Source organism: Pelagicoccus sp. SDUM812005, from assembly GCF_031127875.1.
Taxonomy (GTDB): Bacteria; Verrucomicrobiota; Verrucomicrobiia; order Opitutales; family Opitutaceae; genus Pelagicoccus.
Window position 1 is genome coordinate 57,672 of sequence record NZ_JARXIA010000021.1, and the last position, 85,589, is coordinate 143,260.

Below are 85,589 nucleotides of genomic sequence, written 5' to 3' on the forward strand. Positions count from 1 at the left end.
GAACTAGTTCCCGCCCCCTGCCACGCCATCACAGCGACGCAGCCTAAACGCCCAAAAATTAGTCCATGCATTCCCAATCGTTCCACCTATTCATCCGCTGCTTCCTTGCCATCGGCCTAGCCGTCTTCGCTAACTACATGGCGAAGGCAAGCGATACCCTCGACCTGTCGGGCACCTGGGAGGTGCGTCTCGACACCGAGGAGCCGTTCGCCCCGAACCGCTGGCCCAAGGACATCGAAGCGAAGCCAATCCAGCTTCCCGGCACCATCGGCGAAGCCGGCCTCGGCACCCCGCTTGCCCTCGAGCCCGCCCTCACCAAGGAAGTCTTCGAATACCTCCACCAGCGCAATCGCTACATCGGGGCCGCCTGGTACTCGCGCGATTTCGAAGTGGACGCCTCCTGGGCCAAGGCGCCCGTCGAGCTCCTGCTGGAACGCGTCCTCTGGCGCAGCGACGTTTGGCTCAACGGCGAGAAGATCGATACCCATGACTCGCTCATCGCACCGCACCGCTTCGACCTTAGCGGCAAGATCCGCTCTGGAAAGAACACGCTGATGGTGCGCATCGACAATCGAATGCACGTAGACATCGGCACCCTCGGCCACGCCTACACCGAGCAAACCCAAAGCATCTGGAACGGCATCCTCGGCCGCATGGAGCTCCGTAAGCTTGAGCCGCTCTCCCTCGCATGGCTATCGGTCGAACCGCAGCCGATCGACGGGAACGTCCAAGTCACCTTCGAAGTATCCAACGCCACCGGAGAAAGCCAAAAGGCTACCGTTCAGCTCACCGCCACAGCCAAGGGCGACAGAAAAGCGGCAGCCTCCAGCGAGCTTTCCCTCATCGCTCCTAGCGGCACCTCCCGTCACACCCTTACGCTACCTGCCGATAAACTCAGTTTCTGGTCCGAGTTCGCTCCCCAGCTCTACACGTTCGAAGCCCAACTCTCCGCCGGAAAAATCTCTGACAGCGAACAGCTCGTTTCCGGTATCCGCGAGATCCATACAGACGACCGCCACATTACGATCAACGGCAAGGTCTCCTTCATGCGTGGAACCCTCGACTGCGCGATCTTTCCCAAAACTGGCTACCCGCCGACAGACGTCGCCAGCTGGGACAAGATTTTCAAGACGGTCCGCGAATACGGACTCAACCATGTCCGCTTCCACTCCTGGTGCCCACCCAAAGCCGCCTTCGAGTCCGCCGACAAGTTAGGCGTCTACCTGCAGCCGGAACTCCCCAACTGGACCTTCAAGAACGGTCAGGATCCCGTGGTGGACGCTTGGCTCGAAGAGGAAGGCTACCGCATCCTGCGCGAATACAGCCACCACCCATCCTTTGTCTTCTTCAGCATGGGCAACGAACTCATCGGCGACTACCACTACCTCGACGGCCTCATTCGTCGCCTTCGCGAAAAGGCTCCCCACCTGCTTTACACCAGCACCACCTACTCCTTCTCCGAGCGAGGCGCCAAGGAAGGACCCGAAGACGACATCTTCATCACCCAGCGCACCAACACTGGCTGGGTTCGCGGCCAAGGGTTCATCAATACCACCTGGCCCACCACCGACAGCGACTACGCGGAAGGCATGTCCAGCATCGACGTCCCGCTTATCACCCACGAAGTCGGCCAGTACAACGTGTATCCAAATCTCGCCGAGCTTCCTAAATACGACGGAAACCTCCGCGCCCTCAACTTCGAGGCGATCAAGCAGGACCTCGAAGCCAAAGGTCGTCTCCACAAGGCCGACGACTACACGTTCAACTCCGGCAAACTCGCCGTTATCCTCTACAAGGAAGACATCGAACGCGCCCTCCGTACCGAAGACCTATCCGGTATCCAACTTCTGAATCTCAACGACTTCCCCGGCCAAAGCACCGCTACGGTGGGAATCCTCGACGCGTTCTGGGAATCCAAGGGATTGGTTACTCCTGAAGAGTTCCGCCAATTCACTTCGCCCGTGGTGCCCCTGATCAAGATGCCGAAGATGGCCTGGAGCAACGACGAGACTTTCGCCGCCGACATTGAAATTGCCAACTTCTCCGACGCCGCCCTCAAGAACGCTAGGATCGCCTGGAGCATAAAGACCGAAGACGGCAAGACGATCGCCAAGGCAAACTTGCCCGTCCGCGAGGTCCCGCTCGGAAACGGTCACGACCTAGGGGCCATCCGAGCGCCCCTCCACTCCATCAAAATGGCCAGCAAGCTCACGGTCGAGGTCGCTGTCAAAGGCACCGACTACCGCAACGCGTGGAATATCTGGGTCTACCCCCAGGAGCCCGCAAACGATCCAGCAGACGTCACCGTCATCCGCCGCTACGGCAAGCCGCTCTTCGACGCCCTCGCAGCGGGAGAAAACGTGCTCTTCCTGCCCGCCGTAGAGGAACTGACCAATCCATTGGCCGGCCGCTTCATTCCTGTATTCTGGAGTCCACTACACTTCCCGAACCAAGCAGGTTCGCTGGGAACGCTCATCGATAGCGACCACCCCGCCTTCGGATCCTTCCCGACCGATACCCACACCGACTGGCAATGGTGGGAACTGCTGGCTGAATCTACTTCCATCGCCGCCGACTCCCTCGGACCCGACTTCGAGCCGGTCATGCAATTTATCGACAAGTACAATCGCAACAGCCTCCCGGCGATCATGTGGGAAGCCAAGGTCGGTCCCGGCAAGCTCTTCGTCTGCACCCTCGACCTCGAGTCCGATCCGGAACGCCGCATCGTGGCCCGCCAACTGAAGGCCTCGCTGCTCGAATACCTTTCCAGCGATTCCTTCGCTCCGGACTTCCAGATCGATGCCAAGACTCTGGCCAGCTTCTTCCAGGTCAAGCCTTACAGCTTCGAACTGACTCGTGGCACGAGCCATCCCAACCACGACTTCAACAAGCTCTTCGACGGCAAGGCCGACACCTTTTGGCACAGCGACTGGAACGATAAGGACACCGACCATCCTTACGCCATCACCATTGCGATGAAAGAGGAGCTGAAGGTCGCAGGACTTAAGTACCTCCCCCGTCAGAACAGCGCCAAAGCCCGCGTAGCCCACTACCGAATCGAAAGCAGCCTTGACGGCAAAAACTGGAAAACGGTCGCAAGCGGCACCCTGCCCAACAGCAAGCAGGTGCAAGAGATCAAGTTCAAGGAATCAGTATCCAGCCTTTACCTACGACTAACGATCCTCTCCGACGCCACCGATACCCAGCATGCGGCGATCGCCGAGCTCTCTCCTATCTTCGACGACGGAAACGCCGCCGTGGACGATCTCGGTCTCATCGACGGATTCAACAACTGACTCCCTCCATCGTGAAACTCAGAAAGACGATAAACCTCCTGCTCCTCGCCGCCTGTAACGCCGGACAGGGGAATGCGCAAGCGGCCTCAGCGGAATACCAGCAGGCTCCCTTCGAAGGTCTCGACACCTTCGCGGTCAACGACTGGTGGAACCGCAAGGAATGTTGGATCACTCCCATGAAGGTCGAGCGCGACGAGGTGCTGGCCTTCGGCCTCTACACCGTTGCCCGCCAGACCCTCAAGCTCACCGCCCAGCTCTACCCGCTCTATCCCGACGAATCACGCGACGTCTACCTGGACATCAAGGAAAACGGACGCTGGAAACAAATAGCCAAGGCGCCCGTCTACGACCTCGGCTGGTCGGCCCATTTTCATATCGCCGACTGGGACGACACAAAAGACACGCCCTATCGCCTCCGCCATGGGGATGCGGCCAGCTTCGAGGGACTGATTCGAGCCAACCCCATCCACAAAGACGAAATCGTGCTCGCTTCGTTGTCCTGCAACTCCAACCAGGATCTCGGTCCACGCGACAACTATGTCCGCAACCTTCGTATTCAAGATCCGGATATCCTCTTCTTCGCCGGCGACCAGTCCTACTTCCACAAGCAGCATACCGCCGGCTGGCTGCTCTGGGGCAAGCAGTTCAAGGAGTTGATCCGCGACCGGCCAACGATCACCATCCCCGACGACCACGATATCGGACAGGGCAACCTCTGGGGAGAAGGAGGCAAAAAAGCCTCCACTTACCACGGGGACGACGGCGGCTACTTCTACAGTCCCGATTACGTGCGCATGGTGGAGCGCTGCCAGACCTGGCACCTGCCTGACCCATACGATTCCACTCCCGTCGAGCAAGGTATCGGCGTTTACTATTCCGCTTACCCGATCGGCGGAATCGAACTTGCCATCGTCGAAGACCGCAAGTTCAAGTCCGGCCCCACCGGACGCGTTCCCCTGATGGGCGAACGGATCGACCTCGTATTGAAAAAGGACTACAATCCGGAAGACCTGGACCCCGCCGGACTCACGCTGCTCGGCGAGCGACAACTGGCATTCCTCGAAAACTGGGCCCAAGACAGCGCCGCTAAACCGCTTCGAGCCGTGCTTTCCCAAACCGGTTTCGCAGGAGCGGCCCACTTTAGCGGCAACCTTGACAACCGCGTCTATGCAGACCTGGACAGCAACGGCTGGCCCCGCTCCGGACGTAACGAGGCGCTCGAAATCATCCGCAAAGCCGGAGCCGTGCATATCGCCGGCGACCAGCACCTGGCAACCGTGCTGCGACATGGCATCGACGAACACGACGACGGCCCCTGGTCCTTCGTCTCTCCTGCCATCGTGAACAATTACTGGAGCCGTTGGTGGAAGCCGAGCGAAGGAGAACTCGCGTCTACTTCACCCATTCCCGCCTCCGGCCTGCCTTGGACTGGCCGCTACAAGGACGGATTCGGCAATCCCATCACGCTGCACGCCTACGCCAACCCGGAAAATGCCGACCACGGGGCGGGCTACGGCCTCATTCGTTTTCGCAAAAGCGAGCGACAGGTCGTATTCGAATGCTGGGCACGTAGCGCCGACGTTTCCGACCCCAAAGCTTCCCAATTTCCCGGCTGGCCCGTCACCATCGATCTGACCACACAAGAGAGAGTCAAGTAGTCGGGCTTTCCAACCGTCGCACCCCCCCTTAGGAAAGTGCTCAAGCCTCACCCATAAAACATCAGTGTAAATCTGTGATATCTGCGGTTAAGAAAAAACACATCTCCCTGCTCAAAATAGCCATCGCACTCGTCCCGTTCGCGTTCTCCGCCTGCCTCATCGCGAGTGAAATAGATACAGGACTCAACCTGCCCGCGACCAAGGGCACCTCCAATGCAGGCAATTTCGAGCCCGGCGTCTTCCCCTTCGACTACGCGCCAAAAATCCGACAAGGCATAGTCGATTCGCATTTCACGCACCTGCGTCTCTCTCTCAACGTGGAAACCGCCCATGACGCCAGGGCCCTTGAGCAACTAGAATCCCTCGCCGCGCTCACCGGTTTCCACGGGATCCTCTGCATGTGGGACACCAACCAGGGCGACGAAACCGGGCACGGCAACGGTCTCCCCAACGATCTCGACGCCCTCGCCGCCGCCTGGAAAAGCGTCCACGCAAAGTTCTCCCCGTATCCGCATTTACGCTACGAGATCTTCAACGAACCCTTTGGCTATCCTCGCAACGCTCAGGCCGCCAGACGCTACCTCGCGGACATGCGCCGCATCATTGAAAAAGCGGGCTTGCCCAAAGAACGGTGCATCCTCGACGGGCTGGGTTACGCCGACAACGTTCGCCTCGTCGCCGAAGCGGGCTGGACCGGCACCCTCGCTTACCACATCTACCCAAACTGGCTGCCGGGACGAAACAACAGCGCAAGCGACTACGCCGCGCTTATGGAGTCCGAATTGGCCAATCTTTCCAACGAGATTCTCATCACCGAATTCGGAACCAACCTCAAACTGCAGGGGTATTCAGATTCCAGTACCAAAGGATCAGCCAGCCTTTTTCTCGGCATGCGCCAGGCCATCTCCACTCTTAACCAAAAGGGAGCGAGGATCACTGGAACCTACCATTGGCACGGCTGGGACAATGGCGACTCCTACAGCTACTGGCACCCCGACAACACCGCTGGCTCCACCTTCGTTCAAGAACTGCAACAGGACCTGAAATCCATTTCCGAATAAAAGATACCCATCGAAACATTCTCCATGAAATCACTCCGTCACCTCACTCTCGCGCTCGCTTGCATTATTTCACTAGCCGCCACGGCATCCGCCAAAGACACGCGTCCCAATATAATCTGGGTCATGGGCGAAGACATGGGACCGGAATTGTCCTGCTACGGACACCCTGCCATCCACACCCCGCATTTCGACGCCCTCGCGGAACAAGGCACTCGCTTCACCCAAGCCTTCGGCACCGCCTCGAGCTGCACTCCGAACCGAAACGCGATGATGACCGGGCTCTACCAAACGCGGGTCGATCTCCAAGATCAGCGACGACGCGGCATCAAGCTGCCGCACCCCGTGCGCCCCATCACCCACATCCTGCAAGAAGCCGGCTACTACACCGCCATCGGCTGTGGCTACAGCCAGAAGACCGACCTTAATTTCGAAGTCGACAATCTCTTCGACGGACGCGACTGGTCCGGCCGGGCCGAGGGCCAGCCCTTCTTCGCCCAGATCACCCTCTACGAATCGCACCGCCTCGTTGACGGTTGGAAAAAGATCACCGAAACGGCCGAACGTCCCGTCGATCGCGACGCCGTCGAATTCCCTCCCTACTTCCCCGACCATCCCGTCGTGCGCGAAGACTGGGCACGCTACCTGGAATCGATTCAGTACATCGACAACAGCTTCGGTGAAATAATGAAGCGCCTCCACCAAGAAGGAATCGCCGACAAAACCATCGTCATCTTCATCGGCGACAACGGCCAATGCCACCTGCGCGGCAAGTGCTGGCTCTACGATGCGGGCATCCACGTTCCCTTCATCGTACGCGATCCCACTGGAAAATTCGGCGTCGGCGAAGTGAACCACGATCTCGTCAGCACCATCGACATTTCCGCCACCATCCTCGATTGGGCCGGCATCGAGGTTCCCGACTATTTCGATGGACGCTCGCTCATCGCCGAGGACTACACGCCTCGAGAATACGTCTTCTCCGCTACCGACCTCCTCGACTCCGTCATGGATCGTATCCGCTCCGTGAGGACAGATCGCTACAAGTACATCCGCAACTACACGCCTGAAAACGGCTACCTGGATTCCATCTACGTGCAAGAGAACCGTCCTATGTATCCGGTTATTCAAGACCTGTATCAACAAGGGAAGCTGAACGCCGCCCAGAGCGCATTCCTCGCCGAGACCAAACCCTTGGAAGAACTCTACGACCTGCAAAACGATCCTTACGAACTCAACAACCTCGCCGACTCCACAGCCCACGCCTCCCTTAAAAAGTCGCTCAGCAAGCAACTCGACGCCTGGCTCGAGGATACCGCCGACAAGGGCCTCGCCGAGCAACGCCGCATCGAGAAGCTAGCCACCGGAACCACTGCAGATCCAGCCACCTACCTCGCGGAGTTCCAAGACGAATTCGAAAAACGCTGGCCCAAGAACCGCCGCATCACCATCGCCGCCCACGGACACAGCGTTCCCACTGGATACACCACGCGCGGCGTGGTAAAGCCCTACGACGCCTACCCGCATCTCCTCGAGCAAGCTCTCAAGGAACGTTACCCGCACGCAGTGATCAACGTCATCCCAACCGGAATCGGCGGCGAAAATTCCATCCTAGGCGGCCGACGTTTCGAAAGCGATGTCCTCGCTCTCAAACCCGATATCATCACCATCGACTACTCGCTCAACGACCGACACCTCGGGCTTCGCAACGCCCGCGAAGCCTGGGAGCGCATGATCGAGAAAGCGCTGCTCGCCGACGTAAAGGTCCTGCTCCTCACTCCCACCGGCGACTGGAAAGCCGACATGCAGTCCCCCGACGACCCACTCACCCAGCACGCCGCCCAAGTCCGCGAACTGGCCGAGGAATACGGCGTCGGCCTCGTCGACAGCTACCAGAGCTTCCTCGACCACCTCGAAGAGCACGGCACCATCAAGCCCATCATGGCCCAATCCAACCACCCCAATCGGCTCGGCCACCAACTGGTGCTGAAGGAACTCGCCAAATGGTTTCCCGGAATTGCCCCGGCCCCTTAGCTCGACCGTTCACGCAGCATCCCAGGCTTTCGCCAGGATCGCAAAGCTCGGGCGCCAAAGGAATCCAATGGGCAAGATACAAACTGCTTTCAACTACCCTCCAAACGGAGACCTCAATGGCTATGCTTACTGCTACGACGCCCAACAAGGAAAGAGGGCATTTGATCCGGGGCCTTCATCCCATCCCTTGCCGTCTCGCTTTCCCAGGCCACGAGTCTACGCTTCGCACGGGCGTCGGCTCGCCCATGAAATTATTCCGACTTCCGGAGCGGTTCGACCGCTAAGCGGCCTCGCGAGTCGAGCTGTTTGGACAGGTTTTCGACCAAGTCCGAATACTCTTCGCGTCCCGCCAAGTTTTCCACCGACAGCTGCGTTTCACTGTGATCGTAAAGTTCGGTGGCAACGATCTCCTTGCTTTCGACGTTGATCCACTCAGTAAAACGCCACCTCGCATCGCGCAGGGTGTAACCAACCACTTTTCCGCGTCTGTATTCGCTGACCGCATACGGACGAAAATCCAAACTGGGATCAGCCAATACCGGTTCCAAACTCTTTCCGTCCAAAACCTCGGGAACCTGCCCACCCGTCAACTTCACCAAGGTCGGAAAAAGGTCGATGATCTCGACTAGGGCTTCCGTTCGTTTTCCCTTTTCCAATCCGGGAGCGGAAACGATAAGCGGGACTCGGGTATCCAATTCGAAGTTCGTGTGCTTGCACCACTGACCATGTTCGCCCAGCTTGTATCCGTGGTCTCCCCACATGACCACGATCGTATTCTCCCGCAGGCCTAAGCGTTCCAATTCCGCCATTACCTTACCAAGCTGGGCGTCCGCGTAGCTAACGCTTGCCGCGTAACCGTGACGCAATTCCCGGGTCAGCTCGTCGCTTAGAAAACCGTCCTTAGGCATGCCTTGATAAGCCCTCAACTCCCCCCAGTTCGTAAAGGCGATCGGGGGAGCTCCTTCCGGCAAGCGACGATCAGGCACTTCGAATTGCTCGCGCTCGTACAAGTCCCAGTACTGCGTCGGAGCGGCGAAGGGCAGGTGGGGTTTTGAGAAACCTACGCACATGAAGAAGGGCTTGTCCTGATGGCGGCGCAGCGAATCGATGGCTTGCTCCGCGACGGCTCCATCCTGATAAACCGTATCCTCGACATCCGCCGCTTCCGTAGCAGGTCCGGCCGTGAATTCGAACTTCTCCCGAACTGACAGGCCTAGGCGTTCGGCCTCTGCCGTACGCAGGCGGATCGACTCCAGCACCTCCGGATCGGCATACTTCTGGCCCGGCTTGTTGGGAAGCTCGCACCAGTTTTCCTGATCGTCGTTGTGATGGTGATACACTTTACCGTACGAAAGGGTCCGGTACCCGGCCTCCTTGAAATAGCGTGGCAGGCTCATGGCATCGGGGATGCTCTTTCGGAGCTGCGTCCATAGATCTTGGATACCGAGCCGATCTGGATACTTGCCGGATAGCATGCTGATGCGAGAAGGGCCGCAGATCGCCTGCTGGCAGTAGGCACGCTCGAACAGGACGCCCTCCTCCGCCAGCCGATCGATATTGGGAGTCTGAATATAGGTCTCTCCATAACACCCCAACTCCGGCCGCAAATCATCCATGAAGAAGATCAACACGTTCTTCTTCTGGTTCCCGGCATGCGACGCGAGAACGTTGGCGAAACAAAACAAAATAGCGAAAGACAATCGATACATGAGCATGAGGCGATAAGGGTTCCGATCGCGCCTAGGGTAAAAGAACAGGCTAGGGAAAGCGCTCAGACGACCTAAACTGTAGAAATGGGTTATCCCATGTCTGAATGACTCACGGCCACTCTCTCTCCTTGAACCAAAGCCACGAAACGTTGGAATGCAACCATGTCCCCTATCCGCGTTTCTCTTTTCTTGGCACGCTGTCTCCTTGCTCCCGCTTTGGCTAGCGCAGAGGTCTCCCTGCATAGCGACTTTACCGTTCCGGAGAACGAAAGCGGCATCATCTACGATTTCTGGAACACCCACAATCGCCTCCCTCCCTACGAAAACATCAACGAACCTGCCTTCGGTATGGAGGTTTCCTCGGTCAACTGCGTTCGCATGCTCGGTGGCTGGATGAAAAAGGGCGAGCGCATGCTCGACTACGATTGCTACAAGTGGGATGGTGAAAAGTACGTCTACGATTGGGAACCACTTCTGCGACGCATCGACGTCGTATTGAATTCCGGGATACGCCTGAAGCAAATCGTCCTCGACAATCCGCCCTGGGCATTCCAGCGAGGCATCACCTTCGTGGAGGAGCCGGACGGTATCCACTATCTGGAGGCCGACAAAAACTCGACTTACGGCAACGCCGTGCCACCCAACGATCCCACCGCATGGCCCGCCTTCATCAAGGCCGCCATCGCTAAGCTCGTCGAAACCTACGGCGAGGAACAGGTTGCCGGCTGGCGCTTTCGCGTCGGTTCCGAAATCGACACCCGCCCCGGCCACTGGATCGGCACCCGCCAGCAGTTCTTCGACCACTACCGAAACACCGTAGACGCCGTACGCTCAGTCCTGCCCCGAGCAAAGGTCGGCACCCAATTCCGCGAGGCCAGCTTCACCGGCGAAAAGTACACCGACTACACCGGCCAGGTCGAAGGCTCCTACGCTCGGGCCTTCATCGAATGGGCCAAGGAAAACGACGTTCCCTACGACTTCATCGGCACCTCCTACTATCCCTTCTACGACAAGGAAGACAGCGTCGACATGGACATCGTCTATCGCGAGCAAATCGAGCCCATCCAGCGCCATCCGGATTGGCGGCCCGGGGCCCTCTTCGAGATTCACGAATTCTCTGGACTCTCCCAATTCAGAAACGGCGAATTCGTCTGGCTCAGCAACTCCTACAACGCCGCCCTCTTCGCCAATATATCCAGGATGGTCCTGGAGAACGACATCCGCCAAGTGCACCTTTGGGGAAACAAATGGGACGGGCTCGTAGAGCCGAACGTACTCACGCAAAAAGCCCTCATCTCCATGCAGGAAAAGGCCCGCTACGGCAATACGGGCTCCGGCGAGCCAAGGGTCGAAGGCAACATGATCAACGGCATCTTTGCCGCCGACCTCGACGAACACGCCTACGACGCCTTGATTTTCAACTACAACAAACTCTCCATGGACTACCGGGAGGACGAGTCCGTGGAAGCTGTATTCACCGTATCGCTACCTCCAAACTCCAAATATAAATACCGCATCGCTACCTACGGCAAAGAGCAATGCGCCTTCCAGCGCTTCGCCGCCGACTTCCCCCAGGCCACCAAGCACCAAGCCGACGGCGGCTGGATCAAGGACAGCTACGACACCAACGGCTCGCCCTATATCATGTTCGTCAAGGAGGGCGTCGACACCTTCAAAGCGAACGCGCATCGCTACACCGAATACAACGAACTCCAATGGTCCGACTGGCAAATGGCCGCGACACAGGAGCTCGCCCCGGCAACGCAGCAGAAGTCCCGAGTCCGCATCCGAACCCAGCTCCCGTCCTTCTCCTTCCAAAAGATCGAGGTCCGGCCAATCCGTACGCCCTAGGAGTCCGTGATCGTCTTGCCGGGGTTCCCAAACGTGCCGCATTTTTAAATGCCGCCGTTTTGCGATCGATTACCCATTCCCTCAGCCATCATCAAAATTGCCCACGTATCTATGAAAGCCATACACCTCGCCGCCGCAGTCGTTTCCTTCGCGCTTTCCAGCAGCGGTCTGCCCGCAGTCCATGCCGCCCAAGCTGCCAAGCCGAAAAACATCGTCTTCATCCTCGCCGACGACTTGAGCTGGATCGACGTAAGCACCGGAAACTCGAACCAGGGCCGCGGCTCCCAATACTTCGAAACGCCAAACATCGACCGCCTCGCCTCGCAAAGTCGCTCCTTCACCCACGCCTATACCCAGCAAAACTGCGCTCCCACGCGAGCCGCCCTCATCTCAGGCCAATACGCCACCGGCCCCAACAACGGAGTCTACAACGTCGGCTCCCTCGCGCGTCAGAACAAGCAAACCGAAGGCTACCCCAAGCTCCCCATCAAAGCGGCAGAGCAGCGAAAGAACATTCCCGACAAGGGAGTATCGATCTTCAACATGGCTCAGAGCGCCGGCTTGCATACCTGCCTTATCGGCAAGAGCCACGGCACCCCGAACCCTCTCGAAGGCGGATACGGGCTCGATCTGCCCGCCTACGTCCACCACATCCTGCACGGCACCGTCGACGGGAAGAAAGTCACCAACCAACATTACATGGCCCTGAAGGACGACGAGCGAGGCTGGACATTCCTCTCCAACTACGTCGACCGCTACGCGGCTCCCTACGATCGCGGCTATATCGAATCCAAGCTGGCCCCCTTCCAGAACCAGAACGACCTCTCCCTCCTCCTCGGAACGCCCAAGCATCTCACCGACGCCATCGGCGACTTTTCCACCGACTACATAAAAGAAAGAGCCGCCGAGGAGACGCCGTTCTTCCTCTACGTTCCCTTCCACGCCATCCATACCGACATCGTCGGGCGCAAGGACTACGTCGCCAAATACGCAGCCCGAGGGTTCGACGCCCAACAAGCAGAATACGCCGCCCTCGTCGAACTTCTCGACCAAAACGTCGGCCGCATCCTCCAGTCCCTCAAAGACCCCAATGGCGACGGCAACTTCGACGACGACCTTTCGGCGGATACTCTTGTCATCTTCACTTCCGACAACGGCGGCCTGCGCAGCAACACGCCCCTAACCGGCCGCAAAGGGCACTTGTACGAAGGCGGCATTCGCGTCCCCCTCATGATCCGCTGGCCCGCAGTCATCGAGCCAAACAGCGTCAGCAACCAAGCTGTCCACAGTATCGACTTTTACCCTACGTTCGCCGAACTGCTCGGCGTCGACGTAAGCGATCGCCAACTCGACGGCGTATCCATCGCGAGCATACTGAAGGGAGAAGCGACCCGACTCGAACGCGAAAACCTCTTTTGGCACTTCCCTGGCTACATGGATTTCCGCACTCGCCCCAGCACCGTCGTCCAGCGACGCGTCGGCGACCAATACTATAAACTCTTTTACTACTACGAAACCGGAAAGTGGGAGCTCTTCCACCTCAACGAAGACATCTCCGAACAAAACGACCTGCTAGCCCACCGCCTGCCGGAGCAGTTGACCGGACTGCTCAAAAGCATGAAACGAGACATGCGGGACTGGCTCGTCGCCACCCAAGCTCCGACCGGGACCTGGATCGAGAGCGGCAAACCAGTCGACTATCCGCGAGCCGACCAATGAAATCAGGATAAGGCCAAGGAAATACCGATTTGCACCAGGATTCGAAATAGCCTCCTGAAGCTATTCGCTGCTGTATAATTGAAGCCCCATTTCCCCATGCTTATATTCGCTCGACTCGTTTTCCTTCTCCTTGGCATCGCCTTCTCCGTTCTCGTCGCCATCGGCCAGCAAGACGACGACGACGACCTGCTCCTCATCGAGATCGAGGGCTTCGAGGTCTTCTCCAACAGCATGAAGATCATCGATGGGATGACCGGCAGGGAATACACAGGCGAGCATCCCGTCATCCTAGGATTCCGAAGGGAGTTCGACACCATCCTCACCAAGTACCACAACAAGCTCCTGCTGGACGAAGCGAAGCGCCTCAAGGAACGCGCGGAAATAATCAAGCCCTTCACCGAAGAACTCGCAGCCTTAGCCAGCCGCTTCGGCATCGACGGCTTCGCGGTCACCGGCCCCCACCTGACGCGCGAGCTTTCCATCTTCAAACGCATGGCGAAGGATCCTTTCTTCAATATCGAAGAACTGGTCGTTTGGGATCTCCATCACCTCGGAAAAGACCCAAGCAAGCTCCCGGACAACAAGTACGCGAAAAACATTCGATTCAACGCGGAGACTGGAGAATGGGAGCGACGCGTCACCACCAAGTGGGAAGTTTCATGGATCACTCCCGACCGCTACCGTCGGCAAGTCTACAAGTTCAAGGAGCAAGGCCTCAACCTCGAAACGCAAAAGGGCTACCACTTCAGCGCCGGACTGCGACCCGACGTTCCCTCGAACGCGTTCCAGGACGTAAAGCTCCAGTATCCAATTTTCTACAACACCGGCGAAACCGTGGAAACCCAGGTCAAGCAGCTAACCCATAACTTCCTGCTCAACTTGATCTACATCTACGACCCATACAGCTGGGTCCTGCGCGGCAACACCCGCTTTCGCGGCGGCTTCCAACGTCAACTGCACGAGCACATCAAAAAGCGCCCGCTCCCCATCAGCGATCGCGAATGGTTCGATCGCGTGCTCTCTCACTTCCTAAACGATATCGTCACCCTTCGCTACTGGGGGCCGGACGAAATCTACGACCTCCAGATGCTTTCCGCGGATCCAAGGAATAGCCACCAGCTGGGAGTCGGCCTAGACTTGCTCAATTGGCAAAAGGGCGAAAACCGCCAAGTCGACTTCGACCCCGACGCCCCTGTCGAAATTCCGGACATCAGCTTCCACAATCCCCATCGTGCCCGCTACGTTCTGCTCGACGCGTACCGACGCTATGGCGACACCTTCCTCGACGCCCTGGTCGATCGCTTTCTAGCCCTCGAAAAGCGCGGCAGCGGAAAAGAGCTAGTCAAGGAGGCCATCGCCGCAGTTTCCGGCGTATCCGCCGACAAGTACATACCTGCCGCGATTCAGGTGCAAAAGGCCGAGCTCAAACGCTTCGCGAGAGAATAGCCATCGGCTCTAGCCACAGCACGGGAGGCCCTTGAGGCTCCGGTTCAACACCGGTTTCTGAACGGGGATCTATTTGTATCGAATACAAGCAAATGGCTCCTCGGGGCCCGCCCTGCTCTTATACACGGAAATCCTAAGCCCCGTACCTTGCCTGCTGCGTGTATCTCTCACGGAATCAAGAGATTACCTCCCAATGCCCGTATCCCAGGCAAGGCTGAGCTCCAGGGCAGCAACATCCCCTTTTCCGAAACATGAGACTCACAGTCCTGAAGACCTTCACTCTGGCTGCGCTTCTAAGCGCTTGCCTTGCCGCATTTTCGAGTGAAATCAAACTCGTCGAACTCAAGTGCGACTACCGCAGCGCCCCCCTCGCAGTGGACAGGCCGGATCCAGTTTTGTCCTGGCGACTCGAGGGAGAACGCCAAGGACTTAGCCAAAGCGCCTTCCAAATCCGAGCCGCCTCGACGCTTGAGCAGCTCGCCGCGGCCGAACTCTGGGATAGCGGATGGACGCGTAGTTCCTCGTCTACAGGAATTGAATACGCAGGCAAGCCCTTCGCATCGAAGCAACGGATCTATTGGCAGGTCCGCATTCAGGACGAAAAGGGCGTCACCTCGCCTTGGAGCGAACCCTCTTGGTTCGAAGGCGGACTCCATCAAGACAGCGACTGGCAAGGGGCTCGCTGGATCTCCTGCTCCCGCGAACAACAAAACGAATACGCCCCCTTCGACGTAATGGGCGACTGGATCGCCGCTTCCGCAGCACCGCAAACGGCCGACTCCATCACCTACTCCTACCACTTCGAACTGCCTGACAAACACGTCGTCTACGCCGGAGCCTGGTGGAACTACCCAAGCAGCGGAACCTCCGAGCTGAACCTCAACGGACAAAGGGGAGCCAGCTTTACGGAAGGCCCGCCTAGCGTCTACTACGAGGATTTCGGCTTTTTCATGCGCGAGCAAAACACCGTTTCCATCACCCTGAAGGGCGCGGATACCGCAACCCCAGTTTCCTTCGGCATGCAGGTCGTTTTCGCCGACGGCAGCGAACAGCTCATCCAAAGCAGCAAGGACTGGTCAAGCAAGGTCGGCGACAAGGAAAAACCGGTCGAAGCTCTCGCCGTGTATGGAGAATCCCCCTACGGAGAAGCGAAGATCTCCCCTCGCGCCCCACTCGAGGCTGCGTGGTACAAGAAGGACTTCGAACTGAAAAAGGAAGTCGCGGCGGCTCGCCTGTACCTCTGCGGCTTAGGCTACAGCGAACCTTACCTCAACGGCAAAAAGGTAGGCGACCACGTCCTCGATCCCGGCCAGACCGACTACCCAAATATCGCCCACTACCAGGCCTGGGACGTTGCCGAGCACCTCCAGGCAGGAACCAACGCCCTCTCCGTCCTCTTGGGCGACGGTTGGTTCAACAACGACCGCATGTTCTCCAAGGATCGCCACGTCTACGGCAAGCCAGGCCTTAGGGCGTATCTGGATATCCGATACGCCGATGGAACCAGCGAAACCGTAGTCTCCGACCAAAGCTGGCGATGGAAGCCTTCCGGGCTCACTCTCTCCAACCTCTTTCTTGGCGACCACATCGATTACCGCAAGTGGCACGCGGAATGGGAAAAGCCGGGGTACCCTGCAGGCTGGCAAGCAACCCAGGAAGTCGCGCCGCTATCGCCCAAACTCGTCGCCCAAGACTTTCCGCCCATCCGCATCGTACGCGAAATCGAACCGATCGACACCTGGCAAATCGGCGAAAAGACCTGGATCGTCGACCTGGGTCAAAACATCAGCGGCTGGATCGGCATGAAGATCGACGAAGCTGCCGACACCATAATTCGGATACGCTGCTCCGAAATACTCACCGAGGACGGAAAACACCTCGATAACGCCCCCGGATCCTTCCAAAGCTGTCACGCCGCCCCGCAGCACCACCAGATCATCGCAGACGGAAAACCGCACAGCTGGCGTCCGTTCTTCAGCTACCACGGTTTCCGCTACGCCGAAGTTCACGGCCTGAGCTCCGCTCCTAAACCGGGACAAATAAAAGGTCTCGTCGTCAACACCGACGCTCCTGTAACCGCAAGCTTCCGCTCCTCCGATCCTTTGCTCGACCGCATCTTCCAGATGGGCATTCAAACCCATCACAACAACATGCACTCCATCCTGGAGGACTGCCCGCACCGCGAGAAATGCCTCTGGGGCGGAGACCTGCACTCCTCTTGGGCGACCGGTTTCTACACCCTGGATTCCGCATCCTTCTATCGCCAACAGGTAAACCTCTTCTATACCCCTCCTTTCGACAAGCGCGGCATCCCAGGCCGCATCGGCGTAGGCAGCCGCCACACCGACCTCACCCTCGACTTTACCTGGTCGGTCTCCCCTCTCTTCCTTGCCTGGAGAAACTACCAGATCAACGGAGATATCCAAACGGTGGAGACGCACTACGACGTCATGCTCACCTTCCTCCGCTTCACGGAAGGCGACTCCACCAAGCTCATGCCCAACATCCACCGCTACGGCGACCACGCGGCACCGATCGGCATCGACCGCGTTCCCGCCGACAGCCAATTGATCGCCGGGCTCAACTTTTTCGCCGCCGCCAAACGCTTCGCCGTTTTCGCTGAGGTCCTTGGCAAGACGGAAGACGCCGCATGGAGCCGCGATCTCGCGGAGCGTATCCGGAAATCAATTATCGAAAACTACTACGACCCGGAAACCCGCACCTTCGGCAACGGCACCCACGACAGCCTAGCCCTCGCTTTCGACGTTTTTCCAGAGGACGAGCAATCTGCCCTCGCCGCCACCCTTGCCCAAACCTATCAGGACAACGGCAAGAAGTTCGACGGCGGTTTCATGTCCTACTTCATTTATCCTGAGCTTACCGAGCACGGACACGTCGACCTCGCCCTCGAAATGCTGCGCAATCCCGACTATCCCGGCATTGCCCAGAGCATCCGCGACTACGATGCCACCACCATCTTCGAGCGCTACCGCAGCGACAATCGGAAGCGCCAGCTCAACCACTCGCTCGACCACCACGCCATGAACCATCCGACCGCGTGGATGCTCAACTACCTCGCAGGCATTCGTATCCATCCCGAAGTACCGGGCTCCCGCAAGCTACTCCTGCAGCCTTACTTCCCAGAGACGCTCGACTGGGTGGATGCCGAAAAAGAGACGCCCTACGGAACCGTTAAAAGCGCGTGGAAGAAGCAGGGCTCCCAAGTTGCCTGGAAGATCGCCATCCCCGCAAACTCGGTCGCCGCGGTCAAACTCCCGCCATTAAGCGAGGGCGTTACCATCCAAGGCCAAACCACCCACGAGGCCTCCTTCGAACTTTCCTCAGGCCACTACACGATCCAATTCACGATTCCTGACTAAGGCGGAAGCGAAGCTTTACTCCTGCAATTGCTGGGCTTCGCTCTTCAAACGAGACACAGGGCCTTCGTCGCCCAGCAAGTAGACGCGGTGCCAATCGGATCCGGGCTGCTTCTCGGCCACGAGGGCGCGGGCTTCCGGGATCGAATTTCGGATGATTGAGGTGATCGCCCAGCCGGCCTTCTCGCGACGCAATACCTCGGCGCCCTTGCCAAAGGATTTGCCACCGTCCTCGCTGTTCCACCAAGCCACCACTCCGACGCCCTCTTCCCTGTAGGCCAGCAAGTAGCGAACCTCCTGAGGCGATTCGACCAGGAAGTCGCCTCGCGAGTCTACGCTGGGAGCGATGTCTGCCACCGGCTCGCCGCCTAGCCACTGTTCGCCCGTCCAGCGATAGTGGCTGGTGCGCTTGGGGCCACCAGTCTTCAGGCCTAAGTCCTCGCCGATGTTCATGCCGATGTGCGGATAGCCCTTCGAATCGAGATGCACCGTTCCGTTAAACGTCCAGCGCTCGCCCGTGCGGGCCGCCAAAGTCTTCTCGTCCGCGTACTCGCGAGTGATCGGCATCTCCAACTCCTCGCCCTCCACATTGGTCCAAACGCCCGTCTTCGTATTGAAAACCATGTAATAGACGTCGTGGCGTTCCGTGGTGTGGCCGCGGCCGTTCACTCCAGCTCCACCATCCCAGCAAAGATGGTAGTCGTAGCTGACAATGATATCGTCGCCCTCGCCTCGCCCCACCCAGGCGTACCAGCTGTCGACTGCCTTCAGGTCGTCGCGGCGCTTGTGCTTGAGAAAGGATACCGCCGGGCCAAAGCTGCGCCCATTGTCGGTGGATTTATGATACACCCAATCGCTGCGGTGAGCTCCGTGCCGGTAGAAGAGGTAAATGTCGCCATTGTCCATCTTAACCGCTTGGTTGTAGGTGCCGAACGGTGGGATCGTATCCAAATCTTCCCACTCCGTTATATCGTAAGGCCGTTTGGATACGGCATGCTTGTTCTCGCCATAATGATGGTTGCCCAGCGGGTTGTCGCCATGCGCTTCGGGAGTACCGCCATGGCCTCCGTAGAAGACGTGGATATAACCCTCGTCATCGACGATGAGCGTCGGCTTGCCGTGGTTGTCGATCTTCTTCGTTCGATTCGGGTCCTTCCCCATGGCGCTCACGCCTGCCTTGAAGGGACCCGTCCAGCGATCGGACTTGTGGTCGTAGGCCGCCACGTACGGATCCTCCAAGGGGCCTTGGTAGGAAACGTAGGTTACCCCATTCACATGCTCGCCGGCCGGATGCTGCACCACAGCCAGCGGATTGCCCCATGCGTTGTCAGCGAAGTGGTCGACCCGCTCTCCCTCCTGGGCCACTGGGGGCGACGCCTTCTCCGAGCAGGCAGCCAAAGCGAGGCAGCTAGCGACACCGAGCAAAGCGACTCCTTTGCAGGTTCGCTTGGATTCGGTTTTGTTAGACAAGGAATTTCGATCCATAGAATACGTAAACATAGGGCAATGGGTTAAGTCGGCTGCCGAACGCGTCCAGCTCTGCGGGACGCCCCAATTCGAAGCGCTCTGGAAGAATCCTAGCTCCCGGCCCGCATGTCCACGCCAGTCTTACGAAAGCGCCCCCGAAATCGCTCAATACATATGGCGCCGCAACTCGGTAGGCGCCTCAGGCAGACCAATGTATCCAAATCTTAGCGACTCGATCCCTAAACTTATACAGCCCTATCGCTCGAAAGCGATAGGGCTGTTTGAATGTAAGGCTGAAGGACTGGAAAAACGCAGCCCTTCAGCGAATTGGGTTCTAGACTAGAACTTGAAGGTGTTCGTCCACTGGACGAAGCTTTCGCGGCCCGCGCGGTAAGCGGCCGGGGTACCGTCGGGATTGATGGCGCTCAGCTCGATATCGTCGTCGCCAACCAAATTGTTGACCTGCAAGCGCGAGATCCAAGTGACGCTGTCGTCCAGGATCTTCTTGCGGAAGGTCGCATTGACGCCGACGTTCAGCGTAGAATCGCCGATGAAGGGATTCTCCAGGTCGGAGGCCGGTCCGTTTTCCGTCTGGATGATCGGATAGCCGAGAGCGTTGCCTTCACGCCAACGAGCGTTGGCGCCGATCGAAAGTCCCTTGAATCGACCATCGGTGAAGCTGTAGTTCGTTACGAGGTTCGCAGCGTATTCAGATTGTCCTACATTGATGCGGCCTTCGCCCGCGGCTGCCGTGTTCTGAGCGGCTACGATACGGTTGGTGAACTCATCGATCATGTAGTTTCGGATGGAGCGATCCTGAAAGCGGATACCTGGTTCCTCGCGGATAACCGAGCCGTCTGCATTATGCAGGCTCCATGGGATCCACGTTTTATTCCAGATGGGAATACGAGCCTCGACGTACTCGTTGAAGCCTGGGCCAATGTTGTCCTGGATGGTTTGCACCTTGGTCCCGTTGAAGGCGATGCGCCAGTTCTTGGTGGGATTGTAGGTAAGCTCCAGCTCGTAGCCTGTGGCGTCCACGTCGACCGTATCATCGGAGTTCACCGGAGCGAAGTAGCGGGCTTCCGTGTTGGGACCGATCTTGTCCGGAGCATCCGGATCGTACCATGCGTAGCGGAAGAAGTCTTCCATTTCCTGCTGGCTGAGGCGTACGCCATCGAGCTCCATGTAGCGACCGTTGCCGTAGTCGCGAACGCGGTTGTTACGGAAGTTACGAATGGTCGCCCAAGCGAAGCGCTCGTAGGTGTTGACGCCGAAACGTGCCGTATTGGCGAGGGTACCGCGGCCGGATACGTTCTTCTGGGAGGACTCGAAGCGGTTGAGCTTAACTTCAAGCTTGTTCTCCATAAGGCGCATCACGATGCCGACGTCCTCGCCCACTCCGGAAGGATTCGGGATCGGATCGAGCGTTGGATAAACGCGCAGGGCGCCGACCTCGAAGTTGTTGGACTCGTTATAATGGAAGGAGAGCCAATCGAAGGCGTGGAATACGATCCCCTTCGAACTGGTCGAACCGGTAATCGACGCGTTGGGATCGAGGTCGCGAGCGAGCGCTTCGCGTTCGTGGATCGCAGGCCCCCAAACCTCGGAGTTGCTGGGGTCGACCAAGCTGGTGAACTCGTCTCGGTCCTGGTTCGCTGCACGCGAGCTCACGGTATCTTCGCGGAAGCCGAGCGTCGTCACGATCTTGTTGTTCCACAAGTAACCTTGCCAAGTGATCCCCTTGCCCTCGGTGTCGAGGTCGCTCCAAGAAGCGCGGCTGTAGGTCGTCTCGGTCGGAGTAGGAGGCGAAAAGCCCCAGATCAAGGGATCGTTAATCGTGGCGCCGTTTTCTGGGCGGTAGACGCGAATCGGAGTGCTCGGGTCGATGTCTTGCGTAGTGTAAGTGGTGTAGTTCGGGTACTCTTGGTCCGGCGTGAAGGGGTCGCCCAGGTACCAGTTCTGGAATACCCAACTGCCGTAGATGGAACGGTTGAGGCCGAAGGACAAAACGTCATCGGAATTGAAGGAGCTAGGGCTGGCGCCGAAGCTTGTATTCGTCGTTCTGCTATCGAAAAGCGAGCCGGAGAAGACGTGGCGGCCGAGGAAACCTAGCTTGTCGCCAATCTCCGTGAAATCGAGATCGTAGGCGGTGGAGAAACGGTAGGCTTCGCGATCGTCTTCGCTTTCGTTCTTGCCGCCGCGACCCGAGATGTAAGGACGAAGGTAACCGGGGTTCTCCGTAACTCCGTCAAGCAGGACCGGATTAAGATCGATCGATACCGCGCGGTCCGCTCCGTTGAAGCGAGAAACGTTAACGTTCTCCGTGTTGTCCTTGAACGCGGACAGCTCGAAGTGGAAGTTTTCCGTTACTTTCTGAGTCCAGGTCACGTGATGGGTTTCGCTCTCGCGCTTCTGGCTGTTACCTGGCAAGGCCGCGAGGTTGATGTCGTAGATCGGAAAGATCCGCGGGTCCGTGACGCTGGTGTTGATGAAGTTGTCGACTTGGTCGAAGGCGCTGCGGCTGCGAGCCAATACGCGACGCGACTCGTCCGCCACGAGGTTGATGTTCTTGTAGTTCCCGTTTTCATCGAGGTCGCGGAAACCGACCGCTCCCTTGGTCGTGATGAAAGGAACCGTAGGATCATCGCTACCCGGCAGGAAGAACTGGATGTTGGTGAAGGGGAACGGGCTGTTGATTTCCTCAACGCCGCCGTTCAAAGTCGCCGGTGACGCCGGATTGGTGCTGCCCGATGGGCCTCCCGGGAAATTCGTTGCCGGGAATACGCCTTGGTTTTCGGGTTCGCGGATATCCCATGTGGGCCTTCCTTCGGCAATCCAGTGCGAGATGTTGTCGATCGGCAACGAGTAGTTCGGACGGCGAGCGTCATTGTCCGTCATCTCGAAATTGTAGCGAAGGCTGGTGCCCTTAAACGGCTTGGCTAGCAAGGATACCGTCAAACGATCGTCCCGGTCAAAGGAGGTATCGTACTGGCTCTTCGTATTCTCGTCCAACTTCATCAAGCGGATCGCGAACTTCTCGCCAATCGCTCGGTTAAAGTCGAAGCTGGCTCGGCGCGTGCCGAAACTGTCCACCATCAAAGAAATTTCGTTGATGTCCTTTCCGACAGTAGCCTTCTTCGTAGTGTAATTGATGATACCTGCAGGACTGCCGAGACCGAACAGAATGGAGTTCGGCCCGCGCACCAAAGCGATGCGGTCGACGTTGTAGCGATCCAGGTTTCCGTTGCCCGTTTCGAAGAAGTCCCGCGTCAAGCTGGCCCGAGCTAGACCACGAACGCGATTGTTGCCGGGCTGGGTATTGACGCTGCTGTCCTCCAGCTCGCCGGACGGTCCTCTCTCGGAGGTGTCCGTATTCAGGGCCGTCTCTACGCCCGCAACGTAGGAAAACGCAGTCTCGATATCCGTGGCTCCCACATCGTCGAGAAACTCGGAGGTCAGCACGGATACGGAGGCTGCGACGTCCTTAAGCTGGGTATTCAGACGGGAACCGGCCAAGGTCGAATTGGCGCGGTAACCAACGTCATCCGACGATGAAACCTCAAAAGGAGAAAGCTCAAATATTTCCTCCTCGGAATCGCTCTCTTGGGCATAGGCGTATCCACCTGCCAAAGTTGCGGCTAAAACAAGCGACGAGCCTCGCCTGATTCGTGTAGGTATGTTCATAGATTTTGGGTTTGGTTTGATCGGGGCGTCCGAGCCTGAGAGCAGGTCAGGGTCTCGTACGAAAACTTGATGCGCGAAAGGCCGCATCGACTTAAAACGCTGTCGCTAGAACTCCTCCGTCCCAGACAAAGAGCCACCATGACAACACGTCGACGCATGCTGTAACCATTGCGAGTTCGCTACGGAACCCGGGAAGATTTTGAAGGGGTAGTGGGGGAAATCTAACTTCTCCACTATACCTCAATCCCCCCACCTCAAACAATGGACGCTGTCCTTAATCTTTGTACTTTTGCATCCAAGGAAGACACCTGCAACCGCGCTTCCACCAAAAAGCGGTTAAGAATAGCCTCAGCTGTGTGAAGTTTGGCCAAGCGAGTCCGTCCAGCAAGCTGACCTGATACATACTCCCCGGACGACACCGATACCGTGATGCGCTTTTGCATATAACATCTCCCCTAAAGCAGCTCTCATCTAGCCCTCCACCTCCGCTAACAAGAAAGCTGCGCCTGCATCGGCTCCAACAGCCTTCCATACGTATCAATAAAATCGATCTTCTTACCAAGACGAGAACCCCCTATCCCAAACCTTACCGCATACCTCCCGCACCGCTTTTCGAAAACGGATTTCGCGTTCCCCTAATACATTCCGCACGCCCACACACCCTAACACATGACCCTTGCCCTCTACGATCTTCGCTGCGAATTCCTCAGCCAACCCATCGGCATCCAAAGCTCTTCGCCACGCCTGAGTTGGAAACTCGAGTCCGACCAACGCGAGACCCAGCAAACCGCCTATCGAATCGAAGTGGCCCGCTCGGCAGCTCATCTAGCCGCAAAGGAAGCCGACCTTTGGGACAGCGGAAAAGTCTCTAGCGATACCTCCCACCTCGTTCCCTACGACGGCGCATCTTTAACATCTCGGCACATCGCGTACTGGCGAGTCACCGTCTGGGACAACCATGGACAGCATGCCACCTCCGAAATATCGTCTTGGGAGATGGGGCTTCTGGACGCCTCCGACTGGAGCGCCTCTTGGATCAACGCCGCAAAACTCCCCCCTAGCCAGGATCCGATCGTTCTCGATTGGTGCGAAAAGGTGGTATACCGGCCGACTACCGACGGCGGCTACGAGCGGGAACGCAAGCTCGATGAAATTGCGATCGAGAAAAGGGTCGAGCGTATCCAAACCGTGGAGTCAGCGCAGCCCGCCGCCTGGCTACGTCGCCGCTTCAGCATAAGCAAGCCCGTACACAAAGCCCGACTCTATGCTGCAAACCTCGGATACGCGGAGCTACACCTGAATGGATACAAACTCAACGACCGCGTGCTCGACCCCGCCCAGACCGACTACGAACTTCGAGCTCTCTATACCATAGACATCCTCGACGACCGCCTCCACGAGGGCGAACACGAGCTGCGCATCCACCTTGCCGAAGGATGGTACGGACAAAGCCACGGTTTCTTCGATACACATTTCCGCTACGGCAAACCACTCGCCCTCGCCCAGTTGGAAATCGAATACTGCGACGGAACGCGCGAAACCATCGTCACCGACTCCCACTGGCAAGCAGCCTCCAGCCAAGTCCTCAAGGCCAATCTCTACACCGGCGAAGTCTACGACGCCCGAATCACCGAGAGCGACTTGCAGTGGGGTCCCGTCGCGGGCCCGGACTCGGAGCAACCTCTCCCCCAACGCCTAGAGGCGCAGCTCCTACCGCCCACTCGAAAAGTCGACCGACTCGCGCCTAAATCCATTATTGAAACCACCCCCGGCACCTACGTCGTTGACATGGGGATCAATTTTGCCGGTTGGGTTTCCCTCGCCCTAGAAGCCCCGCGAGGCGCCGTTGTCGACCTCACCTATTCAGAGATTCTCACTCCCGAAAACAAGCTAGACTGGGACACCATGGGACGCCGCGCCGTCGGAGCCTACCAGTGGGATCGCTACATCACCAACGGCCAAGGCCGCGAAACCTACGAGCCTCGCTTCACGTATCACGGCTTTCAATACATCGAGATCGTAGGCCTTCCCCAAAAGCCTGAACTCGATGACATCGTCGGCTACCAGGTCCGCACCGACTTTAAGCGAACCGGCTCCTTCGAATGCTCGGACTCCTTCCTCAACAAACTCCACGAGACCATCCTCTGGACCTACGAGGCGAATTTCGTCGGACTGCCCGCCGATTGCCCGCACCGCGAAAAATGCGGTTGGCTCGATGCCTACAACACCGCCGAAATGGTCTACCACAACTGGGACATCGGCCCCAGCATCGGCAAGTACATCGAAGACATCCGCAGTTCCTCCGAGCTTCTGGGCGGCTTGCCGGGCAACATCGCGCCCGGCCGCCGCAACGGCATGTTCGAAGCCTTCGACTGGGGCATCTGCACCATACTCCTACCGTGGTGGAAATACCACTACACCGGCGATCTCCGCATCGTGGAAGAGCATTGGGACCACATGCTGCGCTACCTGGACTTCGCTCACGAAAAATACCCAAGCGGCATCCCCACCGGATCCCTCGGCGACTGGTGCGACCAACCAGCCACCCTCGAGCTCTCCTTCACCCGCGTCGACGGCAGTCCCTTCAACTCCCACCCAGCGACTACCGCCGCCATGCACTACTACTTCGCAGTCAAGTCCATGGCCATGCTCGCGCGGAAACTGGACAAATCCCCTCGCCTCGTCGACACCTTCGAAAAGCGAGCCGAACGTATTCGCCAAACGATCAACGCCACCTACTTCCACGCCCGGGCCATGACCTTCGGCAGCCAGGCAGAAAACGCCCTCGCCCTCATCTATGGCGTTGTCGATCCAGAGAATCGCCAGGCTGTGGCGGACCGCCTCGCCGAAGAAATCGTGCACGGCAACGACGGACACTTCAACGTCGGCGCCCATGGAGCCGGATTCCTCTACCACGCCCTCAGCAACTACGGGCACGCCGACGTCGCTTGGAGAATGTTCGAAAAGGAAACGTACCCAAGCTACCGATACATGTTCTCCCAGGGAGCAACCACCATCTGGGAAAACATGAGCCGCTGGGATCCCATCAAAATAACGACATCAAAGTCCCTCAGCCACCCCTTCCAGTCCAGCTTCCACCATTGGTTCTACAACGCGATCGGCGGCGTACAGACCGATCCTAGCGAAGTGGGCTTCAAAAAGCTCATCTTCATGCCGCAGGCTGTCGGCCTGCTCGACTCTGCCTCGGCCAGTATCGAAACGCCCTACGGCAAGGCTCGGAGTTCGTGGCGAATCGCGGAACAAGCCTTCAGTTGGAAAATCGAAGTCCCAGCCAATACGAGCGCTACCCTTGTCATTCCCAATGCGATCGTAGAAGTCACACTTGATCAGCAACCGATTGAGCGAGCGGAAAGAAAAGTCCTAGGTACCCACTACCCTCAGACGCTGGAATTGGGATCCGGCAACTACCAAATCGAAGGTCGTATCCATGCAGCGCCGACAGTTCAAAGCGTCACGCATCGATTGAATCTAAGCTAAAACGTTATCTTCCCAGACAAACGAAGTTACTCTTAATCTCCCCTCATCCCCAAAGCCCCCAATAAAAATAGATGTTCATCACCAAAAGCGGCGGGATTGCCGTTTACCTGTAAGGCCGTCACCGTGGGAGACGAAGCTCAAAGAGCAAAGGCTGCTTCCGACCTGCCGCAGATCCCAGCTCTAATATCCTGCATAGCGGCGTGGAGCGAGCGCCAGCCCTACACTCGAGAGCGTCTCCCCGCAAAGTGGTGGCTCCCCCCAAAAAAGGTTCATCACCAAAAGAAGTGGAAACTGCTGCTCGGGAAAAACATCAAGCTCACTAGTAGGGCTGCCGCTTGCGGCATGCCGCAAGTCCCTTCTGCCTGGCGGCGTGGCGACAAATAGTCTTCGTACGAGGATACGACCGTCATGCCATCAGCCCTACGCCTCGACAGCCTCGCACCCGCTGAGAGCTTTTCCCGCATAGGCTGATGAACCAAAAAAAAAAGGCGGCGAACTCGAAAGTCCGCCGCCTCGACAATATTTTTCAGCCGCCTTTAGGGATTAGTAAAGTCGCCTTCTAGCAGGAGCATGATTATCTCCGAATCGGATCCACGTCCGTCGGTGCCTGGATTGATGCGAACGCGCGCTTGCTTGAGCCCGTTTGTCCTTTCGACCAGACTCACTTCACCAGTGATGTCTTTGATGGAGGCCACCCCCTTGGAGTTGGCAACGTCGCGATACATCAATTGGGCCATCTTGACGTTCGTCGCGTTGAATCCAGCAGTGTTTATGCGCACGTCCTGATCTCCGGCTCCCACTCCCAGCAGGAAGACTACGAGCTCGTTGCCATTGCGAGAGGCTGCGGCGAGGACGCGCTGTTCGGTGACTTGCACCGCATCACCCACCAGGAAGGTGGACATCCAGTTGAAGGCAGTCCCGCTTGGGAAGATGTCGCCGAAACCGGTATTCGCGTTGTTGCTCGAGTCCACGAAATCCTCCACGAGGCCTAGGCCGGTGATCGCCGTCTGGTGGACAGGCCAGATGGCGCCGATCTCGATCCCCGCCCGCTGCATCAGCCAGGTGTGCTTGATCTGCAAGTTGGCCCCTTGCATGTAGATCTTGCCGCTTGTGTAGGCCTTGGAGGAATTCCACTCGGAAACGTAGAGCTTGTCCTTCCCGGAGTCCGTTTTCAGCTGCTCCATGCGCTGGAGGATCGTGTCGAAGCCATGCTTCTCATCTTCGTCGCCCGCATAGATGTGGACGTTGAGCCCGTCGACGTACTGCCAGTTGTCATCCGCTTCGAACTGCTGGCGGAGGCTAGCCATTCGCTGCGGCTCTTCCCACTCGGCTACGATGTAGGTCTGGGCCGTCGGATCGACAGTCTTGACCGCCCGTGCGATCGCTCCCGCAATGGTGGCGTAGCTGGCCTGGTTCTGGGCGTCGTCGCCAAAGAAGTTGTACCACTCATTGCCAATTTCCCAGATCTTCACGTCGTCCTTGTAGGTCTCCACGACTTTCGTAGCCACGTCGATCAATAGAAGGTAGGCTTGCTGGGCGGTGACCGTCATGGTGTCGTTGACGCGCGATGTGCCGCTTCTCACCGCTTCAATATACTCGCGAGTACGGAGGACGAAGGTGGGCTCGACGCCGCGGGCCTTGGAAGTCGCAAGGACCTGCTCCGGCGTAGCTCCCGGTACCGCGGGCTTGTTGCTCCATCGCGGCGTGCGGTTGGCCGGAGTCTCGCCCGCGGCTTCCCACAGGTAATACTCTGACTCGAAGCCGCCCGGATAGCGGATGAGGTTATAGCCGACATCGTCGAGCTTCTCCTCGAAGATCGTATGGTTTTCCCCGGTCGTGCGGCGCCAGTCGTTGTTGACTCCGTAGATGAGCGGATTGATCGGTACGCGATTGTTGGCGAAGACGGTCACGACCGACACCAGCGAAGAACGCCCCTCCAGGGCCTGGAAGGTGTAGTCGCGTTCGGTCCACTCTCCAGTCGGGCGGTTGAGCGTACGCAAGCGAACATAGATGGTGCTGCCATCGAGCGGAATTTCGTCCACCAGCGCCGTGTTCAAGGTGCGGTAGATCGACTGACGGTCGATGTTGTCCGAGCCGACGCCATCCGTGCCCACCCAGAGCTGGTAGCCGTTCTGTACATCCGGACTCAAGGCCTCCCATTCGAAACGCTGCGTCGTGCCGCTCAAGGTAGCGCCTTCCGTGGGGCTGATCAGATTCGCCCGAGGCTTGCCCGAAGTGAACGTGTAGGATGGCACTGGGGTGACGAACGATTGCGTATCGTCGTCGTAGCTGTTCAACGTCACCGTGATCGGCTCGCCCGTCGCGGGAATGCCTCCTTCGTAAGTGTAGGAGTTTTGCTCCAGACGGGGGCTGCGATGGATATCCTGCGAACGGAACCCACCGGTACCAATTTGCAGGATGTAAGCCTCAACCCCGACTGGCTGATCCCAGGTGAAAGTGACAGGACCAGGCCCGAGCTCCGATCCCTCTTCGGGACTGAGCAAAACCGCCGGGACGGGTTGGGTCGATTCCGAGGCCGGCGCGATGAAATCGTACTGGCGGGCAGGAAGGACAAACATCTGCGTCTCGTCGTCATAGCTGTTCAGCGTCACCGTTATCGGCTCGCCGTTCGCCGGAATCACTCCTTCGGCGAGCGTATAGGTCGTTTGCTCGAGACGCTCGCTGCGATGGATGTCTTGCCGAGCGGCTCCGATCGCCGCGGTTCCGACCTGCAAGACGAAGGCATCGACGCCTGCCGGCTGATTCCAGGTGAAGGTAATCGGACCGGCGGGGAGCTGCGATCCTTCCTCTGGGCTGAGAAGCGACGCGGAGGTCAAAGCGATGGGTGGAACGGGTGGCTCGGGCGCCGTGAAGTCGTACGAGCGAACAGGTTCGACCAGAGAAATCGTTTCATCGTCGTAGCTCTCTAAGGTCACGTTGATCGGCTCGCCAGTGGGCAAGAGACCGGGCTCGTAGGTGTAGCTGGTCTCCTGCAATCTCGGACTGGTGTGGATATCCGCCGAACCGGGACCGTTGCGGCCGATTTTCAGCACGAAACCATCGACCCCGGCAGGCCCGTTCCAAGTGAACGTGATCGGTCCTTCATCGAACTGCGAACCCGGCGTCGGGCTGAGCAGCTCCGCGGAAGTCAGCACGGCCGCTTGATATTCGTAAACCTGAATCGGTTCGATGAACTCGCCAAGCCCGTCGCTGTAGCTCATCAGCGTGGCCGTGACCATTTGGCCATTCGGCGGAACGCCTTCCTCGAAGGTATAAGTCGTTCCAGAGAGCGGTCCGCTGTTCAGGATATCATCGGATTCGGCTCCAGCGGTACCGATGAGCAAAACGAACGCATCGTTCGCAGGCGGTTGATTCCATTCGAAAGTCACTGGCCCAATCGGCAAGGTCGAGCCATCCGATGGGCTGATCATCTGGGCGGGCACCACTTCGAAATCGACGCCGGATCGGTTGAAGACTTGGATTTCAGAAAGTCCGACGTTCGCTCCTTCGCCGCTGTTCACCTGGATACGCGCCCATCTGACAGAGCGCCGCTCAATCGACACCGGATACGCGGAACCGTCGGCCGGCAAAGGGCCAAGTTCGATGCTACTGCCATCGCTAAACGACAGAGTGGCAGATAGGATATTTTCATTCACGTTAGCCCGATCGAAGAGCACCAAGTCATCGATGAAGACCGTTTCTTCCCAATCGAGCTGTATCCAAGGCGTTTCCTCGCCGGCGCTCGCCCATTCGCCCTGGTTGATTTCGCCCAGGACGCTATCGGCCACATTCTCCATGGCGAAACGCTTGGAACGCTCGGAGGAAGCGGTAACCACAGCCCGCGGCGCCCGATTCCCGATCCCATCGCCATCCGCTGCAGTAAACGAATAGAGATTCGTATGCCACCCTCCGTTGACCACCGTCGAGAGGCGAACGTAAACAGTCGAGCTATCGGTGGGCAGATCGGTAAAGGTGTAACTCGTGCTGCGGACCACTCCACTACTATGGATGTCGGAACGATCCGGAGCCGTCCCGATCTCGATGCAATATACGCTAGCCGAATCCGTCCAGGAAAAGGTTTCTATCATGCCGGCCAGCCTGCATCCGGGCGTAGGGCTAAGCAGCTCAGCAGGGCTTCTCGCGTTTGCTGTTTCAGCCGCGAGATTCTCGTCGACTGGGGGTGGCGAGTCGGACTCCGCGAAGCTCGCAGGGTGAATTCCAAACACCATCGAAAGCATTAGCCAGGCCGTAAGGAGACCCGATCTGGTAGATTTTTTTCTTCGTGTCATTGGTTTGTTTTTAGGGGGGGGTTAGCGTGTTGAATTCACCGTCCACTATAGAACCATGCCCGATTCCCTCTCGCTTCAGGAACTAGCAGCGCCCGCAAAAGAGGCCTACGGAATCCCTACAGGACCGATAAAGCTATCCCTGCAGAAATCCGATATTCCTACGCTCTCGATACTGAATAAAACCTAGGGACACAGTGTTCCCAGCGGCGCTCCTGGAATCGCAAAGCTGATAGTCATGGGGTGTTAAACGAGGGGTTATTTTCTTGGGGGGAGGTTCTATCGATTAGGCGATAAACAATAGAATATTCGGTAGATACCGAATGCAGCCGATGGTACGATTCTCATAAGATCGGCGAACACCCCCAATCTACCAGCAATCCACTCCAATATGAATAGACCTTCCAAATAAAAAAGATGGACTATCCTGACCTCTTCGTTGCCCAGAAAAAAGTACCTGCTTCGCTCGCAGACCCGAGTTGTGAACTAATCCTAATAATCATTATAATAACCTAACCAACCAGCCGCAGTAGTTCAGCGTCCGTATTCACAACGACAGGACAATTTGAAAACTTAAGCTACCCCAGTCAGCCCGAGCTGCTAGCCGATTGCTAATCTCCCCTGAAAGTCTTGCCTTCCCACATTTCGCCAACCACCAAGCTTACGCAACGACTCTCCGGGATCCCCTTTTCATTCCGAAAGAGCTGTGCCGCCACCGCATCTATGGCTAGCCTCCCGAGAGTCGTGAGGGGAAGGTGGATCCCGGAATACTCAAGAGTATCCGCCATAACCGCAGGCGTGACAAGACCCACATCCCTCGGAACTTGAACCCCGATGGACCCCAGCCATCGCCTCACGTCGTCGTAAACCGTAACGATCACCTCTGGCTTGTATTCGCTGTACCACTTCAAAAAAACATCGCGTTCCCAGCGGTCCGCAACCAAAACGGGGATCCGAGTCGCGGACTCGAGTTCGTCCCGAAAGAACTCAAAGGCCGAACGAAACTGGTAACGCACGCGATTATCAATAAATCCCGATATCGCCAATCCGATCCTAGTTACCTTGCTTCCACGCAAACGGGAAAAGATCAGTTCCATGTTACCAAGATGGTCGAACCCGACGTTGTGATAATTTGGATACGCGATCGAATCGCCGATCAAAACGGTCGAAAAGCATTCCCATTCCATACCAAGCCTCACCTTCGAGTCCCGGTGTGGACCGATCACGACCCCGTGTATGCCCCGGCTTTGCAATATCCCCTTCAATCGATCCCAAGACAGGTTGGCTTCTTCGTAGCAAAAAGGCTCCAACTTATAACCCAGTTCGTTCGCCCTCTCTCGCGCTCCTTCGTAGGCGCCCTTGTGCGTGAAGTCCTTCGCTAACATCTGTTTCAGCGGGCGATCTGACAAATAGGCCAAGGTCGCAACGTAGCCCGACTTGGACTCCGAACGGCGAACGTTCGATAAATGAACCGCTACCAAGGGATTCGCGACGTACCCCATCTCAGTAGCGATCCTCTGAATACGTTTCCGCGTCTCCTCAGCGCATTGAGAACTGCTCTTCAACGCATAGGCGACCGTCGACTTCGAAACGCCCGCCCGCTCCGCTATATCCCGAATCGTTACCCGCTTCCCCTGCATCGAAGGGCAGACTCTGCGGTATTTTTGGACGTGTCCAGAACAGAATTCCTATAAGCCACCGAGCCGCTCGGCTAATCTTTCGCTTCGAACTTCCCCAATTATCGTTAACGCATCAAATGAAACTACCGACCCCGCTCCTTCCCTTCTTCCTAATTGCAGTCACGCTGCCAGCCGCCTTTGCGACGGAATGGAGCGCCAAATGGATCTGGGGGGCAGATGTCGAAACTGAAAACAGCTGGGTCGCCTTTCGTAAAACATTCGACCTCGAAACGATACCTTCGAAAGCGAATGCCTCCATCGCCGTCGATACCAAGTTCTGGCTCTGGGTCAACGGCCAGCTTGTACGCTTCGAGGGAGGGCGCCCCGGAGCCCCTTCCATGGCTCGAGAATGGCAACGCGTTAAGCCTGTCGAGGAAATGCCCGCCTCTGAAAAACCACGCAACACCTGGTACCAAGAGGTCGACCTTGCCCCTTACCTTGTAGAGGGCGAAAACCTAGTCGCCATCCTCGTCTGGCATTGGGGACGAGAAACTCACAAAGGCTACCACATCGATTCCGGCAAAGGCGGACTGTTCTTTCAGCTCGACCTCGCCGGCCAAACCGTAATCTCCGACCGCTCTTGGAAAGCGCTTCAACACCCGGCATACGACCCTCAGGCCGGCGAACGCGACCGCAACGTAATCGGATTCGACATCGGTTTCGATGCAAACAAGAGCCTCGGAGACTGGACCGAAAACGCATGGTACAATAACAAATACAACGCCGAGCAATGGCCGGTCGCAGCAGAAAAAGGAACCGCCCCAGGCGCCCCTTGGCACGAGCTGGTTCGCGACGACATTCCTCCGCTCCAAGACCACGGCCTGATGCGATACGTCAACCATGGCGATCTCCAGCTCCCCCTCGTCAGCGACGGTTTAGACATCCGCGTCAAACTTCCCTTCAATAAACAGGTAACTCCTTACTTCGAAATAGAGTCCGACCGCGCGGATGAAACAATTACGATCACCACCGACAACCGACTCAATCGTATCGATGCGTTCTATACAACCCGTCCTGGAAAACAGTCTTTCGAAAGCTATTCTTGGATGAGCGGGCATGACGTGATTTATAGAATCCCTGCTGGCATTACCGTTCACGACCTCAAGTACCGCTGGCTCAGCGTCGGCGAAATCGAAGGCTCGCTCAGCACTTCCGACTCCGATCTGCAACGGCTCTGGGACATGGGTGCCAACACCCTCATGGTCTGCGCCCGCGACAACTTTATGGACTGCCCCGACCGAGAGCGGGCTCTGTGGATCGGCGATGTCGCCGACCAAACCAGCTACCTCTTCTATGTCATGGGCCACGACGGCCGCGCCCTTCTCCGGCGGGCTATCCGCTCCACCTTCCTCTTCAGTGAGGACGGCACTTTCGGCGCTCTTGGACCGCTCCGCCTTCGCGAGCTACCCGGCCAAAGCATGCAGTTCGTCTTCCAATGCGTGTGGGAATACTATCTGAATACCGGTGACCGCGAAACTCTTGAATTTTCGCTGCCCTATATCCACGCCTATCTAGAAAAATGGGAGATGGGCGACAACGGCCTCCCCAAATACCTACCAGGAACCAGCCCCGACCGCTGGGACTGGATCGACTGGGGAGAAAAGGATACCTGGGACAAGCCAGTCATTCAAGTTGCCCTCTACTTCGCCGCCCTTCAAGCCACCCAGAGGATGGCCGAAGAGCTGGGCGACACCGAAATCGCCGATTGGTGCGCCACCCGCGGCCTAAGCATCAAGGCTGCCTTCGACCAGACGTATTGGACAGGCAACTACTACAGCAGCGACCCTGAAACCCTACAGGACGACCGGGCCAACGCGCTCGCCATCCTTACTGGACTCGCGGAACCGGAACGATTCGAGCCCGTCGTCAAGAACGTCCTCATTCCAAATCACTACTGCAGTCCCCACTACGAATGGATGGTCAACCTCGCTATGTTCGACGCCGGATATCCCGAAGCCGCAGTCGAACGCATGGCCACCCGCTACCGCGGCCAAATCGACCGCAAGTGGCTCACTACACTCTACGAGAAGTTCCCCAACGGCGGCAGCTACAATCACGCCTGGAACGCCCCCAACGCTATCATCGCCCGCCGCATCGCCGGCATCGAACCCACCGTCCCCGGATGGAAGGAATTCTCCATCACCCCCACGCTCCTCGACATCAGGCAACTCCACCAAAAAGTTCCCAGCGTCGCCGGCAACATCGAATTCGGTTGGGAGAGAGTCGATAGGAAAACCGTATTCACAATAACGATACCTGAAGGAACCCAAGCCCACTTCAAGCTCCCCAAGTCGGCTGCACCCCACAACTCCATCACCGTCAATGGCACCCAAGTCCAACAAAACGCAGAACTCCCCGGCCTAAAATTCATCAACGAAACCCAGGACCGCATCACCTACACTTTACAGCCAGGCAACTGGATTTTCTCAACGCAATAATCACCCTGTGTGAATTGCCCACAAAGAGCACGAATCAACACGAAGAAAGATAGTAGGCCTCCCAGCTTTCTTAATAATACTTGGTGCTGCTTCGTGTCCTTCGTGGGCAAAAAAACAAAAGCATGAAAACCTTCACGCTACTACTCTTAGCTTTAAACCTAACGCTCTTCAGCTTCGCCCAAGAAGCCCAATGGATCTGGGGCGACGAAGACGGCCCCGACAACACCTGGCGCTGCTTCCGCAAGGAATTCGATCTCGCCTCCATCCCCACTTCCGCCGTCGCCAAAGTCGCCGCCGACTCTAAGTTCTGGCTCTGGATCAACGGCGAACAAGTCATCTTCGAAGGTAGCGCTAAACGCGGCCCCCATCCCAACGGAACGTACTACGACGAAGTCGACATCCGCCCCTTCCTCGTCGAAGGACAAAACTCCATTGCCGCCCTCGTCTGGTATTGGGGACGCTCCGGATTCTCCCATGTAGACAGCGGCAAAGGCGGATTTTTCTTCTCTGCCCAGCTCGACGATAACTCTCTCGCAAGCGACACCTCCTGGCGCACCCTCGTCCACCCAGCGTATTCGCGCGAAAAGACAGCGGACCCGCAGCCAAACTACCGCCTCTCCGAGCACAACATAAACTATTTCGCCGCCGATAACCTAATCGAAGGCTGGAACGAAAAAAACTACCCGCGCTCCAACGCTTGGAAACCCGCCGTCGCAAAAGGCCCAGCCGGGGCTCAACCATGGGGCGAACTGCGCAAGAACCCCCTCCCGCTCTGGATGCTCACGGACCTGCGCCCCTACGAGAACGATTCCGAACTTCCCCAAACCGGAAACCGCGAAACCATTGTCGCCAAACTCCCCTACAACGCCCAAATCATCCCCTACCTCAAAGTCAAAGCCGCCGCCGGCAAGACCATCGACATTCGTACCGACGCCTACCAAGACGGCGGGATTCAAGAGAAGCGCCCCCAATGGGCCACACGCAGCGTCTATACCACTACCGATGGTATCCAAGAGTTCGAAGCCATCGCCTGGCTTAGCGGCCACGAGGTTCACTACAACATCCCCGAAGGCGTCGAAATCCTCGAACTCAAGTACCGGGAAACCGGATACGCCACCGAGTTCACCGGCAGCTTCCACTCCGACGACCCCTTCTACAACAAGCTCTGGACCATGGCTCGTCGCACCCTCTACATCAACATGCGCGACACCTTCTTCGACTGCCCGACCCGCGAGCGGGCGCAGTGGTGGGGCGATGTCGTCAATCAGCTCGGCGAAGTATTCTACACCTTCGACCTCCAGTCTCACCGCCTCGTCAAAAAAGCGATCTACAACCTAGCCGAATTCCAAAAGCCAAATGGCCAGCTCTACTCTCCAGTCCCCGGGAAAAATCGATCAGAGCTACCCCTCCAGATGCTCAACAGCGTCGGCTGGTATGGCTTCTGGACTTACTATCTAAATACCGGCGACGTCCAAACTATCCGCGACGCCTATCCCTCCGTCAAAAGATACTTGAGCCTCTGGGAGCTCGGCGAAGACGGTCTCGTTGTCCAACGCTCCGAAGGCATGTGGTTCTGGGTAGACTGGGGCGAAAACTCCGACTTCGGGGTCCTGCAGAACTGCTGGTACTATCTCGCCCAAAAAGCAGCCGTAGAAATGGCGAAGCTCTCCGGTAACGAAACCGACGTCGCCGGCTACCGCCGCAACATGCAAAGCATCGAGGACAACTTCGATGCTCTTTGGAACGGCACCGCCTACAACAGCGGTAACTTCAAGAAGCCGCAAGACGCCCCCGACGACCGAGCCAACGCCATGGCAGTGCTCTCCGGTCTCGCCTCGCCGGACAAATATCCCGCCATCAAAAAAGTGCTCGAGGAACAAGAATTCGCCAGTCCCTACATGGAAAAATACGTGCTCGAAGCCCTCTGCGTAATGGGCGAAGAAGAAGCCTCCCTCCAGCGTATGAGGAAACGCTATACAGTCATGGTCGACGCCCCCTACACCACCCTGTGGGAATTCTGGAAAACCGGAGGCATGGGCACCTACAACCACGGCTGGAACGCCCCCAATACAATCCTCTCCCAATACATCGCCGGCGTCGCCGTCGTGGATCCCGCCTGGGAAACCTACCACGTCAAACCCCAGCTCGGACCGCTAAACTCCCTACAAGTGCGCGTCCCCTCCGTCAAAGGCGACATCGACGTCGACATCAACAAGTCGGACAAGACCTTCAGTATCCACCTCCTCTCTCCTGAAGGAACCACCGCCATCGTCGGCATCCCAAAGAAGCACTTCGAGATCAAAGAAATCCACGCCAACAACAAGCGAGTCTGGAAGGACAAACCTGTCGGCAAACTCAAAGGACTTACACCCATTGGCGAAGACGAAAACTACATTCTCTTCGAAGCCGCCTTCGGCGAGTGGACCTTACGAGCAACCGCCAAGTGACATAAAACTAACGAACAACCACCAAAACCACCTTCGTGCCCCTTAGTGTCCTTCGTGGGCAAATCAAGATCATGCATCACCTAACCAAAAAAGTCCTAGCAGCCTTCACCCTCACTGCCCTCGCCACCGTCTCGGCCGCTAACGACCGACCGAACATCGTCATGATCCTCTCGGACGACCAGGCTTGGACCGACTACGGCTTCATGGGCCACGAGCACATTCGCACCCCTAACCTAGACAAGCTCGCGGAAAGCGGCGTCCTCTATCCACGGGCCTACGTCCCCACCCCTCTCTGCCGTCCCTCTTTGATGACCCTCGCCACGGGCCACTACGCTCGCGACCACAAGATCACCGGCAACGACCCCTCACCCAGACTCGCGCCCAAACAAGATCCCAAGCACGTCGAGCTCTCCATCGAGCTCTTCGATAATATCGACCGATTGGATACGCTGCCCAAACTCCTGGGCGAAGCCGGATACCTCAGCCACCAAAGTGGCAAATGGTGGGAAGGCCACTACAGCCGCGGCGGATTCACCCACGGCATGACTCAAGGCAGCCCCGGTCGAGGAGCGCGCCACGGCGACGCCGGCCTTAAAATCGGACGCCAAGGCATGGACCCCATCTTCGACTTCATCGCCCACGCCCAAGAAGAAGAAAAACCATTCTACATTTGGTACGCTCCCTTCCTGCCGCATACGCCGCACACTCCTCCCGAGCGGATCCTCGCGCGCTATAGCGCTCTCGACCTCGACCCTGACCTCGCTAAGTACTACGCCATGTGCGAGTGGTTCGACGAAACCTGCGGACAACTCATCGACCACCTCGAAGAAAAAGGTCTCCGCGAAAGCACGCTTATCTATTACGTTTGCGACAACGGCTGGGTTCAGACTCCCTCCACCGTCAAAGGCAAAGACGGCTGGCGACATGGTTTCCTCCCCAAATCCAAACAAAGCGTCAACGAAGGCGGAGCCCGTTCCCCCATCATCCTCTCCTGGCCAGGCGTCATCGAGCCCGACATAAAAGGCGACCTCGTCAGCAGTATTGACCTTTTCCCTACAGTCCTCAGCGCCGCCGACGTCGAAATCCCCGACGGACTGCCCGGCATAGACCTCATGCCCAACGCCCGCGATGGCGATCGTATAGACCGTGACACAATCTTCGGTGACTCCTACGCCCACGACATCGCCGACCTCGACAACCCTGAAGCCTCGCTCATGTACCTCTGGTGCATCCGCGACCATTGGAAGCTCATCCTCAGCTACGACGGCGAAGTCAACCGCTACCGCGACGTCCATCCTCGAGAGTTCCCCATCCAGCTTTACGACATCGTCGCCGACCCTCACGAAGAAAACAACCTAGCGGAAAAGTATCCCAACATCGTTGCCGATCTCAAAGACGCCATCGAAAACTGGTACCCCCTCACTGAACGCAAACTCGTATCCAAAAACTAAAGATTTTTTCCAAACCACCCGCTACCTTGGAGAACAGGGAGCAACGGAGTAATTAACAATACTCCCCTCGTCGTCGCCAGCCTCCTCGGCCCCGCCCGCCTCGTGAAAAAATAGAAGTAAAAAGCCAAAACCTAGCATGTCCAAAAGATTTGAGCCCGTTTCCCAGCTCGATATAGCTAAAGCATTGGGCATAAGCCAATCCACGGTTTCTCTCGCCTTGCGAGGTAACGATGAGGTTTCAGAAAAGACGCGTCGACAGGTTGCTTTAAAAGCAAAGGAATTGGGCTACGTGCATAACCCAAAAATGGGAGCCCTTACCAGCTACCGCCAAACGAGCTCAATAAAGCGAGTCGTACCAAGGCTCGCTTGGGTCACCAATTTCCCGACAGAGAAAGGCTGGAGAAAATCACACAACCTCAAGTACTACAATGGGGCAAGGCGAAGGGCAGCAGAGCTGGGGTTTGAGTTGGTCGAATATTGGTTAAGCGATGTACGAGTATCTAAAGAAAAACTACAAAAAGAACTGACCAATCTAGAAATAAGCGGGCTACTATTCGCGCCTCAGGCAACACTCGAAGCCAAAATCGACTTGGATCTTACCGCCTTCTCATCCGTTTCTATCGGGGGCTCGCTGAAGTCTCCGATTCTGCATTCCGTTGATAGCCATGCTGTAGGCAACGTTCAGCAAGCCGTCCTAAATTTACGCCTTCGTGGTTACAAAAGAGTTGGGCTAGCGGCATGCGATAGCATAGATACGAGAGTGGATGGCGCCTACTCTGGGGGATTCTTGAGTGTCGACGATGGCGGAGCCATTCCCCCATTCATGATCGAACCCTTTGATCATAACTCATTCGGGCATTGGTTCAGACGTTGGCAACCCGATGCGATTGTCGCCTGGGGCGACTACTTAACCAGGATTGAGAGTTGGCTGGTGGGACATGGCATCGAGGTGGGAAGAGAGATCGCCTTAGCGGGACTGGACCTGGAGGACGAAAAGGGTAAGTACGCTGGAATTTACCAGCAATCCGAACTGATCGGAGAAGTCGCGGTCGAGACCCTTGTCACCTATTTCAACCAATTTGCCTACGGGGTTCCCGAATATGCTTACCAGACTTTGATAGATGGACGCTGGGTTGATGGGCGGAGCGCTCCAGGAAAGTGAATCACACACGCAGACCGGCTCATCAGGTTCCTCCACAAGAATGATGGAGCACGCTTTAATCACTTTTTTTTAATCACCCCTATCCAGCAATTTCCACTGCGTTTTCGGATGAACCAAAAAAGTCCCCATCTCACTAGGAGACGGGGACTAGGTCATTTGGAGGTAACGAAGATTCTAGATTAGAAGCTGAAGCTATTGCTCAGGCGGAATGTAGTCGGGCGGTTGAGACCGAAGACTGGGCTGCCGTCCGCGTTGACGCGGATGATGCGCAGGTCGTCACCTTGCTTGAAAACATTGTCCACATTCAACTGGACGCGCCAGTCGATCTTGTCGCCGCTGAGCTTGCTCTTGTAGTTGAGCATCAGTCCACCCGTTACGTGCGAGTCGCCTTCATACGGGTTGTTCACGTCGCGACGGACTGGCTGGAACTCTGCACCATCGATCTGTCCGTCCCCATTCGTGTCTGGATTCGGGAAGTTGAATGGCAGTTCGTCCAGTCCAACGGGAATCGAGGTGTAGCCCAAGGCCTTGCCGCTTTCCCAACGGAGATTGGTGCCAAAGGAGAAGCCCTTCATGAAACCGTCGCGGAAACTGTAGTTCGCCGTGATACGAGCGTTGTACTCGGAGATACCGTGGCTGGCTACACCTTGCACAGCGATCGCCTCGAGGATGTCGTCACCTACGGTGTTATAGAATCGAGCGGCGAGTAGGCTGTCGTCCGAAGCCCGGCCTCCAAGGTTGTCGACCAGGAAGCTGTTGGCAGGCAACGGGCCATCCGCATCCGGTGCGGTATCCCAAACAGGCAGGTCACCGTTATCGGCAGCGATCGACCCTGGTCGAGCGAAGTACTGAGTCGCATCGTTGTGGCCATTGGTGTGGTAGCCTGCCTCGATGAACTGATTCCAGTACTCGCCGCGCAGCGCCACGTACTCGAGGGTTTGGGAGTGCACGTTCGAGATCGCATTCTCGAGGCGTGAAACGCTTCCTCGGAGTCGCAGGTTCTTCGTTGGGTTCCAAGTGCCGCTTAACTCCCATCCTTTGGATACAGAATCGAAGGTGGTGTTCGAATCCTCGGGTCGCTGCCACCTTTGAGCTTCGTCGTCGTAGGTCCACTGAGGAACCCCGGCGCCATTGACGATCTGCTCGCCGGTCTCCTCGTCGATATCTGGAATGCGAGTGAAACCGCGCTCAACAATGAGATTGCCGCTTGCGTCGATGCCGGCCACACGCTCCCAGTCCTCGATGGTGTACGGAGTGTCTTCGCCGTTTTCGATGAAGCGCTGGTCGAGAGCCTTAAGGGCGGAGTGCACAGCCGATTCGAAGCTGACCATGCGCGACCAGACGAGGCCGTTGCCTTGTCGAGCGTTGACCTGCGCCGACTCGAATACGTTGAACTTCAGGTCGAGCTTGTTCTCAAACAGGCTCATACCGAAACCATACTCGGTCGTTTCACCCCCTTGGGAAGGAATGCGTCGACCGAAGCCGTCGAAGTTAACGGTAGACAGGTCGAAGTTCTCCGACTCGTTATAAAAGAAGCGCAACCAAGGCGTAGCGTGGAAAACGATACTACCGGTCATGAGTTCCTCTTTTTGGACGTCTTCGGTCGAAACGTTTACAGACGTATCCCAGTCGGAGCGCTCGTCCCCATCGCTGACGCGGTCCCAGGCGGGCGTAGGGTCAGGGTACCGATCGTAAATCACAGTTTCGACTTCGTCGGAGCGCCAGCCCAGCGTCGTTACGATTCGATTGTTCCAAAGGTAACTCTGCAAGGAAGTGCCATATCCTTTCTGGTCCAGACCGTTAAAGGCAAGCGTGCCGCCAATGATACCGGGACCAATCTCAAGCCCCTCTTCGCTTACCGCCCATCGACCTCGGTCGTCATTGCCGGTCGTGTCGTAGTAGTAGTGACCAATGCGATTGTTAAGGTGCGGACGGGTGCTGTCTGGAGCTCCCGTGAAGTTTAACGTCGTATCACCGACCTGTACTGGATCGCCTACATAGAAGATCGGCCAGAACCACCGGTTCGCTGAATGCTGGTCGTTCGGACCGGTTCTCGCAAGGTCCTCGTTGTAGGTGGCTACATCACTCGCACGGTATTTCAGCGCGTCATCCCTTGAAACGGAACCAAACACGGTCATGCGGTGCAAGCCGAGGAAGCCAAGCCTATCAGAGCGGTCCCTAAAATCTAGGTCGTAGTTCGCTTGGAATAGCGCTGCTTCCGACTGGAAGTCCTCGTAGCCACTGATGTGACGTCCATGGAAGAACGGGCGAAGGAAGTTCGGGTTCTGCTCGCGATTGGCAACCTGCTCAAGGAAAAGCGCGTTGTTGGCAGCGATCTCTTCAAGCTCACCCTCCCCTGGGAGACGTGTCTTGTTGCCTACTCTACGAATCGTTAGCGAACCACCATTGTTGATGTGATCAATAATCGCCTGCGCTTGTGCAACGGCTTCATCAAGCGTCGGATCGATGCTGGCGCCTCCTGGGAATGCAATCACGTCACCTTCTGGACTGAGAAGGTTAGCTACCTGAGGAGCTCCGAAGAAGAGGCCAGGGTCCTGAATCGCGCCTGGGAGGTAACGGTTAACGTCGATCGAGATCGCTTGCGATTGGGCGAGCGGACCGAAGTTTTGGTTACGTTCGTAGTCCTCTTTCAGATACGAAAACGAAAGGTACAGATCCTCGTTTACTTTTTGTTCCCAATTGAAGCCGAACTTCTGACTCTTAACTTCCTGGAAGTTTCCGGGCAAGGTGCTAAGCTCTTGATCGTAAATCGGGAAGATGCTCTCGTCGAGTACCTGCGGGTCAGCGAAAGCGTTACCGTCGCGGTTGTCGAATGGATGGGAACTGCGGGCGAAACGAAGACGAGCACGTGGGTACGCGTTACGTCCGTTTCCGTTTTGCGGCTGTCCTCCGTTGGTCCGAATAGTACCGTAGATGGATGTCAGGCCTTCGCCACCAGGGCTGTAGGGGATCGACCAGTCTCCACCGGAGTAAGTTGCATCCCCAGAGTAGTAGCCGGTGAATGCGCGGTCGCGACCATCCATGTGACGAACATATCGACCTTCGAATTGCAGAGGGTTGCCGTCGGCGTCCGTTCTGATACGCTCATCGAAGACGTAGTCTCCCGTCGCTGTTGGTTGACCGTTTGAAGTTCCGGGCCAGGAAGCGTCCCAGATGAAATTGCGCTCGCGGAACTCCTCGAGGCTCATGTCACCATAACGATCCGGATCTTCCGCCTGTAGCTCAGCGAGGCGGGTACCTGCGTTGTTCCAAGCGTTGAGCCAATCGCTGACATTGTCCTGTGGCAAACGGTAGTTAGGACGGCGACCGAAGGCGGAACTGCGCTCGACGTATGCGTCGAACGTTGTTTTCTCGAAAGGCTTGTATCTAAATGTCAGATACGCCTTGCGATCAAGATTCTCTGCAGTTTTCGCCATGTAGCGTGTGTCTGAAACGACACCCGCGAAACGGACCGCCAGCTTATCCTCTATCAAAACACGGCTGAAGTCGACCTGCACACGGCGAGAACCGAAATTGTCGAGACGGAAGTTGATATTATTGATATCGCGACGGAGCTGAGCCTTTTTGGTCGTATAGTTCACCACGCCAGCGGGGCGGCCGAGTCCGAAGAGAAGCGAATTCGGACCTCTCAGAAACTCCGTACGCTGCATATTGTAGCGGTCAAGCGGACCGCGAACCTTCAGGTAGTTGGCCGACTGAGTCGCACGCCCTAGACCACGGATTCGAACTGAACTCTCTCTGGAATTAGGGTCAGAGAAGTCACCTCCGATGTATCCGCCGCCACCAGGGTTAGCGATGCTCTGCGTATCGTTTGTTAAGTCGGTATCGACACCGGCCAACATCGAAAGAGCTCCGTCGAGATCGGTGGCTCCCAAGTCGTCTAGGAAGGCGTCGGTCAAAACTTCGACCGATGCGGCCACGTCCTTTAGCTGCGTATTGAGACGGCTTCCAGCTGTGGTAGACTGCGCGCGATAACCATCATCGCCTTCGTTCGTCACCGTAAACGGAGACAGCTCGAAGATATCCTCTTCATCGCTGTCTTCGGTTTGGGCAACAATGTGCGCCCAAGGGGTCGCGGCTGCTAACGAAAGCGCTAGCCAACCACTTTTAGGGATCTGTTTCATATTATATAGTTATATAGTTTGCGTTTCTTTTGTATTCACACTCTTCAGCGCACGCTCAAATACCTTGAAACCAGTGAACGTGTATACGTAGTTCAACTACAGAAACATACGACCATTCGGGGCATGGGGTCTTAAGGGCGGGGAGAGCTTACGAAGTTAATAAGGTTTTTGACATCCTCATACGCAATTTATTTTGGGTCATTTAAATTCGATGCGTATTAGTTTTAATAATCGATACGTATTATATTAATTCACAATTTGACTCTAAATCCCTACCTTCGCTTTGAATAAGTTATTCCCATTTTAAAAATAACGGCTCTGCCAACGCGGCTTTAGACGCTCATATTCACAGAATTACATCCTACTCTCACAATGCCCGGTAGCGTAAAACCAGTTCGTCAAATCGATATCGCGATGGCCTTGGGCATTAGCCAGACCACGGTGTCACTCGTCATGAGGGGGGACGCGCGCATACCGAAGAAAACTCGTGAAAAGGTCCTTTCTAAGGCTCGGCAACTAAGCCTCCAAAGCTCATCCTCTCCTCCATGCGGAAGTCCTTCAAACAAACCACGCCAAAACTTCGCCTCAACCAGCAAGCCAAGTCGTATAGGACAAGCTCAGATAGCCCGAGAACTCGGACTTAGCCAGTCGACCGTTTCGGAAGCTCTGAGGGGCAGGAAAAACGTTTCCGTTCACACTCGGGCAGCGGTACTCGCCAAAGCTGAAGAACTTGGCTACGTTCCGGACCCCAACTTAGTTGCCCTGTCAAACCGAAGATCAAGCAAACGTAAAAAGAAGTTCCTAGGAACGCTGGCATGGGTAACCAACCACGACTCATCCGACGAATGGAGGAAAGGTGAGACGACTCGCAGACAATACAACGGCGTAGCAGCACGATCAGCGAAATACGGATACAAGTTGGAAGAATTCTGGTTAGCTGACCCTAATTTGACGAACCAAGAAGCCCGCGAGATACTGCTAGCCCGAGGAATACGCGGCTTGATTCTCGCACCTCAGCCAACTTACGGGGCACGACTTGATTTCGATTTTTCCGATTTCTCTGCCGTCACCTTTGGTACTACCTTGGAACACCCTCTCCTTCACCGGGTAGGTAACCACCTGCAATCGTCAACCCGTATGGCATACCAAAAGCTCAAGGAGCTTGGATACAAAACGGTTAGTCTTTGTGTCAGTGAGGACGTCGATAGACGTACCAATAATTGCGTGAGCGCTGGATACCTAAGTATGAAAAAGCAGGTTAGTGAATCTGAATTCATACCGCAATTTATATACCGAGACCTCGACAAGCGAAGCTTTCTTCGATGGTTCGAGATGCATCGCCCAGATGGCATTCTCACCATGAGCTGGGCGGCTGCAACCATAAGACAATGGCTCGAGTCTGAAGGTCTAAAGATCGGCGAAGATTTTGGAATAGCTGTTCTAAATTGGCATGACTCTAGAAGATTCATGGCAGGCATCGATCAAATGCCTACGCAATTGGGAGAGGCAGCAGTAGATGTCATACACAGATTGCTGAGAAATTCCGAGTACGGCATCCCCCCTTACCACAGTCGTACCCTCTTATCGGGAGTCTGGAGAGATGGCGACAGCGCCGCTCCAAGGATCACTTTTGAACCGTAAAAAACGTGCCACCTCTCGTGCCTAGAGCCTCGTAGAACGCATCCCGAGGCTCTAGCCTTGGGCCCAGGTCCCTTTCCCTTTTCGGCAGAGACTCCCGCCACGTCAAAGACGGAACCATAGCTTCTAAGGTCGTCCCAAACTAAGCTGCCGAAGAACGATTTGTTTTCACCAGAAGCTCCTCTGGACGTGTCCAAATCATAATGCCTTTGAGAGCTCTCTTCGCTCCCTAGACTCCTCTCGTTTGAACTATCCCGGGAAATATGTCCCTGTCCGTCCCGCAACGGGTTCAAGCTAGACCGCCCCCCTTTCAATGAAACCACTGATTCCATTTTTGACCCTAGCATTCACGTGCATTGCGCGCCTCGCCGCGACTCCGCAATCCCCCGTAGAGCTGAAACTTTCCGAGGGGTTTAAGAACCCTTTCGGCTTTTACGACGCCGCACCCAGCTTCTCTTGGCAACTCCCCGCTGACCCCCAAAGTACATCACAGACCGCCTTCGAAATCGTTGTCGCTAGCGACCTGAACCTTCTCTTTGCAAACGCGGATCGTTGGAACTCCGGAAAAGTAGCGAGCGATCAATCCCTCTACATCCCTTACCACGGTGCCAAACTTTCCTCTCGAGAGCGAGTGTATTGGTCCGTCCGATACTGGAACCAACACGACGAAGTCTCTCCCTGGGCGGAACCCGCAAGCTTCGAGCTCGGCCTTCTCACCAACGACGACTGGCAAGCCAAATGGATCGGCTTCCCAGGTCACGGCAAAAATGAGCGGACCCAATACGACACGCCCCTCTACCGTCCCGTCTATTTCCGCAAAGACTTCTCCGCCAAGGCCGACGTCGTCAACGCTCGTCTTTACATCACCGCCAAAGGCCTCTTCGAGGCCCACATCAACGGCCAACAAATCGGTCAAGACCGCATGGCTCCGGGCTGGACTCCCTACCACACCCGCGTCGAAACCCTCACCTACGACGTCACCAAAAATCTGGCGCAAGGCGAAAACGCCATCGGCCTCATCCTCGCCGAAGGCTGGTACGCCGGTCGATTCGGCCCTAAGCGCACCTGGGGCAACGAACCGCCTCCTGAAATCATCTGCCAACTGGAAATCGAGTACGCCGACGGCTCACAGCAAAAAGTCCTCACCGACAGCTCCTGGCTCGCCACCACCGACGGCCCGATCCGCACCTCCGGCATCTACGACGGCGAAACCTACGATGCAAATTACGAGATGCCGGGCTGGAACCGGCCTGGCTTCGCTGCCACCGATTGGATTCAATCCGTCGAATTTCCCATCGACTCCAAAATCCAACTACGCCCCAAGCGCCACTTCACCACCCGCGACAAGCTCGAACTCACTCCGATCTCCATCTCCCAACCCGCGCCCGACACTATCGTATTCGACATGGGACAAAACATCGTCGGTGTGCCCCGGATCTCGTTGCCCATGAAGAAGGGCCAAACCCTTCGTACTCGAGTCGGCGAAGCCCTCAACCGCGACGGCACCCTCTTCACCGGAAACCTCGGCACCGCCAAGTCGATAAATAACTACACCGCCGCCGAAAACGGCATCGCCGAATGGCAACCCCAGTTTACCTTCCACGGCTTCCGCTACATCGAGGTAACGGGTCACGACAGCTCGCAACCGCCAGAATTCAGTTGGGTCAAAGGCGTAGTGCAATACACCGACTTCGAGGACACCGGCCACTTCGAAACCTCCGACGTCAACATCAACCAACTGCAAAGCAACATCCTCTGGGGCCTTCGTGGCAACTTCCTCGATATCCCTACCGACTGCCCGCAGCGCGCCGAACGCCTCGGCTGGACCGGTGACGCTCAGGTCTTTGCCCCTACCGCCCTCTTCAATTCCGACCTGCACGCCTTCTGGAGCGCTTGGCTGCAAAGCATGCGAGAGGAGCAGTACGACGACGGCCAAATCCCCGTCGTCATCCCAAACGCCACCGGGAAGTTTACCGAAACAGGATGGTCTGATGCTTGTACTATCATACCTTGGGAAACGTATTGGAGAACCGGAGACAAAAAGGTTCTCGAAGAAAACTACGACATGATGCTGCGCTGGCTCGACTACAGCGCCACCCACGTCACCGACGGCATCAGCACCCAACGCACCGTGGGCGACTGGCTTCAGCCGTATTCTCAGCAAAAAGACGAGCGACGCGGCGACACCGACAACTCCCTCATCTCCACCGCCTACTACGCTCGCTCCATCGAACTCACCCAACGCACCGCCGAAGTCCTCGGAGACACGGGAAAAAGCAAGGAACTCAAAACCCTGCACACTTACGTCAAACAGGCGTTCCAAAAGCGATTCTTCGACTCCGACGGCCGCCACACCGGAGCTTTCGAGACCCAAACCAGCTACTTGCTCGCTCTCGGCTTCAATCTGCTCTCGCCCGATATCGCTAAAAAAGCCGCCAACCACCTCGTCCGCTCCTTAGAAAACGCCGACGGACACCTCCGTACCGGATTTTTGGGCACGCCGCTCCTCGCTCCGACCCTCGACAAAATCGGACGCCAGGACCTCGCATTCGATCTGCTCTTCAAGGAAACCTATCCCTCTTGGCTCTTTTCCGTAAGCCAAGGCGCCACTACTATCTGGGAGCGTTGGGACGGCTACACCCACTTGCACGGCGTCAATAAAAGCCAAGGCTCGCTCAACCACTACGCCTACGGCGCCATCGGCGAATGGATGTACGAACGCGTCGCCGGTATCTATCCCCTGGAGGCCGGATACAAAAAAATCCGCATCGCTCCCCTCGTCGACAGTCATCTCACGTATTCAAAAGGTGCATACCAATCTCCCTACGGCCTCATCGAATCCGAATGGAAACTCAAAGACAACACTCTCCAGCTCTGGCTCACCATCCCACCCAACACCACCGCAATCGTCACTCTGCCAGAGCCCTACACTCAAAATGTCCAAGTAAGCGGCAAACCGTATCAGCTGGAGGCAAATTCAAGCCTACAGCTCGAACCGGGGACGTATCACCTAACAGCCTCTGGACCAGCCAGTCCGTAGCGAATCCCGAGCGCTTCCCGCAGGCCAAACTCCCCCGCATCCAGAACGACGTCACCACCCAGACAGGCTCTGTACAGACAGCATCTGGAAACACAGTGGAAAACGGCAGCGCGAAGCTGGCTCAGCCTCGGCCCTGGGACGAAATCGCCTCTTAGATCACTGTCAAGCGATCGGGCCCGATGCGATCTGCCTTGATGCTCGAATGCGAACTGCAAGGAAGCGCGATTTTCTTTTGGTGAGTTGCCGCGCTTTCGAAGTCGTAGCGAGTAAGACCTTTCCCGAACAGGTCTAGATCCAACACGACCGCCACCGGACCAACGCGACTCAACCACCTATCCAGCAATCCCATTTATCAATCGTTATGGCACTTCCGGACAAAAACGAGTGGTTCGAGGAGGAAATAGAACCTCACGAATCCTCACTGAAGGCGTGGCTTCGCAACCAATTCGGGATCGAACATATCATCGACGATATCGTTCAAATCGCCTACATGCGCGTCCTGAGAGCCCAGGACAAGGGAACAATCTCCTCACCCAAAGCCTACCTCTTCAAGACCGCCCGCAATGTCGCCATTGACCAACTCAAGGACCTGAAGAAACGCCAAGCCGAACCGTTGGAAAACCATACCAATATCGTCTATTTGGAAAATTGGGACAACGCGAAGGACATACTCGAACACCGAAACGAGGTCGAACTACTCAAAGCTTCCATAGCGGCCCTCCCCCAGCGCTGCAGAGAAATATTTGTGATGCGAAGGTTGCACGGCCTAACAAGCGCTGAAATATCGCGTAAATTAGGAATCTCTACGCACACGGTTTCCTCTCAATTGACCATTGGTCTAAAAAAGTGCACTGAATTCATAGAGCGGGCAACAAACCGGCCTAAGCGGCTGCAGTGAAATGAGCAAAAAAGGTTATACTAAAATAGAAGACCAAGCAGCAGAATGGGCTTTAAAGATCGAAGACGGCTTAACCGTCTCGCAGGAAACCGAACTCGAAGCCTGGCTAAGGAAACATCCAGACGCTGAAAGCCAATTGGCAAGATTCCAGAAGTCATGGGAACGATTCGAAATCCTAGACCCTCAGCACTTCCCAATGGAAAGCTTGCATCCGGACGAAGCGCAAAGCGCTCCAAGCATCGGATTCTTCGCTAAGAAGTGGCGTTGGGCAATCGGAGCCGCAGCTGCTATCGCCATTTTTGGAATCGGTCTTTCGCTCCACGAAAGGAGCCACCAGGAAACAGCCTATTCCATGCATACCTACCGCTATACGGAAGGTGACTTCTACGAGCTCGAGGACAGGTCGACGCTGGATCTGAATGACGGAGCGGTAGTGGAAAGCAAATACTCGGAAGATCGTCGCGAATTTTGGATAAAGAGCGGAGAGGCATACTTTACGGTAGCAAAAGACCCGGACCGTCCCTTCGACGTCTATGCGGGTGAGACGCGCCTGCGGGCGCTGGGCACCCAATTCAATGTCAGGTTCTACGATTCAGCTGTAGAAGTGCTCGTTACCGAGGGAATCGTATCGCTCTCCCTCTCAAAACCGAATGAGCTAGATACAATCGAGCAAAAATCGGATACAGAACAAGCGCATAAAAAGTTAATTCGAAACCAAAAAGCAGTCGTCCATCAAAGCGCCGACCACCAAAGCGGTTACGTCGTTGAAGAAATAGAAGAAGAGGAAGTCTCGGAAATCCTGCTATGGAAACCAGTCACCTTGAAATTCGACTCTACCCCGCTCTCCGAGGTCGTCGCTCGCTTCAACCGCTATAACGACAATAAAATAGTAATCGCAGATGAACGCATCGAGGCGTTGCAAATAGTAGCGACTTTCCGCTCCAACAAGATAGAAGGCTTTATCAACTTGCTTCAGGCTACCTCAAACGTAGTAGCTGAATACAAGGGAAACCAGATAATCCTCACGAGTAAAAACCGGGAGAGCCGACACTAGGAAGCGCTAAATAGGGGAACAATAAACCGGCTCCTCTTTCGCTATGTCACCTTAAAGCGTGGCTCGAGTTCGAAGAAAACTCGATTCACCCCATTTTCAGTCCCTAACAGCCCCTCCGGAAAGGCGGACGCCGCAGATCGAGCATCACGCACTGCGGCTCGCTAGGCTGCCGCTCTTCTCCGCGAGCTGGAAAAAAACGGGCTGCGGTACCCTTGCCAATCAGTCCTGGGCGGCAGCGGTTGCGGCGTTTTATCATTTTTCTGTAGAATGCCTATCGACTCACCATCGATTTTGCCTACTCTTCGAGAATCCCTTTGCTCAATAAGAGACGAAACAGCGAGAACGTATCCCGTCGCCCAAAAGTCTAATTGCTGCTCTACCCCGCCTTCCAGAGAGCAAATTTTTTGATTTTTTCAAAAGTCCCCTTAGTGAGTTTAGGCTTTCTCAAAGTCTAGCTTGTGAACTCAAAACCTGACACGCCCCGCGCCCCATTTGTCAACCTCAGTAGAGGTCGTCTATTCCTACTCTGGATACTGATTGGGATGCTCGGTGTTGGAACGACGATACAAGCCACCCCTTTGGAAACAGAAAAGCAAAGCTACCGATTTTCAGTTCCCGAAGGTTCTGCAATTCGAACCCTGAAGAAAGCAGCCGAGCAATGCGAAATCGACATGCTGTACAGTCCGGACGTTGTCAAAGGCGTACGGACAGCCGCAGTGCAAGGTCGATTCACAATCGAGGAAGCTTTCGATAAGATGCTGAAAGGCACCACCTTAGAACTCTATCAAGATTCGAATTCACAGGCATATGCGATCATAGTTCAACAGGTTTTATCAAACACCGATCATAGTATTAACGATACTGCGATTGGAGAACCTAAAGCTAGAAAAAGTTCTATAATGCCCCCACTACCAACGAGATCAGATAAACAAGGATCCAAGAGGAAATCCTTTTTCCGCAATACAATTGCGGCCCTATCCGCCGCCGGCGTCTTCGCGACCGCGTCCGGCCAAGACGATGCGTCGAGCGATGGCGAAGATATCTTCGAGCTTTCTCCCTTTACAGTGGATGGCTCGAACACTGAAGGCTACCGAGCCTCTTCCACATTGGCCGGAACGCGTCTGAATACCAAGCTGAAAGACGTGGCCTCTTCGATCAGCGTCGTCACGAAAGACTTTCTAAACGACACAAGCGCGACCGACCTTAAGCAGCTGCTCGTCCACACCACCAGCACCGAAGTCGCCGGTCCGATGGGCAACTTCGCGGACGATGCGGGTCGAAACAACGAAAGAGAATTCACCGAACGTCCCATTGAGATCAACGCCACCACTCGCGTAAGGGGATTGGCCGGAGCCACAATTACGCGGGAGTACTTTGAAAGCCTAATCCCGATGGACAGCTACAACACGGATAGCGTTACTGTGAATCGAGGAGCGAACTCGATCCTATTCGGAGTGGGCAGTCCGGCAGGTATCATCAACACCGGATTAATTGCACCCATTTTCGCTGACCAGAACAAGGTGAGCCTTAGCTATGGCTCCTACGGTTCGGTCCGCAGCAGCGTCGATGTCTCGCGGCTGATCAACGACAAACTAGCGGTTCGCTTCGCCGCGCTGTATGAGGATAATAAATACCAGCAGAAGCCGGCCTTCGAGCGCGACAAGCGCCTCTTCGCCACCCTCGCCTATCGCCCCACCCAAGATCTCACCTTCAAGTTGAATGCGGAGAACGGAAGGATCGACGCGAACCAGCCTCGCCAATTCGCTCCGGTTGACAGTTTGACCATGTGGTGGGATCCTTTGGCCCACCCCGAGGGATTAGTGAAGCCCGAGCACGATGCGATTGCGACTCCAGCGCTCAGTCCGTACGGCGCCTATTTCGGCCCCTTGGGTCCGATCGTAGGCCCACCCGTCATCTGGTCGGTTGCAGGCTCCGGAGAGGTCGACTCCAGCGTCAACCCCAGCAATGCGGAAGCTTTCCTGATATTTAGGCATCCGAATTTCACGCCGAGCGATTCTAGCGATAGAGAACTCCGCGCCTTTGCAACGCTTCGGGGCACAGGTCAGAATCAACGCTACTACAACAACGGCCAAAACGAGGCGATTGCCAATCAGTTCGCGAATCGATCAGTTTCGGACGAATCTATTCTAGACTTCCGCAACAATCTGCTGGACGGGGACAACAAGGGGTCGAACATGGATTTCGAGTCCTTCAGCTTCACGGCCGAACAACTCTTCCTCGACAAGAAAGCCGGGATCGAAGTCGCCTTCGATTCGCAGTCGGTGGAGCTTTCGAGCCACTCCCTTTTCGGGGGAGCTCGCTCCTATAATCTACAGATCGACGTGAACACGGTCCTTCCGGACGGGAATCCCAATCCAAACTTCGGGCGCCCCATGATCTCCTGGAGCGGTGGAGACTGGGATGAGGCGACCACCGAAAGCGACACTTACCGGGCGACCGGATTTCTCAACCTGAATGCCACCGAGAAAATCGAAGGCTTCCTGGGCAAGGTTCTCGGCGACCACACGATTACCGGACTCTACGAACACCGGAAGGAGAAGAATGAATCGATGGGAGGCCTGCAGTACGCTTGGGGCGACGACTACGTCGAATTCAATCGCAAACCCGACGGCGCCCTCACCCTTGGCGGGATTGGCAATGTGGGAAATAGAACCTTCCGCTCCGCAGGCGGAATCGTTTACCTTGGAGATTCGTTGAAAGACGCCGCCAGCCCCTCGAATGCCAACTTGATCGAGCGCCTGCCTAAACTAAACGTCGGCAACTCCCGCAGCTTGCGAACGTACAGCTACAACGACGACGCCTGGGTAACGAGAGACTTCGGCATTATCCAAAATCCAATTACAAGCGCGGGCCTTAACCGCCTGGAACGTACCTCTAAAGCGATTATCTTTAACAGTCGTTTCCTCGAGGACCACTTGATCGCAACCTACGGTTGGAGAGACGACGAAGTTAAATCGTTCGCGCTGGACGGCGTGCCGCGCGGAAGCGATGGAGCGGTATTGCTGGACGATCCATCCTTCGTTGCAACCCCAAGCGGTGATCCCTACCAAGATACAACATTCTCCTGGGGAGTCGTCGCCCATATGCCCCGTTCCATTGTCGATAAGCTCGGTCCAATCAATCGGCTAAGCGTCCACTACACGGAAGCGGAAAACAGGGTTGCAAGCAATCGCGTGAGGCATGACTTCTTCGACAGAGCGCTCAGCGCGCCTCTCGGAGAGACGAAAGAGTACGGCGTCTCGGTCGCGCTATACGAAGACAAGCTTTCAATCCGGGCGAACGTATACGAAACCGTTCAGTCGCTCAGAAGCGATAGCTCCCTCAACGGGCTTACCGGTATCATCGGTCAGGAATCCCGCTTCATCAACCAAATCGAAGACGTGATTGCTGTGAATCCCGGAAATCGCGCTGATATCGAATTGCTGCGCGATTACCCTGACTTTCCTCAAGTCATCAAAGAGGCGTGGAACATCAAGAAGGATTCCAACGGATTGCTAGAATTCGACGCTCCGGACAACCTGTCGGTGACTAGCGACGGAGTCTCCAAAGGCTTCGAGCTCGAGATGGTTGGCAACCTGACATCCAATTGGACTATTTCCATGAACGCTGCCAAGCAAGAGGTCACTCGCGAAAACAGCGCGCCCGCCGTTGCTGAGTACCTCTACGGTGATATCAACCGGGCTGCAGTTTGGGAAGATAGCGCCTTCGGACGGTTTAACTTCAATCCAGCAAACAATGTAACGATTGGAGAGCAGATGGACACCTACACTTCCAGCTTGCAACTGGCGCAAATGCAGGACGGTTCCACATCCGTTGACCAGGTTCGCGAGTGGAGATTCAATGTCTTCACCAACTACAAGTTCGCCGATGACAGTTCGCTCAAAGGCTGGACCGTTGGCGGCGGAGCGCGTTGGCAGGACGAGGTCGCGATCGGATTCCCGCAGATCTTTGATACGCAGCTCGGCGAATACAGGCCGGACGTGACAAGCCCTTACTTCGGTCCGGATCAGCTAAAAGTCGACGCATTCGTCCGCTATAAACGTAAGCTCTTTGAAGATCGCGTCGACTGGACCATCCAGTTGAACATCAACAACGCCCTCGACGAAGACGACCTAGTTCCCGCGGTCGCAAACCCAGACGGCAGTTTCCCAGTCTTCAGCATCCCAGCGGAGCGCACCTTCACGCTCAGCTCCACCTTTGATTTCTAGAGCGAGTAGTTAAGCTCCTTTTCAAAATGCTTCTCGCCCGACACCTTTTCCGGTGTCGGGCTTTTTCATTGCAACGCGCAACCTGCCACCGGATCGAGAGGCGAATCCCCCTTTCCCACAAGCCACCCCACTCTCCTGCTTCGAGCTGCCAGAATAGAATTCCTTGGCCGCCCCGCAATCGATATGTATAGATTACGCGACTAGCAATTTCGTGGAAATCCGCTGCTGATCTGAAATACTCACACTTTTGCGAAGCCCAGTACCCTCCGGGCCCAACCACCCCTCACAAAATGAAACGACTACGTCCAGCTTGCTTGCTCCTGGTTTCCATGCCCTTCCTCTTCGCGTGCTCAAAGTCCACGCTCAGCGAAGAAGACTACCGGGCCCAAAGAGCGGCCTTAATCGAGGCCCACTCGGCTCAAGACCCAACCTTCGCCGCATTGCAAAGCGAAATGGAAAGCGAGGAGAGCTATAGCAGCGAGTACTGGCGCTGGCGCATCGACCAGTACCTGTACGGCCAATACACCGAGTTCCAGCCAATCTACGATGCCTTCGTCCGCGGCAAGTCCTTCACGCAAATCTACGACCTTCCCGCTGAGGATCTCGCCGCGACCCCAGAACCTGGAGCGGAGCTGACAGACCTCCCCGAAGGCTTCTTCACCGACAACCTTCCCGGCAACGTACACACTGGCAAAACCGTATTGGCAGACGGCAAAGTCTACATCACTTACCAGGGCCACCTGACCGACCCCTACGTCGCGAGCTACGATCTCGAAAACGATACCTGGGACGGTCCCTACAAGGCCGGCCATAGCACCCTTTCCAAGGACGGTCGCAAGGTCGACAGCCACGGGCGGCCAGCCATCGAACAGGACAGCGACGGTTATTTCCACATCGTATACGGCGGCCATGGCGGCGAGCGCGAAGACGGCCTCAATCCGCTTTCGATCGATACTCCACACGCGGGGGGAAGGATGATTCACGTGGTATCCGAAAAGCCATACGACATCAGCTCCTTCGTCGAAAAGGATGACATCACGCCTTTCGCCTCCTACACCGCGACCTGCAAGATGGGCAACGGCGATATCTATTTCTTTACCCGAGCCGGCACCCACAAGTCGCCTTGGGTCTACTACAAGATGAAAAGCGGTAGCCAAACCTTCGAGCCACCCGTGCTCATCACATGGCCCGTCCCCCAAGCGGACGATCCTATCCACGTGGATACATTCTATATCACCCCAAAGAAAGTTTCGGACACTGAAATCGTCGTCACCTACCTTTGGCACGAATGCAACTTCAAGGAGATCCATGACCGAACCCACTACAGCCGGATCAACACCTACTACATGAAGTTGGATACCAGCGACGACACCTTCTACAACGTCGAAGGCAAGAAGCTCCCCCTTCCGCTCACCAAAGCCACCGCTGACGAACTTACCCTCGCCTACAACTCCAGCGAAACGGGTGAAACCTGCTTCGGCACCCGCCCGCTCGTTCTCGAAGACGGGCGACCGGCCGCCGCCTACGAAGCCATGGGCGACGACTATCGCGAATGGCGAATGGTCGTCTACGAAAACGGAAAGTGGACGCACAGCCTACCCATACCAGGAACAAAGCGTAACAGCGTTACGGATACATCAGGGCGCAAGATCAAGAGCCTCCTGAAGCACGAAACGATCAAGGAAGGCGGAAGCTCGGCCACAGCAGCTGTTATCTACCGCAACGCCGCCGGCGAAACCGTATTCGCTACCGCACAAAAAAGCGCCGACTCTACCCCATCGGAAGAGGCTTGGACGGTTGATAGAGAATACCTCAGCCTCTCCAAAGCCAGCATGCAGATGCATGCCGTGCGAAACGAAGCAGGCGAGGCAGAAGCCCTTGTCCTTAACGTCAGAAAGGGCTCCGCTCAACGTCTCTACCTCTGGCACGACGGGGCTCTCCGGCCCCAAAACTAGCAACGCTTCTTCAACTCCGTCATGAGAAAATTCGCTCTCCTGCTCACCGTTCTCGCTAGCGCCCTTTCCCTAAAGGCTGCCGTGGCGGAACCCGTTCGTCCCAACGTGCTCTTCATTGCCATCGACGACCTGCGACCCGAGCTCGGATGCTACGGTGATCCGGTGGCTCAAACGCCGCACCTCGACAAGCTAGCTGGCGAGGGAGCCCTGTTCGAACGCGCCTACTGCCAGGTCGCGGTGTGCGGCGCCTCCCGGGCGAGCATGATGACCGGCATCTTGCCCACCAAAACGCGCTTCGTGGACTACCTGGCCACCGTCGATGGCGACGCTCCGGGCGCCGCCACCCTAGCCCAGGTATTCAAGGAAGCAGGCTACACCACCCTCGTTAACGGCAAGATCTTTCACAACAGTCGAGATACCGCGGAACGATCCTGGAGCGAAAAGCCCCGCGGCACCGGCCTCAACCATCGCACCAGCCACGACCCCCAAACGAACCAAACCACGACCCAGCAAGGCAACGGGCTGTTCTTCGAATGCGTCGCCGTACCGGACGACGCCTACACCGACGGCCGCGTCGCCGCCCGTACCATCGAGGACCTCCGACGTTTCAAGGATAGCGGGGAACCCTTTTTCATCGGTTGCGGATTCATCCGACCACACCTTCCCTTCTACGCTCCCAAGAAGTATTGGGATCTGTACGATGCGAACGCTATTCCTTTAGCCAGCTACCGGGATCGTCCTAGAAACGCACCCGACGCCCTGTCGGGATCCGGTGAATACAGAACGTATTTCCTAGGCGACTACGACGCACAATCCGAAGCCTTTCATCGAAAGATGAGGCACGGCTACCTCGCCTCAACCAGCTACGTGGACAAGCTGGTGGGCGACGTCTTAAACGAACTCGACGCCCTCGGCCTTGCCGACAATACCATTGTGGTCGTTTGGGGCGACCACGGCTTTCACCTCGGCGAATACAACTTCTGGGGCAAGCACAACACCATGCACCTGGCCACTCGCATACCGCTCATCGTCAAAGCCCCTGGAAAACTGCAGGGACTGCGCAGCGAGGCCCTTATCTCTAGCGTAGACATCTTCCCTACGCTTTGCGCTCTCGCTGGTATCGAGACGCCTGCGAGCGTCCAAGGAAAGAGCTTCGTCGCCTCCCTTAGCGACAAGGACGCGACCAGCAACGCTGTCGTGTACACCCGCTTCAAAAGCGCCGACGCCATCGTAACCCCACGCTTCAACTACACGCGCTACGAAAATGGAGAAGAAATGCTCTACGATCTCAAAATCGATCCCGGAGAAACGCTAAACCGCGTCAGCAACCCTGAATACAAAGCAACCCTAGCGAAGCTTCGCATTCTCCTGCAGGAACAAATCGAAATCGCGGAATCAGCCCCCTTTTAAGCCCTATGAAACCTACGGTTTTAAAATCGATCGGCATTGCCTTAACGATCGCGTTCACCTCGGACCTGCAGGCGCAGCCCAATATAGTCTTCTACCTGGCCGACGATCAAGATATCGGCGACTACGGATGCTACGGCAACGAACGAGTACAGACCCCCGCCGTCGACCGCCTCGCCAGAGAAGGCATGCGCTTCACCCACGCTTTTACCGGACAAGCCATCTGCGCCCCCAGCCGCTCCCAGCTCTACACCGGCAACTACCCGCTGAGAAACGGCGCCTTCCTAAACCATGTCCCGGTCAAGGACGACCAAGTCAGTATCGCCAGCTACCTAGGGAATCTGGGCTACGAGGTTATCCTTGCCGGGAAAAGCCATGTAGAACCGGACAGCGTTTTCACATGGACCGAAGAATGGCCGACCGTCGATAAGGACGGGGTCCCTCGAGAATACATACCGCTCGAAAAGATAGAATCCTATTTCAAAAGCGCCGATAAACCGTTCTGCATGTTTATCGCTTCCATGTATCCACATGGCCCCTACTTCGAGGTAGAGGGAGCATCCGCCGAATCCATAAAATTCTATCCGTACAACCAACGGTTCAGCGACAAACAATCCGAAATCGACAAGAAAGCGGGCTACTACCGCAGCATCGAAGAAGACAACGCGCAACTCGAGCGGGTACTCGAGCTTGTCGACACCCATTTGGACCCGAACACGCTTTTTATCTACAGCTCCGACCACGGCGTATCAGGCAAATATACAGTCTACGACCGCGGCCTGAACGTGCCTTTCGTAGCCCGTTGGCCCGGCGTTATCGCCCCCGGGTCGCTTACGGATCGTCTCGTGCACTACACCGACATCCTGCCTACCCTTGTCGAAATCGCCGGCGGAACCGTTCCCGCGGAGGTGAATGGCAAGAGTTTCTATCCGATCCTCAAGGGCAGCGCGGAGCCCCTGCACGAATACGTTTACGGCGTCAGCACCAACCAAAACATTCTTGCCGCCAAGGTTTTCCCCTCACGAATGATCCGCAGCCATCGCTACAAATACATTCGCAACCTCAACGCTCTCGAGGTCGTAGAGAAGAACCTCGGCGACAATCCGCGCGTAAACGCGTTCATACGGCTCGGCGCCCAAAGGTACCCAAATACTCCCTACGAGGAATTGTACGACCTCGAAAACGATCCCTACGAACAAATCAATCTCGCCGGCGACCCCAGATACGCCGAGCTCCAAGAAGAAATGGCGACCCAACTGCTCGCATGGATGAAAGCTCAAAACGACATCTTGTCCGGCGAGCCGGGAACCATGCCCCTCATCCATTCCCACTTCAAACTGGATAAGCCATCCAAGTGGAACAAAGTCCCGGCCCACCTAGAAAACACCCTCCAAGAATCAGACTACCTGAAGCTGCACTTCTGATCCTGAGCTAACCCCGCCGCCCCATCCCAACAAAATGAATACACTCAAGCGAGCTTGCCTCCTCTCCTCCCTAATCCTTTGCAGCGCATCCTTCGCTCACCCCGGAAACGATCATACTCACCCTGGAACGTTGCCGGAACTTCCGGTCATTACCGGAAACGGCCAGCATACCTACCAAACCGTCCCTCAATGGGGCGCGCTGCCCGACGGCCAGATACTTGGCCCCACCCACGGTAGCGTGGCCGTTTCAAAAGAGGGACGTATCTATGTGTCCACTGAAGGCGAACGCGGAATCTGCGTCTTTTCCGAGGATGGGAAATTCATCCGCTCCATTGCTCCCGATTGTTCCGGTACCCACTCCCTTACCCTTCGCGAAGAAAACGGGGTCGAATACCTCTACGGAGCTCACCGCCGGGGTGAACGTATTATCAAGCTCACCCTTGACGGAACCCTTGTCCTTCAAATCCTTCACACCGAAGAACAAGCCATTCCCGGAAAACTTCAGGGGCTGACCGCAGTTACCGTCGCACCCGACGGCCGCATCTTCGCCGCTGTCGGCTATGGCTCGAACATGATTCATATCTTCGACGCGAACGGAACTCTCGAAAAGAGCTTTGGATCCAAGGGCGACGGTATCGAAGAATTCCAGGCCTGCCATGGAATCGCTATCGACCCTCGCTTCGACGAACCCCGCCTCCTTGTGGCCGACCGTGAAAACCTCCGCCTCAAGCACTACGACTTGGACGGGAACTTCATCGGAATCCACTCTCAAGACCTCCGGCGTCCCTGCGCGGTCAGTTTCTATGGCGAATACTGCGCCGTGGCAGAACTCGCCGGGCGCGTTACCATCCTGAACAAAAACGGCACCCCTGTCGCCTTCCTTGGAGACAATCCAAGGAAAGAACAGTGGGCCAAGTTCAGGACGCCGCTCGAGGAAATCCCTGAAGGAGTCTTCACCGCTCCCCATGGCTTGAGTTACGACTCCCAGGGCAACCTCTATATACAGGACTGGAACCAAAGCGGAAAAATCACCAAGCTACGAAAGTTGTAACCGATCGAATTCGGTTTCTCACCCTTCTATAAAAGCGCCCGCAAAGCGTGGACGCCCCACCGGCGTACCCACTCGATACCTACACTTCCCTTAGCCGGCCCTTGATTACAATTCAGGCTACAGCGGGATACTATAAGTTTAATTCATACTTATCGATCCTTTTGACTCGGGAGGCTCGCCAAGCATCCCTTAGATGCTTCCCCAAGCCCCCTAATAAAGTGCCCGTTTTCCCGATCTGAACTTCGCCCCCTGGAACGAAGTGACTCCCCTTACCTGCTTCCGTATCTCACGAGGCTGCTAGCGATAGCTGTCTCTCAACCCCACCCCCCAAAAAAATGAAAAAGGTAATACCCACCATCACAGCTGCCGCTCTCCTAGGAGCCTCCACAGTCCAAGCAGTATCCTCCGGAACTGCCCACGTTGACGATATAGACGGTACCGTCCAATTCTTCAACAATAGTATACGCGAATTCTCGTACAGCTCGAATTCCGCCCCGCACCAGCAAAACGCACTGGTCGTCGCCGACGATAATATCTATGTTACGTTCTTCAATACGGACGGCTCCTTAATGATAGCCCGTCGCTCGGAAGATAATAACAACGACAACTGGACTCGTAGCGAATTCTCTTCTTCGCACGATTCTTCGGACCCCGATTCGCATCGTACCGCGAACATCGCGGTCTCTCCCAACGACAAACGGATCCACATCATGTGGGGGCACCATGCCGACAAGCTCCGCTACGTCGTCACCAAGGACCCCAACGCAACCTTGAAGCCCGACTCGCAGTTCAACGTCAGCCTTTTCGAATCCGAGCGACAATACTTAAAGTCCGGCCAAAACCTCAGCAAGGTTTGCTATCCTCGCATGTTCGTTGGAGCGAACGACAAGCTGCAAGTCGTCTGGCGGGACGACGGTGGTTCCGGAAACGCGAACAGCTATATTGCTACCTACAACGACGACAAGACCTGGACTTCGCGTCTCAAGATCATAAACGGCAAAACCGGAACCTATGCCGGAGACAGCAACCGCAACGCCTACTTCAACGACATCGGGTATCGAAATGGAACCACCCATGTAAGCTGGACCTGGAGGGAGAGCGCCCAGAAGGTCAACGGCTACGTTACCAACCACGACCTCCTCTACGCCTACAGCACCGACTCCGGGAACACGTGGCGAAACCGCCTCGGCAACCAGGTTGCCGGTACGGGCAGCTGGACCATGAACCTCAATACTTCCGACATTAAGTTCAAAACACTCGGCTACAGCGATCGCGTGGAAAACCAGTGCGGACAAGCGATCGACCGCACCGGACGCGTCCACATGCTGTGGCGTCACGACAACGCGAGCGGCAGCAAAACGCTTTTCCACTACTTCAAGTCGAACGGCAGCTCCACCGTCAACACCCGCGAACGCAGCGGACTAAGCTCCAGCATCCGCCCCAAGATCTACGCGGACCCCACAAACAACAGCAAGGACACCCTCTATATCGTTACCATCTCCGGCACTAAAATTAAGGTCTACGGAGCCAACAAAGGTACAGACTACTGGGGAACTTGGGAAACCCTCTACACGAGCGCAGACGATTACATAACGGCTACCGCCCAAATCGCCGACGACGGACGAAAGCTATTTATCATGGCGCAGAAACGCCCAGCCGACGTAGCGACAGCCACATCGAGCGGACTGGATCTGATCACCCTCCCCGTAACCCCCTAGCGGATACGCAACCAATTGCGTAATACAGAAGGCGTCCTCGAAAGGGACGCCTTTTTCTTTGCTGCGTTCCTATCGAAAAGGCCACGAAACAGAAGCGACGAGCCATGCGATCCCGCTCGTCGGCATGCCCTCCCTACAAGCCCATCCTGCGCGCCCAGGCCTTAGCGGCCCCTGGATCGAGCATTTCCCAGTTAACCAAGATCGCCCGTGCCGCTTCTTTCTGCATGCCCCGGTCCGGCATTGCTTCTACATACGAACGAGCGGCCTCTACATCCGAAACCGACCAGCGCTCGATGAGCTTGGGCAGCATTTCTAGCTGTAACTCAGGCTCGAGCGATTCCCACTTGGACAATGCCGCCGTGGGGTCTTCGTCCAGCTCCACGAGGAGCAAGGCTCGCTTCGCCTCCTCGTACCCAACGTCGCTCAAATAGCGCTCCAGCTCCTCTACGCCAACGTCGGGATTCTCCGACAGCGCGGCAGCAAGCGCCTGCACCAACAGGCCCTCGTCTACGCGCCCGGGGGCCAAGGTAAAAGCCAGATCCAAGGCCCCCACCGGATCGTCCCGCACCACCTCACGCAACAGGCTTCCAGCGAGCTCTCCTACCTCTTGAGCGCTGGCTGGATCCGCTAGGAACGTCAAGGCAGCGTCAGCATTTTCTTGATACATTCGGGCAAGCATCACCCCCGCAATACCGGGATCCGACCATGGGCTCAGCATCGCGTAGGAAGTCGCTGCCTGCAAGTCGCGCCTCGACCACTTGAGCAAGATCGCGTTATAAACACGGTCCCCTGACTCGAAGTCCACAAATGCCTCGAGCCTTCGCAAGGCTTGCTCAGGGTTCTCCCGAGCCCACTCAAAAAACACGGATTCCAAAGCAAGCGAGCGTTGCTGGTCATCGGGCAAAGAGAGAATGGCGTCGCGAAAGCCTTCCCAGTCGCTTACGGCACGCTCTTGAGTCGGCGAATAAGCAATCCACTCCGCTTCCCCTTCGCCCGCTGAAACAGGCGCCGCCTCAGCATGCTCAAGCGTCCCGGCACCTACACCGTCGGCAGCCACCGGCTCCGCCCCTGGTCCCGCTTGCTCCTTCGCGATCCAAAGGGCAGCCAGCAACAGCAGGACCGCCAGGGTAAACAGGCCAACTGAAGCTTTCGCAAGCATACCGACGCGTAGTGGAAAAAGCAGACAGCTGGCGCTTGGCTCAGTCTCCAGCCAGGTAGCGAGCCGCGGCCCGGCCGGAGTCGTAGGCCCCTTCGATCTTGGCAATTCCAAAGGAATCCCCAGCAAACGCGATCGGGAGCGAGGCGGAGGCCGCGGAGCTGTCGCCCGCCCCTTTGCCCTTCCGGTGGGCATAGCGCCATTTGTGCAAATAGCTTTCCTCGATTTCCAGCGGATAAAGCTCTTTAACGGCATCGATCATGAGTCGTTCGAGCTCCGGACGATCCTTCTCGTAATTCGCTTCCGCAAAGGCTGCCGTCGAGTGCACGATCAATCCAGCCTGAGAGCTCGTTCCTTTCTGTCGCGCATCCGTGATCGTATCCAATTTTTCATTAACGCCCTTTATGAACCCCGGAGCGGCAAGGCCGAGGTCCGCCTTCAAGCGCAGCAGAAGCGTCAAGCAGGGATCGTAGCTTACCGCCGCCAAACGTTGGAACAGTTCAGGCTCCAGCTTGACCTTCGAACGTTCCACGATCGCCAAGGCCTGCGGAGCTGGGCAGGTGAACAACACTTTCCTGGCTTTCCACTCATCCCCCTTGGCGCAGCGGAGCGCTACGCCGGCTTCGTCCACTCGGAGAGTCTCGACCAACTGCTGCCGGTGCACCTCGAGTCCGGAGGCCATTTCCTTGGCCAACGCGTTCATGCTGGGTAAACCCGCGTACAAGTGACGCTCCCCGTCGCGGAACCACAACCTAGCGAGCTTCGCTGCCTCCCAGCGCTCCAACTCCCCTCGAAAGGCATCGCCGACCACCGAGAAGAAGTGGGCCCCATTGTCGAAGCTCTCGCCGTCGAGACGACGCGTGGCAAGCCGACCGCCCACCCCTCGGGATTTCTCTAGCACCGCCACCTTCTGGCCACGCTCCTGGAGCAGTCTGGCAGCAGCTAAACCAGCAATGCCCGCCCCCACAATGATCGTATCAAATTCCATCGAACAACGCGTCGTAGTCATAGGTAAACGATCCAATAGCCTTTCCGCCCAAAGACAAGAAACGAAGGCCGATTGCGCCCTTACGAAACCTCAGGCAAATGTTGAACCCACGGATCCTGGGTCTTTCGCAACCAAGGCTTTAGCTCCGTCCGAACCAGTTCAGCCACCAAGTCCGGCCGGGCAGCCGCGATATCTTCCAACTCGTAGGGGTCTTCTTGCAGATCGTACAGGGCACGGCGCGGAGGACCGGTCTCGCCAACTTCCAATACGAGCTTGTATCGAGAAGTTCTGACACCCCGGGTTCCTCGCTCGGGTTGGTCAGAGGACATTCGTAGGTAGAGCTGGGAAGAAGGACGATCCCCGCCTTCCCCTCTAAAGATTCCTGCGTGGCTATTCCCCTGCACAGACTCCGGCACCTCATCGGCAAAGCCCATCAAGTCCAGCAAGGTGGGATATAGGTCTGGGGTGGAGAGCAACAAATTGTCGCTCCCGGGAGCGATCTTGCCCGGCCAACGAATCAAGAACGGCACCCGCATGGACTCTTCGAAGGGGTTGTTTTTAGAAACCTCCCCGTGAGTGCCCAGACAATCGCCGTGGTCGGAGGTGAAGACTACAATTGTATCGTCCTTCAAGCCGGCGTCATCGAGCGCCTTTAAGATTCGTCCGAACTGCTCGTCTACACCTGTGACACTGGCGAAGTAGTCGCGCGTATTGGCTTCAGCCTTGGGATGAGCGGGATCGACGTTTGGACGAACCAACAAGTCCTCGAGCGACTTGTCGGCATAGGGTTTGCGATAACGATCTGGATACAAATGGTAAGGTGGGTGCGGAGGGTTCATCGCCACTACGAGCGCAAACGGCTTTTCCGAGTCACGCTTTGTCCCGTCCTTATTGCCGATAAAGTCGATAGCTTTGTTCGCTTCGTGTTCTGGACTCCACTGATCGACGAAATGATACTCGTCGCGCCCGGCGTTCGTCTCCCAATACATGGGGCGATTGTGATCGTTGTAGGTGCCATATGAATACCAATAGTCGAATCCGTGCCTACGCTCGGGCGGACACCAGGTATTCCACTTGGGATTGGCATCGATAAACGGCTCGCGCGGAGCGTCGAGGTGCCACTTGCCGATGTAGCCCAAACTGTAACCCTGAGACTTGAGGACATCCGACCAACAAACCTCGTCCTGCTGCAACTCGACGTCGTACTGGGCTCGATCCGCGCGACAGTTCCCAGTCACCTTGTTGGCATGCGAGTACTTGCCGCTCATCAGCATGCCGCGGTAGGGACTGCACAGCGGATAGTTGGCCACGGTCTGAGGCAGGGAAAGACTCTCCCTTGCGAAGGCGTCCAGATGCGGCGTGACCACTGGATCCTCGTTCAAGAATCCAAGCGCCTGACCGCGCCACTGGTCCGGAAAAACGAATACCAGGTTGGGACGTTTGCCACTGCTCGCATTGGCCGACCCTAAAAGTGACGAAGGCAGAACCGAGGCAGCCATAGAAGCGCCAGCTGTTTTCTTAACGAAATCGCGTCTCGTGAGATGCTTCATAACAAATTAATCCTCTATCAGAAACGAGTACTGTCCCGATCCAAGCCTTAGTTTCACGCTCGGCCGCATCGCATCCGTCGAAACTTCCGCGTTTCGAATTCCGGATACATTCTCGAGATCGCTTCCTGACTCGGAGACCGCTTCCAACGAGCCCGTGGGCAGGTACGCGACCGCTTCCGAATTTACGGGTATCTCCAACACCCACTGCAGCCCCTCTTCCGTGCGCCTCCATTCGCTGCGAATCGTTCCGTAGGGAGATTCCTTGCTCACTCGAGCCCAATCCAGCTCGGCCATCAGGCGGGGACGAAATTCGATTGTTTGGTAGCCCGCCCCATCGAAGACCGGACGAATGCCGCCAATTCCCTCGTAGAAAAATGCGGCGAAGCCACCCTGCATCGGATGGTTCATGGAGTTGCGGTAGCGCGGTTCCTTATCCCAATTGAACTGGCGCTCCGGCCAGGTCGTAAATCCGTAATCCGCAAGATAGCCAGGCCCCGGAAAGGTCCGATCCAGCAGCATCTTGCCAGCGAGTGTCTCGTGCCCGAAGTCAGCGAGCACCGTATAGATATGACGCAAGCCATGAATACCGACCGCGTGGTGCCCCGCATGCAGGTCTTCGATATCGCGAACAAGACCGCGGACTACTGCCTCGATCTTGTCCTCGGGAACCATGCCAAACTTCAATGCCATCACAGTAGCGGTTTGGCTCCCGTAGAAAAGCGAACCGGAAGCCGCATCCTCCACCAAGTAGGCCTCGTTAAACGCATCCTTCACGTCCTCTGCAAGCTTGCCGCAATAGGCCTCGTACTCTCTCTCGCCAAACAGGCCGGCCATTTTTTCGCTGATCTGGAGGGCTCTATAGTAAAAGGCCGTACCGGATACATGAGGATGGCAATACATATACTCAGGAGCGCTCTTCCGGTCCCATAGGGGTGGACACCAGTCCCCGAGTCCGCTGGGCAGGATTTCGCCTGGGCCGCGCATCGATTCGAAATAGGAAACGAAGTGTTTGATGTTTTGGTAATGCCTTCGAAAAACATCAGCGTCTCCGGTATGCAAATACAGGTCCCAATTAAGAATGACATAGGCGACCGCCCAATCGATTGCCAAAGGCCAATTCGGAGTACGCTTTCCCGGAGCCACGAAAGTGGGCACGCCATCTCCCCACCCTACCACTTGCTCGTAACGAGCATCGGGCCTCAAGCTATCTTCGATATCCCTCAGGAACTTCGCTAGGAACCGCTCAATGTCGTAACCATAGAAGCTGATATCGGAGGTGGCGTGAGCATCACCCAGCCATCCACACTTTTCGCGGGCCGGACAGTCCTCCGGGATCGAATGCCAATTTGCTTCCAAGGTGCGGCAGGTAATTTCATACTGCAAGTTGAGCAACTCCTCCGAGGATTCGAAACGTCCCGTTTTCTGGATATCGCTGTGCACGAGTGCCGCTTTCAATTGCCCCGGCTGCGGAGCTGAGCGCAAGCCGCTAATCTCGATGTACTGAAATCCATGATACGCAAAGCGAGGACTCCAACGCTCGGGCCCATCGCCTCTGGCGACGTAGATCATCTCCTGAATTCGACCGGGAGCGCCCCCCGAGGTGCCCGTATTTACGGTCACACCATCCGGCTCCATGCGTTCGCCTGCCACTATCGTAATGACATCGCCCGCCTCTTGCTCCACTTCGATTTCAACCCAGCCGGCTAGATTCTCTCCGAAATCGACGACGTACTTTCCTCCTCCAATATCTTTGACCTCCACCGGTTCGATCAGGCGTTGCACCCGAATGGGAGGGATCAGCTGAGAACGCAGCTTTTCCGTCGGGCACGGGGCCTCTAGCCAAACGGCGGATTGCCAAAGCGATTCGTCGCAACCGACCGATGCCCAGTCAGGAATCTCCAGTCTGGCGTCATAGGTCTCGCCCCAATATACGTTATCGAAAACGACAGGGCTCGTAGTCGCTTTCCAACTACTATCCGTACCGAATTCCTCAACCGTCCCGTCCTCGTACTCTACGAACACTTTCGCTCGAGCGCGCGGCTGCCCATAGTCGAAATCCTCTTCCCATGCCACGTTCTGGCCAAAGAAGCCGCTCCCCAGCCAAATCCCTAGCGCGTTGATGCCCTTGCGAAGCGATTCCGTGATATCGTGCGTCACATACAGCGTGTGCTTCTCGTAATTGGTCTGACCCGGGTCCAATACGGCGTCCCCCATCTTTTGCCCATTCACGTAAAACTCGCTGTAGCCCACCCCCGAAACATACGCCAACGCGCGCTTTACCGGCTTGGGCAATTCGACTTCCTTCCTCAGGAGGGGAGACGCGTGAGAGCGTCGCATTTCCGGATTCTTCCGAAACATAAATTCCCGCTCCGCCAGCTTCGAAGTCCGCGTATCCTTCCCTAATCCAATCCAATCAGAACCCTTCCAGTCCTCCACCTCCAACAAGGCCATGGTCCACGAAGCAACAGGCGACCAATCGCTCGCCCGACCAGACTCGTCCCAAACCATCACCTTCCAATAGCAAGCTTGGCGGCTAGCAAGCGCTTGCCCTTCGTAGGCGATCAGCGTTGAGCGGGAGCTTTCTACGCGGCCGCTATCCCACAGGTCTCCCTCGTTGGCCTGCAAACGCTCCAGGCTGCTCGCCACCAAAATGCGGTAAGCGCTCTGAGAGCGGCCGCGATCGCTGGAGGATTCCGCACGCAGCTTCCACGCCAAGCGAGGACTGGCACTGTCAAGCTGTATGGGATCGACCAGCGATTCGCTTTTCAAGCCTACGACGCGCAAGGGCGCCGCCACGATAGCCGAGCAGAGTACACAGCCCGCCATTAGTACAGAAATGAATCTCAACATAATATTATAACTGGAGCGAAGCTCGCCCGCTAAACTATTGCTTTTTCAATGCAGCCTGCTCCTTGCGCTTCTCGACCTTTGCTCCCCAGAGCAAAAGCAGACCGATACCGCCACAGAATCCACTGATGAAGAGCACGCTCCAGACGCCTACCGCATCGGAAGGAACCAACAAAAGCAGCAGCATGGCGATCCCGATGCCCAGCGAAGAGCGTCCTAGCATGATCAATTGAGCGTAGGCCTTGGACTCGCCTTCCTGCTCGTCGTCTCGGATCGGCGTACGGATCATTTTATAGAAGTCCTCTACCTTTTGCTTATACGCCTCCGAGGTGCGCTTGTAGAACGGCATGCAAATTACGGTGCCGATCAATCCGAATATAAAGATCCACATGGCTCGACCTTGGATCGTGAAGCCTTCGCCTGTGGTCTCCTTAAGGTAGAAGGAATAGATAGAAGGCAGAAGGCAGAAGCCGAAGATCACGAAGTAGGACCAGCTCGGCAGCTTCTTGATATAAAAACCGACTAGCATCGGAAAGACCAAGGGAATCGTTATGATGGAATTAATCATCAGGTAGGCGTCAAACAGGGCCAACTCCCGGTTTTGCGAAAAGAGATAACTGTAAGTAATGATGAGCGCCCCGATCCCTAGCGTGGCCACGCGACAGAGCCGGACCTCGCCCTTAGGAGTCATAGGCTTGGTCGAACCGAACATCTCCCGCACCTTCGGTACGATATTGCGAGCGATCACCCCTACCTGAGCGTTCAGGCCAGAGTCCATCGAACTCATGGTCGCAGCAAACATGGCTGCGATCATCACGCCCATCAATCCGCTCGGCAGCACCTTTTGGGCAATGAAGGAGTAGCTGGAATTTTCCGGGTTCTCGATGGCTTGAGCCATGATCTCGTCGCCGTAGAGGAAGCGAGCCACCATGGGCGGAAAGAACCAGATCAAAGCGCCCACCGCCATCAGGACGGCCCCCAGAAAAGCCGACTTGGAGGCGGCCCTGCCGTCCTTGACCACCAGGAATCGTCCCGCCGAATTAAGCGTTACCTGATGATAGATCGTCATGATAAAGATGACGATGATCCACTGCGTCGAAAACTTTCCGTCGGACCATTGGTCCGGATCCTTTACGAACTTGAAATCGTCCGCGAACTCCGGCTGGGAAAAGTATCCGAAAAATCCATCCCAGCCACCGACCTTCTGGTAGCAGAAGAACGCGACCAAGATCGTGATCGCAAGGAGGATCAGGCTTTGCACGAAGTCGGTCGCCATGACCGCCCACTTGCCGCCGGTCGTCGAATAGAAGACTACCACCGCTCCAATCACGAAGATGCAGAGCACCAGCGGCAGGTCGAAGGTCGTGCTCGCGAACACCGATAGGGCCCAAAGCTGGATGCCCGCCGCGAAAGGTTGGATCAACACGCCCGCATAGGCGGAGAATTGCTCCACCGCTACGCTGAATCGCGACTTGACCACGTCTGCCGGCGTGTAGGCCCGCGTCTGCCGGTACCAGGCCGCCAGTACGAAACCGCAAATCAACATAGCGGTAACGTTCGCCGCATAGATCACCAACACCGTGGGCCCTGCCTCGAAGGCGGCCGAAGCGTTCCCCGTGAAGGTGAAGGCGCTGATGCTGGCCATCATGATACTCGAGCCAGAAAGCCACCAAGCCACTTGCCCGCCTCCTCTCACGTAGTCGCTCAAATTGTTATTGAACTTGGAAAACAGCACCCCCAGCAGGGGCAGCAAAATGAGGTAGGCGGCGAGAGTGATATACTCGGTAGTCATTAGGATGAAAGGGATTTTCGATACGGGGTGAAAGATGAGGAGCTAAAGCCCTAGCTCGTAGACTTGCAAATGGATTGGCTGAGCGCTGCCGGTCGCGTCTTCCATCAAAAAATAGTAGAGCTGGCCGCCGCTAATCAAAGCGTTGCCGTGACGGAAGCGCGGCCCCTCCTCGGCATAGTAGATCTGCTCCCAATCGTTGGTGCCACCCGGAGCAGCGTAGACGTAAGGACGCCCCTCCTCCAGACCGATCAAATAAACCGTACTGCCAACTGAATACAACTGACCGCCCGGAAAATCGGTAGAGGTCTTAAATTCCTTGTCTCCCGCCTGCTTATAGGCGTGCACGTTCTTCTGTTGGTTCTTGAAACGAATATCGTTTACGAAGTGGATCGAGTCATCCTCCGTCACGGTCCAATCCGGTCCTTGGGATATGAATACAGAATTCGGCTCGTCCGTCTGGAAAACGTCCCCCGATTCGTAGAACTTCAGCGGCGTCGGATCCACGATCGGCAAGTTCACCGGCTGGTGCTCGTGGGTATACCATTCTCCCCGACCTTCCGGATCGTTGGAATAGGCGTAGTGGAATCCATTGTTGTACTTGAACTTGTCGTCCTCGATCGCAAGGCGCGTCTCGAATCCAGCGCGCAACTTCCCGTTCTCGAACTTCAAGTCGCCATAAAGCCCCCAATTGTGGGGATGCCCCAGCGAGCTAGCATCCAATACGTTGAAATCCCAAAACGGACTCCACGAGTTGCCGTCGTACTTAGCCAGCATGTACTTGCCATTGTTGTGACCGCCCCGACGGATCCGCACGAAAAGCTGGTCCTTCTCGTTCGTATGAAAAAACGGATACGTCAAGTAGGTGTAATCTTCGCCCTCTTTCAGGTAGAGCCGTTTCGACCCGAACAATTCCAAAGCAAAGGCCTCGTCCGCAACGCTAGCCGCCCCCTTAACCGACACTTGATAGCGGAAGTAGTCCTCCGCAAGGCTGCCGTCCCGGGGCTTGTCCGGCCCGTAGCTGTGCATGTCGTAGAGCAAGTGGATGGTGTCGTCCAGCGGACAGATCCCCACCGCGATCGTATTATGCGATTCGCCGATGTGAGGATTGTTCACGAAACCGGTGTGACGATGCGGGAACTCGATGGTCGCCAGCTTGCCGGTGTTCCTGTTGTAGCGAGAGAGCATTACGTGCCGGTCCGACTCCGGCCCCTTGTACCAAGTCATGAATACGAAATCGCCATACACCTCGATGCAGTCGCCATGCGGCGTGATCCGAGGCCCGTAGGCATAGTCGTAGCCTTCGCGGTCGGGATAGTCGAAGCCATCCTGAGGCTTCACCTTCTGCCCGTCGAAGTAGAGACTCGATTCGGATACCTTAACCGAATCGACAAGGCGCACAACTTGGCCGCTGACCGTGCTGAGCGCAGCGCAGGCGAGGCCAATAGATAGGAGTTTGGGGAAGGAGCGAGGCATGGTAGGCATTACTCGAAAGAAAAGCTGCAATACTAGCTAGTCACGAATCGCCCTCAAAGCGAATCGCGCCCAAAATTTTCGATACGTATCGAAGAGCCCCGCCCTGCCCGAACGCCGCTGCCGCCCCGCCGCATTCGCTCCAGTCCGACCTTCGCAGCGCGCTGCTGCCATCGGACTAAATTGAAGTTTCTGCTTGAAACAGAGCCGTCCCTCTCAAAAACAAACCACAGCTGCATTTCGATGCAGCTCCAACTCACTGTATCCAATCCTCCCCCCCCTCCTCCCCATGAAAACGCCTTCGCGCTATCCGCTACGCCGCGTCACGCCCTTCGCCCTCGTCGCCCTGCTTTCCCTCTCCTTCCTGAGCTCCGCCTTTTCGAAGAGCGAATGGAGCAAAGCGAGCAACGAACATTTCATCATCTACTCCCAGGCCTCCCAATCGAAAACCGAGGCCTTGTACCACGAACTGAATACAACCCGAGCGCTATTCGCCACGCTCTTTCCCGCCCTCACAGGCGAACAAAGAAACCCCTTGCGCGTATACATTTTCAAGGACCTGAAATCCCTAAAGGAGATAGCGCCCCTCTTCGATGGGAAGCCTAAGGACAACCCAGGCTTTTTCTCGGGCGACAGAGAAGGATCCTTCCTGTGCATGATCGCCACTGGCGAGCTCGATCGGATCAAGCACACGCTGAACCACGAGTACATCCACTTCATCACGCGAAACCGAGGTTACTACCTGGCGCCGTGGGCTTCCGAAGGCTTGGCCGAACTCTACAGCAAAATTGAATACAAGAAGATAAAAAAGGAGAACCGGATCCTGCTCGGAGGCGTCCACGATCACCGCATCCACATGGTTCGCAACGAATCCCTGCTCGACTTCGACACCTTCTTCCGGACCACTCGAAACTCAGACCTCTACAACGGAGCCGCCCACGGGCGAAGCATGCTTTACTCCCAAGCCTGGCTTCTCTTCCACTATCTCACCTACGGGAAGCACGATCTGGGCGACGACATGCTACGCCGCCTCATTTCCCTAGCCCTGACCACGCCCCACCCCAACGAAGAGCAGGTGAAACAAACCCTCGGACTCGACTACAAGGAGCTCGCAAAACGCCTTCGCGGCTACGCCCGGGCTGGCCGCTTCACCCAAAGGGCCTACCCCATTCCCGCCGAGGCGGAAGAGAGCGAGATCGAACTCCTTCCCGCTACGGAAACGGAAACCCACCTCATCTACGGTTCCCTGCTCCTGAAGACGAGAGGACCGCGGGCGTCCCTCTCCCACCTGACCAAAGCCATGGAGGCAGACCCCCAGGATCCCATGGTACAAGCCTACAACGGCTATTTCTACTTCGCGCAAAAGGACTACGATTCCGCGCTCCCTTACTTCGATAAAGCCATCGAACTGGGCAGCATCTCTCCCGCGACCCACCTCTACCACGCCCGTTGCCTGCTCCGCCTGCGAAATCCCAAAAACAAGCTAAACTACGGGCAATACGATATAGCGACCTCCCAAGCCGCGCTCGCCTCCCTGCACAAAGCCCTCGAGCTCGGAGGCCCCTTCTCCCCAGAGGTCTACGCTCACTTCGGCGAGGTCTTTCTCGCCTCGCGGCTCGAGCTCAACGACAGCGATTTCAGCATCGTTATAGACGGTTTCAAGGAATTCCCCGACAGCGCCCAGCTCGCCTTCTACATCGCCCTCTACTTCGAGCGCACGGACCGCTACGACATAGCGCTAAAAGTCGTAGAGCGCTTCGCGTCCTTAGCAAAGAACGGCCGCAACGCCGCCAACTTCGTCCAGCTGGAAAAGCGCTTGCTCGAAAAGCAAAGCGCCGCCAGCGCCCAGTAAATAGCGCTTCGTATCCCCATTTTCCATACAGGTCCGCCACCTCGATTGGTAATTTTCAAAGGCAGCGGAATCTGCTCTCTAACGGGTAGGACCATCGCACGCGCTGCGAAATGCATTCCCCGCTGAGGTGAAGCCCCCGATTCCAAGGGCCCCCCAGGCGGTTCCAACTGCATTTTGAGTTAGACAGACCCCCCTTTATTTGTACAAATGCTTCCATGCCCCTATCTGAAGAGCCCTCACGACCTTCACCGGCCGACATTTCTCCAGCCGTTTGCAGAGCTGGCTATCTCCAGTTTTCCGGCCACCGTACCTTCACCAACCCTTCCGTACAGAGCCGAGCCTTCTTTTGGTGCAAAAGCGGACGAGGCAGCTTCATCGTAAATGGCGTCGAGTACCCCTTGAACGCCCAGGACCTGTACCTGCTTCCTTGGAACAGAAACATCCGCTACCAACCTGATAAAGCGGATCCCATGTTCACGGGACACGTGCACCTGGTGCCGAACTACACCGTCGGCTCCCAGTGGATACCCAACGTTCCCCACCAAAAAGGCGACGAAGCCTTCGATTCGCCTGACCGCTCCGACGTCGACTGGCCCGGCCTGGATGGCGTCGTGCACTTCAAGATCAAGGCGAGCGACAACATTGCCTTGCTCTTGGACTATATCATCCGCTGCTTCCTGCGCAGCAAAGGCAGCATCGAATCCGAAGCGCGCCACCTCGGAAGCCTTCTCGTTGGCGAGCTAATGCGACTCAAGAGCAGCGACAAGCTCAGCAATCAAAACTACCCGGAAGAACTCATCCGCATGGTCGCCCACGTGGAAGCCCGCTATATGCGCTCCATCACTGTGGCCGAACTGGCCGACATGATCGGACGCAGCCGCTCCCACGTGCTCAAGCTCTTCCGCCACCACATGGGCATTTCCGCGAAGCATTACATCATCAACCGCCAGCTCAAACAGGCCTGCGAACTCCTGCTAAGCACCACCCGCTCCATCGCCGAAGTAGGCCAAGCCGTAGGAATCTCGGATCCCTACCACTTCTCGAAGCTCTTTCGTCGACACATGAAGGTTTCTCCCACTGCGTTCCGCGTTAACCACGGGCCCATCCAGCTCTCGTCAGAGTAGAGCTTGCTGCCAGAGCGGGAAACCGCCGCTCCGTATCCAGCGCAACAATACCGGATGCGAAGCGGATTCGAGATACGTCTACTCGCTAACAGCGATCCCCGGACTGATCGTCAGGGCTATTTCCTCGCCATCAAGCGGCCATTGCAAAACCACTAGCTGCTGCGTCGCTACGTTCCATACGAAATCCGAGGGCGAACTGTCCTGAGGCGACTTCACCACGCGCAGCCTGCCGTTGTCCAAAGGGCTCATGGTCAGAACCAGGTCATCACCGCAGGAAACCGTAAAGCCGTCCGGATAATGGCGATCCGCGGCCACGAAGATCCGAGAGGCGCCCTTGCTGTTGTCCGCCTTCACTGCAACCTCCAGCGTACGCGTGGCGTGGTGGTACATGAAAGACATCAGGTCTCCCGCTATCGACTGCGGGTACGGGCGGCAGATAATATCGGTGATGTACTTTCTCTCTACCGTGCCCGCAGCTTGCTCGTCCACGAAGATTGCCCAAGTCGACTCGCCGCCCGGCAAGAAGTTGTTGTACTTCCGCGTCCCCAAGAACCAGGCCTTGATGGAACCGACTCCCATCTGATCGAAGATCTCAGCCGTCCGCGTATAGTGCGAGATGTATTCAAGTTGCTCCGACACGGATCCATCGGCGCTGCGGTAGGTAGGAAATCCCCATTCACCAATCAGGATCGGAGCATTGAGCATGTCGGACTCCTTATCGAAACGCTGCATGGTCGGCTCGATATAGGGCAGCTTTTCCTGATAGATATGCGGGGCGAATACCACGTTCGGGCGATCGATCGGCTTCTTTATTTCCGCATATTGATTGAACTCTATCGCCTCCCCCTTGTTCATGAAAATGGTCTGGCACAAATAAAGTTTCGAATCGCTGTATTCGCTAGCCGCATCGATTAACCTTTCGTAGTACGGCACCAGGTAGTTTTCCGTGAGTTCGTCGTAAGTGATATCCATCGTTAGCTTACGCGGTTCGTTGACCAAATCGTATCCAACGACGAATACATTGTCCTGATAGCGTTCCCAGATTACCTTCCAGGCGTCTAGGTAGGTGCCTTGGGCATTGTTTTCGTTTGCCCAGAACGACTCCCAGCCGAAGCCTTTCGCTCCGTAGACCGTCATCTTAAAAACGGTCTGGATTCCCGCTTCTCGACCGCGACGTACCAACCGATCGAGCTTCTGCAAATAAGCCTCCTCCACTTGGCAACCAGGAAACTCGCTCACCCTACCCAGCTCCAGACGAATCACCTGGAAATTCGCGCCCATGCGGACCATGCGCGCGTAGTCGTCCTCGAAAAACTCGATCTGCCCCATGGCATCGTTCGTATTCACTACGAAACCACGCGGCACGACATGACGCCCCTGCTCGTCGCGAAGGCCGTGCTTGATTTGCGCGAAAGCCGCTGGAGCCATCGCCAAGAGGGTTGCCAAAACAAGTGAGTAGACAGTTATCTTTTTCATCTTAAAACAAATTGCTGCGAGCGGCAGCTTAAACGGACTTCTCCTTTTCATCCAAGTTGTAGAGCCGCAAGACGAGCGAAGCCGCAATCGCCAGCACTATGGTTCCCATACTGAAAACCCAACGCATCTTATCGAAAGTGCCCGGAGCCTGATCGATGCCAGCTTCGTGAACCCAACCGGAGAACTTCAGCACGTATCCAGATCCTACCGACGTGAGCGAAAGCGCTAACTTGGTGACCCATGCGAGACTGGCGGCATACATGCCTTGGCGCGAAGTACCGTTTTGCTCTTCGTCGTAAGCGGCGACGTCGGCCATGAGGGATGGCGCCAGCACGATCACCGCCACTAATCCGGGAGCCAAGAAAAAGTTAGGAACGATCACCCACCAATCCGCGTTCGGCACGTACACAAAAAGCTTTACGATGCCGCCGACCACGATCGACGCCGTACAAAACTCGAATGCCCGGCGCTTGCCAATCTTCTTGGCAAAGGCAGCCATCAGAGGAATGCAGAGAATCCCCACCACGTGAAAGGTGGAACCGCCGATCCCCTTGAAAAATCCCATCTTGGCCTCGTCCCCGCCAAACACGTTGTAGACCATCAGGAAAAAGCCGAGCGTATCGACCAAAAGGATACTCGAGAAAATCAGTACCGTAGCGATCGCGAGCACCAGAAAGTTGCGATCCTTCAAGGTCAGGCTCCAACTTTTCAGCAGAGGAACTCGCTCGATGGTCTGAGCCGGATGGTCCTTCTCCTTGATGAAGATGGCGGGCAGCAATCCCGTTACCACGATGACCAAGCCCACGATGCCCCCCACGACTTTGGCCCCCATCAGCGTGCCGGAAAAAATGGAAAGCGTCACCAAATAATACATCCACTGCACCCCGACTCCGGATAGCTTGTGGAAGAAGGAACGCCAAGCCATCCATGCCGTGCGCTGGTGCTTGGAGGAAGCGGTTTCCATCCCCAAGGCAACGTAGGGAACCGCGAAACTGGTAGTGCCCACCGTCGAAACGAGTAACGCGGAAAGCAGCCAATAGAATTGGAAATCCGTCGACGCGGCTTCCGGCGTCCACCAGATCCCGGCCACGCACAGACCGCTGAAAAGCGCCCCGAAGGCCATGAACGGGCGACGACGCCCGAAACGCCCCTTCCAGTTGTCGGAAATAGATCCCATCAGCGGATCCGTAAACGCGTCCAGCAAGCGCGGTATCGCCATGGCCCAACCGACCAGCACCGGGTCGACGCCGAGAGCGATCGCGAACACCGGGTTAACCAGCTGCGCCACCGCATTCACGGAAATGTTTTCCGCGAAACCGCCCGGACCGTAGAACTTTTTCATCTTCGATTCGTTGCTAGGCGCTTCCGCCGCTTTCGTTTCCATTTCTTTTGTAGCTTCCATCGATTGCTGGTGAGATGCCTGAAGGCTAATGCGAACAGTGGGTCACACTTTGGCTAGGGGTTGGGGATCGGATCGGTCCCTGCTTCCAAAGCGCAGGAACCGCCAATTCTCGAAGCTAGACCAGAACCAACTGAAACGCCAATGGAGAGGCTAGGAATTCCTTGTGTTTTTGCATCCAATTTCCTGCCTACCTTAGTCAAGCAACTCGAAACTGCCCTCAAGGCGCACATCCTTGCAAGAGCTGCCGATCTCCAGTTCGAAAGTCCCAGGCTCGACGCAAACCGATCCCTCACGGCCGATGAAGGACATGTCCTTTTCCGGATTGAGAACGAATTCCAGCTCGCGCTGCTCGCCTGCCTTGAGGTCGACTTTCTGGAATGCCACGAGGAGCTTGTCCGGACGCACCACCGAAGCGTAGTTGTCGCGCAGATACACCTGCACCACTTCCGCTCCGTCTACCTCGCTGACGTTCCTGACCTTCAAGCTAAAGCGCAGCGCCTCTCCCCGAGAAATCTCGGGAGACTGCAGGCGCAGCTCGCTGTATTCGAAGCGAGCGTAGCTAAGCCCGAACCCGAAAGGATAAAGCGGCCCCGGCTCTTCGTCCAAGTAGTCCTTGTAGAAGGAAATTCGCTTCTGCGAGTAGTACATGGGGAGTTGCCCCACGGAGCGCGGTACCGTGACCGGCAACCGGCCGCTCGGACTGACCTCCCCAAACACGATCTTGGCCAAGGCAGTCCCGCTGGCCTGCCCGAGATAGAAAGTGTTCAGGATAGCCACCGGCAAACGCTCAATCTCCGGGATCGAATACGGGCGACCACCCTGCAAAACCACGACGGTCGGAGTTCCGGTCTCCACGACTCGCCGCACCAGTTCAAGCTGGTTGCCGAGCAAGCCGAGCGTTGCCCGATCGCCCTTGATGCCATCTACGAAAAAGGCCTCGCGACTGGTCTCCGTGGTCCCGCCCACGCACACCACCGCCACATCCGCATTCGCCGCCAGCTGCGCCGCCTCCGCGATCGAGGCTTCCTCCTCCTCCATGGAACGCTGCTCTAGCGTGGAACGCTTTCCGTCCCAACCGACCTTGGCAATCGCGCAGCCAGGAGCGTGCGAAACCTTGAAGCCGTCGCCTGCCGCGTCCTGCAATCCTTCGAGAAAGCTCGCGATCTGCGAGCGTCCGACCGTGTAGTTGCCGACCTGCTTGGTCGCCGCATTCGGGCCAAGCACCGCCATCGATCGCAGTTTGCCCTTTTTCAAGGGAAGCAACTCGTTTTCATTCTTCAACATCACAATCGAATCGGTAGCGATTCGTTCCGCGATCTCGCGGTGCCGCGGACTATCCACCACGGAGCCCACCTCTTCTTCGTCGACGAATGGATTCTCGAACAGTCCGAGCTTGAACTTCAGCCATAGGATTCGCCGAACGCTCACGTCCAGATGCTCCTCCAGCTCCGGACGTTCCTCAATTACCTTAAGCAAGTGCTGGTACCCTTGCGCAACCGGCAAATCCACATCCATCCCGGCGCTCAGAGCCATCTCGCACGCGTCTTCCACCGATTCAGCCACCCGCTGAAAGAATTCCAGGCGTGGTACGTCGTTGTAGTCGGAAACCACATACCCCTTGAATCCCCACTCGCCGCGCAGCAAATCCGTCAACAGCCAACGATTCCCGTGAGCGGGCACTCCCTCCACCTCGCAGTGGGAGGCCATCATGCCCAATGCGTTCGCCTCTTGCACCACCGCCTTGAAAGGAGGCAGCACCTCTTCGTGCAAAGTGCGGCTATCGATCGGGGTTGCCGCGAAGTTACGTCCGCCCACCACCTGACCGTAGCCCGCGAAATGCTTGGGAGCGGAAATGATATGGCTCGTCCCCGGCTCGCCACTACAGCCACCCTGCAAGCCTGAAACCGCAGCCAATCCCATTTGGGTAACCAGATGCGTATCTTCGCCAAAGGTCTCTTCGATGCGTCCCCAGCGCGGATCGCGTCCCAAATCCAAAACCGGAGTATGGGCCTCGTGCGCTCCGCGGGCCCGCGCCTCGCGGCCGGCGCAATCGAACGCCTCGCGCACCAGCTCGGGATTCCAACTCGACGCCATCGCTAGCGGAACCGGCAGGATCGTCGACTCCAAGCCCGCATGCCCATGGGCGCACTCGCTGCCGATCAGGGCCGGAACGCCAAGCCGCGTCTCTTCCAGCAGCTGACGCTGCAAGTCGTTTACCTCGCGTACGCTCTCCTCGGGAGCTCGCGGATCGAACGTGTTCTCGATCTGGCCAATCCCCTGCGAGATGCCGTCCCGCACCGCCTTGACGATGCCCGCCAGTCCTTCCTCCTCCGCAGTGGAATCTCGCAGGCTAACCGCCTGCACTTGGGCAACCTTCTCAGCCAAGGTCATGCGGGAAATGAGGTCTTCGACTCGAGCTTCCAGGGAAGCGTTCGGGTCACGATACAGGGGCAATTTGGTAGTCATCTATTATCTATAATTGTATTCAAATTTTGGTTCTTCTGATCGGATCACACGAGAATTTCGTAGCGATAGCTTCCGGCAGCCAAGTCGAAGCTTACCCGTCCCGATTCGCAGCGAACGTTCTCTGGGCCTTCAAATCGATCCAAGGGCGTCCCCTCGATGCGCACGCCTTCCACGGAGACAGCTGGCAAGGAAACCTGGGCTCGCGCATTGGGCGGAATCCGAATCTCGCCCCGAACGCCGTCCTCGCTTCGCTTCCACACCGAAACGGCAAGGCCATAGGGCGTTTCCAGCGAAGCAGAGGCATAACGCAGCCCTCCGCCGATCTCCGGCTCGATTCGGAAACGCTTCCAGCCCGGAAAGGCCGGATCCGGCTTGAGGCCGGCAACCGTATCGTAAAGCCAGCCAACCACCGCTCCGTAGGCGTAGTGGTTAAATGAATTCATACCGCCGGGATTGAAGCCTTGCTCCGGAGTCCAGCTATCCCAGCGCTCCCAAATGGTAGTGGCGCCGTTCTTCACGCTGTAGAGCCATCCTGGATACGTCTCCTTCTGCACCACCTCGTAAGCCAAGTCCGTCTTGCCGACCTGACTGAGCACCGGAGCCAAAAGCGGCGTTCCAATAAAGCCGGTCGCCAAGTGATTGTCCTTCGCCTCGAACGCCTTCACCAAATGCTCCACCATCTTCTCCCGCTGTTCCTCCGCAACCAAATCGAAGGCTAAAGCCAAGAGATAAGCTGTTTGTTCGTCGCTGCGAATCTTGCCGTCCGTATCGACATACTCGCGCTGGAAGGCCGCCTTGACCTCAGCCAGCAGCTGGCCGTACTCGGCAGCGACTTGATCGTGCCCGAGCTCCTCCGCCATCCAGACCGCGATCTGCGTCGAGTAGGCGTAGTAAGCGGTGGCAATCAATGGATACGGAGTCGGAGCTTCCTTGGGAGCATGCCACGGAGCGAGCCAGTCGCCCCAGCCTTCCTTGCTGATGCGGATCCCCTCCGGGGCCGACTCCCGCATGAGCTCGATCCAATCGCAGACCGCGTCGAAATTTTCCACTAGCAAGGATCGGTCTCCAGTATGCAGCCAGGCTACCCAAGGCACGATCGCGCCGGCGTCCGCCCAGCCAGCCGAACCATGGGCGAAGCCGGTCACGGGAGCGACGCTGCCGAAACCGCCTTCCGGCCCTTCCTTGAAACTGTCGCGCACTGCCGCCAACCATTGACGATAGAAGACTCCCGCATCCATGTTATACAGGGCGGTGTGACAAAACACCTGGGCGTCGCCGGTCCAACCGAGGCGCTCGTCCCGCTGCGGACAATCGGTCGGCAACTCCAGGAAATTCCCCTTCTGGCCCCAAAGCGTATTGGAGAACAACTGGTTCAAGAGCGGATTCGAACACTCGAAGGTCCCGGTACGCTGTAAGTCCGTATGCACTACGATTCCCGTAATCGCATCGGGCAACGGATCCTCCACCCCCGACAGCTCGACGTAGCGAAAACCGAAAAACGTGAAAGTAGGCTCCCAGGTCTCAAGCTCTCCGCCGCCCTTAGCCACGTAGCTCGCCGTCGCTTTGGCAGAGCGCAAGTTCGCCGTGTGCAAGGAACCGTCGCTCTCCAGCATTTCAGCGAAACGCAGCCCTATCTCCTGCCCCGCTTCCGCTCGCGCCTTCAAGCGAACCCAGCCAACCATGTTTTGACCGAGATCGTAGATCACACTCCCGTCCGGAGCGCTACGGACCTCAACAGGACGCAATTCCTCGATGCGCCGAACCGGTGGCGACAATCTCGCCATAAACGGTACTTCGCTGTCCGCTTCGAGCGTCACGGGAATCGTATCCCCTGGAGCTGCGGCCGGATCCGTCCAACTCGCGTCCTCCAGGCGTGCATCGTAGGCTTCGCCTCGATAGATCCCGTTCTCGCGAATGGGCCCCTCCTGCCAGCTCCACTCCCTGCCTGTAACCACAGTTTGAATACTGCCGTCTTCGAGCTCGATCTCTATGAAAGCGGAGACTTTTGGAGTCGGACCGTATTGGTGATCCAGGAACAAGGTGCCGCTGTACCAGCCATCCCCCAGGACTAGACCCACTACGTTTCGACCCACTCGCAGCTTCTCCGTGAGCTCATAGCTCTGGTAAAAAACGCGCTTCCGGTAGTCCGGCCAGCCGGGCGACAAATAATCATCGTCTATCCGATCGCCGTTCAGCCACGGCTGGACCACTCCGAATGCGGACAGGTAAATCGTCGCTCGAATGGCTTTTTGCGGAAGCTCGAAGGCTTTGCTGAAGTAGCGAGCCGGCGGCGCTTCGCCCACCGCCACCTCTTTGCCGTCGCTGATCCAGGCCGCCGGCCAAGCCAGCCCCATCAGCCCTGTATCCAGCCTAGCGAGCTCGCTCCATTCCGTAAGCTCGCCCGCCTCGTTCCAGATGCGAACCTGCCACAGATAAGCGCGCTTCGGCTCGAGCGTCACTCCCTCGAGACGCACCCACTGCGATCGCTCGGAATCGATCCTGCCGGAATCCGCTAGCCATTCGCCCTCCTCGCAAAGCAAGCGGATGCGCAGTTGATAGGCGACCTGCGCCGCTCCTCGTCGCTCCGAATCGATCTTCCAAGAAAAGCGAGGATTTGGGCACTCGAGCAAACGGGGCTGGTCCAATCCTTCGCAACGCAAGCCGACCACGCGATCAGCGCTTGATAATGTACGATTCGCCATAAAAAAAGTGAGGGGAAAAACAACGTGAAAACGCTCCAGCGAAGACCGGAGCAAAGGCCGAGGATCTTACCTGAGCGAACTCCGCTTATGCAATGGCCAGTCTTTGCTTCTCTTGTCTTTTTGCATCAAAAGAGGCAAACAGTCAGCTTCCCAAGAACGTAAAAGGACAAAAGATACCACAAACCTCAGTTCGTATCCGGGGCAATTCTCCTTTCAAATCCTTACCTTCCCCGCCCCGAACCCCGACGAGCGATTCGTCAGATTCCTGAAATTTTCGATTCACAGAAATGGACGCGAACAAACCGAACATACTTTTCATATTCACCGACCAACTACGGGCGGATTGCATAGCAGCTCTCGGCAACAGCCAGATCAAAACGCCTAACATCGACCGCCTCGTCCGAGAGGGCACCACCTTTACCCACTGCTACACGCCGAGCCCCGTTTGCGTACCGGCTCGCCATGCCTTGACCTGCGGGGCTCCTCCGCACCAGACCGGCTGCGTCGACAACCTGCCAATCCAATGCGATCGCGGCAGCTTCATGGAAGGCCTCAACGAACTGGGCTACCAGACGCACGGCATCGGCAAGATGCACTTTATCAAGTCCAAGGGCGACTGGGGTTTCCAAACGCGCGAGCATGCCGAGGAACTGGTGGGCGAGTCCGGCAAGGACGACTACCGAGACTTCCTCGTCGAAAACGGATACGAGCACGTGCACGACCCCTACGGCTTCCGCAGCGAGCACTACTACATGCCGCAACCCTCCCAGCTCCCCGACCGGCTGCACAACAACGCCTGGGTCGCGGACCGCTCCATCGAGTTTCTAAAGAATAGGGACAAGGAAAAGCCCTTCTTCCTCTGGAGCAGCTGGATCAAACCGCATCCTCCCTTCGAAGCCCCCTTCCCTTGGTCGCGCCTCTACCGCATGCACGAGATGGACGGACCGTATTTGCCAGAGGACTACGAGGATCAGAGAAATTTTTGGAGCAAGGTCCAATGCCGCTACAAGTACATGGATTCCGGCAGCTCCAAGCACCTCAGCCGCATGATCAGAGCCGCCTACTACAGCGTCGTCTCGCACCTGGACTACCATATTGGACGCGTGCTCGACGCCCTCGGCTCGGAAATCGACAATACGCTCATCGTATTCTCGTCGGATCACGGCGAGATGCTCGGCGACTTCGGCTGCTACGGAAAACGATCCATGCTAGACGCATCCGTTCGCATTCCCATGCTCGCCCGCCTTCCGGGCGTATTCGAAGCCGGAGCCAAAAAGAGCCAGGCATCCACCTTGCTCGACCTTTTCCCAACCTTCCTGGAAATCGCCGGCGGCAAGGTTAACGAGGAACTGGAGGGTGTCAGCCTGCAGAAGCTGCAAACCCAAGACCCCAGCGAACGCTTCGTGCACAGCCAATTCTCCCAGAACCAGCTCGGCCTCTACATGGTCGCCAACAAGGACTGGAAATATATCTACAGCGCTCCGGACGACAAGGAATGGCTCTACAAGGACGGTTGCGAAAGCGTCAACCTGGCCGGCGAAACCGAATACGCCGACATCCAGGCCGGACTGCGGAAGCTAGCCATCGATCGCTTCAAGAAGGATGGCTACGAGCAAGCGATCGAAGGCGACGACTGGGCCCACTTCCCGAATGCGGAATTCCCCAGCGATCCCAACAACGGCTTGCTCTTCCAGGACCCGCCCACCCTCCAAGGCGCCATCGATGCCCTCGGCCCCGACTACGCTCGCAACGAGATCGATAAAAACGCGGAGGAATACAGCCTGCTCCGCAAACTAGGCCAACAGTCCATGCTCACGATCGATCAAGTACGCGAAAAGGTTTCCACCCCCTAGCCTGGATTATTCATGAGATTCGTAGCGAGCGTTCGCGAGCCCAGTACGGAAGTGGGTTTGACGCTGGTTCGCGGGCGAGGCTGGGTTGA

At 56.7% G+C, this 85,589-nt stretch carries 42 protein-coding genes (1 of these 42 only partly in view); 26 read left to right on the top strand and 16 right to left on the bottom strand.

The genetic code is table 11. From position 1 onward, the window contains the following. From QEH57_RS20785 to QEH57_RS20805, 5 genes are all read left to right on the top strand, one after another. Window positions 1-7, top strand: partial view of a sugar porter family MFS transporter gene (locus tag QEH57_RS20785; protein ID WP_309008710.1) — the 3' portion only. It extends 1,406 nt beyond the left edge of the window; only the last 7 of its 1,413 coding nucleotides appear in the window; its start codon lies beyond the left edge, outside the window; the stop codon is at window positions 5-7. 58 nt (window positions 8-65) lie between these two features. After that, a complete protein-coding gene (locus QEH57_RS20790; RefSeq protein ID WP_309008711.1) occupies window positions 66-3,296 on the top strand; it encodes a discoidin domain-containing protein in 3,231 nt (1,076 codons plus the stop codon). Between the two features lie 11 nt (window positions 3,297-3,307). Continuing rightward, window positions 3,308-4,954 carry an alkaline phosphatase D family protein gene (locus QEH57_RS20795; protein WP_309008712.1) on the top strand — a complete coding sequence of 549 codons (1,647 nt, stop codon included), beginning with the start codon at window positions 3,308-3,310 and terminating at the stop codon, window positions 4,952-4,954. A 74-nt stretch (window positions 4,955-5,028) separates the two neighbouring features. Beyond that, complete coding sequence (locus QEH57_RS20800) at window positions 5,029-6,015, top strand: cellulase family glycosylhydrolase (RefSeq protein ID WP_309008713.1); 987 nt, start codon at window positions 5,029-5,031, stop codon at window positions 6,013-6,015. A 24-nt stretch (window positions 6,016-6,039) separates the two neighbouring features. Then, window positions 6,040-8,046 carry a sulfatase-like hydrolase/transferase gene (locus QEH57_RS20805; RefSeq protein WP_309008714.1) on the top strand — a complete coding sequence of 669 codons (2,007 nt, stop codon included), beginning with the start codon at window positions 6,040-6,042 and terminating at the stop codon, window positions 8,044-8,046. A gap of 251 nt (window positions 8,047-8,297) precedes the next feature. On the opposite strand, the gene QEH57_RS20810 is transcribed toward QEH57_RS20805, so the two are convergent. Next, a complete protein-coding gene (locus tag QEH57_RS20810; RefSeq protein WP_309008715.1) occupies window positions 8,298-9,755 on the bottom strand; it encodes a sulfatase in 1,458 nt (485 codons plus the stop codon). A gap of 162 nt (window positions 9,756-9,917) precedes the next feature. Between QEH57_RS20810 and QEH57_RS20815 the strand changes: the two genes are divergently transcribed. The 4 genes from QEH57_RS20815 to QEH57_RS20830 all read left to right on the top strand — a co-directional run bounded on the left by QEH57_RS20815 (window position 9,918) and on the right by QEH57_RS20830 (window position 18,151). Beyond that, window positions 9,918-11,606, top strand: coding sequence for a hypothetical protein (locus QEH57_RS20815; protein ID WP_309008716.1), 1,689 nt, complete (start codon window positions 9,918-9,920; stop codon window positions 11,604-11,606). Between the two features lie 111 nt (window positions 11,607-11,717). Further along, window positions 11,718-13,325: a sulfatase-like hydrolase/transferase gene (locus tag QEH57_RS20820; protein ID WP_309008717.1), complete on the top strand. Its 1,608-nt coding sequence runs from the start codon at window positions 11,718-11,720 to the stop codon at window positions 13,323-13,325. A gap of 96 nt (window positions 13,326-13,421) precedes the next feature. Then, complete coding sequence (locus QEH57_RS20825; RefSeq protein WP_309008718.1) at window positions 13,422-14,771, top strand: hypothetical protein; 1,350 nt, start codon at window positions 13,422-13,424, stop codon at window positions 14,769-14,771. Between the two features lie 251 nt (window positions 14,772-15,022). Further along, window positions 15,023-18,151 carry a family 78 glycoside hydrolase catalytic domain gene (locus tag QEH57_RS20830; protein WP_309008719.1) on the top strand — a complete coding sequence of 1,043 codons (3,129 nt, stop codon included), beginning with the start codon at window positions 15,023-15,025 and terminating at the stop codon, window positions 18,149-18,151. A 15-nt stretch (window positions 18,152-18,166) separates the two neighbouring features. Here the strand turns inward: QEH57_RS20830 and QEH57_RS20835 are convergent, their stop codons facing one another. Further along, complete coding sequence (locus tag QEH57_RS20835; RefSeq protein WP_309008720.1) at window positions 18,167-19,618, bottom strand: BNR-4 repeat-containing protein; 1,452 nt, start codon at window positions 19,616-19,618, stop codon at window positions 18,167-18,169. 336 nt (window positions 19,619-19,954) lie between these two features. Then, window positions 19,955-23,302, bottom strand: a complete 3,348-nt coding sequence (locus QEH57_RS20840; protein WP_309008721.1) for a TonB-dependent receptor plug domain-containing protein — start codon at window positions 23,300-23,302, stop codon at window positions 19,955-19,957. Between the two features lie 669 nt (window positions 23,303-23,971). Between QEH57_RS20840 and QEH57_RS20845 the strand changes: the two genes are divergently transcribed. Next, a complete protein-coding gene (locus QEH57_RS20845) occupies window positions 23,972-26,800 on the top strand; it encodes a family 78 glycoside hydrolase catalytic domain (RefSeq protein WP_309008722.1) in 2,829 nt (942 codons plus the stop codon). A gap of 536 nt (window positions 26,801-27,336) precedes the next feature. On the opposite strand, the gene QEH57_RS20850 is transcribed toward QEH57_RS20845, so the two are convergent. Together QEH57_RS20850 and QEH57_RS20855 are read right to left on the bottom strand one after the other, a co-directional pair. Then, window positions 27,337-30,888 carry a hypothetical protein gene (locus QEH57_RS20850; protein WP_309008723.1) on the bottom strand — a complete coding sequence of 1,184 codons (3,552 nt, stop codon included), beginning with the start codon at window positions 30,886-30,888 and terminating at the stop codon, window positions 27,337-27,339. Between the two features lie 809 nt (window positions 30,889-31,697). Further along, window positions 31,698-32,726, bottom strand: a complete 1,029-nt coding sequence (locus QEH57_RS20855; RefSeq protein WP_309008725.1) for a LacI family DNA-binding transcriptional regulator — start codon at window positions 32,724-32,726, stop codon at window positions 31,698-31,700. Between the two features lie 116 nt (window positions 32,727-32,842). Here QEH57_RS20855 and QEH57_RS20860 point away from each other — a divergent pair, with 116 nt between their 5' ends. The 4 genes from QEH57_RS20860 (at window position 32,843) to QEH57_RS20875 (ending at window position 40,263) form a co-directional block, all read left to right on the top strand. After that, window positions 32,843-35,203, top strand: a complete 2,361-nt coding sequence (locus tag QEH57_RS20860) for an alpha-L-rhamnosidase C-terminal domain-containing protein (protein WP_309008726.1) — start codon at window positions 32,843-32,845, stop codon at window positions 35,201-35,203. A gap of 122 nt (window positions 35,204-35,325) precedes the next feature. After that, window positions 35,326-37,650, top strand: coding sequence for an alpha-L-rhamnosidase C-terminal domain-containing protein (locus QEH57_RS20865; protein WP_309008727.1), 2,325 nt, complete (start codon window positions 35,326-35,328; stop codon window positions 37,648-37,650). A 71-nt stretch (window positions 37,651-37,721) separates the two neighbouring features. Next, the gene (locus tag QEH57_RS20870; RefSeq protein ID WP_309008728.1) at window positions 37,722-39,101 is read left to right on the top strand and encodes a sulfatase; all 1,380 of its coding nucleotides are present in this window, start codon (window positions 37,722-37,724) and stop codon (window positions 39,099-39,101) included. A gap of 136 nt (window positions 39,102-39,237) precedes the next feature. After that, complete coding sequence (locus QEH57_RS20875; RefSeq protein WP_309008729.1) at window positions 39,238-40,263, top strand: LacI family DNA-binding transcriptional regulator; 1,026 nt, start codon at window positions 39,238-39,240, stop codon at window positions 40,261-40,263. Between the two features lie 179 nt (window positions 40,264-40,442). On the opposite strand, the gene QEH57_RS20880 is transcribed toward QEH57_RS20875, so the two are convergent. After that, a complete protein-coding gene (locus QEH57_RS20880) occupies window positions 40,443-44,408 on the bottom strand; it encodes a TonB-dependent receptor plug domain-containing protein (RefSeq protein ID WP_309008730.1) in 3,966 nt (1,321 codons plus the stop codon). A gap of 1,951 nt (window positions 44,409-46,359) precedes the next feature. On the opposite strand from QEH57_RS20880, the gene QEH57_RS20885 reads away from it, so the two are divergent. The 9 genes from QEH57_RS20885 to QEH57_RS20925 all read left to right on the top strand — a co-directional run bounded on the left by QEH57_RS20885 (window position 46,360) and on the right by QEH57_RS20925 (window position 62,822). Continuing rightward, window positions 46,360-49,086: a family 78 glycoside hydrolase catalytic domain gene (locus QEH57_RS20885; RefSeq protein WP_309008731.1), complete on the top strand. Its 2,727-nt coding sequence runs from the start codon at window positions 46,360-46,362 to the stop codon at window positions 49,084-49,086. 361 nt (window positions 49,087-49,447) lie between these two features. Next, window positions 49,448-49,984 carry an RNA polymerase sigma factor gene (locus tag QEH57_RS20890; protein ID WP_309008732.1) on the top strand — a complete coding sequence of 179 codons (537 nt, stop codon included), beginning with the start codon at window positions 49,448-49,450 and terminating at the stop codon, window positions 49,982-49,984. A gap of 1 nt (window position 49,985) precedes the next feature. Beyond that, complete coding sequence (locus QEH57_RS20895; RefSeq protein ID WP_309008733.1) at window positions 49,986-51,038, top strand: FecR domain-containing protein; 1,053 nt, start codon at window positions 49,986-49,988, stop codon at window positions 51,036-51,038. Between the two features lie 899 nt (window positions 51,039-51,937). Continuing rightward, window positions 51,938-55,267 (top strand): TonB-dependent receptor plug domain-containing protein, encoded by a 3,330-nt coding sequence (locus QEH57_RS20900; protein ID WP_309008734.1) that lies wholly within the window; start codon window positions 51,938-51,940, stop codon window positions 55,265-55,267. Between the two features lie 290 nt (window positions 55,268-55,557). After that, the gene (locus QEH57_RS20905; RefSeq protein ID WP_309008735.1) at window positions 55,558-57,222 is read left to right on the top strand and encodes a BNR-4 repeat-containing protein; all 1,665 of its coding nucleotides are present in this window, start codon (window positions 55,558-55,560) and stop codon (window positions 57,220-57,222) included. A gap of 21 nt (window positions 57,223-57,243) precedes the next feature. After that, the gene (locus QEH57_RS20910; protein ID WP_309008736.1) at window positions 57,244-58,632 is read left to right on the top strand and encodes a sulfatase; all 1,389 of its coding nucleotides are present in this window, start codon (window positions 57,244-57,246) and stop codon (window positions 58,630-58,632) included. Between the two features lie 5 nt (window positions 58,633-58,637). Continuing rightward, window positions 58,638-60,053: a sulfatase gene (locus QEH57_RS20915; RefSeq protein ID WP_309008737.1), complete on the top strand. Its 1,416-nt coding sequence runs from the start codon at window positions 58,638-58,640 to the stop codon at window positions 60,051-60,053. A gap of 34 nt (window positions 60,054-60,087) precedes the next feature. Then, on the top strand, window positions 60,088-61,104 hold the full coding sequence (locus tag QEH57_RS20920; protein WP_309008738.1) for a 6-bladed beta-propeller: 1,017 nt from the start codon (window positions 60,088-60,090) through the stop codon (window positions 61,102-61,104). A 335-nt stretch (window positions 61,105-61,439) separates the two neighbouring features. After that, entirely contained in the window at window positions 61,440-62,822 is a 1,383-nt protein-coding gene (locus QEH57_RS20925; RefSeq protein WP_309008739.1) for a BNR-4 repeat-containing protein, read from the top strand. A 133-nt stretch (window positions 62,823-62,955) separates the two neighbouring features. On the opposite strand, the gene QEH57_RS20930 is transcribed toward QEH57_RS20925, so the two are convergent. The 6 genes from QEH57_RS20930 to QEH57_RS20955 form a co-directional block, all read right to left on the bottom strand. Next, complete coding sequence (locus QEH57_RS20930) at window positions 62,956-63,981, bottom strand: hypothetical protein (protein ID WP_309008740.1); 1,026 nt, start codon at window positions 63,979-63,981, stop codon at window positions 62,956-62,958. Window positions 63,982-64,021: 40 nt separating this feature from the next. Beyond that, the gene (locus tag QEH57_RS20935) at window positions 64,022-64,966 is read right to left on the bottom strand and encodes an FAD-dependent oxidoreductase (protein ID WP_309008741.1); all 945 of its coding nucleotides are present in this window, start codon (window positions 64,964-64,966) and stop codon (window positions 64,022-64,024) included. 80 nt (window positions 64,967-65,046) lie between these two features. Beyond that, on the bottom strand, window positions 65,047-66,465 hold the full coding sequence (locus QEH57_RS20940; RefSeq protein ID WP_309008742.1) for a sulfatase: 1,419 nt from the start codon (window positions 66,463-66,465) through the stop codon (window positions 65,047-65,049). A 57-nt stretch (window positions 66,466-66,522) separates the two neighbouring features. Further along, window positions 66,523-69,342 (bottom strand): family 78 glycoside hydrolase catalytic domain, encoded by a 2,820-nt coding sequence (locus QEH57_RS20945; protein ID WP_309008743.1) that lies wholly within the window; start codon window positions 69,340-69,342, stop codon window positions 66,523-66,525. A 58-nt stretch (window positions 69,343-69,400) separates the two neighbouring features. Further along, window positions 69,401-71,155 carry a hypothetical protein gene (locus QEH57_RS20950; RefSeq protein ID WP_309008744.1) on the bottom strand — a complete coding sequence of 585 codons (1,755 nt, stop codon included), beginning with the start codon at window positions 71,153-71,155 and terminating at the stop codon, window positions 69,401-69,403. Between the two features lie 42 nt (window positions 71,156-71,197). Beyond that, window positions 71,198-72,637 (bottom strand): BNR-4 repeat-containing protein, encoded by a 1,440-nt coding sequence (locus QEH57_RS20955; RefSeq protein ID WP_309008745.1) that lies wholly within the window; start codon window positions 72,635-72,637, stop codon window positions 71,198-71,200. 277 nt (window positions 72,638-72,914) lie between these two features. On the opposite strand from QEH57_RS20955, the gene QEH57_RS20960 reads away from it, so the two are divergent. Together QEH57_RS20960 and QEH57_RS20965 are read left to right on the top strand one after the other, a co-directional pair. Next, window positions 72,915-74,477, top strand: coding sequence for a hypothetical protein (locus QEH57_RS20960; RefSeq protein ID WP_309008746.1), 1,563 nt, complete (start codon window positions 72,915-72,917; stop codon window positions 74,475-74,477). 215 nt (window positions 74,478-74,692) lie between these two features. Continuing rightward, window positions 74,693-75,601 (top strand): AraC family transcriptional regulator, encoded by a 909-nt coding sequence (locus QEH57_RS20965; protein WP_309008747.1) that lies wholly within the window; start codon window positions 74,693-74,695, stop codon window positions 75,599-75,601. Between the two features lie 78 nt (window positions 75,602-75,679). Here QEH57_RS20965 and QEH57_RS20970 read toward each other — a convergent pair whose 3' ends face one another. The 4 genes from QEH57_RS20970 to QEH57_RS20985 all read right to left on the bottom strand — a co-directional run bounded on the left by QEH57_RS20970 (window position 75,680) and on the right by QEH57_RS20985 (window position 83,647). Continuing rightward, on the bottom strand, window positions 75,680-77,077 hold the full coding sequence (locus QEH57_RS20970) for a cellulase family glycosylhydrolase (RefSeq protein ID WP_309008748.1): 1,398 nt from the start codon (window positions 77,075-77,077) through the stop codon (window positions 75,680-75,682). Between the two features lie 28 nt (window positions 77,078-77,105). Next, entirely contained in the window at window positions 77,106-78,461 is a 1,356-nt protein-coding gene (locus tag QEH57_RS20975; protein ID WP_309008749.1) for an MFS transporter, read from the bottom strand. A gap of 210 nt (window positions 78,462-78,671) precedes the next feature. Further along, on the bottom strand, window positions 78,672-80,945 hold the full coding sequence (locus QEH57_RS20980; protein WP_309008750.1) for a glycoside hydrolase family 3 N-terminal domain-containing protein: 2,274 nt from the start codon (window positions 80,943-80,945) through the stop codon (window positions 78,672-78,674). 44 nt (window positions 80,946-80,989) lie between these two features. Beyond that, window positions 80,990-83,647 carry a family 78 glycoside hydrolase catalytic domain gene (locus QEH57_RS20985; RefSeq protein ID WP_309008751.1) on the bottom strand — a complete coding sequence of 886 codons (2,658 nt, stop codon included), beginning with the start codon at window positions 83,645-83,647 and terminating at the stop codon, window positions 80,990-80,992. 287 nt (window positions 83,648-83,934) lie between these two features. On the opposite strand from QEH57_RS20985, the gene QEH57_RS20990 reads away from it, so the two are divergent. Then, window positions 83,935-85,500 (top strand): sulfatase-like hydrolase/transferase, encoded by a 1,566-nt coding sequence (locus tag QEH57_RS20990; RefSeq protein WP_309008752.1) that lies wholly within the window; start codon window positions 83,935-83,937, stop codon window positions 85,498-85,500. The last annotated feature ends 89 nt before the right edge of the window (window positions 85,501-85,589 follow it).

Bases quoted from the DNA above. Each gene is read 5' to 3' on its own strand.
- QEH57_RS20910 (WP_309008736.1), top strand. From the start codon at position 57,244: ATGAGAAAATTCGCTCTCCTGCTCACCGTTCTCGCTAGCGCCCTTTCC.
- QEH57_RS20960 (WP_309008746.1), top strand. From the start codon at position 72,915: ATGAAAACGCCTTCGCGCTATCCGCTACGCCGCGTCACGCCCTTCGCC.
- QEH57_RS20825 (WP_309008718.1), top strand. From the start codon at position 13,422: ATGCTTATATTCGCTCGACTCGTTTTCCTTCTCCTTGGCATCGCCTTC.
- QEH57_RS20940 (WP_309008742.1), bottom strand. From the start codon at position 66,465: ATGGCTGCCTCGGTTCTGCCTTCGTCACTTTTAGGGTCGGCCAATGCG.
- QEH57_RS20945 (WP_309008743.1), bottom strand. From the start codon at position 69,342: ATGGCGGGCTGTGTACTCTGCTCGGCTATCGTGGCGGCGCCCTTGCGC.
- QEH57_RS20925 (WP_309008739.1), top strand. From the start codon at position 61,440: ATGAAAAAGGTAATACCCACCATCACAGCTGCCGCTCTCCTAGGAGCC.
- QEH57_RS20820 (WP_309008717.1), top strand. From the start codon at position 11,718: ATGAAAGCCATACACCTCGCCGCCGCAGTCGTTTCCTTCGCGCTTTCC.
- QEH57_RS20970 (WP_309008748.1), bottom strand. From the start codon at position 77,077: ATGAAAAAGATAACTGTCTACTCACTTGTTTTGGCAACCCTCTTGGCG.
- QEH57_RS20860 (WP_309008726.1), top strand. From the start codon at position 32,843: ATGAAACTACCGACCCCGCTCCTTCCCTTCTTCCTAATTGCAGTCACG.
- QEH57_RS20900 (WP_309008734.1), top strand. From the start codon at position 51,938: ATGCCCCCACTACCAACGAGATCAGATAAACAAGGATCCAAGAGGAAA.
- QEH57_RS20975 (WP_309008749.1), bottom strand. From the start codon at position 78,461: ATGGAAACGAAAGCGGCGGAAGCGCCTAGCAACGAATCGAAGATGAAA.
- QEH57_RS20990 (WP_309008752.1), top strand. From the start codon at position 83,935: ATGGACGCGAACAAACCGAACATACTTTTCATATTCACCGACCAACTA.
- QEH57_RS20905 (WP_309008735.1), top strand. From the start codon at position 55,558: ATGAAACGACTACGTCCAGCTTGCTTGCTCCTGGTTTCCATGCCCTTC.
- QEH57_RS20830 (WP_309008719.1), top strand. From the start codon at position 15,023: ATGAGACTCACAGTCCTGAAGACCTTCACTCTGGCTGCGCTTCTAAGC.
- QEH57_RS20920 (WP_309008738.1), top strand. From the start codon at position 60,088: ATGAATACACTCAAGCGAGCTTGCCTCCTCTCCTCCCTAATCCTTTGC.
- QEH57_RS20790 (WP_309008711.1), top strand. From the start codon at position 66: ATGCATTCCCAATCGTTCCACCTATTCATCCGCTGCTTCCTTGCCATC.
- QEH57_RS20965 (WP_309008747.1), top strand. From the start codon at position 74,693: ATGCCCCTATCTGAAGAGCCCTCACGACCTTCACCGGCCGACATTTCT.
- QEH57_RS20880 (WP_309008730.1), bottom strand. From the start codon at position 44,408: ATGAAACAGATCCCTAAAAGTGGTTGGCTAGCGCTTTCGTTAGCAGCC.
- QEH57_RS20915 (WP_309008737.1), top strand. From the start codon at position 58,638: ATGAAACCTACGGTTTTAAAATCGATCGGCATTGCCTTAACGATCGCG.
- QEH57_RS20815 (WP_309008716.1), top strand. From the start codon at position 9,918: ATGTCCCCTATCCGCGTTTCTCTTTTCTTGGCACGCTGTCTCCTTGCT.
- QEH57_RS20865 (WP_309008727.1), top strand. From the start codon at position 35,326: ATGAAAACCTTCACGCTACTACTCTTAGCTTTAAACCTAACGCTCTTC.
- QEH57_RS20980 (WP_309008750.1), bottom strand. From the start codon at position 80,945: ATGACTACCAAATTGCCCCTGTATCGTGACCCGAACGCTTCCCTGGAA.
- QEH57_RS20855 (WP_309008725.1), bottom strand. From the start codon at position 32,726: ATGCAGGGGAAGCGGGTAACGATTCGGGATATAGCGGAGCGGGCGGGC.
- QEH57_RS20875 (WP_309008729.1), top strand. From the start codon at position 39,238: ATGTCCAAAAGATTTGAGCCCGTTTCCCAGCTCGATATAGCTAAAGCA.
- QEH57_RS20885 (WP_309008731.1), top strand. From the start codon at position 46,360: ATGAAACCACTGATTCCATTTTTGACCCTAGCATTCACGTGCATTGCG.
- QEH57_RS20950 (WP_309008744.1), bottom strand. From the start codon at position 71,155: ATGACTACCGAGTATATCACTCTCGCCGCCTACCTCATTTTGCTGCCC.
- QEH57_RS20895 (WP_309008733.1), top strand. From the start codon at position 49,986: ATGAGCAAAAAAGGTTATACTAAAATAGAAGACCAAGCAGCAGAATGG.
- QEH57_RS20930 (WP_309008740.1), bottom strand. From the start codon at position 63,981: ATGCTTGCGAAAGCTTCAGTTGGCCTGTTTACCCTGGCGGTCCTGCTG.
- QEH57_RS20810 (WP_309008715.1), bottom strand. From the start codon at position 9,755: ATGTATCGATTGTCTTTCGCTATTTTGTTTTGTTTCGCCAACGTTCTC.
- QEH57_RS20985 (WP_309008751.1), bottom strand. From the start codon at position 83,647: ATGGCGAATCGTACATTATCAAGCGCTGATCGCGTGGTCGGCTTGCGT.
- QEH57_RS20890 (WP_309008732.1), top strand. From the start codon at position 49,448: ATGGCACTTCCGGACAAAAACGAGTGGTTCGAGGAGGAAATAGAACCT.
- QEH57_RS20845 (WP_309008722.1), top strand. From the start codon at position 23,972: ATGACCCTTGCCCTCTACGATCTTCGCTGCGAATTCCTCAGCCAACCC.
- QEH57_RS20955 (WP_309008745.1), bottom strand. From the start codon at position 72,637: ATGCCTACCATGCCTCGCTCCTTCCCCAAACTCCTATCTATTGGCCTC.
- QEH57_RS20870 (WP_309008728.1), top strand. From the start codon at position 37,722: ATGCATCACCTAACCAAAAAAGTCCTAGCAGCCTTCACCCTCACTGCC.
- QEH57_RS20840 (WP_309008721.1), bottom strand. From the start codon at position 23,302: ATGAACATACCTACACGAATCAGGCGAGGCTCGTCGCTTGTTTTAGCC.
- QEH57_RS20935 (WP_309008741.1), bottom strand. From the start codon at position 64,966: ATGGAATTTGATACGATCATTGTGGGGGCGGGCATTGCTGGTTTAGCT.
- QEH57_RS20850 (WP_309008723.1), bottom strand. From the start codon at position 30,888: ATGATAGAAACCTTTTCCTGGACGGATTCGGCTAGCGTATATTGCATC.
- QEH57_RS20805 (WP_309008714.1), top strand. From the start codon at position 6,040: ATGAAATCACTCCGTCACCTCACTCTCGCGCTCGCTTGCATTATTTCA.